111 protein-coding genes (2 of these 111 running past the window's edge) are annotated in these 111,984 nt (G+C 75.1%); 44 read left to right on the top strand and 67 right to left on the bottom strand.

Annotated elements, in window-relative coordinates; all coding sequences use genetic code 11:
• Window positions 1-256: the final stretch of a YdeI/OmpD-associated family protein gene (locus O2W17_RS10615; protein ID WP_269192400.1), read on the top strand. 323 nt of this gene lie to the left of the window's left edge; 256 of the gene's 579 nt are visible here — the last part of the coding sequence; the start codon falls outside the window, past its left edge; it ends in the stop codon at window positions 254-256.
• An 8-nt stretch (window positions 257-264) separates the two neighbouring features.
• Here the strand turns inward: O2W17_RS10615 and O2W17_RS10610 are convergent, their stop codons facing one another.
• The 5 genes from O2W17_RS10610 to O2W17_RS10590 all read right to left on the bottom strand — a co-directional run bounded on the left by O2W17_RS10610 (window position 265) and on the right by O2W17_RS10590 (window position 5,717).
• Complete coding sequence (locus O2W17_RS10610; protein WP_269192399.1) at window positions 265-1,302, bottom strand: C40 family peptidase; 1,038 nt, start codon at window positions 1,300-1,302, stop codon at window positions 265-267.
• A gap of 223 nt (window positions 1,303-1,525) precedes the next feature.
• Window positions 1,526-2,017, bottom strand: coding sequence for a hypothetical protein (locus O2W17_RS10605; protein WP_269192398.1), 492 nt, complete (start codon window positions 2,015-2,017; stop codon window positions 1,526-1,528).
• Between the two features lie 93 nt (window positions 2,018-2,110).
• On the bottom strand, window positions 2,111-2,413 hold the full coding sequence (locus O2W17_RS10600) for a hypothetical protein (protein WP_269192397.1): 303 nt from the start codon (window positions 2,411-2,413) through the stop codon (window positions 2,111-2,113).
• 228 nt (window positions 2,414-2,641) lie between these two features.
• Entirely contained in the window at window positions 2,642-4,048 is a 1,407-nt protein-coding gene (locus O2W17_RS10595) for a metallopeptidase TldD-related protein (RefSeq protein WP_269192396.1), read from the bottom strand.
• Between the two features lie 154 nt (window positions 4,049-4,202).
• Entirely contained in the window at window positions 4,203-5,717 is a 1,515-nt protein-coding gene (locus O2W17_RS10590) for a TldD/PmbA family protein (RefSeq protein ID WP_269192395.1), read from the bottom strand.
• 63 nt (window positions 5,718-5,780) lie between these two features.
• Here O2W17_RS10590 and O2W17_RS10585 point away from each other — a divergent pair, with 63 nt between their 5' ends.
• Window positions 5,781-6,596 (top strand): MBL fold metallo-hydrolase, encoded by an 816-nt coding sequence (locus tag O2W17_RS10585; protein ID WP_269192394.1) that lies wholly within the window; start codon window positions 5,781-5,783, stop codon window positions 6,594-6,596.
• The gene (locus O2W17_RS10580; protein WP_269192393.1) at window positions 6,593-6,946 is read left to right on the top strand and encodes a hypothetical protein; all 354 of its coding nucleotides are present in this window, start codon (window positions 6,593-6,595) and stop codon (window positions 6,944-6,946) included. Before O2W17_RS10585 ends, O2W17_RS10580 begins: the two co-directional genes overlap by 4 nt.
• On the opposite strand, the gene O2W17_RS10575 is transcribed toward O2W17_RS10580, so the two are convergent.
• Complete coding sequence (locus O2W17_RS10575) at window positions 6,907-7,392, bottom strand: SRPBCC family protein (RefSeq protein ID WP_269192392.1); 486 nt, start codon at window positions 7,390-7,392, stop codon at window positions 6,907-6,909. The two genes, O2W17_RS10580 and O2W17_RS10575, sit on opposite strands and share 40 nt — an antisense overlap.
• Window positions 7,389-7,745, bottom strand: a complete 357-nt coding sequence (locus tag O2W17_RS10570; RefSeq protein ID WP_269192391.1) for an ArsR/SmtB family transcription factor — start codon at window positions 7,743-7,745, stop codon at window positions 7,389-7,391. The genes O2W17_RS10575 and O2W17_RS10570 overlap by 4 nt, the downstream gene beginning before the upstream one ends.
• Before the next feature lie 173 nt (window positions 7,746-7,918).
• Between O2W17_RS10570 and O2W17_RS10565 the strand changes: the two genes are divergently transcribed.
• The gene (locus tag O2W17_RS10565; protein WP_269192389.1) at window positions 7,919-8,308 is read left to right on the top strand and encodes a hypothetical protein; all 390 of its coding nucleotides are present in this window, start codon (window positions 7,919-7,921) and stop codon (window positions 8,306-8,308) included.
• 2 nt (window positions 8,309-8,310) lie between these two features.
• Here O2W17_RS10565 and O2W17_RS10560 read toward each other — a convergent pair whose 3' ends face one another.
• Window positions 8,311-9,609, bottom strand: coding sequence for an amidohydrolase family protein (locus O2W17_RS10560; protein WP_269192388.1), 1,299 nt, complete (start codon window positions 9,607-9,609; stop codon window positions 8,311-8,313).
• 72 nt (window positions 9,610-9,681) lie between these two features.
• Between O2W17_RS10560 and O2W17_RS10555 the strand changes: the two genes are divergently transcribed.
• Genes O2W17_RS10555 through O2W17_RS10545 form a run of 3 tightly spaced genes read left to right on the top strand, consistent with a single transcriptional unit; the run spans window position 9,682 to window position 11,673 of the window.
• Complete coding sequence (locus O2W17_RS10555; protein ID WP_269192387.1) at window positions 9,682-10,377, top strand: DedA family protein; 696 nt, start codon at window positions 9,682-9,684, stop codon at window positions 10,375-10,377.
• Between the two features lie 4 nt (window positions 10,378-10,381).
• Window positions 10,382-11,053, top strand: coding sequence for an HAD-IA family hydrolase (locus O2W17_RS10550; protein WP_269192386.1), 672 nt, complete (start codon window positions 10,382-10,384; stop codon window positions 11,051-11,053).
• The gene (locus tag O2W17_RS10545) at window positions 11,050-11,673 is read left to right on the top strand and encodes an alpha/beta hydrolase family protein (RefSeq protein WP_269192385.1); all 624 of its coding nucleotides are present in this window, start codon (window positions 11,050-11,052) and stop codon (window positions 11,671-11,673) included. The genes O2W17_RS10550 and O2W17_RS10545 overlap by 4 nt, the downstream gene beginning before the upstream one ends.
• A gap of 17 nt (window positions 11,674-11,690) precedes the next feature.
• Here the strand turns inward: O2W17_RS10545 and O2W17_RS10540 are convergent, their stop codons facing one another.
• The 10 genes from O2W17_RS10540 to O2W17_RS10495 all read right to left on the bottom strand — a co-directional run bounded on the left by O2W17_RS10540 (window position 11,691) and on the right by O2W17_RS10495 (window position 24,846).
• Window positions 11,691-13,265, bottom strand: a complete 1,575-nt coding sequence (locus O2W17_RS10540) for an HNH endonuclease signature motif containing protein (RefSeq protein ID WP_269192384.1) — start codon at window positions 13,263-13,265, stop codon at window positions 11,691-11,693.
• A gap of 107 nt (window positions 13,266-13,372) precedes the next feature.
• On the bottom strand, window positions 13,373-14,533 hold the full coding sequence (locus O2W17_RS10535) for an SRPBCC domain-containing protein (RefSeq protein ID WP_269192383.1): 1,161 nt from the start codon (window positions 14,531-14,533) through the stop codon (window positions 13,373-13,375).
• Window positions 14,534-14,610: 77 nt separating this feature from the next.
• A complete protein-coding gene (locus tag O2W17_RS10530; RefSeq protein ID WP_269192382.1) occupies window positions 14,611-15,468 on the bottom strand; it encodes an FAD binding domain-containing protein in 858 nt (285 codons plus the stop codon).
• Between the two features lie 58 nt (window positions 15,469-15,526).
• Entirely contained in the window at window positions 15,527-18,025 is a 2,499-nt protein-coding gene (locus O2W17_RS10525; protein ID WP_269192381.1) for a xanthine dehydrogenase family protein molybdopterin-binding subunit, read from the bottom strand.
• The gene (locus tag O2W17_RS10520; protein ID WP_269192380.1) at window positions 18,022-18,579 is read right to left on the bottom strand and encodes a (2Fe-2S)-binding protein; all 558 of its coding nucleotides are present in this window, start codon (window positions 18,577-18,579) and stop codon (window positions 18,022-18,024) included. Before O2W17_RS10520 ends, O2W17_RS10525 begins: the two co-directional genes overlap by 4 nt.
• Before the next feature lie 214 nt (window positions 18,580-18,793).
• Complete coding sequence (locus tag O2W17_RS10515; protein WP_269192379.1) at window positions 18,794-20,047, bottom strand: MFS transporter; 1,254 nt, start codon at window positions 20,045-20,047, stop codon at window positions 18,794-18,796.
• 60 nt (window positions 20,048-20,107) lie between these two features.
• The gene (locus O2W17_RS10510; RefSeq protein ID WP_269192378.1) at window positions 20,108-21,424 is read right to left on the bottom strand and encodes a GAF domain-containing protein; all 1,317 of its coding nucleotides are present in this window, start codon (window positions 21,422-21,424) and stop codon (window positions 20,108-20,110) included.
• 88 nt (window positions 21,425-21,512) lie between these two features.
• Window positions 21,513-22,778 (bottom strand): multidrug effflux MFS transporter, encoded by a 1,266-nt coding sequence (locus tag O2W17_RS10505; RefSeq protein ID WP_269192377.1) that lies wholly within the window; start codon window positions 22,776-22,778, stop codon window positions 21,513-21,515.
• A 104-nt stretch (window positions 22,779-22,882) separates the two neighbouring features.
• The gene (gene mftF / locus O2W17_RS10500; RefSeq protein WP_269192376.1) at window positions 22,883-24,295 is read right to left on the bottom strand and encodes a mycofactocin biosynthesis glycosyltransferase MftF; all 1,413 of its coding nucleotides are present in this window, start codon (window positions 24,293-24,295) and stop codon (window positions 22,883-22,885) included.
• The gene (locus O2W17_RS10495) at window positions 24,292-24,846 is read right to left on the bottom strand and encodes a cysteine hydrolase family protein (RefSeq protein ID WP_269192375.1); all 555 of its coding nucleotides are present in this window, start codon (window positions 24,844-24,846) and stop codon (window positions 24,292-24,294) included. The genes mftF and O2W17_RS10495 overlap by 4 nt, the downstream gene beginning before the upstream one ends.
• A gap of 136 nt (window positions 24,847-24,982) precedes the next feature.
• Between O2W17_RS10495 and O2W17_RS10490 the strand changes: the two genes are divergently transcribed.
• Window positions 24,983-25,984 (top strand): iron-siderophore ABC transporter substrate-binding protein, encoded by a 1,002-nt coding sequence (locus tag O2W17_RS10490; protein WP_269192374.1) that lies wholly within the window; start codon window positions 24,983-24,985, stop codon window positions 25,982-25,984.
• A 22-nt stretch (window positions 25,985-26,006) separates the two neighbouring features.
• Here the strand turns inward: O2W17_RS10490 and mftE are convergent, their stop codons facing one another.
• The 4 genes from mftE to O2W17_RS10470 form a co-directional block, all read right to left on the bottom strand.
• Window positions 26,007-26,702, bottom strand: a complete 696-nt coding sequence (gene mftE, locus O2W17_RS10485; RefSeq protein ID WP_269192373.1) for a mycofactocin biosynthesis peptidyl-dipeptidase MftE — start codon at window positions 26,700-26,702, stop codon at window positions 26,007-26,009.
• 7 nt (window positions 26,703-26,709) lie between these two features.
• A complete protein-coding gene (locus O2W17_RS10480; protein ID WP_269192372.1) occupies window positions 26,710-27,588 on the bottom strand; it encodes an ABC transporter permease in 879 nt (292 codons plus the stop codon).
• Complete coding sequence (locus tag O2W17_RS10475; protein WP_269192371.1) at window positions 27,589-28,581, bottom strand: ATP-binding cassette domain-containing protein; 993 nt, start codon at window positions 28,579-28,581, stop codon at window positions 27,589-27,591.
• A gap of 92 nt (window positions 28,582-28,673) precedes the next feature.
• Window positions 28,674-29,444, bottom strand: a complete 771-nt coding sequence (locus O2W17_RS10470; RefSeq protein WP_269192370.1) for an Hpt domain-containing response regulator — start codon at window positions 29,442-29,444, stop codon at window positions 28,674-28,676.
• A 160-nt stretch (window positions 29,445-29,604) separates the two neighbouring features.
• Here O2W17_RS10470 and O2W17_RS10465 point away from each other — a divergent pair, with 160 nt between their 5' ends.
• Together O2W17_RS10465 and O2W17_RS10460 are read left to right on the top strand one after the other, a co-directional pair.
• Complete coding sequence (locus tag O2W17_RS10465) at window positions 29,605-29,982, top strand: YchJ family protein (protein WP_269192369.1); 378 nt, start codon at window positions 29,605-29,607, stop codon at window positions 29,980-29,982.
• 38 nt (window positions 29,983-30,020) lie between these two features.
• Window positions 30,021-30,500, top strand: a complete 480-nt coding sequence (locus tag O2W17_RS10460) for a pyridoxamine 5'-phosphate oxidase family protein (protein ID WP_269192368.1) — start codon at window positions 30,021-30,023, stop codon at window positions 30,498-30,500.
• 45 nt (window positions 30,501-30,545) lie between these two features.
• Here O2W17_RS10460 and mftC read toward each other — a convergent pair whose 3' ends face one another.
• The 3 genes from mftC to mftA are packed head-to-tail and all read right to left on the bottom strand — an operon-like array spanning window position 30,546 to window position 32,202.
• Window positions 30,546-31,781 (bottom strand): mycofactocin radical SAM maturase, encoded by a 1,236-nt coding sequence (gene mftC, locus O2W17_RS10455; RefSeq protein WP_269192367.1) that lies wholly within the window; start codon window positions 31,779-31,781, stop codon window positions 30,546-30,548.
• The gene (gene mftB, locus O2W17_RS10450) at window positions 31,778-32,071 is read right to left on the bottom strand and encodes a mycofactocin biosynthesis chaperone MftB (RefSeq protein WP_269192366.1); all 294 of its coding nucleotides are present in this window, start codon (window positions 32,069-32,071) and stop codon (window positions 31,778-31,780) included. Before mftB ends, mftC begins: the two co-directional genes overlap by 4 nt.
• Before the next feature lie 11 nt (window positions 32,072-32,082).
• Window positions 32,083-32,202, bottom strand: a complete 120-nt coding sequence (mftA, locus tag O2W17_RS10445; RefSeq protein WP_269192365.1) for a mycofactocin precursor MftA — start codon at window positions 32,200-32,202, stop codon at window positions 32,083-32,085.
• Window positions 32,203-32,329: 127 nt separating this feature from the next.
• On the opposite strand from mftA, the gene O2W17_RS10440 reads away from it, so the two are divergent.
• From O2W17_RS10440 to O2W17_RS10430, 3 genes are all read left to right on the top strand, one after another.
• Window positions 32,330-32,926, top strand: coding sequence for an acyl-CoA-like ligand-binding transcription factor (locus tag O2W17_RS10440; RefSeq protein WP_269192364.1), 597 nt, complete (start codon window positions 32,330-32,332; stop codon window positions 32,924-32,926).
• A gap of 129 nt (window positions 32,927-33,055) precedes the next feature.
• Window positions 33,056-34,288 (top strand): pre-mycofactocin synthase MftD, encoded by a 1,233-nt coding sequence (gene mftD / locus O2W17_RS10435; protein WP_269192363.1) that lies wholly within the window; start codon window positions 33,056-33,058, stop codon window positions 34,286-34,288.
• Between the two features lie 65 nt (window positions 34,289-34,353).
• Complete coding sequence (locus O2W17_RS10430) at window positions 34,354-34,779, top strand: DUF1707 SHOCT-like domain-containing protein (RefSeq protein ID WP_269193289.1); 426 nt, start codon at window positions 34,354-34,356, stop codon at window positions 34,777-34,779.
• A 16-nt stretch (window positions 34,780-34,795) separates the two neighbouring features.
• Here the strand turns inward: O2W17_RS10430 and O2W17_RS10425 are convergent, their stop codons facing one another.
• Window positions 34,796-34,999: a hypothetical protein gene (locus O2W17_RS10425; RefSeq protein ID WP_269192362.1), complete on the bottom strand. Its 204-nt coding sequence runs from the start codon at window positions 34,997-34,999 to the stop codon at window positions 34,796-34,798.
• A 27-nt stretch (window positions 35,000-35,026) separates the two neighbouring features.
• The gene (locus tag O2W17_RS10420; RefSeq protein WP_269192361.1) at window positions 35,027-36,469 is read right to left on the bottom strand and encodes a bifunctional 3-(3-hydroxy-phenyl)propionate/3-hydroxycinnamic acid hydroxylase; all 1,443 of its coding nucleotides are present in this window, start codon (window positions 36,467-36,469) and stop codon (window positions 35,027-35,029) included.
• A gap of 170 nt (window positions 36,470-36,639) precedes the next feature.
• Between O2W17_RS10420 and O2W17_RS10415 the strand changes: the two genes are divergently transcribed.
• The gene (locus O2W17_RS10415) at window positions 36,640-37,767 is read left to right on the top strand and encodes an NDMA-dependent alcohol dehydrogenase (protein ID WP_269192360.1); all 1,128 of its coding nucleotides are present in this window, start codon (window positions 36,640-36,642) and stop codon (window positions 37,765-37,767) included.
• A gap of 120 nt (window positions 37,768-37,887) precedes the next feature.
• Here O2W17_RS10415 and O2W17_RS10410 read toward each other — a convergent pair whose 3' ends face one another.
• From O2W17_RS10410 to O2W17_RS10385, 6 genes are all read right to left on the bottom strand, one after another.
• Window positions 37,888-39,777 (bottom strand): AAA family ATPase, encoded by a 1,890-nt coding sequence (locus O2W17_RS10410; RefSeq protein WP_269192359.1) that lies wholly within the window; start codon window positions 39,775-39,777, stop codon window positions 37,888-37,890.
• Window positions 39,778-39,865: 88 nt separating this feature from the next.
• A complete protein-coding gene (locus O2W17_RS10405; RefSeq protein ID WP_269192358.1) occupies window positions 39,866-40,582 on the bottom strand; it encodes a hypothetical protein in 717 nt (238 codons plus the stop codon).
• An 86-nt stretch (window positions 40,583-40,668) separates the two neighbouring features.
• On the bottom strand, window positions 40,669-41,256 hold the full coding sequence (locus O2W17_RS10400) for a molybdenum cofactor biosysynthesis protein (protein ID WP_269192357.1): 588 nt from the start codon (window positions 41,254-41,256) through the stop codon (window positions 40,669-40,671).
• Window positions 41,253-42,374, bottom strand: a complete 1,122-nt coding sequence (locus O2W17_RS10395) for an XdhC family protein (protein WP_269192356.1) — start codon at window positions 42,372-42,374, stop codon at window positions 41,253-41,255. The genes O2W17_RS10400 and O2W17_RS10395 overlap by 4 nt, the downstream gene beginning before the upstream one ends.
• Window positions 42,367-43,497, bottom strand: coding sequence for a vWA domain-containing protein (locus O2W17_RS10390; RefSeq protein ID WP_269192355.1), 1,131 nt, complete (start codon window positions 43,495-43,497; stop codon window positions 42,367-42,369). The genes O2W17_RS10395 and O2W17_RS10390 overlap by 8 nt, the downstream gene beginning before the upstream one ends.
• Window positions 43,490-44,377 (bottom strand): AAA family ATPase, encoded by an 888-nt coding sequence (locus O2W17_RS10385; RefSeq protein ID WP_269192354.1) that lies wholly within the window; start codon window positions 44,375-44,377, stop codon window positions 43,490-43,492. Before O2W17_RS10385 ends, O2W17_RS10390 begins: the two co-directional genes overlap by 8 nt.
• Window positions 44,378-44,443: 66 nt before the next feature.
• On the opposite strand from O2W17_RS10385, the gene O2W17_RS10380 reads away from it, so the two are divergent.
• Entirely contained in the window at window positions 44,444-45,754 is a 1,311-nt protein-coding gene (locus tag O2W17_RS10380; RefSeq protein WP_269192353.1) for a M18 family aminopeptidase, read from the top strand.
• 75 nt (window positions 45,755-45,829) lie between these two features.
• Here O2W17_RS10380 and O2W17_RS10375 read toward each other — a convergent pair whose 3' ends face one another.
• Window positions 45,830-46,645 (bottom strand): PRC and DUF2382 domain-containing protein, encoded by an 816-nt coding sequence (locus tag O2W17_RS10375; protein WP_269192352.1) that lies wholly within the window; start codon window positions 46,643-46,645, stop codon window positions 45,830-45,832.
• Window positions 46,646-47,006: 361 nt separating this feature from the next.
• Here O2W17_RS10375 and O2W17_RS10370 point away from each other — a divergent pair, with 361 nt between their 5' ends.
• Window positions 47,007-47,834 (top strand): DUF3097 domain-containing protein, encoded by an 828-nt coding sequence (locus tag O2W17_RS10370; protein WP_269192351.1) that lies wholly within the window; start codon window positions 47,007-47,009, stop codon window positions 47,832-47,834.
• Between the two features lie 164 nt (window positions 47,835-47,998).
• On the opposite strand, the gene O2W17_RS10365 is transcribed toward O2W17_RS10370, so the two are convergent.
• Window positions 47,999-48,487, bottom strand: coding sequence for a hypothetical protein (locus O2W17_RS10365; RefSeq protein WP_269192350.1), 489 nt, complete (start codon window positions 48,485-48,487; stop codon window positions 47,999-48,001).
• Between the two features lie 80 nt (window positions 48,488-48,567).
• Here O2W17_RS10365 and O2W17_RS10360 point away from each other — a divergent pair, with 80 nt between their 5' ends.
• Together O2W17_RS10360 and O2W17_RS10355 are read left to right on the top strand one after the other, a co-directional pair.
• Entirely contained in the window at window positions 48,568-49,452 is an 885-nt protein-coding gene (locus O2W17_RS10360) for a hypothetical protein (protein ID WP_269192349.1), read from the top strand.
• A complete protein-coding gene (locus O2W17_RS10355; RefSeq protein ID WP_269192348.1) occupies window positions 49,449-49,838 on the top strand; it encodes a GntR family transcriptional regulator in 390 nt (129 codons plus the stop codon). The genes O2W17_RS10360 and O2W17_RS10355 overlap by 4 nt, the downstream gene beginning before the upstream one ends.
• Window positions 49,839-49,932: 94 nt before the next feature.
• Here the strand turns inward: O2W17_RS10355 and O2W17_RS10350 are convergent, their stop codons facing one another.
• Window positions 49,933-50,790 carry an aldo/keto reductase gene (locus O2W17_RS10350; protein WP_442864546.1) on the bottom strand — a complete coding sequence of 286 codons (858 nt, stop codon included), beginning with the start codon at window positions 50,788-50,790 and terminating at the stop codon, window positions 49,933-49,935.
• Window positions 50,791-50,847: 57 nt separating this feature from the next.
• Window positions 50,848-52,095, bottom strand: coding sequence for an MFS transporter (locus O2W17_RS10345; RefSeq protein WP_269192346.1), 1,248 nt, complete (start codon window positions 52,093-52,095; stop codon window positions 50,848-50,850).
• A gap of 147 nt (window positions 52,096-52,242) precedes the next feature.
• Between O2W17_RS10345 and moaA the strand changes: the two genes are divergently transcribed.
• From moaA to O2W17_RS10320, 5 genes are all read left to right on the top strand, one after another.
• A complete protein-coding gene (gene moaA, locus O2W17_RS10340; RefSeq protein ID WP_269192345.1) occupies window positions 52,243-53,298 on the top strand; it encodes a GTP 3',8-cyclase MoaA in 1,056 nt (351 codons plus the stop codon).
• Between the two features lie 5 nt (window positions 53,299-53,303).
• On the top strand, window positions 53,304-53,552 hold the full coding sequence (locus O2W17_RS10335) for a MoaD/ThiS family protein (RefSeq protein WP_269192344.1): 249 nt from the start codon (window positions 53,304-53,306) through the stop codon (window positions 53,550-53,552).
• A gap of 278 nt (window positions 53,553-53,830) precedes the next feature.
• The gene (locus tag O2W17_RS10330; protein ID WP_269192343.1) at window positions 53,831-54,025 is read left to right on the top strand and encodes a hypothetical protein; all 195 of its coding nucleotides are present in this window, start codon (window positions 53,831-53,833) and stop codon (window positions 54,023-54,025) included.
• A gap of 51 nt (window positions 54,026-54,076) precedes the next feature.
• Window positions 54,077-54,586: a histidine kinase gene (locus tag O2W17_RS10325; RefSeq protein ID WP_269192342.1), complete on the top strand. Its 510-nt coding sequence runs from the start codon at window positions 54,077-54,079 to the stop codon at window positions 54,584-54,586.
• A 4-nt stretch (window positions 54,587-54,590) separates the two neighbouring features.
• Complete coding sequence (locus O2W17_RS10320) at window positions 54,591-55,436, top strand: SMP-30/gluconolactonase/LRE family protein (protein WP_269192341.1); 846 nt, start codon at window positions 54,591-54,593, stop codon at window positions 55,434-55,436.
• A gap of 12 nt (window positions 55,437-55,448) precedes the next feature.
• On the opposite strand, the gene O2W17_RS10315 is transcribed toward O2W17_RS10320, so the two are convergent.
• Genes O2W17_RS10315 through O2W17_RS10290 form a run of 6 tightly spaced genes read right to left on the bottom strand, consistent with a single transcriptional unit; the run spans window position 55,449 to window position 59,527 of the window.
• A complete protein-coding gene (locus O2W17_RS10315) occupies window positions 55,449-55,859 on the bottom strand; it encodes a molybdenum cofactor biosynthesis protein MoaE (RefSeq protein ID WP_269192340.1) in 411 nt (136 codons plus the stop codon).
• Window positions 55,856-56,443 carry a nucleotidyltransferase family protein gene (locus tag O2W17_RS10310; RefSeq protein WP_269192339.1) on the bottom strand — a complete coding sequence of 196 codons (588 nt, stop codon included), beginning with the start codon at window positions 56,441-56,443 and terminating at the stop codon, window positions 55,856-55,858. Before O2W17_RS10310 ends, O2W17_RS10315 begins: the two co-directional genes overlap by 4 nt.
• Window positions 56,444-56,467: 24 nt before the next feature.
• On the bottom strand, window positions 56,468-57,514 hold the full coding sequence (locus tag O2W17_RS10305) for an ABC transporter ATP-binding protein (protein ID WP_269192338.1): 1,047 nt from the start codon (window positions 57,512-57,514) through the stop codon (window positions 56,468-56,470).
• Window positions 57,511-58,314 carry an ABC transporter permease gene (locus O2W17_RS10300; RefSeq protein WP_269192337.1) on the bottom strand — a complete coding sequence of 268 codons (804 nt, stop codon included), beginning with the start codon at window positions 58,312-58,314 and terminating at the stop codon, window positions 57,511-57,513. Before O2W17_RS10300 ends, O2W17_RS10305 begins: the two co-directional genes overlap by 4 nt.
• A complete protein-coding gene (modA, locus tag O2W17_RS10295; protein ID WP_269192336.1) occupies window positions 58,311-59,138 on the bottom strand; it encodes a molybdate ABC transporter substrate-binding protein in 828 nt (275 codons plus the stop codon). Before modA ends, O2W17_RS10300 begins: the two co-directional genes overlap by 4 nt.
• Window positions 59,135-59,527: a TOBE domain-containing protein gene (locus O2W17_RS10290; RefSeq protein ID WP_269192335.1), complete on the bottom strand. Its 393-nt coding sequence runs from the start codon at window positions 59,525-59,527 to the stop codon at window positions 59,135-59,137. The genes modA and O2W17_RS10290 overlap by 4 nt, the downstream gene beginning before the upstream one ends.
• A gap of 275 nt (window positions 59,528-59,802) precedes the next feature.
• Between O2W17_RS10290 and O2W17_RS10285 the strand changes: the two genes are divergently transcribed.
• Window positions 59,803-60,066, top strand: a complete 264-nt coding sequence (locus O2W17_RS10285; RefSeq protein WP_269192334.1) for a hypothetical protein — start codon at window positions 59,803-59,805, stop codon at window positions 60,064-60,066.
• A gap of 4 nt (window positions 60,067-60,070) precedes the next feature.
• On the top strand, window positions 60,071-61,495 hold the full coding sequence (locus O2W17_RS10280; RefSeq protein WP_269192333.1) for a phospholipid carrier-dependent glycosyltransferase: 1,425 nt from the start codon (window positions 60,071-60,073) through the stop codon (window positions 61,493-61,495).
• On the opposite strand, the gene O2W17_RS10275 is transcribed toward O2W17_RS10280, so the two are convergent.
• Window positions 61,433-62,629 (bottom strand): glycosyltransferase 87 family protein, encoded by a 1,197-nt coding sequence (locus O2W17_RS10275; protein ID WP_269192332.1) that lies wholly within the window; start codon window positions 62,627-62,629, stop codon window positions 61,433-61,435. The two genes, O2W17_RS10280 and O2W17_RS10275, sit on opposite strands and share 63 nt — an antisense overlap.
• Before the next feature lie 194 nt (window positions 62,630-62,823).
• Between O2W17_RS10275 and O2W17_RS10270 the strand changes: the two genes are divergently transcribed.
• Both O2W17_RS10270 and O2W17_RS10265 read left to right on the top strand, forming a co-directional pair.
• Window positions 62,824-63,423 carry a DUF2238 domain-containing protein gene (locus O2W17_RS10270; protein WP_269192331.1) on the top strand — a complete coding sequence of 200 codons (600 nt, stop codon included), beginning with the start codon at window positions 62,824-62,826 and terminating at the stop codon, window positions 63,421-63,423.
• A 65-nt stretch (window positions 63,424-63,488) separates the two neighbouring features.
• A complete protein-coding gene (locus tag O2W17_RS10265) occupies window positions 63,489-65,201 on the top strand; it encodes a RecQ family ATP-dependent DNA helicase (protein ID WP_269192330.1) in 1,713 nt (570 codons plus the stop codon).
• A gap of 24 nt (window positions 65,202-65,225) precedes the next feature.
• On the opposite strand, the gene O2W17_RS10260 is transcribed toward O2W17_RS10265, so the two are convergent.
• Complete coding sequence (locus O2W17_RS10260) at window positions 65,226-68,060, bottom strand: PAS domain S-box protein (RefSeq protein WP_269192329.1); 2,835 nt, start codon at window positions 68,058-68,060, stop codon at window positions 65,226-65,228.
• Between the two features lie 199 nt (window positions 68,061-68,259).
• Between O2W17_RS10260 and O2W17_RS10255 the strand changes: the two genes are divergently transcribed.
• The 3 genes from O2W17_RS10255 (at window position 68,260) to O2W17_RS10245 (ending at window position 71,902) form a co-directional block, all read left to right on the top strand.
• Complete coding sequence (locus O2W17_RS10255) at window positions 68,260-69,915, top strand: carbamoyltransferase family protein (RefSeq protein ID WP_269192328.1); 1,656 nt, start codon at window positions 68,260-68,262, stop codon at window positions 69,913-69,915.
• A gap of 162 nt (window positions 69,916-70,077) precedes the next feature.
• Complete coding sequence (locus O2W17_RS10250; protein WP_269192327.1) at window positions 70,078-70,524, top strand: DUF4383 domain-containing protein; 447 nt, start codon at window positions 70,078-70,080, stop codon at window positions 70,522-70,524.
• Window positions 70,525-70,690: 166 nt separating this feature from the next.
• Window positions 70,691-71,902: an acyl-CoA dehydrogenase family protein gene (locus tag O2W17_RS10245; RefSeq protein ID WP_269192326.1), complete on the top strand. Its 1,212-nt coding sequence runs from the start codon at window positions 70,691-70,693 to the stop codon at window positions 71,900-71,902.
• A gap of 64 nt (window positions 71,903-71,966) precedes the next feature.
• Here the strand turns inward: O2W17_RS10245 and O2W17_RS10240 are convergent, their stop codons facing one another.
• Together O2W17_RS10240 and O2W17_RS10235 are read right to left on the bottom strand one after the other, a co-directional pair.
• The gene (locus tag O2W17_RS10240) at window positions 71,967-72,221 is read right to left on the bottom strand and encodes a hypothetical protein (RefSeq protein WP_269192325.1); all 255 of its coding nucleotides are present in this window, start codon (window positions 72,219-72,221) and stop codon (window positions 71,967-71,969) included.
• Window positions 72,222-72,251: 30 nt separating this feature from the next.
• Window positions 72,252-72,467 carry a hypothetical protein gene (locus tag O2W17_RS10235; protein ID WP_269192324.1) on the bottom strand — a complete coding sequence of 72 codons (216 nt, stop codon included), beginning with the start codon at window positions 72,465-72,467 and terminating at the stop codon, window positions 72,252-72,254.
• 174 nt (window positions 72,468-72,641) lie between these two features.
• Between O2W17_RS10235 and O2W17_RS10230 the strand changes: the two genes are divergently transcribed.
• Window positions 72,642-73,592: an acyl-ACP desaturase gene (locus tag O2W17_RS10230; RefSeq protein WP_269192323.1), complete on the top strand. Its 951-nt coding sequence runs from the start codon at window positions 72,642-72,644 to the stop codon at window positions 73,590-73,592.
• A 43-nt stretch (window positions 73,593-73,635) separates the two neighbouring features.
• Here the strand turns inward: O2W17_RS10230 and O2W17_RS10225 are convergent, their stop codons facing one another.
• Window positions 73,636-74,160, bottom strand: a complete 525-nt coding sequence (locus tag O2W17_RS10225) for a GNAT family N-acetyltransferase (protein ID WP_269192322.1) — start codon at window positions 74,158-74,160, stop codon at window positions 73,636-73,638.
• A gap of 70 nt (window positions 74,161-74,230) precedes the next feature.
• Window positions 74,231-74,764, bottom strand: a complete 534-nt coding sequence (locus O2W17_RS10220; RefSeq protein WP_269192321.1) for a GbsR/MarR family transcriptional regulator — start codon at window positions 74,762-74,764, stop codon at window positions 74,231-74,233.
• A 74-nt stretch (window positions 74,765-74,838) separates the two neighbouring features.
• Between O2W17_RS10220 and O2W17_RS10215 the strand changes: the two genes are divergently transcribed.
• Genes O2W17_RS10215 through O2W17_RS10200 form a run of 4 tightly spaced genes read left to right on the top strand, consistent with a single transcriptional unit; the run spans window position 74,839 to window position 78,088 of the window.
• Window positions 74,839-75,768, top strand: coding sequence for an ABC transporter ATP-binding protein (locus tag O2W17_RS10215; protein WP_269192320.1), 930 nt, complete (start codon window positions 74,839-74,841; stop codon window positions 75,766-75,768).
• Window positions 75,765-77,366: an ABC transporter permease gene (locus O2W17_RS10210; protein ID WP_269192319.1), complete on the top strand. Its 1,602-nt coding sequence runs from the start codon at window positions 75,765-75,767 to the stop codon at window positions 77,364-77,366. Before O2W17_RS10215 ends, O2W17_RS10210 begins: the two co-directional genes overlap by 4 nt.
• Before the next feature lie 52 nt (window positions 77,367-77,418).
• Window positions 77,419-77,691, top strand: coding sequence for an ArsR/SmtB family transcription factor (locus O2W17_RS10205; RefSeq protein ID WP_269192318.1), 273 nt, complete (start codon window positions 77,419-77,421; stop codon window positions 77,689-77,691).
• A 10-nt stretch (window positions 77,692-77,701) separates the two neighbouring features.
• On the top strand, window positions 77,702-78,088 hold the full coding sequence (locus O2W17_RS10200; protein ID WP_269192317.1) for a VOC family protein: 387 nt from the start codon (window positions 77,702-77,704) through the stop codon (window positions 78,086-78,088).
• 4 nt (window positions 78,089-78,092) lie between these two features.
• On the opposite strand, the gene O2W17_RS10195 is transcribed toward O2W17_RS10200, so the two are convergent.
• Entirely contained in the window at window positions 78,093-79,643 is a 1,551-nt protein-coding gene (locus O2W17_RS10195; protein ID WP_269192316.1) for an LCP family glycopolymer transferase, read from the bottom strand.
• Between the two features lie 155 nt (window positions 79,644-79,798).
• Here O2W17_RS10195 and O2W17_RS10190 point away from each other — a divergent pair, with 155 nt between their 5' ends.
• The 3 genes from O2W17_RS10190 (at window position 79,799) to O2W17_RS10180 (ending at window position 84,110) form a co-directional block, all read left to right on the top strand.
• The gene (locus tag O2W17_RS10190) at window positions 79,799-80,599 is read left to right on the top strand and encodes an exodeoxyribonuclease III (RefSeq protein WP_269192315.1); all 801 of its coding nucleotides are present in this window, start codon (window positions 79,799-79,801) and stop codon (window positions 80,597-80,599) included.
• A 22-nt stretch (window positions 80,600-80,621) separates the two neighbouring features.
• Window positions 80,622-81,368, top strand: a complete 747-nt coding sequence (gene yaaA, locus O2W17_RS10185) for a peroxide stress protein YaaA (RefSeq protein WP_269192314.1) — start codon at window positions 80,622-80,624, stop codon at window positions 81,366-81,368.
• Window positions 81,369-81,509: 141 nt separating this feature from the next.
• Window positions 81,510-84,110, top strand: coding sequence for a SpoIIE family protein phosphatase (locus O2W17_RS10180; RefSeq protein ID WP_269192313.1), 2,601 nt, complete (start codon window positions 81,510-81,512; stop codon window positions 84,108-84,110).
• Window positions 84,111-84,198: 88 nt separating this feature from the next.
• Here the strand turns inward: O2W17_RS10180 and O2W17_RS10175 are convergent, their stop codons facing one another.
• Window positions 84,199-85,884, bottom strand: coding sequence for a DEAD/DEAH box helicase (locus O2W17_RS10175; RefSeq protein WP_269192312.1), 1,686 nt, complete (start codon window positions 85,882-85,884; stop codon window positions 84,199-84,201).
• A gap of 63 nt (window positions 85,885-85,947) precedes the next feature.
• On the opposite strand from O2W17_RS10175, the gene O2W17_RS10170 reads away from it, so the two are divergent.
• Window positions 85,948-87,366, top strand: a complete 1,419-nt coding sequence (locus O2W17_RS10170; RefSeq protein WP_269192311.1) for an amidase — start codon at window positions 85,948-85,950, stop codon at window positions 87,364-87,366.
• Window positions 87,367-87,419: 53 nt separating this feature from the next.
• Here O2W17_RS10170 and O2W17_RS10165 read toward each other — a convergent pair whose 3' ends face one another.
• The 5 genes from O2W17_RS10165 to O2W17_RS10145 all read right to left on the bottom strand — a co-directional run bounded on the left by O2W17_RS10165 (window position 87,420) and on the right by O2W17_RS10145 (window position 97,110).
• Window positions 87,420-88,802 carry a glucose-6-phosphate dehydrogenase gene (locus O2W17_RS10165; RefSeq protein ID WP_269192310.1) on the bottom strand — a complete coding sequence of 461 codons (1,383 nt, stop codon included), beginning with the start codon at window positions 88,800-88,802 and terminating at the stop codon, window positions 87,420-87,422.
• On the bottom strand, window positions 88,799-90,643 hold the full coding sequence (locus O2W17_RS10160) for a glycoside hydrolase family 15 protein (protein ID WP_269192309.1): 1,845 nt from the start codon (window positions 90,641-90,643) through the stop codon (window positions 88,799-88,801). Before O2W17_RS10160 ends, O2W17_RS10165 begins: the two co-directional genes overlap by 4 nt.
• Window positions 90,644-90,841: 198 nt before the next feature.
• Window positions 90,842-95,857 (bottom strand): NAD-glutamate dehydrogenase, encoded by a 5,016-nt coding sequence (locus tag O2W17_RS10155; RefSeq protein WP_269192308.1) that lies wholly within the window; start codon window positions 95,855-95,857, stop codon window positions 90,842-90,844.
• Window positions 95,858-95,924: 67 nt separating this feature from the next.
• Window positions 95,925-96,296, bottom strand: coding sequence for a phage holin family protein (locus tag O2W17_RS10150; RefSeq protein ID WP_269192307.1), 372 nt, complete (start codon window positions 96,294-96,296; stop codon window positions 95,925-95,927).
• A 103-nt stretch (window positions 96,297-96,399) separates the two neighbouring features.
• Window positions 96,400-97,110: a GAP family protein gene (locus tag O2W17_RS10145; RefSeq protein WP_269192306.1), complete on the bottom strand. Its 711-nt coding sequence runs from the start codon at window positions 97,108-97,110 to the stop codon at window positions 96,400-96,402.
• A 71-nt stretch (window positions 97,111-97,181) separates the two neighbouring features.
• Between O2W17_RS10145 and O2W17_RS10140 the strand changes: the two genes are divergently transcribed.
• Window positions 97,182-97,781, top strand: a complete 600-nt coding sequence (locus tag O2W17_RS10140) for a TetR/AcrR family transcriptional regulator (RefSeq protein ID WP_269192305.1) — start codon at window positions 97,182-97,184, stop codon at window positions 97,779-97,781.
• Window positions 97,782-97,835: 54 nt separating this feature from the next.
• Window positions 97,836-99,029: an ATP-binding protein gene (locus tag O2W17_RS10135; protein WP_269192304.1), complete on the top strand. Its 1,194-nt coding sequence runs from the start codon at window positions 97,836-97,838 to the stop codon at window positions 99,027-99,029.
• Window positions 99,030-99,056: 27 nt separating this feature from the next.
• On the opposite strand, the gene O2W17_RS10130 is transcribed toward O2W17_RS10135, so the two are convergent.
• The gene (locus tag O2W17_RS10130) at window positions 99,057-100,838 is read right to left on the bottom strand and encodes a SpoIIE family protein phosphatase (protein ID WP_269192303.1); all 1,782 of its coding nucleotides are present in this window, start codon (window positions 100,836-100,838) and stop codon (window positions 99,057-99,059) included.
• Between the two features lie 242 nt (window positions 100,839-101,080).
• Here O2W17_RS10130 and O2W17_RS10125 point away from each other — a divergent pair, with 242 nt between their 5' ends.
• Complete coding sequence (locus O2W17_RS10125; protein WP_269192302.1) at window positions 101,081-101,542, top strand: ATP-binding protein; 462 nt, start codon at window positions 101,081-101,083, stop codon at window positions 101,540-101,542.
• Between the two features lie 91 nt (window positions 101,543-101,633).
• Here O2W17_RS10125 and O2W17_RS10120 read toward each other — a convergent pair whose 3' ends face one another.
• The 8 genes from O2W17_RS10120 to O2W17_RS10085 form a co-directional block, all read right to left on the bottom strand.
• Window positions 101,634-102,125 carry a hypothetical protein gene (locus O2W17_RS10120; protein ID WP_269192301.1) on the bottom strand — a complete coding sequence of 164 codons (492 nt, stop codon included), beginning with the start codon at window positions 102,123-102,125 and terminating at the stop codon, window positions 101,634-101,636.
• The gene (locus O2W17_RS10115) at window positions 102,122-102,484 is read right to left on the bottom strand and encodes a response regulator (RefSeq protein ID WP_269192300.1); all 363 of its coding nucleotides are present in this window, start codon (window positions 102,482-102,484) and stop codon (window positions 102,122-102,124) included. Before O2W17_RS10115 ends, O2W17_RS10120 begins: the two co-directional genes overlap by 4 nt.
• The gene (locus O2W17_RS10110; protein WP_269192299.1) at window positions 102,481-103,023 is read right to left on the bottom strand and encodes a chemotaxis protein CheX; all 543 of its coding nucleotides are present in this window, start codon (window positions 103,021-103,023) and stop codon (window positions 102,481-102,483) included. Before O2W17_RS10110 ends, O2W17_RS10115 begins: the two co-directional genes overlap by 4 nt.
• Complete coding sequence (locus O2W17_RS10105; RefSeq protein ID WP_163207962.1) at window positions 103,020-103,403, bottom strand: response regulator; 384 nt, start codon at window positions 103,401-103,403, stop codon at window positions 103,020-103,022. The genes O2W17_RS10110 and O2W17_RS10105 overlap by 4 nt, the downstream gene beginning before the upstream one ends.
• Window positions 103,403-104,227, bottom strand: coding sequence for a CheR family methyltransferase (locus O2W17_RS10100; protein ID WP_269192298.1), 825 nt, complete (start codon window positions 104,225-104,227; stop codon window positions 103,403-103,405). Before O2W17_RS10100 ends, O2W17_RS10105 begins: the two co-directional genes overlap by 1 nt.
• A complete protein-coding gene (locus tag O2W17_RS10095) occupies window positions 104,224-105,360 on the bottom strand; it encodes a protein-glutamate methylesterase/protein-glutamine glutaminase (RefSeq protein WP_269192297.1) in 1,137 nt (378 codons plus the stop codon). Before O2W17_RS10095 ends, O2W17_RS10100 begins: the two co-directional genes overlap by 4 nt.
• 472 nt (window positions 105,361-105,832) lie before the next feature.
• Window positions 105,833-106,738 carry a hypothetical protein gene (locus O2W17_RS10090; RefSeq protein WP_269192296.1) on the bottom strand — a complete coding sequence of 302 codons (906 nt, stop codon included), beginning with the start codon at window positions 106,736-106,738 and terminating at the stop codon, window positions 105,833-105,835.
• A gap of 177 nt (window positions 106,739-106,915) precedes the next feature.
• Complete coding sequence (locus tag O2W17_RS10085; protein WP_269192295.1) at window positions 106,916-107,332, bottom strand: PepSY domain-containing protein; 417 nt, start codon at window positions 107,330-107,332, stop codon at window positions 106,916-106,918.
• Window positions 107,333-107,468: 136 nt separating this feature from the next.
• Here O2W17_RS10085 and O2W17_RS10080 point away from each other — a divergent pair, with 136 nt between their 5' ends.
• Both O2W17_RS10080 and O2W17_RS10075 read left to right on the top strand, forming a co-directional pair.
• Window positions 107,469-108,152 carry a response regulator transcription factor gene (locus O2W17_RS10080; protein ID WP_269192294.1) on the top strand — a complete coding sequence of 228 codons (684 nt, stop codon included), beginning with the start codon at window positions 107,469-107,471 and terminating at the stop codon, window positions 108,150-108,152.
• Window positions 108,149-109,504 carry a sensor histidine kinase gene (locus tag O2W17_RS10075; RefSeq protein ID WP_269192293.1) on the top strand — a complete coding sequence of 452 codons (1,356 nt, stop codon included), beginning with the start codon at window positions 108,149-108,151 and terminating at the stop codon, window positions 109,502-109,504. The genes O2W17_RS10080 and O2W17_RS10075 overlap by 4 nt, the downstream gene beginning before the upstream one ends.
• Before the next feature lie 227 nt (window positions 109,505-109,731).
• Here O2W17_RS10075 and O2W17_RS10070 read toward each other — a convergent pair whose 3' ends face one another.
• A complete protein-coding gene (locus tag O2W17_RS10070) occupies window positions 109,732-110,199 on the bottom strand; it encodes a chemotaxis protein CheW (protein ID WP_269192292.1) in 468 nt (155 codons plus the stop codon).
• A gap of 1 nt (window position 110,200) precedes the next feature.
• On the bottom strand, window positions 110,201-111,984 hold the 3' portion of the coding sequence (locus tag O2W17_RS10065) for a chemotaxis protein CheA (protein WP_269192291.1). The gene runs 730 nt beyond the window's last position; 1,784 of the gene's 2,514 nt are visible here — the last part of the coding sequence; its start codon lies beyond the right edge, outside the window — the gene reads right to left on this strand; its stop codon occupies window positions 110,201-110,203.

Below are 111,984 nucleotides of genomic sequence, written 5' to 3'. Positions count from 1 at the left end.
GGCCGCGGTGGCGGCGGCCCAGGCCGACGGCCGGTGGGACCGCGCCTACCCGGGCCCGGCCACCATCACCGTGCCCGACGACCTCGCCGCAGCGCTGGACACCGCACCCGGGGCCCGTGCGGCCTTCGACGGGCTCCGCGGGGTGGACCGCTACGCCGCCCTCTGGCGGGTGCACACCGCGGCCACGCCGGCCACCCGCGCCAAGCGGATCACCGCCCTCGTCCACACCCTCACCACGGGCGGCCGGGCTCCCTGACGCCGGCGTCAGCCGGTGGGGCGCACCCCGAAGCGGAAGCCGCCCTGGTCGACCGAGGTCACCGACAGCGGCGTCCCGTAGGTGCGGGCGTGCACGATCATCCCGTCGCCGATGTAGAGCGCCACGTGGCTGATCGGGGAGTAGTAGAAGACCAGGTCACCCGGCTGGAGCTGACCGCGGGAGAGCTGCGGGCCGATCTTGGACTGGCCGCTGCTGGTGCGGGGCAGCGCGATGCCGGCGGCCGCGTAGGCGTAGGAGGTCAGCCCGGAGCAGTCGAAGGCGCCGGGGCCGGTCGCGCCCGACCGGTACGGGGAGCCGACCTTCGACAGCGCCACCTGGATCGCGGTCGCCGCCGCGCTGCCCGACGCGACCGGCAGCTCTGCCACCGACGGCGTGCTCAGCCGGGGGCCGGCGACGAGGGTGGAGACGCGGTCCCGCTCGGCCGCGGACAGCCGGTCGTAGTCCGACTGGTACTCGGCGGCCCGCCGCGCGACCTCCGCCTGCTGCGCCTGGAGCTCGGTGAGGCCCGCCTGCGCGGTGGCGGCCGCCTGGTCGGCCGCGGCCTGCGCCTCCTCGGCGGCGGCGCGGGCCGCCGCGACCTCGGCGATGACCGAGTTGGTGTGCATGGCGATCATGTCCAGCGTCGTCATCTGCTGGACGAGCTGCTCGGCGGACTCGCTGGTGAGGAAGGCGGCGACCCGGGACTGGGTCTTCTCGGTGAAGCTGCTGTGCACGATGGCCCGGATCTGGGGCTCGTGCACCGCGAGGGCGTCGCGCGCGGCCTGGGCCCGGGCGGCGGCGTCCGCGGCGGCCTGCTGCTGGCCGGCGACGATCTCCTCGGCCTCGTGGACCTGTGCGTCGATCGCGGTCAGCTGCTGCGCGGCCTCGGCCATCAGCGAGGCGGCCTCGGCCACCGAGCCCGGCTCGGCGTGCGCCGCGGTCGTCATCACCGGGGAGAGAACCGCCGTCGCGGCCGCCACGAGCGCGGTACCGACCGCGAGGACGGCGCGCGAACGGCGACGGGTGGTCAAGCGCTGCGCGTGCACCGAGGCCTCCGATCACCTGCGCCGGGCCCGGGGAAGGGGCCGCAACCATGCGCGTCAGCACGGACGGTAGGGATCTGGTGTCGACAGGTAGCGAGGGGCGCGCGGGTGCCGGTAGACGCCACCACCCCGTCCGTCACACGCGCACCACGGGGGGTCTCCCGTCACGCGCGGAGGAACGGATCAGGCGGACGGACGGATCAGGCGGTCGATCGGATCGGGCGGATCAGCGGCGGCGGGGGCGGGCGGCGGTGCCGTCGCGCAGCCGGTCCGGCGCGAGCGGGACCAGCCGGTCGGCGACCGCGCCGGTGACGAACGAGTAGACGGCCTTGTGCCCCACGTCGACGAGCCGGTCGCGACGGGACCAGGTCCAGGGCGGGGCGCCCACGCCCGTGGCGTTCTCCAGCGTCTGGTCGGTGGCCAGCCGGATCGAGGTGTGCCAGGCCGAGGCGCGCCAGCCGCGCAGGCCCGAGGCGGCCCAGACGCCGCGGAGGGCGCCGACGGCCGCGCCGGTGCCCCAGTGCATGAGGTGGTTGCGGGCGAGCGGGCGGGCGGACTCCGGCAGCCGCCGGCGGGTCGTGAGCGCCGTGAGCGTGCGCGCGGGCACGGAGCTGTCCGGCCGGTGCGTGACGGCCTGCTCGGCCTTCTCGCCCAGGGTCATCACGGCGACACCGGCGAGACCGGCGAGTGCACCCCGAAGGGCAGCGCGTCCCAGCATGGGCCCGCCCTACCCCGGAAGGGCCGCCGGGAACACCCTGCGGGAGAACACACCCCGCCCCGGGCGCAGCGACGCCCGGGGCGGGGGGGGGTCTCAGCCGGCGAGCGGCTCCTGGACGTCGAGGCTCGCGACGGCCGAGAAGTCGCGCAGGATCGCGGTGAGCTCCTCGGCGGTCCACGGCTCGCAGCAGTCGCAGCCGCCCTCGGCGAAGCTGACCAGGCCGATGGACCCGCCGGCCTGGTTCTCGGCGATCGCGAGGTGGCCGGCGGCCGGGTGGCGGTGGCAGGCGCAGGCCGCGGCGCAGAGGCCCAGGCCCCAGCCGGAGATGACGACGGTGTGCCCGTCGTCGCGGACCTTGCCCACCTGGAAGACGGACGGCTTGCGACTCCTGCTCACGGAGTCCTCCCCTCGACAGCCCCGTGGGAGCGGGGCCTGCGTGCGGTTTGTGGAAGATTCGAGCTACCAGGTGTTTCGGCAGCACGAGGGCTCGGGTAAAGCCCTCGGTCATCTCGCCTTCCGATACCGAGCGTAATTCCGTCAGTACGGTTCGTCGCCGTCAGTTTCCGCCAGCGCTGCCGCGATCCACTTGTGGGAATCACGTGCTTGTCATTCGACTCGCCGGGCTCAGCTCGCCGGGCTGACGCTGCTCATGTTGAAGTCGGGCACCCGCAGCGTCGGCATGGCCGTCCGGGTGAACCAGTCGTTCCACTCGCGCGGCAGGGTGCGCTCGGTGGCACCGGCCTGCACCGCCCGGCCGAGCAGGTCCACCGGGGACTCGTTGAACCGGTAGTTGTTCACCGCGCCGGTCACCTCGCCGCCCTCCACCAGGAAGACGCCGTCCCGGGTGAGACCGGTGAGCAGCAGGGTCTGCGGATCCACCTCGCGGATGTACCAGAGCGTGGTCAGCAGCAGCCCGCGGTCGGTCGCGGCCACCATCTCCGCCTGGGTGGCGGTCGCGCCCGGCTGCTCGAGGACGAGGTTGTCGACGGCGGCGGTGGCCGGGGCCGTCGTCCGCAGGGCCCAGGCCCGCGGGCGGATCAGGTTCATGAGCACCCCGCCGGAGATCCAGTCCACCGCCGGTGCGGCCATGCCGTTGTCGAAGACCGACGCCGACCCCGACGAGGCCCCGACCAGCTGGAACGGCGCCGCCTCCAGCCCGGGCGCGTGCGGATCGCTGCGCAGGGTCAGCGGCAGGCCGGCCAGCCGCTCCCCGGTGCGGTTGCCCCCACCGGCCCGGGCGAAGACGTTGCGGCCCTCGTCGGCGTCCCGGGCCGTCATCGTCCAGTACAGGTAGATCATCAGGTCGGCGACCGCGGACGGCGGCAGCAGCGTCTCGTAGCGGCCGGCCGGGAGGTCCACCCGGCGGCGCGACCAGGCCAGCTTCCGCTGCACGTCCGCCGCCAGCCCGGCCACCGAGACGTCGGTGAAGTCGCGGGTGCCGGTGCCCGCCCACACCGAGCGGCCGAAGTCCGGCGTCTTGCCGTTGAGCTCGACCCGCCCGGTGGGCTGGTCGTGCCGCAGCCGCAGGCCGGTCGAGCTGCCCAGGTAGGTGGTGCTGAGCGAGTGCTCGGCGTAGCCGAAGAGCAGCTCGTCGCGGTCGCGCGCCTCGCCGAACGCCTGGCCCAGCGCCGGGGCGAACTCGGCGAAGACGTCGATGGAGGTCTCCGCCGGGTCGGCCGCCCAGTCGCCGGTGCCCGGGGGCGCCCCGCCGTCGGGACCCGGGACGATCAGCGGCATCGCGTCCTCCGCCGGGCCGGCGGCGCGGGCGGCCTGCTCGCTGGCGGCGACCAGCTCGGCGACGTCCGGCGTCCCCGACCGCGTCACCGTGCCCACCGCCGTGCCGGCGGCGCCGTCGACGAAGGAGACGACGACCACCTGGCGCGAGCGCATGGCGCCGTTGGTGGTGAGGCTGTTGCCCGCCCACCGCAGGTTGGCCTCGCTCCCCTCGACGACGTAGGTGATCTGCCCGTCCGCCGTGGAGGCGGCCAGCGCCTGCTCCACGACGTCCTGCGGACGCTGCTTGCGGGTCATCGCCCGACTCCGGTCTCGTTCCGCTCCTCGGTCTGTGCCACCCGTCGCCTCCGCGGTCGCTCCGCTCCTCGCTCGCTGGCGCTCGCTGCGATGCTCACTCCCTGTCGGCTTCGGGCATCTCCCTGCGATGCTCGCTCAACCGTCGTCCTCGGCCTCATCGCCCGGCCTCCTCGACGGTGTTCAGAACCGACACGTCCTCGAACAGCGCCGTCGGGCAGCCGTGGCTGACCGCCGCCGTCTGGCCGGGCTGCGCCTTGCCGCAGTTGAACGCCCCGCCGAGGACGTAGGTCTGCGGGCCGCCGACGGCGCGCATCGAGCCCCAGAAGTCCGTCGTCGTGGCCTGGTACGCGACGTCGCGCAGCTGCCCGGCCAGCCGGCCGCCCTCGATCTTGTAGAACCGCTGGCCGGTGAACTGGAAGTTGTACCGCTGCATGTCGATCGACCAGCTCTTGTCGCCGACGACGTAGATGCCGCGCTCGACCCCGCAGATGATGTCCTGCGTCGACGGGCCGTCGGGGCTGGGGCGCAGCGACACGTTGGCCATCCGCTGCACCGGCACGTGGCCCGGCGAATCGGCGAAGGCGCAGCCGTTGGAGCGCTCCATGCCCTGGCGCCGGGCCATGTTCCGGTCCACCTGGTAGCCCACGAGGACGCCGTCCCGGACGATGTCCCACTGCTGGCCGGCGACCCCCTCGTCGTCCCAGCCGACGGTGGACAGCCCGTGCAGGGCGGTGCGGTCACCGGTCACGTCCATCAGCGGCGAGCCGTACTGCAGCGTGCCGAGCTTGTCGACGGTGGCGAACGAGGTGCCGGCGTACGCGGCCTCGTAGCCCAGCGCCCGGTCGAGCTCGGTGGCGTGGCCGATGGACTCGTGGATGGTCAGCCAGAGGTTCGACGGGTCGATCACCAGGTCGTACCGCCCGGCCTGCACGGACGGCGCCTTGGTCTTCTCCCTCAGCAGCTCGGGGATCTCGGCCAGCTCGGCACGCCAGTCCCAGCCGGTCCCGGTGAGGTACTCCCAGCCCCGGCCGGCCGGCGGGGCCAGCGTGCGCATGCTCTCGAACGAGCCGGTGGCCCGGTCGACGGTCAGCGCGGTCAGGTCGGGGTGGATCCGCACCCGCTGCTGGCGGGTGCGGGTGCCGGCGGTGTCGGCGTAGTACTTCTGCTCCTTGACCAGCATGCAGGTGGCCTGCACGTGCTCCACGCCGTCGGCGGCGAGCAGCTGCTCGGACAGCTCGGTCAGCAGCGCGGACTTCTCCGCGTCCGGGACGGTGAACGGGTCGACGTCGTAGGCGGAGACGTAGGTGGCGTCGGGGTACACCGGCTCCGGGGCGAGCTCGATGCGGTCGGAGTTCAGCGCGGCGGCCACCCGGGCCACCGCCACGGCTTCCTCGGCCAGGCGGACGGCCTCGGCGGCGGTGAGGACGACGCCGGCGGCGAACCCCCAGGTGCCCTCGTGCACCACGCGGACGGCCAGGCCCAGGTCCTCGCCGTCGGTGAACGCCTCGGGGCGGGCGTCGCGGAGGCTGATCGTCTGGGTGCGGATGCGCTCGACCCGGAGGTCGGCGTGCTCGCAGCCGAGGTCGACCGCCCGGGTGAGCGCGGCGTCGGTGAGCGCGGACAGCGGCAGCGCGAGGAACGCCTCGTCGATGGCGCGGGGTGCTGGCACGGCCCCCTGTCTACCAGCGCCCGGGCAGGGGTGAGCCGGTACGGCACGGGTAATCGCCTGCGCATGGCAGACCTGGAGCGGCGGCCCGTGGACGACGTGACGATGACCTTCGGCGGCAACGCGACGATGCTGCTGCGGATCGGGGCCTTCACCCTGCTGACCGACCCCAACTTCCTGCACCGGGGCCAGCGGGCGCACCTGGGCTACGGGCTGCGCAGCAAGCGGCTGACCGAACCGGCGCTGCAGCCGACGCAGCTGCCCGAGCTGGACGGGATCCTGCTGTCGCACATGCACGGCGACCACTGGGACCGCATCGCCACGAAGCAGCTGGCGAAGGAGACCCCGGTGGTCACCACGCCGGAGGCCGCGGCCTGCCTGGCCGACCGCGGGTTCACCGCCACCGCCGACCTGCGCCCCTGGGAGACGCACGCGTTCACCCGCGGCGGGCAGACGCTGCGGGTCACCTCCGTGCCGGGCGTGCACGGCCCCGGCCCGCTGGCCCGCGTGCTGCCCCAGGTCATGGGCAGCGTGCTGGAGCTGCTGCGCGACGGCGAGGTGAGCTGGCGCGGCTACATCAGCGGCGACACCCTCTACCGGCCGTTCCTGGGCGAGGTGCTGGAGCGGTGCGGCCCGCTCGACGTCGTCGTCCCGCACCTCGGCGGGACCAAGGTGCTGGGGCTGACCGTGACCATGGACGGCCGCCAGGGCGCGGACCTGGTGGAGCTGCTCAAGCCGCCGGTCACCGTGCCGGTGCACTACGACGACTACGGCGTGTTCGCGTCCCCGCTGGGCGAGTTCGTCGCCGAGGTGGCCCGCCGGGAGCTGCCGGGCACCGTGCGCCCGGCCCACCGCGGCGAGACGATCAGCCTGCGCGCATGACCGCGCCCCGGGACGTCTGGGACCTGCTGGTGGTCGGTGGCGGCACGGCGGGGATCGTCGGCGCGACCGTCGTCGGGCCCCGGGCCGGCGAGACCCTCGGCGAGCTCACCCTCGCGGTCCGCAAGGGGCTGACGGCGGGCGACCTCACGGGCACGACCCACGCGTACCCGACCTTCAACGACGGGGCGTGGAACGCAGCGATCGCCGCGACCTGCGGCCGGCTCGCCACGCCGCCCGCCCGGGCCCTGCTGGGCGCGGCGGTCCGGCTGCGCCGGTGGCAGCTGGACCGCCGCGCCGCACGGGGGGTGAGTCAGCTCCCGCCGGCGAGGAGCGCGTCGAGCTTCTCGTAGCCCTCGTTCACGCCGACCTCCATGCCGCTGGCGACGAAGCCGTCCCGGCCCTCGAACGAGTCGACCAGGGACGTCGAGGTGAGCCGGGTGCGCCCGTTCCCGAGGTCCTCCAGGACGATCTTCTCCAGTGCGACGTCGTCCGGCATGCCCTCGAAGGCGAACGTCTGGACGATGAGCTCGTTCGTCCGCACCTCGTGGAAGACGCCGTTGAAGCCGTAGTCCTCGCCGTCCTGCGACATCACGAAACGGTAGGAGCCGCCGGTGCGGCAGTCGAAGCGGTCGATCCGGACCTGCATGCCCTTCGGCCCGGTCCACCGGGCGAACAGCTCGGGGTCGACGTGCGCCCGGAACACCTTCTCGGGCGGGGCGTCGAACTCGCGGGTGATGCGGACGAGCGGGACGTCGGGGTCGACGTCGATCCGGGTCTCGCGGGTGGAGGTGGTCATGGCGGGTTTCCTTCCGTGGGTGCGGTGGGGCCGGCGTCCGGCATGTCGCGCAGGACGTCGTCGAGACGGCGGTAGCGCTCCTCGGCCTGCCGCCGGTAGCGCTCGATCCACTTCGTCATGAGGTCGAACACCTCGGCCTCGAGGTGCACCGGGCGGCGCTGGGCCTCCCGGCTCCGGCTCACCAGGCCGGCCTCCTCCAGCACCTTCAGGTGCTTGGAGACGGCCTGGACGGTCACGTCGTACGGCGCGGCGAGCTCGTTGACCGTGGCGTCGCCGACCGCGAGCCGCGCCACGATGTCCCGCCGGGTGGGGTCGGCCAGCGCCGAGAACACCCGGGAGAGCGGATCCGCCACCACGTTCCTCCTCTTCCTCAACCTTTCGGTTGAGTAGACGCTAGGGGGTCGGCTCCATGCTTGTCAACCATTCGGTTGACCAAGCGTCCGCCCGGCGGCCGACGCGCGCTGACGGGGGTACGGCCGACGCTCGTCCGGCCACCGCACCGGTGGCCCGTCGGGAGGAGCGCAGGGTGGTCAGCAGGACGAAGGCGGCGCTGGGGACGGTCGCCGGGGTGACGGCGGTCGGCGCGGTGGCCGTCGCCGGGCTCGTGGTCGGCCTGCCGGCGGGCGCCGACGGGCCCGGGGCGGTGCTGGCCGAGCTGCAGGGGCACACCGACACCTCCGGCCACGTCCACGCCGAGCAGGCGCCGCGCGGCGACGTGCCCGGCTGGACCCGCGGTGTCGGGCACGACGTCACCGTCGTCCGGCCCGGCGATGCCGCGGGCGACGACTCGGGCAGCGTGCGGGCGCAGATGACGCTGGACGAGGGGGCGCGGCTGCCGGCGGGCTGCACCGCATTGCCGCAGGTGGGCATGCCCTTCGACGGGGCGGGACCTGGCCCGACCAGGGTCGAGCAGTGAGCTCAGCCCCTGGCGAGCCGGGCGGCGCGGTCGGCGACGTCGGCCCGCAGCGCGGCGACGTCCACCGTCGTGGACGCGCCGTCGCGCACCACCGGGCGCCCGCCGACCCACACGTCGCGCACGTGCCGCCCCGCGCCGGACCAGACCAGGTGGGCGAGCACGTCGGCGGCGTCGCCGACCGGCTCGAAGGCCAGGTCGCGGGTGTCGACGTGCACCAGGTCGGCCCGCCGGCCGACGGCGAGCTGCCCGAGGTCAGGCCGGCCGATCGCGTCGGCGGCGCCTCCGGTGGCCAGCCAGAACGCCTCGGCGGCGGTGAGCGCCGTCGCGGACCGCTCGCGCAGCCGGGCCATGCCCGCGGCCAGCCGCAGGTCGGCGAACAGGTCGAGGGAGTCGTTGGAGGCCGGTCCGTCGGTGCCCAGGCCCACCCGGAGGCCCAGGTCGAGCATCGGCCGCAGCGGCGCCACCCCGCTGGCCAGCTTGGCGTTGCTGGCCGGGCAGTGCGCGATGGCGACGTCGTACTCCCGCCACAGGTCCAGGTCGCCGTCGTCCAGGTGCACGCAGTGCGCGGCGAGCACCCGGCCGCCCAGCACGTCGTGGGAGGCCAGCAGCGCGGGCACGGAGAGGCCGTGCGCGGCGAGCAGGTCCGCCCCCTCGGTGGCGGTCTCGGCGACGTGCAGGTGCAGCAGCAGGTCGTGCTCGCGGGCGGCCCGGGCGGCATCGGCGAGCACCGGCAGCGGGACGGTGTAGGCCGCGTGCGGCCCCAGGCCGTACTCGACCGCGCCGTCGCGCGGAGCCCCCTCGGCCAGGGCGACGGCAGCGTCGAGCTGCTCGGCCATCGGCGGCATCCCGGGCAGCGGCAGCAGCGGGGTGGCGATGACCGCGCGCGCACCGGTGGTGCCGACCGCGGCGGCGATCCGTTCCGGCTGGAAGTACATCTCGACGCTGGTGGTGATGCCGTTGCCGAGCATCTCCGCCGACGCGGCGGTCATGGCCACCTCGACGTCCTCCGGCGTGAGCCGGCCCTCCCGCGGCCACATGACCTCGCGCAGCCAGCGGTCCAGGGGCAGCCCCTCGCCCTGGCCGCGGAACAGCACCATCGCCGCGTGCGAGTGGGCGTTGACCAGGCCGGGGGTGAGGACGCCGGGCAGCGCCACCACGTCGGCGTCGCCGGGCGGCGGGGCCTCGGCGACCGGTCCGGCCCAGGTGATCTCGCCGTCGACCACGTCGACGGCGCCGTCGGGCACGACGGTGCCCGCGCGGTCGCCGACGACGAGGGCCCGGGCGGTGAAGCGCTGCCGCATGGGGACCGAACCTAGCCGCGCACCCACCCCGGGGCGCGGCGCCGGGCCGGGGGCGCCGATACCGTGGAGGCCATGTCGCTCCTCGCCGCCGCAGCCTCCGACGAGGGTGGCATCACCGGATTCCTGCTCGACCTGGTCGAGACCCTCGGCCCCGTCGGCGTGGGATTGAGCATCCTGCTGGAGACGGTCATCCCGCCGATCCCCAGCGAGGCGGTGCTCGGCCTGGCCGGCGTGCTGATCCGGCAGGGCGAGATGAACGCCGTGGCCGTGATCCTCTTCGCGACGCTCGGCTCGGTGGTGGGCGCGATCTTCTTCTACTACATCGGCCGGGCGCTGGGGCCGCGCCGGTCGCACCTGTTCCTGGACCGGCTCCCGCTGGTGCAGACCGAGGACGTCGACAAGACCTTCGAGTGGTTCGCCCGGCACGGCCGGGCGGCGGTCTTCTTCGGCCGGATGGTGCCGATCGTGCGCAGCTTCATCTCGGTGCCGGCCGGCGTCGTGCGGATGCCGTTCTGGCAGTTCATCGTCTACTCGGCCGCGGGCAGCCTGATCTGGAACACCCTGCTGGTCAGCCTCGGGGTGCTGGCCGGCAACTTCATCGAGGAGAACCTCAAGTACATCGACTACGCCATCATCGCCGCCGTGGCGCTGGGGGTCGGCTACCTGGTGTTCAAGCGCGTCCGCGACGTCCGCCGGCACCGGCAGGCGGGGACGGTCCCGCCCACCCCGGTGACGCCGGGCGAGGAGCCCGGCCGCCCGGCAGCATGACGGGATGACCCGTTCCCGGCCCGACGTGGTGGCCTTCGACGTCATGGAGACGCTGCTCGACCTCTCCCCGGTGCGCGCCGCCCTCGAGGAGACCGGCCGACCGGGCTCCCTGCTGGCGACGGTGTTCGCCCGCACCCTGCTGACCGGGTTCGCGGGCGTGGCCGTGGGCTCGTGGGCCCCGTTCCGGGCGACCTTCGACGCCGCGCTGGCCCAGGTCACCGACCTGTCGGAGGCGGAGCGGTCGCAGGTCGCCGACGCGTTCGCCGAGACGTTCCCGCACGGCGACGTCGAGCCCGCGCTGCGCCGGCTGGCGACGGCCGGCGTCCGGGTGGTGACGCTCACCCACGGGACGCCCGGGGTCGCGGAGGCCGCCCTCGAGCGCGGCGGGGTCGGCGCGCTGGTGGAGCGCTCGCTGTCCAGCGAGGTGGTGCGGGCCTGGAAGCCGGCGCGCGAGGTGTACCTCTGGGCGGCCGGGGTCTGCGACGTCGAACCGCAGCGGCTGGCGCTCGTCGCGGCGCACGGCTGGGACGTGCACGGCGCGCAGCGGGCCGGGCTGACCGGCGCGTGGTTCGCGCGCTCGGAGCGCACGTACCCCGCGGTCTACGACGAGCCGCACGTGAGCGGCGGGACGATCCTCGAGGTCGTGGACGCGCTGCTGGCGCTGCCGCCGCGGTGACCGCGCTCGACATCGACACCCCGCACGGCCCGGCCCGCGCTCACCTCACCGACGGCGGCGCCCGCGGCACGCTGCTGCTCGGGCACGGCGCCGGCGGCGGCGTCGAGTCGGCCGACCTGCTGGCCGTGGCCCGGGACGCCGCCGAGGCCGGCTGGCGGGTGCTGCGGGTCGAGCAGCCGTGGCGGGTGGCCGGGAAGAGGATCGCTCCCGCCCCCGCGCGGCTGGACGAGGGCTGGCGGGCTGTGCTCGCCCACCTGCCCGGCAGCGGGCACCTGACCGGGCCGCTGGTCGTGGGCGGTCGCAGCGCCGGGGCACGGGTGGCCTGCCGGACCGCGGCGCAGGTCGGCGCGGACGGCGTCCTGGCCCTGGCCTTCCCGCTGCACCCGCCGGGGCGGCCGGAGAAGAGCCGGGCCGCCGAACTCGTGGGCGTGACCGTGCCCCTGGTCGTGGTGCAGGGCGAGCGGGATGCGTTCGGGGCGCCCGCCGACGTGGCCGCCGTCCTCACCGGGATGCCCGGCGCATCGGTCTACGCCGTGCCCGGCGACCACTCGCTCAAGCGCAACCCGGACCTCGTCGGCGCGGCCGCCGCCTCCTGGCTGGCCGAGGTCCTGTCCGCTTGATCCAGCGGCCATGCTCCTCAGAACGGCGGAGGATCGTCCGGTGGCGGTGCCGGTGCAGCGGGTTGCTCGTACAGCACCTGCCAGCCGGGCGGCCGGCTGGTCCGGGTCACCCCGCTGGGAGTGATCACGGTGAGGATGCCGTCCTCGTCGAGGGTGTGTTGCCAGCCGTCTGCATGGGTCTTGAGCCGGTGGTGGCGTCGGCACAGGCAGCACAGGTTGGCGCAGGAGGTCTCCCCGCCGTCGCCGTGGGCGACGACGTGGTCGAGATCGGCCCAGACGGCGCGAACCGTGCAACCGGGATGCCGGCAGATGCGATCGCGCGTGCGGACGAATCGCCGCTGTGCAGGGGCGGGGGAGTAGCGGTCGACCGTGCCTGGTGGGCCGAGGACTGCACACGCACATCCGCCGGCCAGGTGATCCGGGCACCCGCGAACGGCGAGCCGACCGAGCTCGGCACGGCCGGTCACCGCCAGCAACCGCCCGGTGCGGTCGGTCACTGCGATCTCCAGACTTCCGCCGGCCGCCGCCTGCAGCCCGCCCGGACCTAGGGCGTCCAACCGGGTGAGCAGTTCGCGCACGTGCGCTGCGGTGATCGGCTCCCCGTCCACCTCCCCGGTCGGAGCCGGCGCGCCCGAGGGCACGGACGCCGCCGGAGCCGGGCCGCCCTGGCGCTGGAAGGCCGCCACCGCGAGCGCCTCCAGTGGGGCGACCACTGTCAGGTGCGCGGTCACCGGCGGGCGGCTGTCGTCCCACGGCCGGAGCATCAGGTCGGCCGCCGCACCGGCCCGCAGCATGCCCGTCGGCCGCGGATCCCCGGCGTCCTTCGCCGCCCGGGCGAAGCGGTCGGCGGTGTCGCGGCAGGCGACGGCCGTCTCGTGCGGCAGCAGCACGCCCAACTCGCTCATCCCGTCCCCGACGGGACGGACGGTCACATCGGCGGCTCGCTCGGCCTGCCTGCGGCGCCGGTCGACCGCCGCCGCGTCACGGGCGATCAGCGCGCACCGCACCGTCTCGCGCAACCTGCGGATCGACGCCTCCGAGGCGGCCGGCAGCACGGCTTCCTCGACCGCCGCCAAGATCGCGGGATCGGTGTCGGCGGCCGCCCGTCCGACCTCTGCGGCCATCGCCCGTACCCGCGGCCAGTCCAGCCGGCCGGCGCCCAGCTCGGCCCTTGTCGCAGGCAGCCGGTGCGTCAGCGTCGCCGACAGCTCCAGCAGCGTGGACGCGGCCGCCCGGCTGCAGTTGAGGATCAGGGCCAGCTCGTCCGGCAGGAACTCGCTCACCCCGTCCAGGCCCGTCGCGCCGTCGTGGTCGAGCGCACCGACCCCACCGGGGCGTGAGTCGTCGCCTGCCGGCCGGGCAGCAGCCAGATCCAGCACCAGCTCGACCTTCAGCGCCGCCAGCCGGGCCTCCGCCGCGGTGATCTGCTGTAACAGATCGGCCACCTCTGCCGCCGACCGGCGCGGCGGCAGCAGCTCGCCCAACTGCTCGGGACTCGGACTCGGGTCCGGATCGGCCAGCTCCCAGGCGGACGGCGCGCCGTCGACCGGGATGATCGTCACCCCGACCGCGAACGCACCACCCGCCGACATGACCCGACCATAGGGCGGGGGTGCGACAGTTACGGCCACGCGGGAACCCACCCCGGAGGGCGGCTACCGGGGGCCCGCGGCTTCGACCGGCGAGGCGGAATCCCTGCTCAGCGCCGGCGACGGCGGACGAGCAGCATGATCAGCACGAGGAGGGCGGTCACCCCAGCGGCGGGCGCCGCGTAGCGGGACAGCGCGGCGCCGCCGGCCACCTCGAGCAGGTCGATCGGCTCCGGCTCGGTCTGCGCCGGCCGGGGGCGGTCGGTCGAGGGGCCGGTGCCGGGGACGCTGCGCAGCGGCGCCCCCGTGGCGGGCCGGTTCGGCGGGGCGGTGGTGCCCTTCGGCGGCGCGCTCGGCGCCTTGCCGGCGGGCGCGGTGTCCCGCGACGCGGAGGGGGTGTCGGCGTGCTCCGCCTTGGCCGCGGTCACCTTCGCCGCGGTCTCCTTGGCCGGCGTCCCGGTGGTCGCCGACTCCTTGCCGGCAGCCCCCTTGGCCGGAGGGACCTTCTTGGCAGGCGTGGCCTTGGCCGCCGTCGCCTTCGCCGCGGTCGTCTTCGCCGGGGCGTCGGCGGTCGCCGACTCCTGCTCGGCGGACTCCTGCCCGGCGACCTTGTCGGTGGCCGAGGCGGCCGCCTTCTTCGTGGCGGCTGCGGCCTTCTTGACCGCCGTGCCCTCGCCGGCGGCCTGCTCCGCCGACGCGGCGACCTCCTCGACGACGCCGGTGGCCGTCGCGGCCGCCTTCGCCGCCGCGCCCTCGCCCGCCGTGGCCTGGCCCGCCGTGCTCGCGCCCGCCGCGGCGCTGGCCCGGTCGGCGTCGCCCTGCGCGTCGCCCTCGCCGAGCTGGGCGGCCAGCTTGTCGGCGAACTGCCCGAGCAGCTTGTTGCCGACGTCGGTCATCACCCCGCGACCGAACTGCGCCGGCCGGCCGGTGATGTTGAGGTCGGTGAGGACGTCGACCCGCGTGACCGACCCCTCGGCACGCAGGTTCGCCGTCACCATCGCCGCCGCCGTGCCGTTGCCGCGCTGGTCCTTGCCGCGGGCGTCGATGACCGCCCGGTGCGCGGCCTCGTCCTTCTCGACGAAGGAGGCCTTGCCCTGGTAGGTCAGGTTGATCGGCCCCAGCTTGACCTTCACCCGGCCGGTGAAGTCGTCGCCGTCGACGGAGTCCAGCGCCGCGCCCGGCATGCAGGGGGCGATCCGCTCGATGTCGAGCAGCACCCGCCAGGCCTCGTCGACGGGCACCGGGACGGTGAACGAGTTCTCCAGCTGCACTGCAGGACCTCCTGGAAGGAGCGACCGGGCGACGGGACGCCGGGACGGACGGGTTCTGACCGGGCGGGAACCCGACGCTACAGCCCGGCGGCGGTGCTCACCGCGCGGCGCGTCAGCACCGTGGCGAGATGCTGCCGGTAATCGGCCTGCGCGTTCAGGTCGCTGCTCGGGTCGGTGCCGACGGCGGCGTGCTGGGACGCGGCGGCCACCGCGTCCGCGGTCGCCTCCGCCCCGGCCAGCGCCTCCTCGACCTGCCGGGCCCGCAGCGGGGTCGGCCCCATGTTGGTCAGCCCGATCCGTGCCTCGGCGATCCGCCCGTCCTCCCGGCGCACCGCGGCAGCCACGGCCACGATCGACCACGCCTGGGCCACCCGGTTGAACTTCTCGTAGTGCATGCCCCAGGAGCCGGCGAGCTTGGGCAGCCGCACCTCGACGAGCAGCTCCCCCTCCTGCACCGCGGTGGTCAGGTAGTCGACGAAGAACTCCGACGCACCGACCGTCCGGCGCCCGCCGGGGCCGACGATGACGAACTCGGCGTCCAGCGCCAGGGCCACCGCCGGCAGGTCACCGGCCGGGTCGGCGTGCACCAGCGCGCCGCCGAACGTGCCCCGGTGCCGCACCTGCCGGTCGGCCACGGTCGCCGTCGCCTCGGCGACCAGCGGCGCGTACTGCCGGATCAGCGGATCGGCGAGGACGTCGGCGTGCGTCGTCATCGCGCCGACGACGATCGCGTCGTCCTCCTCCCGCACGCCCCGGAGCTCGGCGACCCGGCCGAGGTCGACGACGGTCTCCGGCGCGGCCAGCCGCAGCCGCATGACCGGGATGAGCGACTGGCCGCCGGCCAGGACCTTCACGTCCTCGCCGCCCTCGGCGATGGCCTGCAGCGCCTCGTCGACGGTGGTGGGGCGGGCGTAGGCGAACGGTGCGGGGATCATGACCGGCCCTCCTGGGCGAGCGTCCGACGGGGGTGGCGGCGTTCGGGGCTCCGGCGGGTCATCGGTCCCCTCCCAGCGAGGAGGCGTCGGTGGACACCCCGGCGGTGGTCTCGGTCTGCGCCCCGCCGTAGGCGTTGGAGCCGGCGGTGGCGCGGTCGCCGCCGTCCCCGCCCCGGTGGATCGCCCGCCAGACCCGCTCAGGGGTCAGCGGCATGCGGATGTCGGTGACCCCCAGGTGCCGGACGGCGTCCAGCGCGGCGTTCACCACCGCGGGCGTCGAGGCGATGCAGCCGGCCTCCCCCACGCCCTTGGCCCCGATCGGGTTGCCGGGCGCGCTGTGCACGGTGTTGCCGGTGTCGAAGTGCGGCAGGTCGTTCGCCGAGGGCACCAGGTAGTCGACGAAGGTGCCGGTGGTGAGGTTGCCGTCGGCGTCGTAGACGGCCTCCTCGTACAGCGCCTGCGCGATGCCCTGCGCCAGGCCGCCGTGCACCTGCCCCTCGACGATCAGCGGGTTCACGATCGTGCCGACGTCGTCGACGCAGGCGTACTTGCGGATCTTGACGAACCCCGTCTCGGTGTCGACCTCCATCGCGCACAGGTGGGTGCCGTGCGGGAAGGAGAAGTTCTCCGGGTCGAACGTCGCCTCGGCGTCGATCGAGGGCTCGATGCCCTCCGGGTAGTTGTGCGCGGCGAAGATCGCCAGCGCGATCTCCTGGATGCCGAGGCCGGTGCCCGGCGTCCCCCGCACGGAGAACTTGCCGGCCTCGAAGTCCAGGTCGTCCTCGCTGGCCTCGAGCAGGTGCGCGGCGATCTTCCGGGCCTTGGCGATCACCTTGTCCGCCGCCTTGACCACGGCCGACCCGCCGACCACCAGGGACCGCGAGCCGTAGGTGTCCAGCCCGCGGGAGGAGATCGCGGTGTCGCCGTGCAGCACCTCGACGTCCTCGAACGGCACGCCGAGGGAGTCGGCGACCAGCTGGCTCCACGCCGTCTCGTGGCCCTGGCCGTGCGGCGTCGAGCCGGTGACCACCTCGACCTTGCCGGTGGGCAGCATGCGGATGGCGGCGTGCTCCCACCCGCCGGCGCCGAAGGAGAGCGACCCCAGCACCCGGGAGGGGGCCAGGCCGCACATCTCGGTGAAGGTGGAGATGCCGATGCCCAGCTGGACCCGGTCGCCGGACTCCCGCCGCCGCTGCTGCTCGGCGCGCAGCTCGTCGTAGCCGAGCAGCTCCAGCGCCTGCTGGGTCGCGGTCTCGTAGTCGCCGCTGTCGTAGGCCAGCCCGGCCACCGTGGTGAACGGGAACTCGTCGGCGTTGATCCAGTTCTTACGCCGCAGCTCCAGCGGGTCCATGCCCAGCTCGACGGCGAGCTCGTCCATGATCCGCTCGATCGCGAACGTGGCCTCCGGCCGCCCGGCGCCGCGGTAGGCGTCGGTGGGCACCTTGTTGGTGAACACCCCGTCGCACTCGAACCGGTAGGCCGGGAACTTGTAGATGCCCGGGTACATGAAGGCGCCCAGGGCCGGGACGCCCGGCGTGATCAGCCGCAGGTAGGCGCCCATGTCGGCCAGCAGCCGCACCCGCAGGCCCTTGAGGTTGCCCTCGCGGTCGGCGGCGATGTCGACGTACTGGATCTGGTCGCGGCCGTGGTGGGCGGTCATCAGCGACTCGCTGCGGGTCTCGGTCCACTTGACCGGCTTGCCCAGCCGCCGCGCGATCAGGAGGCAGAGGATCTCCTCCGGGTTGACCTGCAGCTTCCCGCCGAAGCCGCCGCCGACGTCGGGGGCGACGACGCGCAGCTTGTGCTCGGGGATGCCGGTGACCATCGCCGCCATCACCCGCAGGATGTGCGGGATCTGGGTGGCCGACCACATCGTGTAGTTGTCGCCCTGCGGCTGGACGACGACCGAGCGCGGCTCCATGAACGCCGGGATCAGCCGCTGCTGGATCAACCGCCGGCTGACGACGACGTCGGCGTCGGCGAACGCCTGGTCGGTGTCCGAGCCGGTGCCCATCTCGCCGGCGTCGAAGACGAAGTGGTAGCTGGTGTTGGACTCCAGGTGGTCGTGGACGAGGTCGGCGCCGTCGGCGACCGCCTCCTCCATGTCCAGCACCACCGGCAGCGGCTCGTAGTCGATGTCGGCGAGCTCGACGGCGTCCTGGGCGGCGGTCTTGCTGCGGGCCACGATCACCGCGACCGCCTCGCCGACGTGGTTGACCTGGTCGACGGCGATCGACGGGTGGCCGGGGTTGACCATCTCCGGGGTGACCGGCCAGGCGCACGGCAGCGAGCCCTGCTCCTCGGCGAGGTCGCTACCGGTGAAGACGGCGATGACGCCGGGGGCCTCGCGCACGGCGCTGACGTCGACGTGCGTGATCCGCGCGTGCGCGACGGGTGAGCGGACGACCGCCAGGTGCAGCATCCCGGGCAGGACCATGTTGTCGGTCCAGGTGGTCTTGCCGGTGATCAGCCGGGCGTCCTCCTTGCGGCGGCGCGCCTTGCCGATCTCCTTCTCCGGCCCCGGGGTGGTGCCGGTCCGCTCCTCGACGGCGGTCATGCCTGCCCCACCACGTGCGGCGCGGCGGCGGTGTCGACCTCGGCCGGCGCGACGTGGCCGTTGCCGTTGCCGTCGGACCCGCGCATCTCGGCGGCCGCCTGCTGCACGGCGCGGACGATGTTCTGGTAGCCGGTGCAGCGGCAGAGGTTGCCCTCGATGCCCTCCCGCACCTCGTCCTCGCTGGGGTCGGGGTTCTCCTTCACCAGGTCGAGGGAGGCCATGATCATGCCGGGGGTGCAGTAGCCGCACTGGAGCCCGTGCATCTCGTGGAACGCCTTCTGCATGGGGTGCAGCTGCCCGTTGCCGCTGCCGTCGCCGGCGACGCCCTCGATGGTCGTCACCTCGGCGCCGTCGGCCTGGACGGCCAGCACGGTGCAGCTCTTCACGGCCTCGCCGTCGAGGTGCACGGTGCAGGCGCCGCAGTTGCTGGTGTCGCAGCCGACCACGGTGCCGACCTTGCCGAGCTGCTCGCGCAGGTAGTGCACGAGAAGGGTCCGGGGCTCGACGTCGTCGTCGTACGACGCCCCGTCCACCCGCACGCTGATCCGGGTCATCCGTCCTCCGCCTCGTTGCAGGGGGTCGATGCGCCCACGGTCGACCGCGGGCCTGCGGCGGAGTCTGACCCGAAAGGAGTGACTTAGGCCACGCTTAGCTGCGCGATCGGGCGAAGAAGTACGAGATCAGCGCAGCGCACGGGCCGCCGGCGACGTTGCAGCGGCGTTGCACCGCCCTCCCGGAGCGGCGGCCCGTGCACGTCCCGCCGGTGGGTCAGCGGACGGCGGCCGGCTCCCCGGGCACCGGCGCAGCGGCCGGGACGGGCCCGGCGGCCCGCTCCCGGCGCCGCAGGACGGCGGAGACCGCGAGCGGGACGAGCCCGGCGGCCGCCAGCGCGGCGCCGACGGCGCTGGGCGCCCGGTAACCGAGGCCCGCGGCGATCACCAGCCCGCCGACCCAGGCGCCGAGGGCGTTGGCGAGGTTGAGGGCCGAGTGGTTGAGCGCGGCCCCGAGCATCTGGGCCTCCCCCGCGGTCTCCATCAGCCGCAACTGCAGCAGGATCGCCAGCGTCGAGCCGCTGACCGAGACCAGGAAGACGCCGGCCACCAGGCCGGGCACCCAGGACGCCACTACGGCCACCACGGCGAGCAGCACCATGAGCGCCACCAGCGAGCCCACCAGCGAGCGGAACAGCGACCAGTCGCCCAGCCGCCCGGCCAGCGCCGTCCCGATGATGCCGCCGACCCCGTAGACGAACAGGATCACCGGCAGCGTGCCGCGGGAGAGCTCCGCGACGTCGGTGACGACCGGGGCGATGTAGCTGTAGAGCGCGAACATGCCGCCGAAGCCGACGATGCCGACCCCCAGGGTGAGCAGCACCTGCGGCCGGCGCAGCGCCCCGAGCTCACCCCGGACCGTGGCATCCGCCCGGCCCGGTGACGGCGGGACGACGACCAGCACGGCCGCCACGGTGGCCGCGGCCAGGACGACGACCAGCCAGTACGCCGAGCGCCAGCCGGCCGCCTGCCCCAGCCAGGTCGCGGCCGGGACGCCGGCGACCAGCGCGACGGCCAGCCCGAGCATCACCGAGCTGACCGCGCGCCCCCGGAGCCGCGGCGCGACCAGCGACGCGGCGACCAGCGAGGCCACGCCGAAGTAGGCGCCGTGCGGCAGGCCGGCGAGGAACCGGGCGCCCAGCAGCGTCGGGTAGGCCGGCGCCAGGGCGGTGAGCACGTTGCCGACCAGGAAGGCGCCCATCAGGCCGACGAGCAGCGCGCGCCGGGGCAGGCGGGCGCTCATCGCCGCGATCACCGGGGCGCCGACCACGACGCCGAGGGCGTAGGCGGAGATGACGTGGCCGGCCGAGGGGATGTCGACGCCCACGCCGTCGGCGATGTCCGGCAGCAGGCCCATGGTCACGAACTCGGTGGTGCCGATGGCGAACCCGCCGAGCGCCAGCGCCACGATGGCCACCACTACCCGGACCGGGCTCAGGGGTGGTCGGTCGGCGAGGGGCACGGCGGTCACTCCAGCAGCGAAGCCACGGCCCCCGCGCGGCATTCCCTCCGGTGGCGCACCTCTCCCGGTTCAGCGGGCGCGGCCGGCCAGCCGCAGCCGGTGCAGGTGCGCGGCCACCGCCGTCCGGCGCGGCGAGCCGGGCGGCAGGACCTCCAGCAGCGCGTGCCACACGCCGGGGTCCTCGCGCGCCTCGGGGAGCTGGGCGAAGCGCAGCAGCTGCTCGGGGCGGTGACCGGTCAGCACGGCGCGGCGCAGCTGCGCGGCGAGGCGGTCGCGGGCCGAGCGGACGCCGGGCGCGTGCGAGCCGGGGAGGACCGGGCCGGCGTAGCGCTCGAGCGCGGCCGCGACGTCGCCGCGCGCGAGCAGCCGGCGGACCTGGTCGGCGTCGGTGCGCAGCCGGCCGACCAGCCGGTACGGGCGGGAGTCGAGCAGGTCGCCGCCCACCAGCCGGCGCAGCCGGGACAGCTCGGCCCGCACGGTGACGGTGGCGGCGGCCCCGGCGTGGCACTCCACCGCGAGCTGAGCGGCGTTGCGGCCCTGCCCCGACGCGGCGGCCTCGGCCAGCAGGAACAGCAGCTCCGAGTGCCGGACCGACAGCTCCAGCGGTCCCGCGGGCAGCGTGAGCCGGGCGCGCTCCCGGCCGAGCACCTCCAGCCGCGCCTCGGCCGGCACCGGAGCGGCCGCGGCGGACCCGGCGGTCAGCCGCTCGCGGTGCAGCCAGCGCAGCTCGGACTCGACGGCGGCGACGGTCGCGCGCACGAGGGTGAGCACGTGCGGGGCGGCGACGGGGTCGCCGCCGGTGACGTCGATGGCGCCCAGCAGCGCCCCGGTCACCGGGTCGTGCACCGGCGCGGCCGAGCAGCTCCAGGGCTGCACCGGCCGCCGGAAGTGCTCGCTGCCGTAGATCTGCACCGCGGAGTCGACGGCCAGCGCCGTCCCCGGGGCGTTGGTGCCGGCCACGTCCTCCGACCAGCGGGCGCCCTCGACGAAGTTCACGCCCTCCGCCCGGGAGCGCAGCTGCCGGTCGCCCTCGACCCAGAGCATCCGCCCCGCGGCGTCGGTCACCGCCACGATCATCCGACCGGCCTCGGCGTCCTGGACCAGCAGCCGGCGGATGACCGGCAGCACCGGGGCCAGCGGGTGGGCCGCCCGGTAGGCGAGCAGCTCGGCGTCGAGCAGCTCCACCGGCGGCAGCCCGCCGTCGGGGTCGACCCCGCTGCCCAGCGACCGGCGCCAGGAGTCGCGGACCACGGAGCGGACGACGTCGTCGTCGGGCAGCTCGCTGGCGGTGACCAGCAGCTCGTGCGCGGCGCGCAACCGCCGGGTGCGCGCCGCGTCGGGGACCCCGTCGGGCAGCGCCAGCCACGGGTTGACGGCGGTGGTCACCGGGCGGCCCGTGGGAGGTGGCTCATGGCAGGGCCATCGTGACCGGTCAGCACGCTTTCCACCAGAGATCGGGCCGCCGGCGTCGGGGTCACCGGGCCGGTGCGGGCTCCTCCCCGGGGGTGGCCAGCTGCCACGGCCGGACGACGGCGACCAGGACGGCGATCGCCAGGACCAGGGCGGTGACGACGACGAGGCCGATGGCCACCGCGTCGTTGCCCAGCAGGCCGACGACCGGGGAGACCGCCGCACCGACGCCGAACTGGATCGCGCCGAGCAGGGCCGCGGCGCTCCCGGCGGCCTCGCCGTGGCGGGACAGCGCCAGGGCGGGGGCGTTGGGCAGCGCGAGCCCGCAGGCGAAGAGCACCGCCCACAGGGCCCCGGTGACGCCGATCAGGCCACCGGTGCCCGTACCGGCCAGCACGACCAGCGCGGCACCGGCGAGGGCGCCGGCGACGGTCCCGGCCACGAGCAGCGCCTGGGGGGACCAGCGGCGCAGCAGCAGCGGGTTGAGCTGGGTGGCGGCGATGAGCCAGAAGGCGCCGGCGCCGAAGAGCAGGCCGAACTGCTGCTCGTCCAGCCCGAACTCGCCCTGGTAGACGAAGGAGGAGCCGGACACGTAGCTGAACAACCCGGCCATGGTGAGCCCGGCGACCAGCACCAGCCCGACGTAGGTGCGGTCGTGCAGCAGGCCGCGGTAGATCCGCAGCGTGCCGCGCACCCCGGCGCTGCGCCGCCGCTCCGGGGGCAGGGTCTCCTGCAGCGTCGCCCACCCGACGACGAGCAGGAACACGCCGTAGCCGGCCAGCACGGCGAACACCCCGCGCCAGGTGGTGAACCGCAGGATCTCCCCGCCGATGGTGGGCGCCAGGACCGGCGCCGCGCCCAGCACGAGGAACAGCCGGGAGAGCATCGTCGCCGCGGCCCGGCCGTCGTACAGGTCGCGCACCACGGCGAGGGCGATGACCGCGCCCGAGGCGGCGCCCACGCCCTGGAGCACCCGCAGCGTGCCCAGGATCGCGATGGTCGGCGCGACGAGCACGAGCAGGGAGGCGACGACGTGCAGCGCGGTGCCGGCCAGCAGCGGCCGCCGGCGGCCGTACGCGTCGGACAGCGGCCCGAGCACCAGCTGGCCGAGCGCGAGGCCGATCAGGGTGCCGGTGAGGGTCAGCTGCACGGTCGCGGAGGTGGTGAGCAGGTCGCTGGTGATGTTCGGCAGCGCCGGCAGGTACATGTCGATGGTCAGCGGCCCGAGGGCGACGAACGCCCCGAGCGTCAGCGCGGTGCGGGCGGCGCCCGGTCGCGCGGGTGCGGCGGGGCCCGCCGGGAGGGCGAGGCGTTCCTGGGTGGCGGTCACGGTGTCCCCGTCGATCGAGATGGCGCGGGACCCACGCTGGTCTGACCGCAGTACGGCGACATGAAGGCGGCCGGCGGCGCGGGCATTCCGCGCTGCGGCATACCTCACCCTGGCGCGGTTCGCGGCGGTCGGACCGGCAGCAGGGCGCGCGGGTCCCGGGCGCGCAGCGCCCCGGCCCACAGGCCGGCGCCGTAGGCGAGGTCGTCGAGCCGCCGGGCCACCCCGTGACGGACCGGTCCGATCCGGCCCCGGTGCGGCCACCAGGAGACCAGCGCGTCGGCGGCCGCGGCGCCCAGCACCCAGCGCCGCGCGCGCCGCGACCCGACGGCGGCGACCGCGGCCACCGGCCAGTGGTGCCGGGTGGCCGCCCGGGCCAGCGACTGCCCGGACGCAGCCAGCCCCCGCAGCGCCAGGGCCGCGGCGAGCCCGACGGGCACCGGCTCCCCCGGCCGGGCCAGGCGGCGGGCGAGGCGGGCGCCGGTCACCCCCAGCACCGCGGCGCCGGCCGCCGTCCCCCGGCGGCCGCCCGCGAGGAGCAGCGCCCAGGTCAGCGCCGTCTCCGGGGCGATCACCAGGGGCGACACCGCGCCCCCGTGCCGGGCCGCCAGCAGCGCGGCCCCGGTGCCGTAGAAGGCGCGGCGGCGCAGCCAGTCGGCGAGGCGCACCGGGTGCTCGTGCGCCACCTCGGCGGCCGGCTCGTACCGCACCCGCCAGCCGCCCCCGGTCAGCCGCCAGACCAGGTCGACGTCCTCGGCCACCCGCAGCTGCTCGTCGAAGCCGGCGCCCAGGGCGGCCCGGCGCACGAGCAGCGCCGCGCTCGGCACGTAGGACACCGACGACAGCGGCCGGACCGCCGCCGGCCGCGGGCCCATGTCCAGCGCGCCGGCGACGTCCTCGTACGCGCTGACCGGGCCCCGGAGCCCGCCGGGCAGCGGTCCGATCCGCGGGGCGACGGCGGCCAGCCGCGGATCGGCCAGGTGCGGGCGGAGCCGGGCCAGCCACCCGGGCCGGGGCACGCAGTCGGAGTCGAGGAACGCGACGAGGTCGGTGCCGGCCGCGGCGAGGCCGGCGTTCCGGGCGGCGGCGGGCCCCCGGGAGACGTCCGCGCGCAGCACCCGGGCCCCGTCGGCGGCGACCACCGGCACCCGCGAGCCGTCGTCCACCACGACCACCGGCAGTCCGGCGGTGCCGGGGTCGGCGCGCAGCGCCGCGAGCAGCCGGGCCAGGGCGGCCGGACGGTCCCGGACGGGGACGACGACGGTGACGTCCACGCCGCCGGGGTCCGGCGGGAGGTCGGGGTGGGCGAGGCCGGCGTCGAGCAGCCGGGCGGCCAGCGCGGCGCTGGTCGCGTCCCGCACCTCCAGGCGGTCGGCGGGCAGCAGCGCGGCCGCGCGCGGGGCGAGGCGCAGCAGCCGCAGCGGGGAGCCGCCCAGCAGGGTGGCCGCGCCGCGGCGGCGGACGCGCGGGTCGAGCCGGACGGCGAACCCGTCGGGCAGCCGGTCGGCGGGCGGCGTCACGCCCCCGCCAAGACCTCGTCGGTGGTGGCGAACGACACCAGCGGCGCGTAGCCGCCCATCACCTGCAGCGCCCGCTCGTGCTCGTCGTCGCCGGCTCCCGCGCAGGCGTCGGTGACCACCCGCACCGGCACCCCGGCGTCGGCGGCCGGCAGCACGGTGGACATCACGCAGCAGTCGGTGGCCACACCGGCGACGGTGAGCGGTCCCTCGCCGACCACGTCGGCCAGCGCGGGCCCCCACTTGCCGAACGTGGTGGCGTCCACCACCGGCGCGGTGCCCGGGTCCTCGACCAGCTGGTAGCACGGCGCCTCCGGCGGCTGCCGCGCGAAGTCGTACTGCTCGTAGTACTGCTTCCAGGCGCCGACCGGCTCGGCGGGGGCCACGAATCGGGTCCAGACCACCCGGTCGCCGAAGGCGGCGACCAGCCGGCGGATCCGCGGCCGGATCTCCTCGAACCGCGGCGCGGTCCACGGCGAGTCCGGCTCCCCGAACACGTGCTGGAGGTCGACCACGACCAGCCAGCCCTCCGGCCGCGCGGCCTGCTCGCCCATGCCCCAGCTCTCCCCGTGCGTCCCGTCCGCGGCCCGGCTGCACGGGCCGCCCGGACAGTAACGACCCGGCCCCGCCCGCTGCGCGGCAGGAGTGTTGTGGTTAGGTCAGCCTTACCTGATCCGCGAGGAGAGTTCCATGATCGTCCGCCCCGCCCTCCGCGGCGCCGCCGTGCTCGCGGCCGCTGCCCTCACCGTCGCCGGCTGCGGCTCCGCCGAGGAACCGGCTCCCACCGGCGACGCCGGGACGACGGGCGCGTCCGGCGGGTACCCGGTCACCGTGCCGACCGCCTTCGGCGACGTCACGATCGAGGAGGAGCCCGAGCGGGTGGTGGCCCTCGGCTGGTCCGACGCCGAGACCGCGCTCGCCCTCGGCGTCCAGCCGGTCGGCGCCAGCGACTGGCTCGCCGTCGGCGGCGAGGACGGCCTCGGCGACTGGGTCGAGCAGGGCTACGACGAGCCGCCGGTGCTGATCGAGACCCTCGAGCCCAGCTACGAGGCGATCGCCGCCCTGGAGCCCGACCTGATCCTCGACACCCGCTCGTCCGGCGAGCAGGACCGCTACGAGCTGCTCAGCGAGATCGCCCCGACGATCGGCCAGCCCGAGGGCGTGGGCCCGTACCAGACCACGTGGCAGCAGCAGCTGGAGATGGTCGGCCAGGCGCTCGGCCGGACCGAGGCGGCCCAGGAGCTCGAGACCGAGGTCGAGGCGGCGTTCGAGCAGGCCCGCGAGGCGCACCCGGAGTTCGCGGGCACCGAGGTCGCCGTCGGCGCGTACACCGCCGAGGGCTGGGGCGCCTACGTCAGCGGCGACTCGCGGGTGCAGTTCATGGAGCAGCTGGGCTTCGAGAACAAGGCCGAGATCGAGGAGCTGGCGACGGAGAACTTCTTCGTGCCGGTCAGCGAGGAGCAGGTGAACCTGCTCGACGCCGAGCTCACCGTGGTCTTCCCGATCTTCGTCGAGGCCTCGGAGTTCACCGGCAACCCGGTGTGGCAGACGCTCCCCGTGGTCCAGGACGGGCGCGCCGTCGTCCTGGAGGACCTGACGGTGCTGAACGCGTTCTCCAGCGCCTCGGCGCCCGGGCTCCTCTACGCGATCGACCAGACCGTGCCGCAGTTCGCCGACGCGATCGGCGGCTGAGCGACCAGCCCCCGCCGGGGGCTCACTCGACGAGCCGCCCGGCGGGGTCCACCCGCCACCCCCGCACCGCCGCGACCAGCCGCCCGGCCAGGTCCGCCACCAGCTCCGCACCCTCCGCGGCCGACGCGCCCGCCGGGTCGCCCAGCACGCCGTTCGGGCTGACCGCCCGCACGCCCTCGGCCTGCATCCGGGGCAGCAGCTCCCGCAGCGGGGCCGTCTCCCCCCGCTCGGCCCGCTCCTCGCGGACCGCCGCAGGTTCCACGTGCAACATCAGCGACGTCTCCACCCGCCCGGCGTGGGCGTCCCCGCCGGGGACGGCGCACGGCCACCAGGCGACGTCCCGCCCCTCCGCCCGCAGCAGCGGCACCCCCACGCGCAGGGCGGCGAGGTTCCCGCCGTGACCGTTGACCACCAGCAGCCGCCCCGCCCAGCGGCAGGCCGAGCGCCCGTACTCCACCAGCAGCGTGGTGAGCGCCTCCGTCCCGATCGACACCGTGCCGGGGAAGCCCTCGTGCTCGCCGCTGGCGCCGTACGGGATCGCCGGGGCGAGCAGGGCGCCGTCGATCCCGGGCAGGGCCGCCCCCGCCACCGCCTCGGCCTGCCGGGTGTCCGTGGCCAGCGGCAGGTGGGGGCCGTGCTGCTCGACCGACCCCAGCGGGACGACGAGCAGCGGCCGCTCGGGCAGCTCCGGCCACACCGAGGCCGCCAGCGTGCTCACCGCCGCGTCACTCCGTCGTCCGGAAGACCCGCGCGGCCAGCGCGACGAGGCCGAGGGTCAGCACCGCGACGGCCCCCAGCTGGACGACGACCGGGACCTCCCAGCCGAACCAGGTGAGCCCCGGCAGCAGCCGCTCCTGCGCCTCCGCGGTCAGGTCGAGGCGGTCGAGGGTGAACTGCCGCATCGGCTGCACCACGTAGGTCAGCGGGTTGAGCCGGGTGAGCAGCGACAGCCAGTCGGGCAGGCCGGCGATGGGGAAGAGCGCGCCCGACAGGAACATCATCGGCATGATCAGCAGCTGGCTGACCGGCATCGCCGTCTGGATGGTCTTGATCCGGGTGGAGAGCAGCACGCCGAGCGCGGTGAGCAGCAGCGCGCCGAGGAAGAGGCAGCCGGTCAGCTGCAGCAGCAGCACCGGCGAGTAGGGGATGTCGACCAGCCCCACCAGGGCCAGCAGCACCATGCTCTGCACGGTGGCCACGATCGCGCCGCCCAGGCACTTGCCCCAGATGATCGAGCCCCGGGAGATCGGCGCGACCATCATCTCGCGCAGGAAGCCGAACTCCCGGTCCCAGACCAGCGAGATCCCGGCGAAGGCGGCGGTGAACAGCACCGACGTGGCGAGCACGCCGGGGAACAGGAAGGTGCGGAAGCTGACGTCGCCGCCGGTGTCCACGATGCTGCCCAGCCCGGTGCCCATGACGAAGACGAACAGCAGCGGCTGCAGCAGCATGGTGAGCATGCGGGCCGGGTCGCGCCGCAGCCGGAGCAGCTCCCGCCGGGTGACCACCCAGGTGGCGCGCAGCTGGTGGGTCAGGTCGCTGCGGACCTCGTCCGGCGGCGGGTCGAGCCGGGCGGGGGGCGCGGCGGTGTCGCGGGTGGTCATTCAGCGCCTCCCGGCGAAGGGGAAGGAGCGGCCCTGCGGGCCGTCGGAGTCGCGGATGGTGCGGCCGGTGTAGGTCAGGAAGACGTCGTCCAGGCTGGGCCGGTTCACCGTCACCGACCGGATGCCGACGCCGAGCTCGGTGAACAGCCGGGGGACGACGGCGGCCCCCTCCGGCACGGCGAGGGTCACCTGCCCCTCGTGGACGCCGGCCTCGATGCCCAGCCGTTCCCGGATCCGCGCGATGGCCAGCTCGTCGTCGTCGGTGCGCAGGGCGATCCGGTCGGTGCCGACGCTGGACTTCAGCGCCTCCGGCGTGTCCTCCGCCACGATCTCGCCGTGGTCCATGATCGCGATCCGGTCGCAGTGCTCGGCCTCGTCCATGTAGTGCGTGGTGACGAAGACCGTGATGCCGGTGCGCCGTCCCAGGTCGTGCAGGTAGTCCCAGATCGCCGCGCGGGTCTGCGGATCCAGCCCGATCGTCGGCTCGTCGAGGAAGAGCACCTGCGGGGCGTGCACCAGGCCGCGGGCGATCTCCAGCCGCCGCTTCATCCCGCCGGAGAACTTGGTGACCGTGTCGTGCCGCCGGTCGGCGAGGTCGACCATCGCCAGCACCTCGTCGATGCGCCGCGCGCCCTCGGCCCGGGAGAGGCCGTAGAGGTCTGCGTGGAAGCGCAGGTTCTGCTCGGCGGAGAGCTGCACGTCCAGCGTCTGCTGCTGGAAGACCAGGCCGATCCGGCGGCGCACCTGGTCGCGTTCGCGCACCACGTCGTAGCCGGCCACCCGCGCGGTCCCCGACGTCGGGTTGCGGATGGTGCAGAGCATCTCGATGGTGGTCGACTTCCCGGCGCCGTTGGGGCCCAGGAAGCCGTAGGTCTGGCCGGTCTCGACGCGCAGGTCGATGCCCTTCACCGCCTCGATGACCCCGCTGCCGGACGGGTAGCTCTTGGTGAGCCCGCTGACCTCGATCGCGGGCGCCCTCGGGTTGTCCGGCACACCGGACACCATCCTCCACCGGGGAGCGGCTCCGCCACCGAGTACCCGGGGCGCGCCGCCGGGCACGGCCCGGGGGGCGGCGAACGGCCGGATCAGGCCACCGGGGCCGGGTCCTCGACGACGAGGACGTCCTCCTCCAGCTCCTCGGCGAGCCCGGCGAAGACCTCGCAGGTCCGCGCGAGCTGCTCGGCCACGGTGCCGACGGCGGCCGCCACGTCCGCGACGTCGCCCTCCCGCCCGCGCTCCTCGAGCGACCGGCAGGCCGCGGCCAGCGCGTCCGCGCCGAGGGTCCCCGCGCCGCCGGCCAGCCGGTGGGCGGCCGCCTCGACGCCGGCCGCGTCGGCGGTCGCCGCCGCCCGCTCCAGGGCCGCCAGCCCGGCCGGGGCGGCCGCGACGAAGGTGCGCAGGAGCCGGGCGGTGAAGGCCCGCTCGGCCTCCTCCTCCACCCCGGCGACGTCGCCGAGCCGCCGGCGGACGACGTCCTCCAGCTCGTCGGTGGTCGCGCCCGCGGCCGCGTCGATCGCCTGGGCGAGATCGGCCAGGGCGCACGGCTTGGCCAGGTAGGTGGCGCCCAGCGAGCGGCCGGCGGAGACGTCCCCGGGCAGCGCCCGGCCGCTCAGGAAGATGACCGGGAGCTCGGCGCAGCCCGGGTCCGCGCGCAGCGCGGTCACCAGGCTGAGACCGCTGCCGCCGGGCATGAACATGTCGGTCACCACGACGTCGGGGGTGAACGCGCCGCCGACCGCGGCCAGCGCGTCGTCCGCCGAGTCGGCGACGCGGACGCGGTAGCCCGCCCAGGTCAGCCGCCGCTCCAGCATCAGACGGGTCGTGTCCTCGTCCTCGACCACGAGCACCTTGACCACGCCGTCCTCCTGCACCACCGGTACCGGCCGGGATCTCCGGCCGGCCGCGGACGCCCGGGGCGCCCGCCATCGCCCCTGGTATCGGCAGGTGGCGGCCGGGTCTGAAGTGCGGGGATCCCCCGTCCGGGCGGGCGACGGGCGCGGTGGGGACACTCGGTCCGTGCCTCCTCGTCGCTGCCCCTGCGGGACCGGACTGCCCTACGCCGAGTGCTGCGGGCCGCGGCACGACGGCACGGCGCCGGCGGCGACCGCCGAGCAGCTGATGCGCTCGCGGTACAGCGCCTTCGCCCTCGGCGACGCCGCCTACCTGCTGGCCAGCTGGCACTCCACCACCCGCCCGGCCTCGGTGGAGCCGGACCCGGCGGTGCGCTGGACGGGGCTGGACGTGCTCGCCACCACCGGCGGCGGGCTGCTCGCCGCGGAGGGGACGGTGGAGTTCCGCGCCTGGTACGTCGCCGGCGGCGAGCGCGGCAGCCAGCACGAGGTCAGCCGGTTCGCGCGGGAGGACGGCGCCTGGCGGTATCTCGACGCGCGGTGAGGGTGTCGGGCGGGACCGCTGTGGGCACGAGCCCGGGCATGAGTACCGAGGACACCCGCAAGGTCGCCGAGCTGATCAAGGGGGAGCGCTTCGGCTTCCTCACCACGGTCTCCCCCGGCGGCAAGCTCACCAGCCGCCCGATGACGCTGCAGGAGGTCGGGTTCGACGGCGACCTGTGGTTCTTCGCCGAGCGCCACTCGCACCCGGTGGCGCACATCGCGGCGTCCCCGCAGGTCAACGTCGGCGTCGGCTCCGGTGGCACCTGGGTGTCGCTGACCGGGCACGCCCGCGTGGTCGACGACACCGCGAAGAAGAAGGAGCTGTGGAACGGCGGCGTGGAGGCGTGGTTCCCGAACGGGCCCGAGGACCCCGACGTCGTCCTGATCAAGGTCGAGGGCGACTCCGCGGAGTACTGGGACAGCCCGGGCGGCCGGCTGGCCACCGCGTTCAGCTTCGTGAAGGCCAAGGCCACCGGCGAGCGGATCGACGCCGGGGAGAACAAGAAGGTCGACCTCTAGCCGGTGGCCGCCCGGTGCCGGCCCGCGGGGGCCGGCACCGGGGGGTCAGCGCAGGTCGAGGCCCGCGAGCGGCGACTCGTCGCAGATCTTGGCGGGGGGCAGCGCGGGCATGCCGAGCAGCGTGGGCTGCCCGCGGACCGGACCCGTGTGCGAGTGGTCGACGGAGCTCCTGGGTGCCACCAGCTCGAGGTCGCGGGCGGCCAGCGCCGTCTCCCCGTAGCCCTGCACGCACTCGGGGTCGGGGCCGTCCAGCGGCAGGCCGGTGAAGAACTTCGCCGCCATGCACCCGCCGCGGCAGGCGTCGAAGTGCGCGCACTTGGTGCACGCGCCCCCGGTCTGCGGGTTGCGCAGGTCGGCGAACAGCTCGCTGGACTGCCACACCCGCTGGAAACCGCCCTCGTCGCGGACGTTGCCGGCGAGGAAGTTCTCGTGGATGGCGAACGGGCAGGCGTAGACGTCGCCCACCGGGTCGATCAGGCAGACCACCCGCCCGGCGCCGCAGAGGTTCAGCCCCGGCAGGGCCTCGCCGAAGGCCGACAGGTGGAAGAACGAGTCGCCGGTGAGCACCTTCTCGCCGTTGGCCAGCAGCCAGGAGTACAGGTCCTTCTGCTGGGCCATCGTGGGGTGCAGCTGGTCCCAGACGTCGGCCCCGCGGCCCGAGGGCCGCAGCCGGGTGATCCGCAGCTGCGCACCGAAGGAGTCGGTGAGCGCCTTGAACTCGTCGAGCTGGCCGGCGTTCTCCCGGGTGACGACGACGGAGACCTTGAAGTCCTTCATCCCGGCCTCGGCCAGGTTCTCCAGCGCGCGGATCGCCGTGGCGTAGGAGCCGGTGCCGCGGACCCGGTCGTTCACCTCGGCGGTGGCGCCGTCCAGGGAGATCTGCACGTCGACGTAGTCGGTGCGGGCCAGCTGCGCGGCGCGGGCCTTGTCCAGCTTGATGCCGTTGGTGGAGAACTTGACGCCGACGTCGTGCCCGATGGCGTAGTCGAGCAGGTGCCAGAAGTCCGGCCGCACGGTCGGCTCGCCGCCGCCGACGTTGACGTAGAAGACCTGCATCCGCTGCAGCTCGTCGATGACCGCCTCGGCCTCGGCGGTGGACAGCTCGCGCGGGTCCCGCCGTCCCGACGAGGACAGGCAGTGGGCGCACGCCAGGTTGCAGGCGTAGGTGAGCTCCCAGGTCAGGCAGATCGGCGCATCGAGGCCGTACTCGAACTGGTCGATCAACCGGCCGCCGACGGGGCGCTCGGGTGCGGGCGGGCGGGGCGGCAGAAGGGCGGTCACGGGGTCTCCCGGCGTTCGATCATCTGCGAGCGGGCGAGGTCGGCCAGTGCCTTCACGTAGGCACCGCGCTGGGCGTCGGGGACGCCGCACGCGGTCAGCGTGGCCGCGGCGCTGGGGTGCTCGGCCAGCGCCTCGACGACGGCGACCAGGGTCTTCGACTTCAGGAAGGAGAGCTTCCGGTTGCCGAAGTGGTAGACCAGCGCGCCGAACGGCTCCGGCCGGAGGGCCACGGACCCGGCCCTCCGCCAGGGCAGGTCGGCGTCGAAAGCAACCCCGGCGGGTGCGGTCATCGGGCGCCGGCTCAGTAGACGCCGCACATGCCGTCGATGGAGACCTCCTCGACGAGCGACTCCTCGACGAGGGCCTCCTCCGTAGCGGGCGCCTCGGGGACGACGACGTCGGTCTGGGTGGGCTCGGGCATGGGGGCCTCCGTGAACGCGGTCACATGGTCGGGGCGGACGTTAGTGACACCCGGTGCCAGGGGCAAGAGCGGGTCCCCACGTGTCCGGCCGCACGCCCCGGGCGGGGCCGCCGGGCAGAATGCCTGCGTGGCCGAGACGAGGACGGTGCCGGCGGCGCTGCCGGCGGGGCGCGCCCGCGTGGAGCGCGCGGCCCTCGACCTGTTCACCGTCCGCGGGTTCGAGGACGTCACCAGCGACGAGGTGGCCGATTCGGCCGGGATCAGCCGCCGCACCTTCTTCCGCTACTTCCCGACCAAGGCCGACGCCGTGTGGGGGGACTTCGCCGGGCACGTGAGCCGGCTCGAGGAGCTGCTCGCCGCGGCCGACCCCGCCTCGCCGGTGCTCACCTCGGTGTGCGCCGCCTACGTCGAGGTCAACGACTACCCGGAGGCCGAGCTGCCGCTGCTGCGCGAGCGCATGCGGCTGATCCTCACCGAGCCCGCGCTGCTGGCGCACAGCCAGCTGCGGTTCGCCGAGGTGGACCGCGTGGTGGCCCGGCACGTGGCGGCGCGGACCGGGACGCCCGCGTCCGGCCTGCTCCCCCGGCTGGTCGCCGCGAGCACCCGGGCCGCGGCCACCACCGCCTTCGAGGCCTGGCTGGCCGACGGCGACTCCAGCCTGGCCGCACACCTGCGCCTGGCCTTCGCCGAGATGTCGGGCGGCTTCCCGAGCCTGCGCGGCTGACCCGCCGGGGCAGCGGACAGGGCCCCGTGTGGCCGCGGTCTCATCCGCGGCAGTAGCGTGGCACTCAGTGTCACCGGCCGTCGGGCCGGCCCACCAGCCCGGTCGACCCGGGCCGACGAGGAGGTTCCGATGGCCAACGCGTGGTTCGAATCGGTCGCCGAGGCGCAGCGGCGCGCGAAGAAGCGGCTGCCCAAGGGCGTCTACGGCGCGCTGGTCGCCGGATCCGAGCGCGGGCTGACGCTGGAGGACAACCTCGCCGCGTTCGCCGAGATCGGCTTCTCGCCCCACACCGCGGGGCTGGCCAACGAGCGGAACATGGCCGTGACCGTCATGGGCCAGCCCATGTCGATGCCCGTCCTGATCAGCCCGACCGGCGTGCAGGCCGTCCACCCGGACGGCGAGGTGGCCGTCGCCCGCGCCGCGGCTGCCCGCGGGGTGGCCATGGGGCTGTCCTCCTTCGCCAGCAAGCCGATCGAGGAGGTCGTGGCGGCCAACCCGCAGACGTTCTTCCAGATGTACTGGGTGGGCAGCCGCGAGGAGATGCTCGCCCGCATGGAGCGGGCCCGGAGGGCCGGCGCCGTCGGGATGATCGCCACCCTCGACTGGTCGTTCGCCTACGGCCGCGACTGGGGCAGCCCGTTCATCCCGGAGAAGATCGACTTCGAGGCCGCCCGGAAGTACGCGCCGCAGGTGCTGGCCAAGCCGCGCTGGCTGCTCGACTTCGCGAAGGCCGGGAAGATCCCCGACCTCTCCGTGCCGAACATGGTGGCGACCCCGGGCGAGCCGGCGCCCACGTTCTTCGGCGCCTACGGCATGTGGAACGCCTCCCCGATGCCCACCTGGGAGGACGTCGCCTGGCTGCGCTCGCAGTGGGACGGCCCGTTCATGCTCAAGGGCGTCATGCGGGTCGACGACGCCAAGCGCGCCGTCGACGCCGGGGTCACCGCCATCTCGGTCTCCAACCACGGCGGCAACAACCTCGACGGCACCCCCGCCTCGATCCGCGCGCTCCCGGCGGTGGCCGAGGCGGTGGGGGACCAGATCGAGGTGCTGCTCGACGGCGGCATCCGGCGCGGCGGCGACGTCGCCAAGGCCCTCGCCCTGGGCGCGAAGGCCGTCATGATCGGGCGGGCCTACCTGTGGGGCCTGGCCGCCAACGGGCAGGCCGGCGTGGAGAACGTCCTCGACCTGCTGCGCGACGGGCTCGGCTCGGCGATGGTCGGCCTCGGCCGCCCGGAGGTCTCCGACCTGTCCCGCGACGACCTCGTGGTCCCGCCGGGCTTCGAGCGGGCGCTGGGCGACACCGCCGTCGAGAACGCCCTGCTGGCCACCTCCCCCGCCCGCCGGCGCCGCGAGGCCTGAGCCGCCGTCCCCGGCCGGGCGATCTCCACCTCCGGAGGTCCCCCGGCTGCCAGGATGTCGGCGTGATGGAGCCGGTGCGCCCCGACGACCTGCGCATCTCCGACGCCGAGCGCGCGGACGTCGCGGCCGGGCTCCAGCGTGCGCACGACGCCGGTCAGCTGGACCTGCGCGAGTTCGACCAGCGGGTGCAGGCGGTGTGGGCGTCCCGCACCCGCGGCGACCTGGCCCGCGTCACCGCCGATCTGCCCGCGCTCCCGCCGGCGCCCGGGCCTCCGCAGTTCTTCCGCGACGACTCCGCGGGCCTGGCGATGAAGGTGCTCACCATCGTCTGGCTCAGCCTCAGCCTGGTGAACCTGGTGGTCTGGGGCATCCTGGAGTTCACCGTCGGCCCGGTGCACCCCTGGTTCCTCTACGTGGCCCTGCCCCCGGGCGCGGTGCTCGGCCTGCTGTACGCGATCGGCATCGGCCGGCCGGGTCCCGGCCGCAGCTGAGGCCCGGCCGCCGGCGTCAGCGACCGAGCAGGCCGCCCAGCCCCCCGCCGCCGCCCAGCTTCTTCACCAGGTCCATCGGGTCGATGCCGAACTTCTGCAGCAGCCCGGCGTCGCGCTCGGTGTCCACCTGCCCGGGCAGCTCCTGGTCGGCCTGCTCGGCCTTGGCGTCGTCACCCTGGGAGCGCAGCAGCTGCAGGATCTGATCCTTGTCGATGTTCATGGCGGGCCGGTACCCCGCGTCGACCGCTCACACGCGGACGGACCGGACGATGCGGTCGGGCCGGACGCGGACCAGCGCCACCCCGCCCAGCCAGCGCCGGAGCACCCCGGACGGGTCCTCGATCCGGAGCGCCGTGCCGTCGGGCCGGCGGATCCGGAGGTCCGCGGCGATCTCGACGTAGCCGTCGCCCAGGACATCGTCCAGCCGGCGGGGACGGCCGTCGACGAGGACCTCCGGTTGCGGGAGCAGCGTGCCGGCCAGCCGGCGGCCGGCCCGCCCCCGGCGTGCCACCAGCGGACCGCGCGGCAGCGGCGGGGTCCGGCTGCCGGTGGCCAGCCGGGCCACGGCGGGGATCCGCCGGACGGCGGCCAGCACGGCCCGCCGGGCGACGGCGCCGCCCCGCCCGCCGCCGGTCATCAGCGCGCCCAGCAGCAGCGCCACCCGGATCAGCGCGCGGGCGTGCGGTTCCCGCTCGGCCTGGTAGGTGTCCAGCAGCGCGTCCGGCGCCTCCCCGCGCAGCACGGCGGCCAGCTTCCAGGCGAGCTGGTGCACGTCACGCAGGCCGAGCCCCAGCCCCTGACCCACGAACGGCGGGGTGAGGTGGGCGGCGTCGCCGGCCAGGAGCACCCGCCCGTCGCGCCAGCGGTCGGCGACCTGCGCCCGGAACGTGTACTCGACCGCCCGCAGCACCTCGACGTCGGCCGCCCGTGCGACGGGCGCCAGCAGCGACGCCAGCCGGTCCGGGTCGGCCAGCTCCTCGGCGGTCTCCCCCGGGGCCAGCCGGAACTCCCAGCGGTAGCGGTCGCCGGTGACCGGCATGTAGGTGGCCGCCCGGCGCGGGTCGCACACCTGGTGCACCCCGGGCCAGAGCCCGAGCGGCTCGGGGGACCGGACGTCGACGACGAGCCAGCGGTCGGCCGGGCCGAGGTCGCGCATCCGGGCCCCGATCAGCTCCCGCACGGTGCTGCCGGCGCCGTCGCACCCGAGCACGGCCGCCGCCCGGACGAACCGGTCCGCCCCGGTGGCCCGGTCGGTCACCCGGACGGTGACGGGACCGCCGTCCTGCTCCAGCCCGGTCACCTCGCTGCCCCGGTGCACCTCGATCCCGGGCATCGACGCCACCGCGGCGGCCAGCACCTCCTCCAGGTCGGGCTGGTGGACGAACGAGCCCTGCGGCCAGCCGTGGGCACCGGCGTCCGGGGCCCGGCGGAACTCCGCGAGCACCCGGTGCGCCCCGTCCAGCAGCCGCAGCCCGGCCATCGGCCGGCAGCGCGCGGCGACGTCGTCGGCCACCCCGGCTGCCTGCAGCGCCCGGAAGACCTCGTCGTCCAGGTGGACCGCACGGGGCAGCGGGTAGGGCGCCGCGTGCCGGTCCAGGACGACGACGTCGAGCCCCCGCCGGGCCAGCAGCAGAGCCGCGGTGAGGCCCACCGGGCCGGCACCGACCACGAGGACGGGGGCGCCGGGCATGCCGCCAGTCTCGCCGACGCCCGTCCCGATGGCTGCAGCACGTTGCACCGCAGGTGCCCCGCCTTGACGGGCGGGCCCCCTTCTCCGCAGGCTGTGATGCACTGCACACGCCGTGGCGGCGTGTGCCGGGGCACCCGCGACGACGCGGGCACGACGGAAGGAATACCTGGGTGAAGACCAAGGGCGCGGTCCTGTGGGGCGTGGGCGAGGAGTGGTCGGTCGAGGAGATCGAGATCGGGGATCCGCGCGAGGGCGAGGTCCAGGTCCAGCTCGCGGCATCCGGTCTGTGCCACAGCGACGAGCACCTGGTCACCGGCGGCACCCCGGTCGCGTTCTACCCGGTGATCGGTGGGCACGAGGGCGCCGGCGTCGTCACCAAGGTGGGGCCGGGGGTCAGCGGGCTCAAGGAGGGCGACCACGTCGTCACCGCGTTCATCCCGGCCTGCGGGCAGTGCCCGCCGTGCTCGCGCGGGCAGCAGAACCTCTGCGACCTGGGCGCCAACCTGCTGGCCGGCACGTCGATCTCCGACGGCAGCTACCGGGTGCAGGCCCGCGGCAAGGACGTCATCCCGATGTGCCTGCTCGGCACGTTCTCCCCGTACATGACCGTGCACCAGGCCTCGGTGGTGAAGATCGAGCCGGACATCCCGCTCGAGGTCGCCGCGCTGGTCGGCTGCGGGGTCACCACCGGCTGGGGGTCGGCCACCAAGGTCGCCGACGTCCGCCCCGGCGAGAACGTCGTGATCATGGGCGTCGGCGGTGTCGGCATGAACGCCGTCCAGGGCGCGGCCGCGGCCGGCGCCAAGCGGGTCATGGTCATCGAGCCGGTGGCGCAGAAGCGCGAGTGGGCGATGGACATGGGCGCGACCCACACCTTCGCGAACATCGAAGAGGCCACCCCCGCCATCAACGAGCTGACCTGGGGCCGGATGGCGGAGAAGACGATCATCACCGTCGGCGACATCCAAGGCGAGGACGTCGCAGCCGCGCTCAGCGTGACCGGCAAGGGCGGCCGCGCCGTCGTCACCGGCATGGGCAACGCCGCCAACGTCGACGTCAAGCTCAGCCTGTTCGAGCTGACCCTGCTGCAGAAGGACCTGCAGGGGGCCATCTTCGGTGGCCTCGCCCCGCGCAACGCCATCCCCGAGCTGCTCTCGCTCTACCAGGAGGGCCAGCTCAAGCTCGACGAACTGGTGACCACGAAGTACTCCCTCGAGGACATCAACCAGGGCTACCAGGACATGCGCGACGGCAAGAACATCCGCGGGATGATCGTCTACACCGACGCCGACCGCTGAGGACACCGCTCATCCGGCCCCGGTAGGTCGTCCCGGGACAGTCCGTCTCTGCCCAGCCAGGGTGGGCAGAGACGGACTGTCCGGGGGACACCTCCCCAGCCCGTTCCCGGACCCGGAGCCTCAGGCCAGCAGGCGGGTGAGCGCGGGGCCGAGGTCGGTGAGGGACCGGACCGGGGCCACCGACCCGCCACCACGGGCGGCCAGCGCCCGGGACGCCGTCAGCGCCTCCTCCTCGGGGCCGCCGTCGGGCAGCGGGCAGAGCACGTCGAGCCGGTCGATGCCGGCCAGCGCGGACTCGGCGGCGTCGCCCGCGGTGGCCAGGCAGTCCGACAGCAGGACGACGACCCGCTCGTCGGCGTGCGCCGCCGTCCGCAGCTGCGCGGCCGCCTCTCGCAGGGCCGCGGCGACGTCGGTGGTCCCGTGCCCGCGCAACCCCACCAGGGCGAGCACCAGGTCCTCGGCTGAGCGGTGCCGGCCGTGCTGCTGCAGCACCTCCACCCGGTCGGCGAAGGCCAGCACGCTGGTCTCCAGCCGCTCACCGGCCGCCAGGACGACTCCGGCGGCCGCGACCGCCGCGATCGCCACCCCCAGCCCGCTCATCGAGCCCGACCGGTCGACCACCAGGCACACCGCACGGCGCGACCCGGTCCACCGCCGGGTCACCGTGTCCTCGGGCGCGGGCGGCCACGGCCCGCTCCAGCGGTCCAGGGTGCGGTCGAGGTCCAGGTCGCCGTCCCCGCCGCGGATCGGCGACAGGCGCCGGGTCCCCCGGACACGGGCGCTGCCCACCCGGCCGACCTGCACGAACACCCGCGCCGCCAGGCGGCGCGCGGCCGAGCGGAGCTCGCGGTCGGTGGCCAGGGCCAGATCGGCCAGCAGCGCGGCCGCCGCGTCCGGATCCGCGCCCATCACCGCGGCGAAGGCGTCCTCGTCCAGCTCCCCCACCTCGGGGCTGACCTCGTCGAACGAGGCGTGCCGCAGCTCCAGCTCACGCCGCGAGGTCTGCCGCGGGCCGCGCCGCCCCGGGCGCTCCCGCGGGGCGCCCCCTGCATCCGGGCCTGCCGCCTCAGGCGGCAGGCCTCCCGCTTTTCCCGGGCCGTCCCCCGCGGGGGCCGGGGGTGCGCCGGGCGCCCCGTCGGGCGGCGGCCCGGCGTCGACCGGCCAGACGCGGTCCAGGATCTCGTCGAGGACGCTCTCCGGCGTCCGCTCGACCCCCTCGGTCACCTTGATCCGGCCGGACAGCGCCGCGTGCAGCGCGTCCCGCGCCGCCTCGCGCGCCCCGTCGTCGTCCAGGCCGGCGACGGCGCGCAGGTCCAGCAGGCCGCCGAGCAGCAGGACCAGGTCGATCGCACCGCGCACCGACGACCCGGTGCGCAGGTCGCGGTGGTCGCGGGTGGCCCGCACCAGCCGGACCGCCAGCGCCACCGGCCGCGGCTCCGCGGCGGTGACCGCCTCGACGATCGCCCGCTCGGCGGGCTCGTCCTGGTAACCGAGGACCACCCGGCACATCCGGTCGGCGATCGCCTGCCCGACCCGCGCGGTGCCGATCGCGTCGAACGGGTTCATGGCCGCGATGAGCCGGAAGCCCGCGGTGGCCCGCACGGTGCCCAGCCGCGGAACGGCGATCTCGCCCTCGGTCAGGACGGTGATGAGGACGTTGAGGGTCTCCTCCGGGATGCGGTTGAGCTCCTCGAGGTAGAGCAGGCCCGAGCCCCGCATGGCAGTGAGCAGCGGCCCGTCGGTGAAGCTGCCCGGCACGTAGCCCTCGGCCATCACGGCGGCGGGGTCGTAGGAGCCGACCAGCCGGGCCGGGGTCAGCTCCGCGTTGCCCTCGACGAAGACGACGTCCTGCCCGGCCTCGCCGGCGATGGCGCGCAGCAGGGTGGACTTGCCCGTCCCCGGCGGCCCCTCGAGGACGACGTGCCGGTTGGTCCGCAGCGCGACGGAGAGCACCTCGCGCTCCCGCCGCAGGCCGATGACCGGGCCGGGCACCACGGGTTCGACGCTCACCGGGCTCCTCTCCTGGACGGGCACGCGCGCCCATCGTGCCCGTCCCACCGGGGCCCGCGCGCGGGGGCCCCGCTGGGACGGCGCCGGATCAGCCGCCGAGGGTGTCCAGGTCGACCGGGTCGGCCGGGGCGGTGATGGCGAACTCCTGCCCGACCTCGCTGAACTCGACCGTGGCGGGGCTGTCGCCGAGGTCCTCGATCAGCAGCGGGTACGGGGCGTCCTCGTCGTCGGCGACGGTGAGGGTGCTGCCGTCGGCCTGGGTGACGACGACGACCGGCTCGCCGTCCAGCTCGTCGCTCCTGACCTCCCCGGTGGCCTGGTCGCCGGCGGAGGACCGGAGCTCGTCGACCAGCCCGGGCAGGGTCAGCGTGCTGAAGGAGCCGGCCGCCTCCTCGGGCATGAGCACCCACTGGCCGTCGAGCTGGCTCGCGAACTCTGCGGGCATGCCGAACGAGGCCCAGAACTCGGCCGGGGCGAGCACGTAGGAGGCGCCACCGGTGTAGACCAGCTCGACGGTGCGGCCCTCCGTCGTGAGCGAGCCCTGGGAGTCCTCGCCCTGCAGCTGCAGGTCGAGCTCCTGGGTGCTGCCGTTCTCCGCGATGGACCCGGTGACGCGCGCCGACCCGGCCTCCTCGAGGGCGGTGAACGCGGCGTCGACGACCTCGCCCGCCTCCTGCCGGGCCAGCGCGCTGCCGCTCTCCGGGGTGGCGCCGGCCGACGGTTCGCTGCCGGCGTCCTCCGAGCCGCCGCACCCGGCGAGCAGCACGGCCGCGGCGCCCGCCAGGGCGAGCTTCCTGATGTGCATGGTTCCCCTCGCCCTCCGCGGAGCCCGGCGCCCCACCCGGCCGCCATGGTGCTCCCCGGCGACCCGGCGGTGCCGGGTCGGGTGCCTCAGGCCTCTCCCCGGCGCCGGGGAGCCACCGGCCGCGCCCGGCCGGCCGCCGCGGGGTCCAGGAGGACGGCGCTGCGCAGCACGGCCGGCCCGAGCCGCAGCACCCCGTCGGACAGCGCGGCGCACCGCACCCCGCCCCGGCCCCGCATCCCGCGGTGCGCCCCCGCCGCCAGCACCGTGTCCATCCAGGCGCACGGTGGGGGCCGGCCACCGCGCAGGAGGACGACCCCCTCGCCGCAGTCGAGGGAGAACTCCACCCCGCGCAGCGCCTCCACCTCGGCCCCGCGCAGCACCACGGTGCGCCGGCCCAGGAGCGGGTCGAACGGCGCCACGCCCAGCTCCGCGGCCAGCGTCTCGAGCGACTCGACCGCCAGCACGGTCACCTGGGCGTCCCGGTGCGCGGGCTTCCCGGCGTACCGGTCCCCGACGACGCCGATGCCGGCGCGGACCTCCAGCCTCTCCCGCCGGTCCGCCGCCTGCGCGGGCACCGTCGCCCCGGGCCGGCCGTCGTAGCGGTGCACCGGGGAGGCCAGCAGCCCGACGACCTCGACGTCGGAGCGGTACGGGAGGGCGGGGTCCGCGCTCACCGCTCGGCGGTGCGGTGGATCGGGCCGTCTCCCTCGGCCAGCCGCTCGCCGGTGCCGCCCCAGCGCCCGGCGATGATCTCGGCGGCGATCGACACCGCCGTCTCCTCCGGGGTGCGGGCGCCCAGGTCGAGACCGATCGGCGAGGCGAGCCGGCCGAGCTCCTCGGCGGTGAGCCCCGCCTCGGACAGCCGCGCCATCCGCTCGTCGTGCGTGCGCCGCGAGCCCATCGCGCCCACGTAGGCGACCGGGGCGCGCAGGGCCACCTCGAGCAGCGGGACGTCGAACTTCGGGTCGTGGGTGAGCACGCACAGCACCGTGCGCTCGTCGATCCGCCCCGCCTCCAGCTCGGCCTGCAGGTAGCGGTGCGGCCACTCGACGACGACCTCGTGCGCCTCCGGGAACCGCTTGGCGGTGGCGAACACCGGGCGGGCGTCGCAGACGGTCACCCGGTAACCGAGGAACGCCCCCACCCGGGCGACGGCGGCGGCGAAGTCGATCGCGCCGAACACGACCATCCGGGCCGCCGGGGCGAAGGAGTTGACGAAGAGGGTCAGGTCGTCGCCGCGCCGCTCGCCGTCGTGGCCCACGTGCAGCAGCGCCGTCCGCCCGGCGGCCAGCATGCCGCGGGCGTCGTCGGCGACCGCGGCGTCCAGCCGCCCGGAGCCCAGCGTCCCCGAGGCCCGGTCGGGCCACAGCACCAGGCGCCGGCCCAGCCGGTCGTCGGGGCCGGCCACCACGGTGACGACGGCGACCGGCTCGTGCCGCCCCACCGACTCGGCGACCTCGCCGAGCTCCGGGAACGACTCGCGCGACACCGGCTCCACGAACACGTCGAGTATCCCGCCGCAGGTCAGCCCCACCGCGAAGGCGTCGTCGTCGCTGACGCCGTAGCGGCGCAGCACCGGCTCGCCGGTCTCGACGGCGTCCTTGGCCTCCTCGTAGACCGCGCCCTCGACGCAGCCGCCGGAGACGCTGCCGACCGCGGTCCCGTCCGGTCCCACCAGCATCGAGGCGCCGGCCGGCCGCGGCGCCGAGCGCCAGGTGCCCACCACCGTGCCCACCCCGACGGTCTCCCCGGCCTGCCACCAGCCCACCAGGTCGTCCAGGACATCACGCATGCGCTATCACTCCCGACAACTCCTCGAACGCGGCCATGCTGTGCCCGGCCACGAAGTGGTCCACCGACGGCAGCGCCGCCTGCATCCCGCCGGTGAGGGGCTCGTACCCCGTCCGGCCCTTGTGCGGGTTCACCCACACCACGGCGTGCGACAGCCGCCGCAGCCGGGCCATCTGCTCCCGCAGCAGCCCGGCGTCCCCGCGTTCCCAGCCGTCGCTGCAGACGACGACCACCGCCCCGCGCGCGGTGCCGCGCTGGCCCCAGCGGTCGAGGAACGCCTTGAGCACCTCGCCGAGCCGGGTGCCGCCGGACCAGTCCGGGATCGCCTGCCCGCCCGCGGCCAGCGCCCGGTCGGGGTCGCGCAGCCGCAGCTCGCGGGTGACGCGGGTCAGCCGGGTGCCGATGGTGAACACCTCGGTCGATCCCGGCCGGGCCCGCACCGCGACGTGCGCGAACCGCAGCAGCGCGTCGGCGTACGGCGTCATGGACCCGGAGACGTCGATCAGCAGCACCACCCGGCGGGGGCGCGGCCGCGCCCGCCGGTGCATCAGCCGGCTGATCTCCCCGCCGTCGCGCAGCGCCCGCCGCACCGTCCGGGCCGGGTGCACCCCGCCGTGGGCCGCCGGGCGCCGCCGCCGGGCCGGGCGCATCGGCGCGGCGGGCACGAGCAGCGCGAACAGCCGGCGCAGGTGCGCCCGCTCGGCGTCGGTCAGCCCGGCCACGTCCCGGTGCCGCAGCACCTCGTCGGCGCTCGCCCGCGCGGCCAGGTCGGGGGTGTCGGTGTCGTCGTCGCCCTCGCCGGTGCCCGCGTCCAGCGGCGCGCTCGCGGCCAGCCTGGGCGGCACCTGCGCGCTCGGCGGGGCCGGTCGCGGCCGGCGCCCGGAGAACCAGGCGAGGAAGGCGGCGTCGTAGCGGTCGAGGTCGTCCGGGCCGGAGCAGAGCGTCAGCCGGCCGGCCCAGTAGACGGCGGACGGCGCGAGGACGTCGAGGTGGCCGAGCGCGCCGAGCATCGCCTCGACCCGGTCCGGCGAGGCGGCCACGCCGGCGTGCCGCAGCGTGCGGGCGAAGCCCAGGACGGTGTCGACGACGTCGCGCCCTTCCGCCGTTCCCGGACCGTCAGCCACCGAAGAGGGCCTCCGGCGCCAGCGACCGCACCCGCTCGGTGTCCTCCCGGTACTTCAGCACCGCCCCGAGCGTGCGGGCCGCGAGGTCGGGGTCGAGGTCGCGGGCGCCCAGGGTGTGCAGCGCCGTCGCCCAGTCCATGGCCTCGGCGACGCCCGGCGGCTTCAGCAGGTCGAGGGTGCGCAGCGTCGACGTCGCCCGGGCCACCTGCCGGGCCAGCTGCTCGGTCACCTCCGGCAGCCGGCGGCGCAGGATCGCCACCTCGCGGTCGAAGTCCGGGTGCGCCAGCCAGTGGTAGAGGCAGCGGCGCTTGAGCGCGTCGTGCACCTCGCGCGTGCGGTTGGAGGTGAGGACGACGAGCGGCGGCGTCTGCGCGCGCACCGTGCCGAGCTCGGGGATGGAGATGGTGAAGTCGCTCAGCACCTCGAGCAGGAACGCCTCGAACTCGTCGTCGGCGCGGTCCACCTCGTCGACGAGCAGCACGCTCGGCGAGTCCTCCAGCGCCTGCAGCAGCGGCCGGGCCAGCAGGAAGCGGCGGTCGTAGAGGGACGCCTCCAGCCGCTCGGGGTCGTCGGCGGCGTGCGCGGCCTCGGCGGCCCGCAGGTGCAGCAGCTGGCGGCCGAAGTCCCAGTCGTAGAGCGCCTGGCTGGCCTCGAGCCCCTCGTAGCACTGCAGCCGGTAGAGCGGCCGGCCGGTGATCTGCGCCAGCGCCTGGGCCAGCGCGGTCTTCCCGACGCCGGCCTCCCCCTCCAGGAACAGCGGGCGGTGCATGGCCAGCGCCAGGTAGGCGGCGGTGGCCAACCCCTCGTCGGGCAGGTAGCCGGTGCCCTGCAGCGCGGCGGACAGCTCGACGGGACTCCCGGGGATGGTGGGCTGGCTCACCCGGCGAGCATCCCACCTGCACGCTTCCTCCCGCGCCCCCGCCCGGGCGTCGGGCACGATGGCCGCATGCCGACGACGGATGCCGCCCCGACCGACGAGCTCGCCCTCGGCGACGACCTGCGGGCGTTCGTCGACGCCTCGCCGTCCCCGTCCCACGCCGTCGCCGAGCTGGCGCGCCGGCTGCGTGCCGCCGGGTTCACCGAGCTGGCCGAGGCCGACTCCTGGGCCCCGGCGCCCGGCGGGCAGCACTTCGTGGTCCGCCACGGCAGCCTGATCGCCTTCCGGTTGGGCAGCGGCCCGCTGGCGGAGACCGGGATGCGGCTGGTCGGCGCGCACACCGACTCACCGACGTTCAAGGTGCGCCCGCGCACCGACGTCCGGCAGTCGGGGTACCGGCTGGTGGGCGTCGAGCCCTACGGCGGCGGCCTCTGGCACACCTGGCTCGACCGGGAGCTCACCGTGGCCGGGCGCCTCGTCCTGCGGGGCGGGGTCACCGCCCTGGTCCGGCTGCCCGGCGCGCCGCTGCGGCTGCCGTCCCTGGCCATCCACCTGGACCGCAGCGTCCGCGAGGGGCTGACGCTGGACCCGCAGCAGCACCTGGTGCCCGTGTGGGACCGGGATCTGGGCACCGGCCCCGGGCTCACCGAGGCGCTCGCCGCCGAGGCCGGGGTGGGCGTCGGCGACGTCGTCGGCACCGATCTGGTGCTGGCCGACACGCAGCCGTCGTCGCGAGCCGGCGCGGACGGGTCCTGGGTGGCCGCGCCCCGGCTGGACGACCTGGCCTGCTGCCACTCCGGGCTGCTGGCGCTGCTCGCGGCGCCGGCGGGTCCGCGCACCCAGCTGCTGGTCTGCAACGACCACGAGGAGGTGGGCAGCGGCTCCATGTCCGGCGCCCGCGGCAGTTTCCTCGAGGACGTCGTCCAGCGGCTGGCCGCGGCGACCGACCCGGCGGACGGGCAGGCGGTGCACCGTGCGCTGGCCCGCTCGGTTCTGGTGTCGGCCGACATGGCCCACGCCGTCCACCCGACCCGGGCCGAGCGGCACGAGCCGGCGCACCGGCCGGCGCTGGGCGGCGGGCCCGTGCTGAAGGTGAACGCCAACCAGGCCTACGCCACCGACGCCGCCTCCGGCGGCTGGTTCACCGAGCGCTGCGACGACGCCGGCGTCCCGGTGCAGACGTTCGTCACCCGGGCCGACCTCCCGTGCGGGAGCACGATCGGTCCGCTGACGGCGACCCGGCTGGGGATCACGACGGTCGACATCGGGGCGCCCATGCTCGCCATGCACTCGTGCCGCGAGCTGGCGTCGGCCCGCGACGTCCCGCTGATGGTCGCCGCGCTCACCGCCTGCCTGCGGGACCGATCCCTCCTCGCATGACAACGGCGGCCGACCGGAGTCTGGTCTCGGTCGGCCGCCGTGCGTCAGTGCCCCGGCGCGCGCGCCGGGAGAGGGTCACACGCGACGGTTGTCGTCGCCACCCTCGATCTCGACCTCTTCCTTGCGGAGGGTCTCGTTCACCTGGGTCTGGTCGGTGACGGTCTGCTTGTCCATGCGGATGCGCTCCACCGGGACCGCCTCCTTCTCGACGACCGGGCGCTCGCCATGGAGCACGACCTCGTGCTCCTCCTCGCTGATCGCGGGCCCGTCCATCGCGTTGCCGACGTTGCCGTCGGTGATGGGCTCGCGCTCGAGGCGGACCTCCTCGTGGCTCACGGGGACGGTCTCGGTCACGTTCTCGCTGACCACGTACTTGCGCAGCCGGGCGCGGCCGGTCTCCTCGGTGCGGGTGCCGACGTGCAGCTGCTCCTCGGACCGGGTCATGGCGTTGTCCGTGGTCGGACCGGAGGTGTCGTGGCCGACCGTGCCGGCGGTGTCGGTCCGGTCGGTGTCGGTCCGGCCGGTGGTGCCGGCGACGCCCGTCGTCTGGGTACGCGTCTCGGTGGTGCCGGTCGTGCCGGTGCCCAGGCCGTAGTACCGGTACAGCTCCTCCTCCTCCTGCGGGGAGAGGTGACCGTCCGTGTCGATCTTGGGCGCGTCCTTGACGCGGTCCTTGGTCACGTTCACGCGGAGGCCGTCGTTGGTGAGGTCGGCGTCGCGGAGGGGGACGAAGGAGGTCTTCGTGCCGAAGAGGCCGGTCGACACGGTGACCCACTCGGGCTGACCCGTCTCGTCGTCGAGGTAGACCTCGGAGGCCGACCCGATCTTCTGACCCTCGGTGTCGTGGACGTCCTGGCCGATCACGCGGCTGATGGTGTCGGTGCCGATCATCGTCTTGTCGCTCCTATCCAGCTCGGGGAATCGTGCGTCGCAGAGATGGGTGACCGGGATGATCGCCGCGAAACGACCGGATCGAGATTGCCTGCGCGCCAGGCCGCACGGTCGGCGCCTCCGGACGACGCGATCCGGTGGCGTCGCCGGCTCGTACAGGGGCATCGACGCAGGTCACACGGGGGTCCAGGGCGTGCGACGGGGTAGACCGTTGCACGGACCAACGGTAGGACCGTTCGTGACTCTGCGTCGTTCAGCACTGCCCGGGCGTGTCGTGCGGGAGCGGTCCGGATCGCACCGGCCGCAGGCCCGCTCGGCGCGTCGCCCGCACGACCCGCGTGGCGGTGCCCAGCATGGAGGGGTGCCTCCCCGTTCGCCGTACGACAACCTGGTCCACCCGCGCACGCGCAAGCAGCCGAGCCCCGAGGTCGAGGCGCTCAAGGACGTCGTCGTCGAAGATCCCAGCAGCGGGTTCGTCGGCGCCGTGGTGCGCTGCGAGAAGGACGTCGTCCACCTCGAGGACCGCTTCGGCCGCGTGCGGGCCTACCCGCTCGGGCCCGGCTTCTGGGTCGACGGGCGGCCGGTCGTGCTCGTGCGGCCGAAGCAGCAGGCGCCGTCGGGCCCGCAGCGCAGCGCCTCGGGGTCGACCTACGTCGCCGGCGCCCGCGCCCGGGTGGCGCGCGAGGGCCGGATCTACGTCGAGGGCAAGCACGACGCGGAGCTCGTCGAGAAGGTGTGGGGGCACGACCTGCGGATCGAGGGCGTCGTCGTCGAGCCGCTGCACGGCGTCGACGACCTGCCCGGGATCGTGCGCGACTTCCGGCCGTCGTCCGGGCGCCGGCTCGGCGTGCTCGTCGACCACCTGGTGACCGGCTCCAAGGAGTCGCGCATCGCCGCTGAGGTCATGAGGACGGGGGGGACCCCCGGCGCCCACGCGCTGGTCGTCGGCCACCCCTTCATCGACATCTGGCAGGCGGTGAAGCCGTCCGTCGTCGGCATCGAGGCCTGGCCGACCGTGCCGAGGGGCGAGGACTGGAAGACCGGCGTCTGCAGGCGGCTGGGCTGGGAGGACGACACCGGCTACGTGTGGGCCCAGCGCATCCTCGCCCACGTGAAGGTCTGGACCGACCTCGAGCCCACCCTCATCGGCCGCGTCGAGGAGCTGATCGACTTCGTCACCACCGATTGATGATCAGGTGACCTGATCGTTCGGGGTCCTGGCTCACCGTCGACAGTGAGCCAGGACCCCGAACGGTGAGCCAGGATGCCGGTCGGCCTCACCCGTCGGGTGCGCCACCGCGACCCCCGGTCCGGCGCCCACCAGCAGGCCGAGCAGCGCACCGCCGACGCCGATCACCGCCGCCGATCCCATGGCGATGAGCCGGCGCGTCCGGGGCGCGGCCCCGATCGCCGCGAGCGTGGCCAGGTCAGGCCGGGCGTCGGCCAGCGCGAGCCGGTCGACGTCAGCGAGCGAGGCTCGCCCTCGGCGGAGGCGAGGGACCCGATCCGCCCCACCGGGGAGCCGGGCAGCTGGTCGACCACGATCCCCTCGACGGCGACCCAACCCTCCTCGCCGGTCTGGAAGAGGGTCACCACGGCCGCGCCCATCGGCGCCTGGGCGACGTGGTCGCGGCGGTCCTGCGTGCTCTCGCTCCGGCTGCCGATGGCCATCGTCGTCACCGCGGCGACGGTGACCGTGACGGCGGCGAAGGCCGAGGCGGTGCGGGTCCGGTCGCGGGTGGCGTCCCGGACCGCGATGAGCCGCGCGGCCGGCAGCCACCGGGCCAGCGGGGCGAGCAGCCACGGCGTCGCCACGACGGCGCCCTCCGGGCAAGGGGCCACGCTGACGACCTCCTTGACAGCCGGCCCGCCGTTCCACCATTGTGTCAATGGCTTGATTCATTGACTGTGTGGAGGACGTCGTGGCCGGTGCACCGCTCCTGCTGCTGCTGGTGCTGGTCACCACCGTGGTCGTCGGTGCGGGCCTGGCCCGGCGGTCGCCGCCCAGCCGGGAGCACGCCGTCGCCGCCGCGCGCCGGCACGCCACCCGCACCGCGGCCGCGGCGTACGTCCTCGGCGCGGCCGCGGCCGTGGTCGTCCTCGAGGCCGAGGTCGGCAACACCGCACCGGGCGGGCTGGGCGTCACCGTCCTGCTCACGCTGCTGACGTTCGGGGTCGTGCACGTCGGCGTCCTGGCACTCGGCGAGCTGACCTGGCCGCGACCGGCCGGGGACGTGCGGCGGGCCCGGCTGGTGCGGCGGGGGCTGCTGCACGCCGCGCCGCGGTGGCTGGTGCGCACCGCCGGAGGCGCCGCCGGACTCGCCGTGCTCACCGTCGTCGGCGGGGCGCTCCTCGCCGCCCCGGACGGGCGCAGCGTCACCTACTCGGTCGAGGCCGTCTCCTCCGCCAGGGCGAGCCCCTTCCCCGGGCTCTTCTACGGCGGGCCGGCCGCCGGAGGGCTGCTGGCGCTCGCGGTCACGGTCGCGCTGACCCTGTGGGTGGTCGCCCAGCGCCCGGCGGTGGCCACCGAGGACGAGCGGATCGAGGACGCCCTGCGCCGCGCCTCCGCGCACCGCGTGCTCCGCGTCGCCGCCGGCGTCACCCTCGTCGTCGCCGGCGGGCTCCTCCTCGTGGGCGGGACAGCACTGCACGGGCTGGGCACGAGCTCGGCCGGGTCCGGCGCGTGGCTCGACGCCTGGCCCGCGGTGGCGGCCCTGGCCGGCCTCGCGGCGATGGTCGGCGGCGTGGTCGTCACGTGCTGGCGCGCGCCGGGCGTCCCGGCCGACCGCGTGCCGGCCGCGGCATGAGCCCGGAGCCACCGGCCCTCACCGTCGACGTCGGCAGCCCGATCCCGCCCTACGAGCAGATCCGCGGTCAGATCGCCGCCCTCGTGCACGGCGGGGTCCTCACCGAGGGGGCGAGGCTGCCCACCATGCGCGCGCTCGCCGCCGACCTGGGGGTGGCCGTCGGCACGGTGGCGCGCGCCTATTCGGAGCTGGAGGCGGCCGGGCTGGTGGCCAGCCGGCGGCGCACCGGCACGGTGGTCACCGGGGGCGCCCCGGTCCCCGGCGTGCAGGACCGGGTGCGCGCCGCCGCGGACGCGCTGGCCCGGGCGGCACGGGAGGACGGCGTGGACGACGCCACCGTGGTGGCCGTCGTCCGCGCCGCCCTCCTGCGGACCGCGACCGGCTGAGGGGCCCTGGTGATCAGGTCACCTGATCACCCGGGGTCCTGGCTCACGGTCGGACGCGAGCCAGGACCCCGAGAGGTGAGCCAGGACGGTCAGGTCAGCTCGGGATCCAGTTGAACTGGTCCGGGTCCGGGCCGATGCGCCCGGCGCGGTCGAGCGCGGTGATCGCGGTCATCTGCTCCTGGTCGAGCTCGAAGTCGAAGAGGGCGAAGTTCTCCGCCATCCGGTCCTTGGACGAGGACTTCGGGAAGATGACGTCCCCGCGCTGGATGTGCCAGCGCAGCGTCACCTGCGCCGGCGACCTCCCGAGCTGCTGGGCGATCCTGCTGATCACCGGGTCGCCGAGCACCTGCCCCTGCCCGATCGGCGACCACGCCTCGGTGACGATCTCGTGGTCGGCGTCGAAGGCGCGCAGCTCGTCCTGCACCAGGAAAGGGTGGATCTCCACCTGGTTCACGGCCGGCCGGACGTCCGAGGCGCCGAACAGGTTCCGCAGGTGGTGCGGCTGGAAGTTCGAGACGCCGATGGCCTTCGCGCGGCCGCTGGCGTAGATCTCCTCGAGCGCCTTCCACCGGGCCACGTAGTCGCTCGCGGCGGGCAGCGGCCAGTGGATGAGGAAGAGGTCCAGGTAGTCGAAGCCCATGTCCGACAGACCCTGGTCGAAGGAGCGCAGGATGTCGTCGCGCTCCAGCCTGTTGTTGTTGAGCTTGCTGGTCACGAAGATCTCGGACCGGTCGATCCCGGACTCGCGGACGGCCTGGCCGACCTCGGCCTCGTTCCCGTACATCTGCGCGGTGTCGATGTGCCGGTAGCCGATGTCCAGCGCGGTGCGGGTCGCCTCGGCGGTCTGGTCCGGCGGGATCTGGTAGACGCCGAAGCCCAGCTGCGGGATCTCGACGCCGTTGTTCAGGGCGATGGTGGGCACTGCGGGGGCGGGCGTGGCAGCCACAGGCATTCCTTCCGGTTCGGGGAGGCCGCGCGGTCGGTTGTGCGCGATCGGCCTCGTTCCCGGCTACCCGCCGACCGGCCGCTCAACCCGCAGGTGGTCGACGCCACCGGCAGGACCCCGCCGCACCGCCCGGCCGCCGGCCACCGCGAAGAGCGCGGCCGCCGCTGCCGCGCCGGCGGGCACGGCGAACGCGCTCTGCGCGCCCCAGGCGTCCACCGCCGCTCCGGCCACCGCCGAGCCGACGGTGACGCCGAGGGTGAGCCCGGAGATGGTCCAGGCCAGGGACTCGGTGAGCACGCCCGGCACGGCGCGGGACTCCACCAGCGTCGTCCCCGAGACCAGGACCGGTGCGATGGTCAGGCCGGCGAGGAACCCGCAGCCCACGAGCACGGGCAGCGAGCCCACGCCCCACAGCAGCTGGGCGGCCAGGCCGAAGGCGACCGCCGTCCCGACGAACCGGGCGGCGAGCGTGCCCGGCAGCGGCGCCACGCCGTAGACCAGCCCGGCCAGCAGGCTGCCGGCGGCGAAGACGGCCAGCACCGCCCCGGACAGCGCAGGCGCCCCCTCGGCCTCGGCGAAGGCGATCACGACGACGTCGAGGGCGCCGAACACCGTGCCCACCGCGAGGTAGGTGGCGACGACGACCAGCAGGGTCGGCGTCAGCACCGCCCACCAGGGCGCCCGGGAACCCGCGACCACCGGGTGCGCGGGCGGGTCGGTGTCCCGCAGGGCGGCCAGCCAGAGCCCGCCGACGGCGCCCAGGACCACGCCGGTCAGGAAGCCGACGGACGGGGCGATCAGCGTGGCGAGGAGGGTCACCAGCGGCGGGCCGATGACGAAGGCGACCTCGTCGGCGACCGCCTCGAAGGCGAACGCGGTCTGCCGGCCGGCGGGGTCGAGCACCGCCGACCACCGCGCCCGCACCAGCGAGCCGATGTTCGGGCTGCTGCCCCCCACCGCCGCGGCCAGCAGGAACCAGCTCCAAAGCGGCCCACCGGCGACGACGGTGGCGACGAACCCGGCGCCGGTGAGCAGGAACGCCGCCATCGCCCAGCGCAGGACCGTCCGCTGCCCGCGCCGGTCCATCGCGCGGGCCCACTGCGGCCCGGCGATGCCGTAGCTGAGCGCCAGGCTGCCGGAGACCGCGCCGGCCAGGCCGTAGCTGCCGGTCTCCTGCGCCACCAGGAGCACCGCGCCGAGGCCGAGCATGGGCGCCGGGAGGCGCCCCACCCCGCCGGCGAGGGAGAACGGCAGCGCTCCCGGGACGGCGAACAGGCGACGGTAGGGATTGAAGACGGTGCGGGCCGACACGGTTCTCTCGCGCTTCCTGGCCACAGGCGAGTGCGGGACGTCCTCCGCCGGTCTCTCGGGTGGCGGTGCGACCGTAGCAACGCCGCCGCCGGGAGGTCGTCGTCATTCCCGGCCACATCCGTCGGCGGTCGCGGCTACATTCGGCCCATGACCAGCGCCTCGCTCCCCGATCCGACGGTGCGGCGCGCCGCGGGCGCGGGCACCGCAGGTTCCGGCGGCCTGGTCGACCGGTACGGCCGCACCGCCACCGACCTGCGGGTCTCGCTCACCGACCGCTGCAACCTCCGCTGCACCTACTGCATGCCGCCCGAGGGGCTGGACTGGCTGCCCAAGGTGGAGGTGCTCACCGACGAGGAGATCATCCGGCTGGTGCGCATCGGCGTCGAGCAGCTGGGCATCCGCGAGGTCCGCTTCACCGGCGGCGAGCCGCTGCTGCGACCGGGCCTGGTCGGCATCGTCGCCGCGGTCACGGCGCTGCGCCCCCGCCCGGAGGTCAGCCTCACCACCAACGCCATCGGCCTGGCCCGGGTGGCGCCGGCGCTGGCCGCCTCGGGGCTGGACCGGATCAACGTCAGCCTGGACACCGTCGACCGCGACCGGTTCAAGCAGCTCACCCACCGCGACCGGCTCGACGACGTCGTCGCCGGGCTGGCGGCCGCGCAGTCGGCCGGGCTCACGCCGGTGAAGGTCAACGCCGTCCTGCTGCGCGGGATCAACGAGGCCGACGCCGTCCCGCTGCTGGACTTCTGCCTGGAGCGCGGCTACCAGCTGCGCTTCATCGAGCAGATGCCGCTGGACGCCCACCACGCCTGGACCCGTGGCGAGATGGTCACCGCCGAGGACATCCTCGAACGGCTCTCGGCCGCGCACGCGCTCACGCCCGACACCGAGGCCCGCGGCTCCGCCCCGGCCGAGCGGTGGCTGGTCGACGGCGGCCCCGCGACGGTCGGGGTGATCGCCTCGGTGACCCGTTCGTTCTGCGGGTCCTGCGACCGCACCCGGCTCACCGCCGACGGGCAGATCCGCAACTGCCTGTTCGCCCGCGAGGAGTCCGACCTGCGGACGGCGCTGCGCGAGGGGGCCACCGACCAGGAGATCGCCGACCGCTGGCGGATCGCCACCCTCGGCAAGCTGCCCGGCCACGGCATCGACGACCCCTCGTTCCTGCAGCCGAACCGGCCGATGTCGGCCATCGGGGGCTGAGCACCATGTCGTCGACCGTCACCGTGCGGTACTTCGCCGGGGCGCGGGCCGCCGCCGGCGTCGAGACCGAGGCCCGGGAGGCCGGCAGCCTGGACGAGCTGGTCGGGCAGATCGTCGCCGACCACGGCGAGCGGCTGGAGCGGGTGCTCACCGCCTGCTCCTTCCTGATCGACGGCACGCAGACCCGCGACCGGGCGGCCGCGCTGGCGCCGGGGTCGGTGGTCGACGTGCTGCCGCCGTTCGCCGGAGGCTGACAGGCCCGGGAGCATCGCAGCGAGGAACGAGCGAGGAGCGGACCGGGCCGCGGAAGCCGACCAGGGCGCCGGAGGCTGACAGGCCCGGGAGCATCGCAGCGAGGCCGGTGCCGACAGGGAGTGAGCATCGCAGCGAGCGCCAGCGAGCGAGGAGCGGAGCGACCGCGGAGGCTCCGTCAGCTCGGAGCGAGGAGCGGACCGGGCCGCGGAAGCCGACCAGGGCGCCGGGAAGTGACAGTTCTCGCCGGGAGGTCGTCGGGTCCGGGAGGATGGGACGCATGAGCATCTTTGACAAGGCGAAGGCGAAGGCCGAGGAGCTGTACGGCCGGGGCGTGGAGCTGTACGGGGAGTCGCACGGCGACGACGCCGCGAAGATCGACGGCGAGGCCCACCGGCTCGAGGCGGAGGCCGAGGAGGCCGAGCTCGAGCGCGGCGAGAAGCGGGACGACGACGGGCTCGCCGGCGCGCGCTGATCCCGGCTCTCCGGCGGTTGGGCGCCCCCGCTGCGGGGAATAACGGACGGCATGGTTCCGGCAGGCATCGCGGACGTCGCGCCGTGGCCGGACTGGTGTTCGGCCGCGGAGGGCGTGCTCGCCTTCCTGGCCGACCACGTGGGCTGGGACGTCTGGATGATCACCCAGGTGGTCGGCGACCGGCAGATCGTGCTCCTCGCCCATCCCGACCGATCCGTGCGCCCCGGCATGGAGCTGCCGTGGGAACGCAGCTTCTGCCGGCAGATGATCGAGGGCGACGCTCCCCGGCTGGCCACCGTGACCGCCGCCGTCCCGCAGTACGCCTCCCGCACGACCGGGCCCCTGCGCGACATCGCCGCCTACGTCGGCATCCCGCTGGTCACGCGGGACCTGCAGCTGTTCGGGACGCTGTGCGGGGTGGCCTACCGTGCCAAGCCGCGCAGCGCCGCCCGGGAGCTCTCCGTCGTCGAGACCGCCGCCCGCATGCTCAGCACGCTGATGGCCGCGGGCTGGGACCCGCCGCGGCTGGCGGGCGAGCCCGGCCAGGAGGTGGTGTGCTGACGGGGTGCTCGCCGAACAGCTGACCGGTCCCGTCTGCCACCACGGCGAGGGACCGGTCTGGTCGTCGTCCTGGGGCGGGCTGCGGTGGGTCGACATGCTCGCCGGCGACGTCCTGGCGCTGGACGCGGACGGAACGGTCCGCCGCGAGCACGTGGGCGACGTCGCGGCGGCGGTCCGGCCGCGCCGGGACGGTGGGGCCGTCGTCGCCGTGGAGCGGGGGTTCGCCCTGCTGGGCGCCGACGGCACGCGGACGACCCTCGACCCGGTGTGGGAGGACCGCTCGATCCGGATGAACGACGGGGGGTGCGACCCCGACGGCCGGTTCTGGTGCGGATCGATGGCCTACGACCAGCGGCCGGGCGCGGCGGCGCTGTACCGGCTGGACCCCGACGGCACCGTGTCCCGTGAGCTGGGCCACCTCACGATCTCCAACGGCCTGGACTGGAGCCCGGACGGGTCGCGGGCCTACTACGCCGACACCGCCACCCACCGCATCGACGTCTTCGACTACGACCGGGACACCGGCCTGACCGGCCGCCGCCCGTTCGTGCGCTTCCCGGACGACGGGAACCCCGACGGCCTCACCGTCGACAGCGCCGGTGGCGTCTGGGTCGCGCTGTACGGCAGCGGCACCGTGCACCGCTACGACGCCGACGGCCGCCGCGACGCGGTGGTGGAGGTCCCGACCGCCAAGGTCACGGCCTGCACGCTCGGCGGGCCCGACCTCGACCGGCTGTTCGTCACGACCTCCCGCGAGGGCCTCGGTCCGGACGACGACCCGCTGGCCGGCTCGCTGTTCCACGTGCGCGTCGACGTGCCGGGCCGGCCGGCGCGGGAGTTCGCCGGCTGAGGAGCCGCGCCCTCAGGGGCAGGCGACCCACTCCTCCTCGCCGTCGGTGAAGACCTGCCGCTTCCAGATCGGCAGCCGCTTCTTCACCTCGTCGACGAGCTCCGCGCAGGCGGCGAACGCCGCGCCGCGGTGGGAGGTGCTGACGGCGCAGGCCAGGGCGACGTCGCCGATGCCGAGCAGCCCGACGCGGTGGCTGACGGCGACGGCGTGCACGCCGGGCCGGGCCGCGAACTCCTCGACGAGCTCGGTGATCACGTCGGCTGCGCTGGGGTGCCCCACGTACTCGAGCTCGGTCACCGAGCGGCCGCCGTCGTGGTCGCGGACGACGCCGGCGAAGGAGACCACCGCGCCGGCGGCCTTGTCGGCGACGGCGTCCTCGTGCTCGGCGACGGACAGCGGCTCGTCGACGACGCGTGCGATCACGGCGCCGAAGGTACTCCGGGCGGGGGCACGTCGAGGTCGGCCGGATCGGCCAGCCCGGTGCAGTCCACCTCGACGACGTCCCGGCCGGCCAGGTAGCGGCGGGCCCCCTCGTCGCCGGTCGCCGTCTCCCCCACCCCGGCCCAGTGGTCGCGCCCGAGCAGGACCGGGTGGCCGCGGACGCCGTCGTAGGTGGCGACGGCGAGCGCGTCGGGCGCGGCGGTGGCGGCCACGGCGGCCAGCGCCTCCGCCGTCATCCCCGGCATGTCCACCAGGGTCACCAGCGCCGCGTCGACCCGGCCGGGCCAGCCGCGCAGACCGTCCAGGCCGGTGCGCAGCGAGGACGCCATCCCGGTCTCCCAGTCCTTGTTGGCCAGCACGACGGCGTCCCCCAGGCTCGCGCTGCGCCACACGTCGACCGCGCGGGCCCCGAGCACGACCAGCACCGGGTCGCACGCGGCCGCCGCCGTCGCCACCGCCCGCTCGACCAGCAGGCTGCCCTCGTACTCGACCAGCGCCTTCGGCATCCCGTAGCGGCGGCCGCCTCCCGCGGCGAGGACGACGGCGGCGACGACGGGAGCACTCATCCGTCCACCCTCCCAGGGCCCGGGTCAGCGGGCGTAGACGGCGACCTCGGAGGCCTTCACGCTGGCCCACACCTCGGCGCCCGGGGTCAGCCCCATCTCGGCGAAGGCGGCAGCGGTCACGTCGGCGATCAGCGGGACCTCCCCGGCTAGCTCGCAGCGCACCGTGGCCCCGTGCGGGGTGGCCCCGACCAGCCGGGCGGGCCAGACGTTGCGCGGGCTGCCGTCCGGGCGCGACGCGTACAGGGACACCGACTCGGGGCGGACCGCCGCGAACACCGGGCCGGCCGCCTCCTCCGCCACCGCCACCGCTCCCCCGCCGTCGAGCCGCACCAGCCGGCCCTTGGCGGTGCCGGGCAGCAGGGACAGCCCGACCAGCCGGGCCACGTAGTCGGTGCGCGGACGGCGGCTGACGTCGGCCGGGGTCCCGGCCTGCACCACCCGGCCCTCCTCGACGACGACGACGCGGTCGGCCAGCGCCATCGCGTCCACCGGGTCGTGGGTCACCAGCACCGTGCTCCCGACGAACCCGGCCAGGTGCCGGCGCAGCTCGGCCCGGACCGCCAGCCGGGTGCGCGCGTCCAGCGCCGAGAGCGGCTCGTCGAGCAGCAGCAGGGCCGGGTCGCCGACCAGCGCGCGGGCCAGCGCCGCCCGCTGCGCCTGCCCACCGGAGAGCTCGGCGGGCCGCCGGCCGCCCAGCCCGTCGAGCCCGACGCGGGTCAGCCACCCCTCCGCGGCCGCCCGTGCGGCCGCCCGGCCGGTCCCGCGGGTGCGGAGCCCGAAGGCGACGTTGTCGGCCACGCTCAGGTGCGGGAACAGCAGCGCGTCCTGGAACACCATGCCCAGGCGCCGCCGGTGGGCGGGGACGGACGCGCCGTCGCCGTCCCAGACCTCGCCGTCGACGACGACGCGGCCGGCGTCGGGACGCAGCAGCCCGGCCAGCACGCGCACCAGCGTCGACTTCCCGGCCCCGTTGGGGCCCAGGACGGCGAGCACCTCGCCGTCGGCGACCTCGACCGCCACCCGGAGGTGCAGGGTCCCCCGCCGGGTGTCGACCGTCGCGGTCAGGCTCATGCCGCCGCCCGGCCGAGCCAGCGGTCCCGGAGCAGCAGCAGGGTGGCCAGCGAGACCGCCAGCAGGACCACGGAGAGCACGATCGCCGCGTCCGGGTCCCGCTGCAGCGCCAGGTAGACCGCCAGCGGCATCGTCTGCGTGGTGCCGGGGAAGTTGCCGGCGAAGGTGATCGTCGCGCCGAACTCGCCCAGCGCCCGGGCCCAGCACAGCACCGCCCCGGCGGCGATGCCCGGCGCGACGAGCGGCAGCGTGACGCGGCGGAAGGTGGTCCAGCGGCCGGCGCCGAGGGTGGCGGCGACGTCCTCGAAGCGGCCGTCCGCCGCCCGCAGCGCCCCCTCCACGCTGATGACGAGGAAGGGCATGGCCACGAACGTCTCGGCGATCACCACGGCGGCGGTCGTGAACGGGAGGGTGACGCCGAAGGTGTCGTCGAGCCAGGAGCCGACGATCCCCTGCCGTCCGAAGACCAGGAACAGCGCCACCCCGCCGACCACCGGCGGCAGCACCAGCGGCACGGTGACCAGTGCCCGCAGCACCGACCGGCCCCGGGCGCGGGAGCGCGCGAGCACCCAGGCCAGCGGGACGCCGAGCAGCAGCGACAGCCCGGTGGCGAGCGTGGCGGACACCAGCGACAGCCGCAGCGCCTCCCCGACCCCGGGCGCGGCCAGCTGCGCGCCGAGCTCGGACCACGGCGTGCGCACCAGCAGGCCGACCAGCGGCAGGACCAGGAAGGCGACGGCGAGCGCGGCCGGGAGCAGCAGCGGCGCCGGTACCCGGGTGGTCTCGCGGGTGCGGCTCACGACGGCGGCGAGAACCCGGCGTCGGCCAGCGCCTGCTGCCCCTCCGCCGAGCGCACCAGGTCGACGAACGCCTGCGCCGCCACCGGGTTGCCCGCGCCCTCGAGGACGCCGATCGGGTAGCGGTTGACGGCGGCGGACGACTCGCGGAAGTCGAACGCGCGCACGTCGTCCCCCGCGGCGCGGACGTCGGAGCGGTAGACCAGCCCGGCGTCGACCTCGCCCAGCACCACCTTGGTGAGCACGGCGCGGACGTCGTCCTCGTAGGTGTCCGGGGCGGCCGGGGTGCGCGAGGCGGCGAGCACCTCCTCGGCGGCCGCTCCGCAGGGCACCTCGGGGGCGCAGACGGCGAGGGTGAGGTCCGCGGGGAGCAGGTCGGCCAGGCCCGGGACCCCGTCCCCGCCGGCCGGCAGGTCGATGCCGGCCGGGTTCCCCGCCGGCACCACCAGCACCAGCGGGTTCTCCGCGAACACCGCCGGATCGGCGACCTGCCCGGCGTCGGCCACCCGCGCCATCTGCGCCTCGTCGGCGGTGGCGAGCACGTCGGCCGGCGCACCCTGCAGCACCTGGGCCGCCAGCGTGGAGCTGCCGGCAAAGCTGAACCGCACCTCCAGCTGCGGGTTGGCGGCCTCCAGCTGCTCCTCCAGGTCGGCGAAGACGTCGGTGAGCGAGGCCGCCGCGAGCACGGTGAGCGTGCCCGTCATGCCGGGATCGCCCGGCCCTGCCGGCCCTCCCTCGGCCACCCCGGGCGGCGCGTCGCCGGCGGCGCTCCCGCACCCCCCCAGGACGAGCCCGGCGACGAGCAGCGCGCCCGACCGCCACCTCACGGCACGTCCACGCTGACCTGGGTCGCCTTCACCGTCGCGACCGCCCGCACCCCCGGCTCCAGGCCCAGCTCGTCGGCCGCCTCGCGGGACATCAGCGAGACCAGCCGGAACGGCCCGGCCTGGAGCTCGACCTGCGCCATGACGGTGTCGCGCACGACCCGGGTGACGATGCCGGTGAGCCGGTTGCGGGCCGACGACGGCGTCGTCCCGGGCGCCGGGGCGTCGCGCCGGCCGACGGCGACCCGGGCCAGCTCGGCGCCGTCGACGAGGGCCGGACCGCCACCCTCGCGGGAGGCGGTCAGCCGCTCCGAGTCGATCCAGCGGCGGACCGTGTCGTCACTCACGCCGAGCAGCGCGGCGGCCTCGGCGATCCGGTAGCTGGCGGGCACGGGTGCAGCATAGATCCGCATCTGCGGATACCGGAAGACGGTGAGTCCGCAGCTGCGGATCGCCGCATGTCGAGAGGCGAGAATCGATACCCGGCAGACCGGGCGCCGACCCACGACGACGCCACATCGTTGCTCACATTCTTTCGTCACGAAGTCGTTACCACCCGATGCCGAATAGGCCGCGCCTCAGCGGACATGGAAGAGATGCGTCCGGACATCCACGACGCCCGACGGTGGAACACCGGACATCCATGACCTCGAACAAGGGATCCGACATGAACAAGCTGACCCGTGGCATCGCCGCCGCCTCCTTCTCCGGCTTCCTGGCCCTGGGCCTCGCCGCCTGCGGCGAGGAGGAGGGCACCGTCGAGGTGACCGAGACCGAGGAGCTCACGGAGACCGAGGAGCTCGAGACCGAGGTCACCGAGACCCTCGAGCCGACCGAGACCGAGACCGAGACCGAGGAAGAGGTCGTGGAGACCGAGACCGAGGTCGACACGGAGACCGAGACCGAGTTCGAGACCGAGACGAACAACTGACTCGGTGAGCACCGCCGCCACGTCGGCGGAGCAGCGGACCGCGGGCGGCGCCACCAGGCGCCGCCCGCGGTCGGCGTTCGTGGTGCCGCTGGTCCTCCTCTGCGTCGCCGCGGCCGTGCGGCTGTGGGACCTGGGGGACCCCGACCGGCTGTTCTTCGACGAGAAGTACTACGGCCCGGACTCCCTGGACTACGTCACCCGCGGCGTGGAGGAGGAGCGCCCCGCGCACCCACCGTTCGGCAAGTGGGTCATCGCCCTCGGCATCCAGGTCTTCGGCTACACCCCCTTCGGCTGGCGGATCGGCGTCGCCGTCGCCGGGTCGCTGACCGTGCTGCTGGTCCACCTCAGCGGCCTGCGGCTGTTCCGGCGCACCGCGCCCGCCGCCCTCGCGGCCCTGCTGGTGGCCCTGGACGGCCTGGCGGTGACGACCAGCCGCCTGGCGATGCTCGACGCCGTGCTGGGCCTGTGCGTGGCGCTCGCCTTCTGGCTGGTCCTGCTGGACCGGGACGCCCGGCGGCCCGGCCGGGGACCCGGCGAGTCCCTGCGCCGCTCCTTCCTCGGCTCGCGGTACCGCTGGCTGGCCGGCCTCGCGCTGGGGCTGGCGGTCGCGACCAAGTGGTCCGGCCTGCTCGCCATCGCCGCCGCGGGGCTGCTGGTGCTCGGCACCGAACTGGCCGGGCGCGGCGAGGGCGTGGCGCGTGGCACCCGGCGCGCGGCCGTCGTCGCCGCCGGGGGGGTCCTGAGCATGCTGGTGCTGCCGGCGGCCGTGTACGTCACCGCGCACGCCGGCTGGTTCGCCAACTACGAGGAGAGCTACGCCGGGGCCCGCGCCTGCGCCGAGGGTGACTGCGCGACCGGCCCCGGGGACCGGCTGGAGACCTGGTGGCAGACCCAGGTGGACCTCGTCCAGTACCACCGCGACCTCGAGGCGACCCACCCCTACCGCTCGGACCCGCTGGGCTGGGGCTGGCTGGAACGGCCGATCCTGGTCTACGCCGAGAGCTGCACGACTTCCCAGCAGGAGGCCGGGGAGTGCGAGGTCCCGCCCGGCACGGTCGCGCGGATCACCATGGTCGGCAGCCCCGCGCTGTGGTGGCCGGCGCTGCTGGCCTACCCGGTGCTGCTCTGGCGCGCCGCCGTCCGCCGGGACGGCGTGGCCGCCACCATCCTCGTGCCGCTGGTCCTGCTGTGGCTGCCCTGGCTGGCCGCCGGCAAGCCCGGCTACTTCTTCTACATGCTGCCCGTCGTGCCGTTCATCGCCCTCGGGCTCGTCCGCGCCGTCCAGGCCGGCCCCCGGCCCCGCCTCGTCGGTGGTGCGCTGGCCGTGCTCGCGGTCGCCGCCTTCGTCTTCTTCGCCCCGATCTGGCTAGGGATCCCGCTGGACCGGGACGCCCTCGACCTCCGGTACTGGCTGCCGTCCTGGCGGTGACCCCGGCGGGTGGCGCACCACCTCGACGGCGACCCAGACCAGCGCGGCGGCGCGCAGGGCGACGGCGGCCCCGAGCACCGGGTAGGGCAGCCCCTCCCCGTAGCCCTCGCGCACGGCGAGGTGCGGGAACTCGACCGCGTGCACCAGGACGTCGCTGAGCACGACGGCGACGAACGGCGCGGCCCGGCGCAGCACCAGGGCCATGAGCGGCACCAGCCAGAGGGTGTACTGCGGCGAGTACACCTTGTTGGCCAGGACGAAGCAGACCAGCACCGGCAGCACGAGCTGCCACCACTCGTCGGGACGACGCCGGCGGGCGCCGAGGACGACGACCGCGACGGCGCCGGCCGCGAAGACCCCGAGGCTGAGCATGCTCAGCGCGGCCGGCCCGGGCTCGGGGCCGCCCAGCCGGGCGAGCAGGAACCAGAGGCTGTCGACGTGCATGCCGCGCCGGCTGCTCAGCTCGTAGAACCGGTCCCAGCCGTCCGGGGCGAGCAGGTAGGCCGGCACGTGCACCGCGACGAACACGCCGGCCGCGGCGCCGCCGTGCAGCAGGGCGGCGCGCGGCCGGCGGCCGGCCAGCAGCGCCAGCACGACCAGCGGCACCAGGAACCCGGGGAAGATCTTCGCCGCCGCGCCGAGACCGGCGACGACGCCCGAGGCGGTGTTCCGGCCGCGCCGGTGCAGCAGGAGCGCCCCGAGCAGCAGGACGATCGGGAGCGTGTCCCAGTTGTAGAAGGCGTACAGGAACAGGGCCGGCGCCGCGGCCCACCACAGCAGCCGGCCCGGGCCCAGGCCCAGGCGCCGCAGCAGGACCAGGGCCGCCAGCACCTCCAGCACGACGAACAGGCCGTTGGTCGCGGCGAAGGTGACGACCGTCGCCGTGCCCGGCAGCGCGTGGGCGAGGACGGCGGCCAGCCAGATCCGCACCGCGAGCACCGGCGGGTACTCCAGCGGCTCGGCGCCGTACGGCCCCGCCCCCTCGTCCAGCCCGCGCCGGTACCACAGCGGGGCGACGTCGGAGTAGCAGTAGCCGTAGTACTGCTCGCCGCCGACCCAGCCCCCGTCGAGGCAGCGCACCCGGGCCCACCAGCCGCCGGCCAGCACGACCAGCGCCACGGCGGCGACCGCCACGCCCCTCGCCCGTGGGCTGCGGACGCCCGGCACCCCGCCGCCGGTCATCCCGTCCCCTCCCGTCGGCTCCCCCGGGCCGGTCCGAGCACGGGTCCGCCATCCTTCCAGCTACCGTGCGGCTCGCCCGGCGGAGGACGCCGTCGCCGGATCCCGGGGGCACGGCGGGCCGCCGACCGGGGGACGGAGGTGGCGCAGTGGACCGGCTGAGGACGGCGGTGCGTGAGCAGTTCGCGCCGGTGGGGGTGCTCGTCACCGGCACCGCCGGCCTGCTCGCCCTCGGCACCGCCACCGGGCAGGCCAACCGGCCCGTGTACGCGCTGGTCGTGCTGGGCGGCGCGGTCGCGGTCGCCCGCCTCCACCTGCGGGTCGGGCTGAGCACGGCCACGATCTGGGGCCTCGTGGCGTTCGCGCTGGGGCACCTGGCCGGCGGGATGGTCCCCGTGGGCGACGGGATCCTCTACCAGGTGTGGCTGGTCGACGGCGTCCTGCGCTACGACAACCTGCAGCACCTGGGGTTCGGCTTCGTCGGGCGGGCGATCTGGGAGGCGCTGCGGCACCGCCTGGCGCCGTCCGGGCCCGACCTGCCCGGTGTCACCCGGTGGATCGTCGTCCTGGGCGCGACCGCCGCGGGTGCGGTCAACGAGATCGTCGAGTACGTGCTCACCCTGGTCCTGCCCGAGCACTCGGTGGGCGGTTACGACAACACCGCCCGCGACCTGGTCGCCGACCTCGTCGGGGGGCTGGCCGTGGGCTGGTGGACCGGGCGCCGGGCGCGGGCCGCGACCCGGCTCTGAGCCGCCCGTCCCACCTGTGAGGTGCGTCCCGTTTGCTCCCGGACCCCACCGGGGAGACGCAGCCGGTGCCCTTCCCCACCGACCGGGACAACCCGGCAGGCGGCTCGGCGTCCGTCCGCACCCGCCGCATCCGCGAGTTCGCCCGCGAGGTCCTCGGGTACGCGGAGTTCCGCCCCGGCCAGGAACGCGCGATGCAGGCCGTCGTCGGGGGGCGGGACACCCTCGCCGTCCTCCCCTCCGGAGCCGGGAAGACGGCGGTCTACCAGGTCGCCGGGCAGCTGCTGGACGGCCCGGTCGTCGTCGTCTCGCCGCTGATCGCGCTGCAGCGCGACCAGGTCGAGCGCCTGACCGAGCTCGCCGACGACGCGGGGCGCGCCGCCCAGCTGAACTCCAGCCTCCCGGCCGCCGACCAGCGGGAGGCCCTGGACGGGATCGGGAACGGAACGGTCCGCTTCCTCTTCCTCGCCCCCGAGCAGCTGACCAAGCCCGAGGTGGTCGAGGCGATCGCCGCGGCGGAACCGGCGCTGTTCGTCGTCGACGAGGCGCACTGCGTCTCCGCCTGGGGCCACGACTTCCGCCCCGACTACCTGCGGCTGGGCGCGGTCGTCGAGCAGCTGGGCCGCCCGACCGTGCTGGCGCTCACCGCCACCGCCGCGCCGCCGGTCCGCGCCGAGATCGTCGAGCAGCTGGGCATGGACGAGCCCGAGATCGTCGTCGCCGGGTTCGACCGGCCGGAGATCCGGCTGGAGGTCGACCACCACGCCGACGCGCACGCCAAGGAGCAGGGCGTGCTCGACCGGGTGCTCGCCGAGATCGGCGAGGGCCGGGGCCCGGGGATCGTCTACGCCGCCACCCGCAAGGGCACGGAGGAGATCGCCGCCGCGCTGACCGACCGCGGGCTGCGCGCGCAGGCCTACCACGCCGGGCTGCGGAAGACCGACCGCGAGGAGACGCAGCGCGCCTGGATGGCGGACGAGCTCGACGTCGTCGTCGCCACCACCGCGTTCGGCATGGGCATCGACAAGCCCGGCACCCGCTTCGTCGTGCACGCCGAGCCGGCCGACTCGATCGACAGCTACTACCAGGAGATCGGGCGGGCGGGCCGCGACGGGGAGCCCGCGCTCGCCGTCCTGGTCTACCGCCAGGAGGACCTCGGGCTGCGCCGCTTCTTCGCCGCCGGCACCCCGGCGGAGGAGGAGCTGCAGCAGGTGGCCGGCCTGGTCGCCGCCGCACCGGCCGCGGGCCTGGCGGACGGCGTCGACGTGAAGACCCTCCGCGAGGAGACCGGCCGCGCCGCCACGCCCCTCGCCCGCGACCTCAACCTGCTGGAGCAGGTCGCCGCCGTCGTCGTGGACGAGGACGGCGCCGCGCACCCGGCGGACGGGGCGCCGAGCCCCGGCGCCGCGGCCGCGGCCGCCCGCGAACTGGCCGAGCACCACGAGAAGGTCGACCAGAGCCGGGTCGAGATGATGCGCGGCTACGCGGAGACCACCGAGTGCCGTCGCCAGTTCCTGCTGGGGTACTTCGGCGAGCAGCTGGACCAGGCGTGCGGCAACTGCGACAACTGCAGCAGCGGCACCGCCCAGGACCACCCCCGACCCGACGACCACGACGTCCCGTTCCCGCCGGAGACCCCCGTGGCGCACAGCGAGTGGGGGAACGGCGTGGTCATGCGCGTCGAGGACGACCGGATCACCGTGCTGTTCGACGAGGTGGGCTACAAGACCCTCGCGCTGGCCGCCGTCGTGGGCAACGACCTGCTGCGCACCCGCCGCTGAGCGGCTGCCGGCCGGGCAGCACACCTAGCCCGCGGTCGTCCCCTCCAGCAGCAGGCGGAAGTCCGCCAGCCGCACCGGCTTGGTCAGGAAGCCCTCGACACCGGCCGCGGCGAACGCGGCGCGCTGGTCCTCGCCGGTGCCGGCGGTCAGCGCCACCAGCCGGGTCGCGCCGGCCGGGCCGGGCAGCGCCCGGATCGCCGTGGCCGCCTCGACGCCGGACATCCGCGGCATCTGGTTGTCCAGCAGGACCAGGTCGAAGTGCTCGCGCTGGACGGCCGCCACGGCCTCGTCGCCGTCCTCGACGGTGACCACCTCCGCGCCGGCGCTGCTGAGCAGGGCGGAGGCGACCATCAGGTTGATCTCGCTGTCGTCGGCCAGCAGGACCCGCGGTGGCCGACGTCCGGCCGGCAGCCCGTCGGCGGCCGCGGCCCGCACCGCCCCTGCGGCCGGGCCGTCGGCGGACGGGGCGGGCGCGCGGCGGGCGCGGGGCAGGTCCACCTCGACGACGAACGTGGACCCGCTGCCGGGCGTGCTCTGCACGTCGAGGCGGCCGCCCATCAGCTCGACCAGCTGCTGGCTCAGCGCCAGGCCCAGCCCGGTGCCGCCGTACCGCTGCCCCTGGGCGCCCTGGGAGAACGGCTGGAACAGGCCGGACAGCTCCTCGGCGCCCATGCCCGCGCCGGTGTCACGCACCGAGATGCGCAGCCGCGAGAGCTCCGCGCCGGCCGGGCAGAGCTCGACCGCGACGGTGACCTGCCCGAGGGCGGTGAACTTGACCGCGTTGCCGACCAGGTTCATCAGCACCTGGCGCAACCGCGCCGGGTCGCCGACGAGGAGGTGGTGGTCGGCCGGTGCGTCCAGCGCGACGGACAGCCCCTTGCGAGCCGCGACCGGACCCATCGCCGCGGTGACGTCGCGGGCCACGTCCGCGGGGCTGAACTCCTCGCTGGCCAGGTCGACGGCGGTGGTCTCCGCCTTGGAAAGGTCCAGGACGTCGTTGAGCAGCCGCAGCAGCGCCTCGCCGGAACGGCGGGCCACGGCGACGTACTCGGCCTGCTGGGCCGTGAGCCGCTCCAGCCCGAGCAGCTCCAGGGTGCCCAGCACTCCGTTCAGCGGGGTCCGGATCTCGTGGCTGGCGGCCGCCAGGAACGCGGTCTTGGCCCGGGTGCTGGCCAGCGCCTGGTCGCGCGCCTCGGTCAGCTCCTGGGCATGGGCCCGCGCCTGGGTGACGTCCTTGAGGGCGACGACGGCGCCCAGCAACCGCCCGGCGCTGTCGCGCATGGCCCGGCCGTCCACCGACACCGTGCGCGGTGACGCGCCCCGGGGTGCGATGACCATCGGGACGTCACGGACGTCCTCCCCGGCCAGCGCCCGGTGCAGCGGCTCCTGCTCGACGGCGAGCGGGGTCTCGCCGTCCTCGGACCGGAGGTCGTCCCGGGCCGGCCACTCCGCGGGGTCGCTCCCGGGTTCCTCGGCCCGGCCGTGCAGCTGGTGGGCGGCGCGGTTGAAGGCGGTGAGCCGGCCCTCGCCGTCGCAGGCGACGACGCCCACGTCGATGGTCTGCAGGATCGCCGTGGTCAGCGCCGCCCGCCGCTCGGCGTCGTCCCGGGCCGCGCTGAGCGCCGCCTCGGCGGCGACCCGCTCGGTGACGTCCCGCAGGAAGGCGTTGTAGCGCCAGCCGTCCCGGCCCCGGCTGCGCCACAGCGTCAGCTCGATGGGCAACCGGCTGCCGTCCCGCCGCTGGCCGCTCACCTGCACCTGCTGGCCCAGGATCCGCGCCTCCCCGCCGTCGCGCAGCCGGGCCAGGCCCGCGCGGTGCTGCGTCCGCAGCTCGACCGGGATGATCAGGTCGGCCAGGTCCCGGCCGACCGCCTCCTCGCGGGTCCAGCCGAAGGTCTCCGCGGCCGCGGGGTTCCAGTCGACCACCATGTTGCGCTCGTCGATGGCGACCAGCGCGTCGGCGCAGGTGTCCACGAGGCCGGCCGCCTGCTCGGCGACCTGGGCCAGCTCCTGGGCCGCCCGCACCCGCTCGGTCACGTCGCGCGCGGCCGAGTGCAGCTCGAGCACCGTGCCGTCGTCGCCCCGGATCGGTGCGAGCCGGGCCTCCAGCCAGCGCATCGACCCGTCGGCGTGCCCGGCCCGGAACAGCACCGAGGCGCTGCGCCCCCGGGCGAGCACCCGCCGCATGGCGTCCTGCACGTCGGGCAGGTCGTCGGGGTCGATCCGCAGCAGGTCCGCGGCACCGACCCCGGTGGCCGGCTCGTGCCCGAGCACGTTGCGCAGCGACGGGGAGACGTAGCGGACGGTGCCGTCCGGCGCGTGGCGGCACAGCACGTCGGCCGAGCCGTCGGCCACCAACCGGAACAGCGCCGCCTGGTCGGCCGCCTCCCGCGCCTGCTGCGCCTGCTCGATGAGGACGGCGGCCTGCCGGGCGAGGTCGGCCAGCGCCTCCCGCTGGGCCGGGACCAGCCGGCCGGGCTCGTCGGCGAAGACGCAGAGCGAACCGATGGCCCGGCCCTCGGTGAGGACGATGGGCGCGGAGGCGTAGAAGCGCACGTTCCCGATCCGGCCGTCGACCCAGGGGTTGCCGGCGAACGCGGGCTCCTGCCGGGCGTCGGGGACGTGCCGCAGGGCCGGCCGCGCCATGGCGACGGCGCACAGCGAGTCCGACACGGCGGTGGGGCTGCCGCAGAAGCCGACCGCACCGACCTGGTGCTGGAACGCCTCGTCGAGCAGGTTGACCACGGCGGTGGGCGTGCCGCACAGCGCCGCGGCCACCCGGGTGAGCGCCCGCAGCTGCTCGGCCGGGGCGTGCTCGGGCAGGCCGTAGGCGCTCAGCAGGTCCGCGGCACCGGCCACGGGCGACGACTGCGACGGGACCGGGGAGGAGGACACACGTCCTCATCGGCTCGTCCCGGGGGTTGCTGGAGCCGGTCCGTGCCCCGGCCCGGGCGCACCCGGCCGCGTGATCCGCGCGGCTCACCGTGCGGGTCCGGCCCCTCGGCGTGATCATCGTCGAGGACCGGGTGGAACGAGCCCGGCCGGGAGGAGCAGCAGCGTGAAGGTCCTGGGCATCAACGCGATCTACCACGACCCGGCGGCGGCGCTGGTCGTCGACGGGAAGGTCGTGGCCGCGGCGGAGGAGGAGCGCTTCAGCCGGCGCAAGCACGGCAAGCGCCCCCTGCCCTGGAGCGCCTGGGAGCTCCCCGAGCTGTCCGCGGCCTGGTGCCTGGCGGAGGCCGGTATCCGCCCCGAGGAGCTCGACGCGGTCGCCTACTCCTTCGACCCGGGCCTGATGACGACGCCGGAGGAGACCGGCCTGAACGACCTCGGCGACGTCATGCGCAAGAAGTACGCCGAGATGGCACCGGACTTCCTGGCGCACGCGCTGCCCGGCCTCGACCCGGCGAAGGTCAGGTTCGTCAAGCACCACGTCGCGCACGCGGCCTCGGCCGGGCTGGCCGCCCCGCAGCGGCAGAACGCGGTGCTCGTGCTCGACGGCCGCGGCGAGGCGCACAGCCACCTGGCCGGCCGCTACGTCGACGGCGAGCTGGAGATCCTGGCCGGGCAGGCGCTGCCGCACTCCCTCGGCCTGATGTACGAGGACCTCACCGACCACCTTGGCTTCCTGCGCAGCAGCGACGAGTTCAAGGTCATGGCGATGGCCAGCTACGGCAAGCCGCGCTTCGTCGGGGACCTCACCGAGCTGATCCGCGCCACCGACGACGGCGGCTTCCGCACCGAGAAGATCGACTTCACCGAGTTCGCGCCCCGGCTGGGCAGGGGCGACCAGTGGACCTCCGACCACGCCGACCTCGCCGCCAGCGTCCAGCAGCGGCTGGAGGAGGTGCTGGTCGACCTGGCCCGCTGGGTGCACGAGCAGACCGGGGAGAAGACCCTCACCCTGGCCGGCGGCACGGCGCTCAACTGCGTGGCCAACACCCGCATCCTGGCCGAGAGCCCGTTCGAGCAGGTCTGGGTGCAGCCGGCCGCCGGTGACGCCGGGACGGCGCTCGGTGCCGCCCTGCACGTGGCCCGCGAGCTCGGCGAGGACACCCAGCCGATGCCCGGCGCGGCGCTGGGCCGCGGCTGGAGCGACGACGAGATCGAGCGCGTCCTGCAGACCGCGGCGATCGACTACGAGCGCCCGGACGACGTCGCCGAGGCGGTGGCCGAGGTGCTGGCCGACAACGGCATCGTCGCCTGGTTCCAGGGCCGCAGCGAGTACGGCCCGCGCGCGCTGGGCCACCGCTCGCTGATGGCCCACCCCGGCTTCGAGGCCAACCTGGAGCGGATGAACGACGTCAAGGGCCGGGAGCAGTTCCGCCCGGTGGCGCCGATGGTGCTGCTGGAGAAGGCGCCGGAGATCTTCAGCCGCGGCCCGATCCCCTCGCCGTACATGCTGTTCGTCCACGACGTCGCGGAGGAGTGGCGCGACCGCATCCCGACCGTCACCCACGTCGACGGGACGGCGCGGATCCAGACCATCGACCCGGAGGCATCCCCGCTGGTGCACCGGATGATCTCGGCGTTCGAGCGGCGCACCGGGCTGCCGGTCGTGGTGAACACCAGCCTGAACACCGCCGGCCGACCGATGGTCGACGACCCGCGCGACGCCCTCGAGTGCTTCGGCTCGGCACCGGTCGACCTGCTGGCGATCGGGCCGTTCGTCGTCCGCCGGCCGACGGCGACCTCCCGCACCCGGGCGGACTGAACCGGCCGGCCGGCCGGGTGCGAACACCGGCCGAGGCCCAGGTGACGGTTCGGCAACGACCGTCCCCCGACGGGGGGGCGGTCGTTACTCGTCCCCCGCCCCGGGTACGCCTCGCCCAGCCCCGCCAGGACCTGGCGGGTCGACCACCATGGGAGGACACAGATGTCTGCAGCAGCCGGCCGCACCGGGGCGGATCGCCCGGGGATGACCTGGCCGCAGATGGCGGCGCTGGCCATCGGCGTCATCTACCTGCTCGTCGGGATCGTCGGGTTCTTCATCACCGGGTTCGACAACTTCTTCGCGCACGACTCCGGCGAGACGATCGTCGGCTTCGAGATCAACCCGTTCCACAACGTCGTCCACATCCTGATCGGTGCGGCGGGCATCGCCCTGTCCCGCACGCTGGGCGGTGCCCGCACGTACGGGTGGCTGCTGGCGATCGGGTACGGCGCCACGTTCGTCTACGGCCTGTTCGCCGTCGACGCCGAGTGGGACTTCCTGAGCATCAACTGGGCCGACAACTGGCTGCACCTGGTCAGCGCCCTCGCCGGCCTGGTCATCGCCCTGGGCCCGGTCCGCAACGCCGTCGAGGGTCGCACCCGCGCCTGACCCCCGCACCGGCCGCTCGCCCGGCCTCCCGGTGGAGCCGGGTCGCGTCGTCCCACCGGACGGCGGGGCCCGGCTCCTCGCGCGCCGGGCCCCGTTCTGCCGGGGCCCGGGAGGACGCGGGACCCCCGGTGCGAGGGCCATCACGTCCGGCGCTACGTTGCGGGTCATGGACTTCGCTCTCTCGCCCAAGGCCGAGGACGTCTGCGCACGCGCGTGGGACTTCATGCGGGAGCACGTGTTCCCCGCCGAGCCCGTCTACGACGCCTGGCGCGCCGAGCGCGGCCACGACGACCACGAGCACCCGCCCGTGCTGGAGGAGCTCAAGGCCGAGGCGCGCAAGCGCGGCCTGTGGAACCTCTTCCACCACGAGGTCGGCGGGCTCTCCAACCTCGAGTACGCCTCCGTCGCCGAGATCACCGGCTGGTCGCCCGTCATCGCGCCGGAGTCGATGAACGTCGGCGCCCCGGACACCGGCAACATGGAGACGCTCATGCTCTTCGGCACGCCGGAGCACAAGGAGCGCTGGCTCAACCCGCTGCTGGAGGGCGAGATCCGCTCCGGCTTCGCGATGACCGAGCCCGACGTCGCGTCGTCGGACGCCCGCAACATCCAGACCTCGATCGTCCGCGACGGCGACGAGTACGTCATCAACGGCCGCAAGTGGTGGACCTCCGGCGCCGCCGACCCGCGCTGCCAGATCTTCATCGTCATGGGCAAGACCGACCCCGACGGCCCGCCGCACCGGCAGCAGTCGATGGTGCTCGTCCCCCGCGACACCCCGGGGCTGGAGATCATCCGGCACCTGCCGGTCTTCGGGTACCAGGACCAGCACGGCCACTCCGAGCTGCGCTTCACCGACGTCCGCGTGCCGGTCAGCAACATCCTCTCCGGCGAGGGTGACGGCTTCATGATCGCCCAGGCCCGGCTCGGCCCCGGCCGCATCCACCACTGCATGCGCGCCATCGGCATGGCCGAGCGCGCGCTGGCGCTGATGGTCGAGCGCAGCAAGAACCGCGTCGCCTTCGGCCGCCCGCTGGCCGAGCAGGGCACCGTGCGGGAGGCCATCGCGCTGTCCCGGATCGAGATCGACCAGGCGCGTCTCTACGTGCTGAAGACCGCCGACCTGATCGACAAGTACGGCGCCAAGGGCGCGCGCACCGAGATCTCGGCGATCAAGGTCGCCGCCCCGAAGGTGGCCCTGGACGTCATCGACCGCGCCATCCAGGTCCACGGCGGCGCCGGCGTCAGCAACGACACGGTGCTGGCCCGGTTCTACGCCAGCGCCCGCACGCTGCGCATCGTCGACGGCCCGGACGCGGTGCACATCCGCGGCGTGGCCAAGGAGGAGCTGGCGCGGGAGCGCCCCTTCGCCGGCTGATCGAGGCCCGCACGACCGGTGGCCCGGAACCGCTCGCGGTTCCGGGCCACCGGCGTCTGCCGGCTCAGGGGCTGAGCGTGGTCCCGAACGAGCCGCCCGCGAGCTTGGCCATGAGCTGGGTGCGGTCCAGCCCCATCTCCGCCAGGGCGTCGCCGTCCCGATCGGTGTCCACCTGGTCGCCGAAGCGCCCGTCCACCCGGTCGGCGGTGTCGTTGTCGCCCTCGGTGCGCAGCATCCGCACGAGCTCCTGCTTGTCCAGCTTCACCGGTTCCTCCGTCCACCGCCCGTCGGGCGTCGTGGCGAGTGTGGTGCGCGTCACGTCAGGTCGCAACGGCGGTGCCCCGGGCGCTCAGCCCCGGCCGGCGCGCCGGACCAGGAGGGCGCCGACGACCGCCAGGACGACGGCGACGGCCAGCTGGCCGATCCCCACCCCCGCCTGGTCGCTGGCGAACCAGGTCGGGGACGACACGAGGAGCACGAAGGCGATCCCGAGGACGAGGAGTCCGACCAGGCGCTCACGGCGGGCGGTGCGGGAGACGGGCGTGCCGGGGGACGGGTCGGTCATGCCCCCCACCCTGCCAAACCTGGCCGGCGGCTCCCGGACGGCAGGCCCGGTCGAGGCCGGCCGCTGGTGGAGGGGTAACGGCCGGCCGGACGGGGCACACCCGTACGAGCACGTCCGCAGGCTCGGTCGGCGTAGGTCGCGACGGAGCAGGTCGCATCGACCCGGAGGTCCCCCATGACCCAGACGTCCCCGCAGGCAGCCGTCCTCACCGAGCTCGAGCCGGTGGTCGCGGAGAACCTCGACCGGCACATCCGGATGGCGAAGGAATGGCATCCGCACGACTACGTCCCGTGGGACGAGGGGCGGAACTTCGCCTTCCTCGGCGGCGAGGACTGGTCGCCGGAGCAGTCCCGGCTGGACGCGACGGCGAAGGCCGCGATGTTCGTCAACCTGCTGACCGAGGACAACCTGCCCAGCTACCACCGCGAGATCGCCACCCGCTTCGGCCGGGACGGGGCGTGGGGCCAGTGGGTGGGCCGCTGGACGGCGGAGGAGGGGCGGCACGGCGTCGCGCTGCGGGACTACCTCGTCGTCACCCGGGGCGTGGACCCGGTCGAGCTGGAGCGCGCCCGGATGGACTACATGACCACCGGCTACGACTCCGGCGACAAGACCCCGCTCGAGGCGGTCGCCTACGTCTCGTTCCAGGAGCTGGCCACCCGCGTCTCGCACCGCAACACCGGGAAGGCCACCGGCGACCCGATCGCGGACAAGCTGCTGGCCCGCATCGCCACCGACGAGAACCTGCACATGATCTTCTACCGGAACCTGATCACCGCGGCGTTCGACATCGACCCCGACGAGACGATGAAGGCGGTGGCCACCGAGGTCATGAACTTCGAGATGCCCGGCGCGAACATGGCGAACTTCCGGAAGAACTCCACGATCATCGCCAAGGCCGGCATCTACGACCTGCGCCTGCACCACGACGAGGTGGTCAGCCCCATCCTGCGCACCTGGAAGGTCTTCGACCGCAGCGACCTCGGCCCCGAGGGCGAACAGGCCCGCGAGCGGCTGGCCGAGTTCCTCACCGGCCTGGACGCCCAGGCCACCAAGTTCGTGGAGAGCCGCGAGCGGCTGCGGGCCCGGATGACGGCCAGGGGCGAGGTCCCCGTCCAGGTCTGACGGAGTTCTCGGCCCCGCTACCGGCAGCCGGTCCGCGCGGTGCTCAGAGCGGGCAGGCCATGACGATCTCGTCGCGGTCGTCGCCGGGGGCGACGCGGATGGCGCCGGGCAGCCGGCCGACCTCCGCGTACCCCAGGCCGCGGTAGAAGCCGTCCAGGCCCGTGCCGCCGCGGGCGGTCAGGTGGAGGAACTCCCACTCCCGCTCGCGGGCGATCCGGTGCACCCCGGCCATCAGCACCCGTCCGAGCCCCTGCCCCTGGCGGGAGGGGTGCACCTGCACCCGCAGGACGGTGCCCCAGTGGCGGCGCAGCGGGCTCAGCGACCCGACGACGCTGGCGAACCCGGCCGTCTCGCCGTCCACGACGAGCAGGGCGAGCACGTCCCGGCCGGAGTGGACGCCCTCCAGCAGCTTGTCGAGCAGCGGGACGACGTCCTCGGGCGTCACCGGGGGGACGAACCCGACGGCGCCGCCGGCGTTCGTGACGTCGGTCCAGCAGGCCAGGAGCTCCTGGCGCAGGACGTCGTCGACCTCGGGCACGGCACGGACCTCGGCGCTCACGGCGTCCATCCTCCCGCGAGCCCCTGCGCTCCCGCGCACGACCTCCTCCCGCCTCCGACGCACCGCGACTGCGGTCCGGTCAGCCGGCCTCCCGGTCGGCCTCCCGGTCGGCCTGCCGGTCGGCCGCCCGGCGCGCCCGCTCCGCCGGCCAGCGGGCCACGGCGTCGGCCAGCTCGGCGTGCAGGAAGGCCATGAAGTCGCGGGTCTCGGCCAGGCGGCGCCCGCCGGGCCGGTCGACGCCCAGCCCCTCGACCCCCGCCGCCACGGCGTCCTCGAACCGCTGCAGCGCCGCCAGCTCGGAGGCCATGAAGCGGGACCACAGGTCGGTGTCGTCGAGGACGTAGAGGTCGCTGCGCGTACCCGGCTCCCGTTCCCGCACCAGGAGACCCACCTGGACCAGCTGGCGCACGGCGCCGCTGATCGCGGCCGGGCTCACCTGGAGGCCGGCGGCGAGGTCGGTGGCGGTGTAGCGGTCGGCGTCGTCGGCCAGTGCGTAGGCCAGGACGCGGGCCGGCATCGGGGACATCCCGGACTCCCGCAGGACCAGGGCGAACCGCTCGACGAAGCGCAGGAGGGCGGCTCGCTGGATCTCCTCGCCGTCCACGGTGGTCACCCCGCCACGGTACCCGAACGTCGCGTGCGTGAGAACCTTCACAACGTTGTGAAACCTGTGTAGGTTCCCGTCCCGTGACCACAGCCATCTCCGTGTCCGGCCTGGTGAAGACCTTCGGCGCCACCCGCGCCCTCGACGGCCTCGACCTCGAGGTCGCCTCGGGCGAGGTGCACGGCTTCCTCGGCCCGAACGGCTCCGGGAAGTCCACCACCATCCGCGTGCTGCTGGGCCTGCTGCGCCCCGACGGCGGCCGGACCGAACTGCTCGGCGGTGATCCCTGGCGCGACGCCGTCGCGCTGCACCGCCGCCTCGCCTACGTGCCGGGCGACGTCACCCTCTGGCCGAGCATCAGCGGCGGCGAGGCGATCGACCTGATCGGCGCGCTGCGCGGCGGGCTCGACCCGCGCCGGCGTGCGGAGCTGCTGGAGCGCTTCGACCTCGACCCGCGGAAGAAGGCGCGCACCTACTCGAAGGGCAACCGGCAGAAGGTCGCGCTCGTAGCGGCGCTCGCCTCGGACGCGGAGCTGCTCGTCCTCGACGAGCCGACCTCGGGCCTGGACCCGCTCATGGAGGCGGTGTTCCAGGAGTGCATCCGCGAACTGCGTGCCGAGGGCCGCACGGTGCTGCTGTCCAGCCACATCCTCGCCGAGGCCGAGGCCCTCTGCGACCGGGTGAGCATCATCCGGCTCGGCCGCACGGTGCAGAGCGGCACGCTGACCGAGCTGCGGCACCTCACCCGGATGTCCATGGTCGTGGAGACCGAGCGGCCCGCCGACGGCCTGGACTCCCTCCCCGGGGTGCACGACCTGCGCCGCGAGGACGGCCGGGTGCACTTCGACGCCGACACCGACGCGCTGGACGACGTCCTCCGGCACCTCACCCCGCTGGGCGTGCGCGGGCTGACCAGCACCCCGCCCACGCTGGAGGAGCTGTTCCTGCGCCACTACGGCGACGAGCTCGCCGCCGACGGCGTGCCGGTGGCGCAGGGAGCGGGGCGATCATGAGCACCGGGTCGGGCACGCTCGCCGGCACCGGCGCGCTGTTCCGCTTCGCGCTCCGCCGGGACCGGCTGCGCCTGCCGGTCTGGATCGCCGCCGGCACCTTCATGGTCGTCACGCAGTCGGTCACCAGCCAGGCGTTCTACGAGACCCCCGCGGACCTCGCCGCCTACCGGGCGTCGGTGGGCAGCAACGCGGCGACGATCGCGCTGGCCGGACCCCCGGTCGGGCTGGACACCGTCGCCGGCGCGGTGGCCTTCGAGATCTCCGCGACCGTCATGCTGATCGCCGCGCTCATGGCGATGTTCACCGTTACCCGGCACACCCGGGCCGACGAGGAGGCTGGGCGTACGGAGCTGCTGCGGTCGGCCCGCGTCGGCCGGCACGCACCGCTGCTGGCCGCCGTGCTGCTCTCCTCGCTGGCCTGCGGCGTGCTGGCGCTGTCCATCGGCGCGGCGACGACGGCGTCCGGGCTGCCGGCGGCCGGCTCCTTCGTGCTGGGCGCCGCGGTGGGCGCGTGCGGCCTGGTCTTCACCGGGATCACCGCCGTCGCCGCCCAGGTGACCGGCCACACCCGCGCCGTCTACGGCCTGGTCGGCGGGCTGTTCGCGGTCGCGTTCGTGCTGCGCGCGATCGGTGACATCGAGGGCAACTGGGTGGTGTGGACCTCACCGATCGGGTGGGCGCAGGCCTCGCACCCGTTCTCCGACGACGCCGTCGTCCCGCTGCTGCTGTGCCTGGTCGTGGCCGCCGGTCTCGTCGTCGGCGGCTTCGCCCTGCTCGACCGGCGCGACCTGGGGTCCGGGCTCACCCAGCCGCGCCCCGGCCGGCCTGCCGCACGGCCGGCGCTGCTCTCCCCGCTCGGCCTGGCGGTCCGGCTGCACCGCGGCGCACTGCTGGCCTGGACGGTCGGGCTGGCGCTGCTGGGCGTGGTCTACGGCGCCCTCGCGGAGTCGGTCGAGACGCTGATCGGGGAGAACGAGCAGGCGCTGGCCATGTTCGGCGACCCGGACGTCGACCAGCTCGTCGACGCCTACCTCGGCACCACGTTCGCCATCACGGCGCTGCTCGCCTCGGCGTACGCGGTCTCCGCGGTCCTGCGGGCCCGCAGCGAGGAGTCGGGGGACCGGGCCGAGGTGCTGCTGGCGACGGCGACGAGCCGGGCGGCCTGGCTGGGCAGCCACGTGCTGGTCGCCCTGCTGGGATCGGCGCTGGCCATGACCGCAGCCGGGACCACCACCGGGCTGGTGCGCGTGGCGCAGACCGGGGAGGGCGCGGCGCTGGGCCGGATGATCGGGGCCGCGGTGTCCTACGTCCCCGCCATCTGGGTCGTGGCCGGCGTCGCCGTCGCGCTGTTCGGGCTGCTCCCCCGCCTGGCGACGACGGTGGCGTGGACGGCGGTCGGCCTCTTCCTGCTGATCACCATGTTCGCCGAGTCGTTCGACTGGCCGGGCTGGGTGCGCGACCTGTCCCCCATCACCTGGATCCCCACCCTGCCGCTCGAGGCGTGGACCCTCGCCCCCCTGGTCGGACTGGCCGCCGTGGCCGCCGCCCTGCTCACGGCCGGCTTCACCGGCTTCCGGCGGCGCGACATCACCCTGTGATCCCGCGCGAGGTCACTTGTCAGGCAAGTATCCGCTTGCCTATGCTGCCGGGGTGGGCGATGTGTTCAAGGCCCTCGCGGACCCCACCCGGCGCGCCATCCTCGACGTGCTCCAGGAGCGGGACGGGCAGACGCTGTTCGAGCTGATCACCCGGCTGGTCACCCGGCACGGGGTCAGCTCCTCGCGCCAGGCCGTCTCCCAGCACCTGGACGTGCTCGAGGCCGCGGGCCTGGTGCGCACCCGCCGCGAGGGGCGCTACAAGTTCCACCACCTGGACACCTCCCCGCTGCGCGCCGTCACCGAGCGGTGGCGGATCGACCCCTGAGGAGGGCACCGTGCGGATCACCCTGACCAGCGTGTTCGTCGACGACCAGGAGAAGGCGCTGCGCTTCTACACCGACGTCCTCGGCTTCACGAAGAAGAACGACATCCCGCTCGGAGAGCACCGGTGGCTCACCGTCGTCTCGCCCGAGCAGCCCGACGGCGTGGAGCTGGTCCTCGAGCCGGACGGGCACCCGGTGGCGAAGGCGTACAAGGCGGGCCTGGTCGGCGACGGCATCCCGTACAACTCGTTCACGGTGGCCGACGTGCAGGCCGAGTACGACCGGCTGACCGCCCTGGGGGTCACCTTCACCCAGCCGCCGACGGTGATGGGGCCGGTGACCACCGCCGTGCTCGACGACACCTGCGGCAACCTGCTGCAGATCGCCGCCATGAACTGATCGCTCAGTCCTGACGGGTCGGCGGCTCGCCCGCCGCGCGGGCCTCCGCGGCCTGGACCGGGTCGAAGGCGCAGGCGTCGGCGACGTCGGCGACCGGGCTGCCCTCCGCCTCGGGTGCGGGGTCGGGCTCGGAGCCGTCCGCGGGCGCCGGCGGCGGCGGCGCGGGTGGCGCGGCCGGCGGGGGATCGATCGCCTCGTCGACCAGCTGCCGGATGCGGTCGTAGTCGGGGTAGGCCGGGTCGATCACCGACGGGTCGAGGACGACGCTGCGGATCTCGGCGTCCTTCACGCGGAACGCCAGGTCGACGAAGTCGTCCAGCCGCGACCGCGGGATGTCCGTGCTGACGATGTCCTCGGTCGTCGCGGCCAGCCGCTGGTAGCGCTGCAGCAGCGTTCCCGGGTCGGCGGCGTCGACGATCGCGGAGATCGTGCACCGCTGCCGCTCCATCCGGTCGTAGTCGGTGAGCCCGAACCGCCCGCGGGCGAACTGCAGGGCGGTGAAGCCGTCCATCTGCTTGTCCGGGCCGGGCTCGATGTAGTCGTCGGGCAGCTTCCCGGTGCCCGGGTCGCCGTTGATCGGCACGTAGTAGTTGACGTTCACGGTGATCCCGCCGAGCGCGTCGACCAGCCGGCTGAACCCCTCGAGGTTGACCAGCACGAAGTAGTCGATCCGCAGGCCCAGGGCCTCGCCGACGCCGAGCTTCAGGAAGTCCGCCCCCGGGTCGTCGGTGGGGCCCAGGGCGTCGGGGTACCAGGCCGGGCCGTTGCGGTAGACGGCGTTGAGCAGGCTCTCGCTCTCGCTGCCGGCGTCGAAGCCGTCGGGGTAGACCTCGCCGAGCGGGCTGTCCTCCGGGAAGGGCAGGTCCTGCAGGTTGCGGGGCAGGCTGACGAGCACCGTCTCGCCGGTCCCGGTGTCGACGCTGGCCACGATGACCGTGTCGGTGCGCACGCCCTCCCGGCCCTCTCCGCCGTCTCCGCCCAGCAGCAGCACGTTCACCCGCTCGCGGCCGCCGAAGAGCTCGACGTCCTCCTCCGGGCCCTCGGTGACGGTCGCCGACTGCCGGCCGTCGTCGAACACACCGGCGATGAGGTCCCGCGAGGTCGCCGCCAGCTGCCCGGCGAACAACGCCGGAGCGGCGATCGCGGCCACCAGGACGGCCACGACGAGGCCCCCGGCGACGCGCCGCCCGCGGGACGTGCGGGGCGGGACGAGCATCCGGTAGCCGGCGACGACGACGGCGATCCACAGGACCGCCAGCACACCGACGCCGACCGTCGCCCAGAGCAGGACGTCGGTGTCGACCAGGGTGCGGGCGGCGAACCGCTGCCCTCCGGTGGCCAGCCAGATGCCGGCGGCTGCCAGCAGCAGGAAGACCGTCAGGACGACGGCGCCGAGCCGACGGCGGCCGGCCGCGAGGAAGCCGGTGCCGGGCACCAGTGCGCCCAGGACGGTCCAGCCCAGCGCGGCACCGAAGCTGCGCCGGCCCCGCGGGTGCTCCTCGCCCGCCGTCGCACCGTCCCCCTCGCGAGCAGGCGGCATCGCCCCGGCGGTCATGCCGCCTCTCCCCCGCTCGACCTGCTCACCCGACCATGATCGCACCGTTCGCCCAGGTGGGGGGCCTCCTCGACCACCCACCGCCCGGAACCGCCCGACCCGGCGACGCGGCGGGCCCGCCGCCGGCGTCGGGAGCCCTCCGTAAGCTCCGCACCGTGCGCCTGGCCACCTGGAACGTGAACTCGATCCGCACCCGCGCCGACCGCGTGGCGGCCTTCCTGGAGCGGCACGACGTCGACGTCCTGGCGATGCAGGAGACCAAGTGCCGGGACGAGCAGTTCCCGGAGATGGTCTTCAGCGCCGCGGGCTACGAGGTCGCGCACGTGGGCCACTCGCAGTGGAACGGCGTCGCGATCCTCTCCCGCGTCGGCCTGGCGGACGTGACCGCCGGCTTCCCCGGCATGCCGCCCTGGTCGTCGAAGGAGGGCCAGGACCCGGCACCCGAGGCCCGCGCGCTGGGCGCGACCTGCGCGGGAGTGCGGATCTGGAGCCTGTACGTGCCGAACGGCCGCACCCTGGCCGATCCGCACTACACCTACAAGCTGGAGTGGCTGGCCGCGCTGCGCGACACCGCGGCGGGCTGGCTGGCCGACGACCCGAGCACGCCGGTGGCCCTGGTCGGCGACTGGAACATCGCCCCGCAGGACGACGACGTCTGGGACATGTCGGTGTTCAGCACCTCGACCCACGTCTCGGCGCCGGAGCGGGCCGCGTTCCGGGCGGTCGTCGACGCCGGCTACGCCGACGTGGTGCGCCCGCACGCGCCGGGCCCCGGCGTCTACACGTACTGGGACTACACGCAGCTGCGCTTCCCCCGCCGCGAGGGCATGCGGATCGACTTCGTGCTGGGGTCGCCCGCGCTGGCCGACCGGGTCACCGGCGCCTTCATCGACCGCGAGGAGCGCAAGGGCAAGGGCGCCAGCGACCACGCGCCGGTCGTGGTCGACCTGCAGTAGGGGGCACGTAGCCTGGCGTCCCGTGCTCGTCCTGCTCCCCCCGTCGGAGACCAAGGCCCCCGGGGGCGACGGCCCCCCGCTCGACCTCGGCTCGCTCGTCGCCCCCGAGCTCACGCCGGTGCGCACGGAGCTCGCCGAGGCGCTGGGGAAGCTCGCCGCCGACGTCCCGGCGTCGCGTGCGGCCCTCGGCCTCTCGGCGAAGCAGGACGACGAGATCGCCCGCAACGCGGCGCTGTCCACCTCCGGCACCCTGCCCGCGCTGCACCGCTACACCGGCGTGCTCTACGACGCGCTCGACGTCGCCTCGCTGACGCGGGCCCAGCGGGCCCGGGCCGATCGGCGGCTGGCCGTGGGCTCCGCCCTCTTCGGTCTCGTGGCCGCCGGCGACCGGATCCCGGGCTACCGGCTCTCGGCCGGCTCGGTCCTGCCGGGCCTGCCGACGCTGCGGTCGCTGTGGCGGCCGGCGCTCGGCCCGGTCCTCGCCGGCACGGAAGGGCTGGTCGTCGACCTGCGCAGCGGCTCGTACGCCGCGCTCGCCCCGGTCACCGGCGCGGTCACCGTCGCCGTGCTCAGCGAGCGGCCCGACGGGAGCCGTGCCGTCGTCAGCCACTCGAACAAGGCGCACAAGGGGCGGCTCGCCCGCCTGCTGGCCACCACGACGGCGGAACCGGACGACGTCGTCGGGCTCCGGAGGCTGCTCCGCCGCGCGGGGTTGCACGTGGAACATGACGGCGGCACGGCGCTCACCCTGGTCGTCCCCGCCGGCTGAGGCCGATCACTCACCGTTCGACCGGAACGGTTGGTTGCACGCAACCGTCCCGCCATGACATAACTAGACGGAGCGCGCGGCTCGAACAGACGCGGCCCGCTGTTCCCAGCATCCGGCGACCGCCGGGGTGGAAGGGCATCGGTGGACGGATCCGACCGCACGGCAGGCGCGGAGCGCGGCCTCGGCGACCGCGCCGCGGACCGGCTCCGCGGCGACCGCAGCCGGGTCGACGCCGCCGAGCGGCTGCTCCCCTCCGCCGACGGGCCGGGGCTGGACCGGCTGGCCGAGCTCGCGGCACGGCTCCTGGGCACCTCCAGCAGCCAGGTGTCGCTGCTGGGCGACGTCCAGCTGATCGCCGCCGGGACCGGCGGGGTCGACGTCGGCAGCACCGGCCCGCTCCAGGAGTCGTTGTGCACCGTCACCGCGGCCCTGCCCCCGGGCGAGGCCCTCGTCGTCACCGACGCCCGCTCCGACGACCGGGTCAGCGGGCTGCCCCCGGTGCGCGCCGGCACCGTCGGCTCCTACCTCGGCGTCGCGCTCACCGACGCGGCGGGCTGCCCTGTCGGGGCCCTCTGCGTCTTCGACCCTGAGCCCCGGCCGTGGGCGCCGTCGGAGATCGCCACGCTGCGCCAGCTCGCCTCCTCGGTGATGACCGAGCTGGAGCTCTCCAGCCTCCTGCGCCGGTACGAGAACGACCGGCTCCGCTGGGAGCTGGCGACCGAGGCCGGCGGCGTGGGCACCTGGGACTGGGACCTCGCGACCGGCCGGCTGACGTGGGACGAGCAGCTCGTCGTCATGTTCGGCTACGACGTCGACGACTTCGACCAGACGATCGAGGCGTTCAACGACCGGCTGCACCCCGACGACCGCGCGTCGGTGGGCGAGGCGCTCGAGCAGGCGATCGAGACCTGCGGCCGGTACGACGCCACCTACCGGGTGGTCCGGCCCGACGGCGAGACCCGGTGGGTGCACGCCCGTGGCCGGGCGGTGGCCGGCCGGCACGGCCGGGCGGTCCGGGCGCTCGGCGCCGCCTACGACATCACCGGCGAGCGGGAGGCCGCGACGCTGGTCACCCGCACGCTCGAAGCCATGCCGGCCGGCTTCTACAGCCTGGACCGCGAGTGGCGCTTCACCCACGTCAACGCCGAGGCCGAGCGGCTGCTGCAGGCGACCCGCGAGGAGCTGCTGGGCCGGGAGCTCTGGGAGGCCTTCCCCGATGCGCGGGGCAGCGTCTTCGAGAACCGGTACCGCGAGGCGGTGGTCACCGGGCAGCCGATCTCCTTCGACGCGTACTACCCGCCGCCGCTGGACGGCTGGTACGAGCTGCGGGCCTGGCCGAGCCCCGACGGGCTGTCGGTGTACTTCCTGGAGGTCACCGAGCGGCGGCATGCCCAGGAGCAGGCCGATCGCGCGGCCCAGCGGCTGTCGCTGCTGGCCAACGTCAGCGCCGACCTCGCCGGGGCGCTGGACCAGCAGGCCGCGATGGCGCACCTCCCGGAACTCGTCGTCCCGGCGCTCGCCGACTTCTGCATCGTCACCGTGGTGGACCCCGACGGCCGCCCCCGCGACGTCGGCTGCTGGCACCGCGACCCGGTGATGCGCCCGCTGCTGGAGCGCTACACCGAGGTGCGGATGGACTCGATGCCGCCGGACTCGCCGGCCGCGTGCTCCCTGCGCACCGGGCGGCAGGGCCGGAGCGCCGGGAGCGACGTGCTGGCGCTGCTGGGGCCCGGCGCCGCGCGGGAGCTGCTCGAGCAGCTCGCCCCCCGGGAGGCGGTCGTCCTGCCCATGCGCGGCCGCCAGCGCACCCTGGGCCTGCTGACCCTCTACTACGCCGAGAACACCCCGTTCCGGGCGGAGAACGTGGCGACCGCCCAGGAGGCCGCCGACCGGGCAGGTCTCGCGCTGGACAACGGGCGGCTCTACAGCGCCCAGCAGCAGCTCGCCGAGGGCCTGCAGCGCAGCCTGCTCACCGAGCCGCCGGAGCCCGACCACGCCGAGATCGCGGTGCGGTACCTGCCCGCCGCCGAGGCCGCGCGGGTGGGCGGCGACTGGTACGACGCCTTCCTGCAGCCCGGGGGCGCCACGATGCTGGTCATCGGCGACGTCGTCGGGCACGACACCGAGGCCGCGGCGGCGATGGGCCAGCTGCGCGGGCTGCTGCGCGGGGTCGCCACCTACAGCGACGCCGGGCCCCGGGAGGTCCTGCGCGGGCTCGACGCCTCGATGACGACGCTGCAGATCCCGACCCTGGCCACCGCCGCCGTGGCCCGGCTCGAGCAGACGCCCGGGGAGGTGGACCAGGGGGTCACGCGCATGCGCTGGGCCAACGCCGGCCACCTGCCCCCGCTGGTGATCACCGAGGACGGGAAGATCGCGGAGCTCGGCGAGTGGACCGGCGACCTGCTGCTCGGCGTCGATCCGGGGGTGCAGCGGCGCGAGACCGTCGTGACCCTGAACCGGGGCTCGACGGTGCTGCTCTACACCGACGGGCTCGTCGAGCGCCGCGACTCCGACCTCGACGCCGGCATCCTGCGGCTGCGCGAGGCGCTGGTCGAGCTGGCCGACCTCCCGCTCCAGGCCCTGCTGGACGAGCTGCTGGAGCGGCTGGTCCACGGCCGCCCCGAGGACGACGTCGCGCTCGTCGCCGTCCGGCTGCACCCGCAGGACCGGCCGCGGCCGCCGGAGGCCGGACCGACCAGGGTCCCGCCCACCGTGCCGCCGGACCCGCTCACCAGCTGACCGCCGTCCCCCGCCAGGCATAGGAGGCTTTGCCTGCAGATCGGGGGCGGATCCACGGGCATAGCTTCCTATGCCTGGGGGGACTCGGTCAGGCGCGGTCCCGCCGCACCTGCGCCTTGCGGCCCTTGATCATGGTGGCCCGAAGCGCCTGCACGACCTCGTCGGCCGCGGACTCCGGCACCTCCACCAGCGCGAACCGCTGGTGGATCTCGATCGAGCCGACGTCGCGGCCGGTCAGCCCGGTCTCGCCGGTGATGGCGCCGACCAGGTCCCCGGGGCGGATGCCGGCGTCCCGGCCGACGCCGACGAAGAGGCGGGTGGCGGGACCGCCGGCGGACCGCCCCCGGGCCGGCGGCTTCCGGTCTCCGCCCCGGCCGGCGGGTGCCCGGCCGCCGTCCCGCTCGGGCCGGAAGGAGACCTGCGGGATCTCCTCGTCGTCGTCGACCGGCCCCGCCGCCTCGTGCGCCAGCTTGACCGCCGCCAGCGCGACCTCCATCAGGTCGAACTCGTCGGCCAGGGTCTCGACGACCACGCGGAAGCGGTCCAGGTCGTCGGTGAGCAGGCTCTCCCGGAGCGCGCCGCGGGTGAGGTCCAGCCGGCGGGCGCGCAGATCGGCGACCGTGGGCACCTTCTCCACGGTGATCGGCGCGCCGGCGACCCGCTCGATGGTCTTGAGCATCCGGTGCTCCCGCGGCTCGGCGAGGGTGATCGCCACGCCCTCGCGTCCGGCGCGCCCGACCCGGCCGATGCGGTGCACGTAGGACTCCGGCGCCGACGGGACGTCGTAGTTCACGACGTGGGTGAGCTGCTCGATGTCGAGCCCGCGGGCGGCGACGTCGGTGGCCACCAGCAGGTCCGCCGTCCCGCCGCGCAGCCGGCCCATCACGCGGTCGCGCTGCTCCTGGCTCATGCCGCCGTGCAGCGCCTCCGCCCGGTACCCGCGGCCGTTGAGGGTCTCGGTGAGGGAGTCGACCTCCTCGCGGGTGCGGCAGAAGACGATCGCCGCGGTCGGGGCCTCGACGTCCAGGATGCGGCCCAGCGCGGCCGGCTTGGCGCCGCGCGGCACCACGTAGGCGGTCTGCCGGACCCGCGGCGCCTCACCGGCGGCCGCCTGCTCCTTGGCGATGGTGATGCGCACCGGGTCGGCGAGGTGCCGGCGGGCCAGCGCGTCGAGCCGGCGCGGCATCGTGGCGGAGAACAGCACGGTCTGCCGCTGCTCGGGGGTCGCGTCGAGGATCGCCTCGAGGTCCTCGGCGAAGCCCATGTCGAGCATCTCGTCGGCCTCGTCGAGCACCACGGTGGCGATCCCGCCCAGGTGCAGCGCCCCGCGGTTGAGCAGGTCGAGGGCGCGGCCGGGTGTCGCGACGACGACGTCCACGCCCGACTCCAGCGAGCGCAGCTGCCGCACGATCGGCGCGCCGCCGTAGACGGGCAGCACGCGGGCGCCGAGGTCGCGGCCGTAGCGGTGCAGCGCCTCCGACACCTGGACGGCGAGCTCGCGGGTGGGCACCAGCACCAGGGCGACCGGGGCGCGGTCGGTGCGGTGGGCGGCCAGCCGCTGCAGCACCGGCAGGGAGAAGGCAGCGGTCTTGCCGGTGCCGGTCGCGGCCTGGCCGAGCAGGTCGCGACCCTCGGCCAGCGGCGGGATCGCCTCCTGCTGGATCGGCGTGGGCTCCTCGTAGCCGAGTGCGGTGAGGGCCTTGAGCAGCTCCGGGCGCAGCCCGAGGTCCTCGAAGGTGGCGTCGCCGCCGTCGGTGGCTCGTTCGTCGGTCATCACCGCACATCGTTCCCCCGACGCCGCGAGCACGCGCACCCGGGCTTCTGGCAGGCTGCCGGGGTGACCGCCGACGACGACCTCTGCACCCGCCCCGCGACGGAGCTGGCCGCGCTGCTGCGCGCCGGCCAGGTGTCCGCGCGGGAGCTGCTCGACGCCCACCTGGCGCGGATCGAGCGGCTGGACCCGCAGGTCAACGCGATCGTGACACTGGACGCCGAGGGCGCCCGGGCCGCCGCCGACGCCGCCGACGCCGCGCAGGCGGCCGGGGAGCCGCTGGGCCCGCTGCACGGCCTGCCCGTGGCGCACAAGGACACCCACGCCACCGGCGGGATGCGGACGACGTGGGGCTCACCCCTGCACCGCGACACCGTGCCGGCGGACGACGAGCTGGTGGTGGCCCGGCTGAAGGCGGCCGGCGCGATCCGGATCGGCAAGACCAACGTGCCGGAGTTCGCGGCCGGCTCGCACACCTTCAACCCGGTGTTCGGGGCGACGCACAACCCCTACCGGCACGGCCTGTCGGCCGGGGGGTCGTCCGGCGGGGCCGCCGCAGCCCTGGCGGCCGGCTTCGTCCCGCTGGCCGAGGGCAGCGACATGGGCGGTTCGCTGCGCAACCCGGCGGGCTTCTGCAACGTCGTCGGGCTGCGCCCCACGCCGGGGCGGGTGCCCACGTGGCCGGCGCCGATGGGCTGGTCGACGCTCTCGGTGCAGGGCCCGATGGGCCGCACCGTCGGCGACGTGGCGCTGCAGCTGTCGGCGCTCGCCGGGCCCGACCCGCGGGTGCCCATCGCGCTGGACTCCGACCCGGCCGCGTTCCTGGCCCCACTCCCCGAGCGGCTGGACGGGCTGCGGGTGGCCTGGGCGCCGGACCTCGGCGGCCGGGTCGCGGTCGACCCGGCGGTCACCGCGGTGCTGACGGCGTCCCTGCCGGTGTTCGAGGAGCTCGGCGCGCGCGTCAGCGAGGACTGCCCGGACCTCTCCGGCGCCGACGACGTCTTCGGCACGCTGCGCGCCTGGCTGTTCGACGCCTCCTTCTCCGCGCTGATCGCCGAGCACCCGGACCAGGTGAAGGAGTCGATCCGCTGGAACGCGGCGATGGGGGCGGCCCTCAGCGGCCCGGACGTGGCCCGCGCCGAGCAGCAGCACACCGCGCTGCACCAGCGGGTGGTCGAGTTCTTCACCCGCTACGACGTGCTGCTCGCGCCGACGACCCAGGTGCTGCCCTTCCCGGTGGAGGTCGAGTACCCGACCGAGATCGGCGGGGTGCCGCAGGAGAACTACCTGGAGTGGATGCGCTCGTGCACGCTGCTCTCCCCCACCGGCTGCCCCGCGCTGTCGGTGCCCGGCGGGTTCACGCCGGACGGGCTGCCGGTCGGGCTGCAGGTGGTCGCGGCGCCGCGCATGGAGCGGCGGGTGCTCGAGGTGGGCCACGCCTTCGAGCAGGCCACCCGCTTCGGCGAGCGCCGGCCGGCCCTCTGACCCGTTCTACGCCTCTCTAGCTCCGCTGCTAGACACCTGCAGATCCGCCGAGATCACACGACCTCGGCGCGGGGCGTGGGGCCGTCGGAGCCGGCGGCGTACTCCTGCAGGGGCACGTCGCCGCCCGCCCACGCGGCGAGGATCGGCTCGACGATCCGCCACGACTCCTCGGCCTCGACGTCGCTGATGGACAGCGCGGCCTCCCCGGCGAGCAGTTCCTGGAGCAGCAGTCCGTAGGCCGACAGCCGGGCCGGCGGCAGGTCCACCTCGAGCGCCCGGCGCTCGAGGTCGAAGGGGGCGCCCGCGCCGTTCAGGTTGAGCTCCAGGCTGATGCCGTCGGGGTCCAGCCGGAGCCGGAGGACATCGGGCTCGGGCGGGCCCTCGCCGTCGTCCCGGCCGAAGGCCAGGTGCGGCACCGGCTTGAAGCGCAGCACGATCTCGTGCCGGTCGGCGCCGAGCGCCTTGCCCGAGCGGAGCCGGAACGGCACGCCGGCCCACCGCCAGTTGTCGATGCCGACGGTGTACTCGGCGTAGGTCTCGGTGCCGCGGTCGGCCTCGACGCCGGCCTCCGCGGTGTAGTCCGGCAGCGGCCGGCCGCCGACCGTCCCCGCGGTGTACCGGGCCCGCACCGTGTCCCGGCCCATGTCCTCCGGCGACCGGACGGCGCGCAGGACGTCGGCCTTGCGGGCCGCCAGCGAGCGGGCGTCCATCGCCGTCGGCGGCTCCATCGCGACGACCGCCAGCATCTGCAGCAGGTGGTTCTGCAGCATGTCCCGCAGCGCGCCGGCGGTGTCGTAGTAGCCCGCCCGCCCCTCCAGCCCGAGCGTCTCGTCGAACACGATGTCGACCCGCTCCACGTGCTGGGCGTTCCAGAGCGGCTCGAACATCCGGTTGGCGAACCGCAGGCCGAGGATGTTGAGGACCGTCTGCATCGCCAGGAAGTGGTCGGTGCGGAACACCTGCTCCTCGGGCACCAGCCGGTGCAGCACGGCGTTGAGCGCCCGGGCGTCGGCGAGGTTCCGCCCGAAGGGCTTCTCGACGGCGACCACCGCCCCCTCGGGCAGCCCCACCTCGGCCAGCGCCTCGAGCGTCGGGAGGAAGACCGTGTTGGGCAGCGCCAGGTAGACCACGGGCACCCCGCCCGCCCGCTCCAGGGCGGCCCGCAGGTCGGCGGGGAGGGTGACGTCGCCGTGCCGGTAGCCCAGCCGCTCGACCAGCCGCTCCCGGGACTCCTCGGGCACGTGCCCGGCGTGCTCGGCCAGCCGCTCGCGGGCCCAGTCGCGGTACCCGTCGTCGGTCCAGTCCTCCCGGCTCACCGCCAGCACCACCGGGGTCTCCCCCAGGACGCCGGCGTCCACGAGCTCGGCGAGCCCGGGCAGCAGCAGCCGGCCGGTGAGGTCGCCGGTCCCGCCGAGGACGACGAAGGAGCGCCTCATCGCCGCGCCTGCTCGGCCCGGGCGAGGTTCCAGCCGCTGGCGATGACCCCGACGTGGCTGAACGCCTGCGGGAAGTTCCCGAGGAACGCGCCGGTGCCCGGGTCGATCTCCTCGGCGAGCAGGCCCACCTCGTTGGCCCGCGCGCACAGCGAGTCGTACAGCTCGTGCGCCTCGTCCAGCCGGCCCTGACCGGTCAGGTTGTCGACCAGCCAGAAGCTGCACAGCAGGAAGGCGCCCTCCCCGCCGGCCAGCCCGTCCGGGGACTCGGTGTGCAGGTACCGGTAGAGCAGCCCGTCCCCGGCGTCGAGGTGCCGGCGCACCGCCTCGGTGGTCGCCACCATGCGCGGGTCGTCGGCCCGGATGAGCCGGCGCAGCGGCAGCGTCAGCAGCGAGCCGTCCAGCCCTCCGCGGCCGCCCTGCCCGGACGGGGCGAGGTGCTCGGTGAAGGTGCCGCGGTCGGCGTCCCACGCCTGCTCCAGCAGCGTCGTCCGGATCCGGTCGGCCTCCCGCTGCCAGCGCTCCCGCGGGTACGGCAGGCCGCAGAGCTGCCCGATGCGCAGCGCCCGGTCGACGGCGACGTGGCACATCGCGACCGAGTAGGTGAAGGGGCGGCCGGCGTCGCGGATCTCCCAGATCCCGTTGTCCGGCGTCGACCACTGGGTGATGGCCTGCTCGGTGAGCTCGCACAGCGCCCGCCACAGCGGCGGGTCCACCTCCGCCCCGGTGCGCACCCACTGGTAGGCGACGTCGAGCAGCTCGCCGTAGACGTCGTTCTGCACCTGCCGCGCCGCCCCGTTGCCCCAGCGGACCGGCCCCGATCCGCGGTACCCGGAGAGCGCGAGGTCCTCCCACTCCATGCCCGGCCGCCGGCCGCCGAGGGTGTAGCAGATGCTGGCGCGGTCGTCCCGCTCGATGTTGCGCAGCGTCCAGGCGAGGAAGGCGTCGGACTCCTCCTGCATCCCGATCCGCCGCAGCGCGTAGCTGGAGAACGCGGCGTCGCGCACCCAGGTGAAGCGGTAGTCCCAGTTCCGGCTGCCGCCGATCTCCTCCGGGAGCGACGAGGTCGCCGCCGCCATGATCGCGCCGGTCGGCGCGTGGTCGAGCAGCTTCAGGGTGAGCGCCGACCGCCGGACCAGGTCGTGCTGCGGCCCCTCGTACTCCAGTCGCGCGGCCCAGTTGCGCCAGGCCGCCGCCGTCTGCTCGATCAGCCGTTCCGGCTGGGTGCGGGTCCGGGTGTGCGTGTCGCCGGACCACTGCAGGGCGACGGTCAGCTGCTCGCCCTCGGCCAGGGTCACCCGGCCGCGGACGGCGCCGTCACTGGCGACGGTCAGCGGGTGCGAGGCGGACACCAGGATCTCCAGCTGCGGCTGGGCGGCCCAGTGGATCCGCCAGGCGCCGAGCTCCGGCCGCACGAGGACGCCGTCCATGGGGGCCAGCCGGACCTCGACGTCCACCGTGCCACCGACGGCCCGGGCCAGCCGCAGCAGCTCGCCCCGGCCCGACGGCACCGGCTCGGCGAGGTCGGCACCCGAGCGCAGGGTCAGGCAGTCGGTGAGCTCCAGCCGCCCGCCGGCGCCCTGCATCTCGGTGACCAGGATCCCGGTGTCGGGCAGGTAGCGCTGGGCCGACTCCCGCAGCCCCACCGGCGCGATCCCGAAGCTGCCCCCGCGCTCGGCGTCGAGGAGGCCGGCGAGGAAGGGCCGGCTGTCGAAGTCGGGCAGGCACAGCCACGGGATGCTGCCGTCCCGCGCCACGAGCGCGCAGGTGAGGCCGTCCCCGATCAGGCCGTGGTCCTCGATGGGCAGGTAGCCGTCGGTGCGGGTGAGCGGGCGGAGCGGCACGGGCGGTCCTCGGGTCGGTGGCACGGGTCCATCCGACCGTGCCCGCGCAGGCACCGGCCAACCCTGGCGAAATCGACGGCCCGGTGGATCGCCTCCTCTAGGACTCTCTAGCGGCTTCGCTAGAGGAGCCGATATCCGCCGAGATGCACTGCGGCTGCTCCCGACCCGCCCGGAACCGCATCCGTGCGCACGCCGGAGCTACCGGTCGGCCGGGCGGGGGAGGCGGCGGGCCTGGCGCCGGCGGCGCAGCCCGCGCAGCGTCCGGACGGCGACCAGCAGCTCGGCCAGCTCCTGCCGGTCGCCGGCGGTGATGTCGGCGAGCTGGCCGGCGGCGCGGTGCTGGGCGATGTCCCAGCCCTCCTCCCACCGGGAGACCAGCTCGTCGGGCCCCTCGGCGTCGGAGGTCCGCAGGCTGAGCACGTCCTCGGTGAGCGAGGCCTGCTCCATCGCGAGGTCGTCGCGCAGCGAGGCGCGGGCCATCGACGGCCAGCGGCGGTCGCGCGGCAGCGCGATGACCAGCTCGCGCAGGGTCACCAGGCCCAGCCGCTCGGCCAGGCGCTGCATCACCCGGCCGGCCAGCGCCACGGGGGCCCCGGTCCGCTCGGCGACCACGGCGAGGTCCAGCGCGGCCGGCATCAGCGGTGCGGCCGCGACGCGGGCGGCCAGCTCCGCGGGGAGGCCGGACTCCTGCAGCCGGCCCGCCCGTGCGGCGTAGGACTCGGCCTCCGCGCCCATCAGCCAACCGGGCAGGCCGGCCTGCACCTCGGCCACCGACGAGGCGAACCGGTCCGTCACCTCCGCCAGCGGGAGCGGGTGCTCCGCGGTGAGGTCCGGCTGGCGCAGCAGCCAGCGGGTGGCCCGCTCGGCCAGCCGGGTCGCCTCGGTGCGCCCCTCGATCTGGGCGGCCGCCGAGACCTGGCCGTCCAGCGGCCGGAAGGCGTCCCACATCCGGTCGATGCCGAACACCGCGCGGGCCACGGCGTGCGCCCGCACCACCGTCGCCAGCGGCACCCCGGTCTCCTCGATGAGCCGGAACAGCCCGGTGACGCCGGCGATGTTGACCGCCCGGTTGGTCAGCGCGGTCCCGATGATCTCGCGGCGCAGCGGGTGGCTGGTGACCGCGACGGGGAAGCGCTCGCGCAGCGGGGCCGGGAAGTACTCGACCAGCAGCTCCTCCAGCGCGGGGTCGTCGGGGAGCGACGACGCCAGCACCGCGTCACTGGTCTGGAGCTTCGCGTAGGCCAGCAGCACCGAGAGCTCCGGGCCGGTCAGCGCCTGCCCGTCCCGCCGCCGCTCGGTGAGCCCGCGGTCGTCGGGCAGCGCCTCGACCGCGCGGTTGAGCCGTCCCGAGCGCTCCAGCGACCGGATGAACCGCTCGTGGGAGTCCAGCAGGCTGCGCGCCGCGGCGGTCTCCCCGGCCAGGGTCGCGTTCTGCGCGTGGTTGTCGGTCAGGACGGCGGCCGCGACCTCGTCGGTCATCCCGGCGAGCAGCGCGGCCCGGCCCTCGGCGTCGATCCGCCCCTCGTCGACCACGCGGTTCAGCGCGATCTTGATGTTCACCTCGTGGTCGGAGGTGTCCACGCCGGCGGAGTTGTCGATGGCGTCGGTGTTCAGCCGGCCGCCGGTGAGCGCGTACTCGACGCGCCCGCGCTGGGTGAGACCGAGGTTGCCGCCCTCCCCCACGACCCGGACCCGCAGCGACCGGCCGTCGACGCGCACCGCGTCGTTGGCCTTGTCGCCGACCTCGAGGTGGCTCTCGCCCGAAGCCTTCACGTAGGTGCCGATCCCGCCGTTGAACAGCAGGTCCACCGGGGCGAGCAGCACCGCGCGGATCAGCTCGACCGGGGGGAGCGCCGTGACGTCGCCGGGCAGCCCGAGGGCGGCGCGCACCTGCTCGCTCACCGGGACGGACTTCGCCGTGCGCGGCCAGATGCCGCCGCCCGCGCTGATCAGCGAGGTGTCGTAGTCGGCCCACGACGAGCGCGGGAGGTCGAACAGCCGGCGGCGCTCGGCGAACGACGCCGCCGCGGGCGACGGGTCGACGAACACGTGCCGGTGGTCGAAGGCGGCCACCAGCCGGATGTGCTCCGACAGCAGCATCCCGTTGCCGAAGACGTCACCGGACATGTCGCCGACGCCGACGACGGTGAAGTCCTCGCGCTGCACGTCGAGGCCGAGCGCCCGGAAGTGCTGGGTCACCGACTCCCAGGCGCCGCGGGCGGTGATGCCCATGGCCTTGTGGTCGTAGCCGACCGAGCCGCCGGAGGCGAAGGCGTCGCCCAGCCAGTAGCCGCGCTCCAGCGCCACGGAGTTGGCGAGGTCGGAGAAGGTCGCCGTCCCCTTGTCCGCGGCGACGACGAGGTAGGAGTCGTCGCCGTCGTGCCGGACGACCTTCTCGGGCGGGACGACCGCGCCCTCGACCCGGTTGTCGGTCAGCGCGAGCAGCGCGCCGATGAAGAGCTTGTAGCAGGCCTGGGCCTCGGCGATCACCTCGTCGCGCGAGGCGCCGTCACCCGGTGGGCGCTTCACCACGAAGCCGCCCTTGGCGCCTGTGGGCACGATGACGGTGTTCTTCACCATCTGTGCCTTGACCAGGCCGAGGATCTCGGTGCGCAGGTCCTCGTGGCGGTCGGACCAGCGCAGCCCGCCGCGGGCCACCTTGCCGAACCGCAGGTGCACGCCCATCACGCGCGGCGAGCTGACCCAGACCTCGTGCGCCGGCCGCGGCTCGGGCAGGTCGGGCACCCCCGCCGGGTCGAGCTTGAGCGCGAGCGCCGGGTGGGGAGGTGAGGACATGGCGTAGTACGTGGTCCGCTGGGTGGCGACGACGGCGGCCAGCAGCGAGCTGAGCACCCGGTCGGCGTCGAGCGAGGCGACGTCGCCGATCGACCGGCGCAGCGCCTCGACCAGCTCGGCCTGCCGGTCCTCCCGGCCGTTCATCCGCCCGGGCGAGAAGCGGGCCTCGAACAGCGCCACCAGCCGGGCCACGACGCCGGGGTGGGCGGCGAGGGTGCGCTCGACGTAGGCCTGGCTGAACGGCAGCCCGGCCTGGCGCAGCCACTGCACGTAGGCGCGCACCACCGTGACCTGCCGCCAGTTCAGCCCGGCGAGCATGACCAGTGCACCCAGGCCGTCGTCCTCGGCCTGCCCGCGCCAGACGGCCCCCACCGCGTCGGTGAAGCGCTCGGGCAGCGACCGCAGCAGCGGCAGGTCCACCAGGGGGACGGCGATGCCGAAGTCGTAGATCCAGGTCGGCGGCGCGCCGATCCGGTCGATCTCGTACGGCCGCTCGTCGACGACGTCGACGCCCATGTTCTGCAGCATCGGCAGGATCTGCGACAGCAGCAGCCGCTCCCCCACCCGGTACACCGACAGCCGGCGCTCGCCCGGCGCCGCGCCGGCCGGGGTCCACAGCCGCAGCGCCACGTCATCCGGGGCCAGGCCCTCGAGGCGGACCAGGTCCTCCACGGCGCGGTCGGCCGGGAAGTCCTCCTGGTAGGCGGCGGGGAAGGCGTCGGCGACCCGGGAGAAGACCTTCTCCGCGTCCGCGCCGAAGCGCGCCTCCAGGGCGGCGGCCAGGTCGTCGGGCCAGCTGCGTGCGGCCGCGGCCAGCTCGGCCTGCAGTCCCTCCACGTCGACGTCGACCGGCGGGGCGGAGCCCTGCCGGCCCACCGGCAGCCGGACGACGAAGTGCAGCCGGGTGAGCACCGACTCGGTGGAGCGCGCGGTGAACTCGATGCCGGAGCCGCCGAGGCGCTCGAGGAGCAGCTGCTGCATCGCCAGCCGGACGGCGGTGGTGTACCGGTCGCGCGGCAGGTAGACCAGCGCGGACCAGAACCGCCCGGTGGGGTCCGGCCGGAGGAACAGCCGGGTCTGGCGCCGCTCCTGCAGGTGCAGCACGGCCATCGCGACCGGCAGGAGCTCGTCGGCCCCCACCTGCATCAGCTCGTCGCGGGGGTAGGTCTCCAGGATCTCGAGCAGCTGCTTGCCGGTGTGGCTGTCGGCCGGGACGCCGGAGCGGTGGACCACCTCGGCGACGCGGCGGCGCACGAGCGGGACGTCGAGCACGCTGGTGCCGTACGCGGTGGACGGGAAGAGGCCGACGAAGCGGCGTCGCCGGGTCGCGCCGTCGCCGTGCGGCAGGGTGACCGCGACCAGGTCCAGCCACGCCCGGCGGTGCACCGACGACCGCGTGTCGGCCTTGGTGACGGTGAGCCGGTGGCGCCCGGTGACGCCGGCGGCCTCGGGCGGGGCGGTCGCCGAGCGCGCCACGTCGGTGTCGCTGCGCAGCACCCCGAGGCCCGTCCCGGGCACCGGCCGCGCGGCGACGTCCGCACCGTCCGGGACGATCTCGACGTCGCGCGCGCCGAGGAGCACGAAGTTCCCGTCGGCGAGCCAGCGGAGCAGCGCCGCGGCCTCGGCGGGGTCGTCGGCGGGGTCGTCGGTCGCCTCCTCCCCCGCCCCGCCGCCCGCGAGGAGGTCGTCGAGCTCGGCGGCGAGGTCGACCATCCGGCCGCGCATGCGGTCGCCGTCCTCGTGGACGGCGCGCACGTCGTCCAGGACGGCGCGCAGGCCGGTCACCAGGTCGCCCGCCGCCTCGCCGTCCAGCGGGCCGTCGAGCACGACGGCCATCCACGACTCGGCGACGGCGTCGTCGCCGCAGGAGGGGGCGTCCAGGCTGTCGCACAGCGCGGTGATCCGGCCCCTCAGGTCGCGGCGGACGACGAGCAGCGGGTGCACCACGTGCTCGAGCCGGAAGCCCTGGCGGACCACCTCGGCGGTGACCGAGTCGACCAGGTACGGCATGTCGTCGGTGACCAGCCGGATCACCGTCCGGCCGGCGCCCTGCGCGCGCGGGACGGCCTGCACGTCGACGGTCGCGGAGCCGATCGGGCGGACCTCGGCGAGGGAGAGGTGCCCGAGGGCGAGCGCGGCCAGCTCGGCGGGGTCGCTGGCGAGGACCTCCTCCGCGGGCTCGCTCCAGTAGTACCGCCGCAGGAAGGCCGGCACGTCGTCGGCGGTGCAGCCCCGGGGCAGCGCCGACGACCCGTGGCCGGCCCCCGCGACGGCGACGCGGGCCGCCTCGCGCAGGAGCAGCTTCTTCTCGTCGCGGCCGGCCTCGAGGGCGGCCAGCTCGGTCAGGGAGCCGCCCGCGGGTCCGCCGTCCCGGTCGCCCGCCCCGGCATCCGGGACCACACCGGTGTCACTGGCCATGTCAGGCGACGGTACTGGCCGCTGAGACCGCCGTCACGGCGACGCGGGGACGGGCCCGGGACCGCGCTCAGCGGTCGAGCATCTGGTCGGCCACCCAGCCGACGACGGCGAGGATCAGCCCACCGAGGACGGCGGTGCCGAACCCGTCGATGGTCAACCGATCGGTGATCGCCGCGGTCAGCCCGAGCAGGGCCGCGTTGATGACGAGCAGGAACAGGCCCAGCGTGAGGAGCACGAAGGGCAGGGACAGCAGCCGCAGGACCGGGCCGACCAGGGCGTTGACGACGCCGAAGATCAGCCCGATCCACAGGTAGCTGCCGTACTCCCCCAGCGGCCCGTCCGGGTTCTCCAGGACCTCCAGCCCGGGCAGCACGTCGAAGTAGGTGAGCCCGTAGAACGCCGCCGCGAAGATGACGACCTTGAGCAGGAACCTGATCACGGTCACGACGCTAGCCGGGCGGGGTCGCCGACTGGGGGATCTCCCCTCGTCTGGCGCTGTCTAGCGTCGTGACCAGAGAGCGGTAGACCCTCCTGCACGACGGTCAGGAGAGCGGGAACGCACCGGCGGCGACGTAGAGCCCGAGCAGGAAGAGCAGCCAGGCGAGGGTCTCCCCCGAGTTCCGCGACAGCCAGCCCTCCAGCCGGGCGAGCGCCGGGGTGAGCCGGTCGCCCAGCGCGGTCCGGACGGCGATCAGGACCAGGGCGGGCAGGACCATGACCAGGCAGTAGCCGGCCAGCACGGCGACGGTCGGGGCCAGGGCGAGCCCCGCCGCGGTGAGCAGGGCGATGGCCGCCAGGTAGGGGACCATCGAGGCCGCCTCGATCCCGGCCGCCGTGACGCCGAGGACCACGACGGTGCCGCGGGGACCGTCGCCGCGGGCCGCATCCCGCAAGCGGGCCAGCCGGCCGGGCCCACGCGCGGCCCGCGCGGCGCGCCTGCGCTCCTTGCCGGCCCTGGTCCACGGCTCGATGGTCAGGCCGAGCACGACGAGCACGATGCCCACGACGAGCCGCACCACCCGCCCCGCCGTGGTGTCCACGGCGTCGGCGACCGGCTCGAGGAGCACCCCGGCGCCCAGCGTGAGCGCGACGCCGAGCACCAGGTAGAAGGCCGCCACCGTGCCGAGGAACAGCAGAATGCGGCCGATCCGGACCCGTCCGGGGGCGAGGAGGAACCACACCGGGAGCACCAGCGTGCCGACGCTCGTGCTGTCGACGAGGGCCAGCGCGGCCAGCGGGACCAGCAGTTCCACGACACCCTCCCCACGTAGCAGCACACTCGTGCTGCCAACGCAAAGTAGCACAACTGTGCTATCAAAGAGCCGTGCCGAGGGTCGTCGACGCCGAGCAGCGGCGGCGGGAACTGGCCGGAGCCGTCTGGCGGGTGATCCGGCGGGACGGCGTCGCCGGGGCCTCCGTCCGCTCCGTGGCCCGCGAGGCCGGCACCTCCATGGGCGCGCTGCGGCACTGGTTCCCCACCCAGGACGCGCTGCTGCACTTCGCGATGACGCTGGTCAGCGAGAACGTGCGGGCCCGGATCGAGGGCGTCGTCCGCGGCGGCGGGCCGCCGGCCGCCCAGGTGCTCGCCGTGCTGGAGGAGACCCTCCCCCTCGACGAGGAGCGACGCGCGGAGGGGGAGGTGTGGCTCGCCCTGACCGCGCGCGCCCTCGTCGACGACGAGCTGGCGGCGCTGCGCGACCGGGCGGCCGCAGAACTCCGGCAGCTGTGCGCCCTCGTCCTCGACGCGCTGGCCGACGCCGGAGCCGTGCGCGACGGCCTGGACACCGAGCTGGAGACCGAGCGGCTGTACGCCGTGCTGGACGGCCTGGCGCTGCACGCGCTCATCCGGCCGACGACCCTGCCGGCCGCCCGGGTGCGCGCGGTGCTGGAGGTGCACCTCGCCGGCCTGCGCGACACGCGCTAGGTCGTTCTACCGATCTCTACGCCCGGCGCTAGAGAACGGCATACGGTGCACGACATGGATCCGGTGCGGAACCCCTACGCCCCCGGCGCGGGCCAGCGCCCGCCCGAGCTGGCCGGCCGGGACGGCGAGCTGTCGGCGTTCGACGTCGTCCTCGAGCGGATCGCCCGCGGCCGGCCCGAGCGCTCCCTGGTGCTCACCGGGCTGCGCGGCGTCGGCAAGACGGTGCTGCTCAACCAGCTGCGGTCGGCGGCGATCGCCCGCGGCTGGGGCACCGGGAAGATCGAGGCCCGCCCCGAGCAGTCGCTGCGCCGGCCGGTCTCCTCCGCGCTGCACATGGCGCTGCGCGAGCTGGGCCCGCGCCACGGCGACCAGGAGTCGGTGACCGAGGTGCTGGGCGTGGTGAAGGCGTTCGCCCAGCGGGTGAATCCGGCGGAGGCCAAGGTGCGCGACCGGTGGCAGCCGGGCATCGACGCGCCCGCGGCCACCGGGCGGGCCGACTCCGGCGACATGGAGATCGACCTGGTCGAGCTCCTCAGCGACGCCGCCGGGGTGGCGGCCGACATCGGCAGCGGCATCGCGCTGTTCATCGACGAGATGCAGGACATCCAGGCCGACGACATCTCGGCCATCTGCGCCGCGTGCCACGAGCTGTCCCAGCAGGGGGCGCCGCTGATCGTCGTCGGCGCGGGGCTCCCCCACCTGCCGGCGGTGCTCTCGGCGTCCAAGAGCTATTCAGAGCGGCTCTTCCGCTACCTGCGCATCGACCGGCTGGACCGCGAGGCGGCCGACCGCGCCCTGCTCGCCCCGGCGGAGCGCGAGGACGTCGAGTTCGAGCCGGCCGCGCTGGACGCCCTCTACGAGGCGGCGGACGGCTACCCCTACTTCGTGCAGGCCTACGGCAAGGTCACCTGGGACGTCGCCGCCTCCTCGCCCATCACCGCCGCCGACGTGGCGATGGCCGCCCCGGTCGCCGAGGCGGAGCTGGCCGTGGGGTTCTTCGGGTCCCGCTACGACCGCGCCACCCCCGCCGAGCGGGAGTACATGCACGCGATGGCCGAGCTGGGCGGCTCCGGCGGCGCGGCGGTGGCGACGTCGGAGGTGGCCGTCTCGCTGGGCCGCAAGCCGGCGTCCCTCTCCCCCGCCCGCGACTCGCTCATCAAGAAGGGGCTGGTCTACTCCGCCGAGCGCGGCCAGATCGCCTTCACCGTGCCGCACTTCGGCCGCTACCTGCTGCGCCACCCGGAGTAGGAGCGTCCGGGCAGCGGGGCTCCTGGCTCAGGCCGTCCGGCGGACCGCGGGCGGAAGGTCCTCCGGGCCGGCCTCGGCCGGGCGCGGGCGGCCCAGCGGGTGCGCGCGCACCGCCAGGACGGCGACGTCGTCCTCGGCCCCCTCCCCGAGCAGCTCCTCGAGCAGCCGGTCGCACAGGTCGGACAGCGACAGCCCGGACGAGCGCGCCAGCACGGCCCGCACCCGGGCCCGTCCCTCGTCCAGCGGCACCCCGCGCCGCTCGAACAACCCGTCGGTGAACAGCACCAGCGTGCTGCCCTCGGGCATGGCCGCGTCGCCGTCGGCGAGCTGCTCCACCCAGCCGGTACCCAGCGGCGGGCCGACCCGGACCGAGAGGTCGCGGACCTCGCCGTCGGCCAGCAGCAGCATCGGGTCGGGGTGCCCGGCCGAGGCCCAGTGCAGCCGCCGGAGCCCGGACGCCCGATCGGCGTCCCCCTGCTCGACGCGGCAGACCAGGGCGGTGGCCATGGCCGGGACCGCCAGGCCCACCAGCGCCTGGTCGACCCGGTGGAGCAGACCGGCCGGCTCCTCGAGCCGGTCGTAGCCGATGGCGCGCACCAGCGTCTTGATCTGCCCCATGGCGGCGGCGGCCTCGACGTCGTGGCCCATCACGTCGCCGATGACCAGCACGGTGTCGCCGTCGGGCTGCAGGAAGGCGTCGTACCAGTCGCCGCCGATCGAGATGCCCTGCGTCGCGGGACGGTAGCGCACGGCCAGCTCGAGGCAGTCGGGCTGGACCGGCGGGGAGAGCAGGCTCAGCTGCAGCCGCTCGGCCACCTGGTGGTTCAGCGTGACCAGCCGGGCGTTGTCCAGGGCGAGGGCCGCCCGGCGCGAGGCGATCTCCGCGGTCCGCAGCTCGGTGCCGGTGTGCGGACCCCGCTCGGGCCCGTTCACCAGGGTCAGTGCGCCGAACACCTCGCCGCGGGCGACCAGCGGGAAGGCCGCGACGGCCATCGGCCGCAGCGGCTCGAGCGCCGCCCGGCTGACCGGGTCGGCGATCATCGTCGCCAGGTGCTCCTCGGTCAGCTGCTCGATCACCACGGGCGCCCCGCTGCGCAGCGCCACCGGGACCGGGGCGGTGGCGGCGTTCGACGCCACCCGCGCGTCGGCGTAGCGGTGCATCGCCTCGACCAGCGAGGGGTCCCGGTGGGCGCGGCCGACGTCACGCCGGGTCCCGTCGGGGTCGACCACGCTGACCAGGCACCAGTCGGCCAGTTGCGGCACGACGCGGGCGGCGAACCGGGCGACCGCCTCGTCGATGTCCAGCGTCGAGGTCATCGCCTGGCTGATGTCGCCCAGCAGCATCAGGTGCCGGCCGGTCTCCTCGGCCTCGTGGGCCGCGCGGGCGGCCTCCGCGGCCGCCTGCTCGCGCGCCGCGACCGCGGCGGCCCGCTCCTCCTCGGTGCGCCGGCGCGCGGTCACGTCGTCGTAGGTGACCACCAGGCCGGCGTCGGTGAGGAAGGCGTCGGCCCGGAACCACCTGCCCAGCGGCGCGAACCAGGCCTCCGTGCCGCCGGACTCGCCCGTGCGGCGCACCTGGCGGTAGAGGGCCTCGAACGGCCCGCCGACCGCCTCGGGGAACTCCGCCCAGATGTCCCGGCCGAGGAGGTCGGGAGTCCGGCGGTCGAGCACGCGGGCGCCGGCCGGGTTGACGTAGCTGAAACGCCAGCCGGCATCCAGGACGAACATCGGCCGGTCCATGCCCTCGACCGCCTGCAGGAGCAGCCCGCCGAGCGGCGTGGCCGCGTCGTGCAGGGAGGTGCCGTCCAACGCCGCTCCGTTCCGGCGCGCGAGTGGCGGCCAAGGGCACCCAGCCTGACTGCTGCGCGGGGCGAAAGCAACGGTGGACGGGCCGTTCCCCCGGTCGGGGCGGACCGTGACGCTGCCCACACGTGCCGCGCGCTGCCTGCAGGTGCCGCACCGGGACACCCGAAGTCGGCGTCGTGAGGGGTTGACACCGTCCGCGCCGGGGCACACCCGGGACCGTCGAAGTCCGACTCGAGGGGGAGAGCATGGGGCGACTCGCGTGGCCACTGCGCCCGCTGCCCGACGGGCGCGGCGAGGTCTGGCGCTGGCGGCTCGCCGCGCTCGCCGAACTGCCCGCTGCCCGCGCCGGCCTGCGCTCCCGGCTCGAGGGGGCCGGCCTCCCGCACGACGACGACCAGGACCCGGCCAGCGAGCAGCTCGTGCTGGCCTTCGACGAGCTCGCCTCCAACGCCCTGCGCCACGGCGAGTCACCGGTGGTGGCCACGGTCGTGGCCGGCAGCGGGGGCTGGCTGCTCGACGTCAGCGACCGGGCGCCCGGGTCGATGCCGGCACCGGTGGTCGACCGCGACCCCGCCAAGGGTGGCATGGGCCTGCAGCTGGTGGCGCGGCTCTCCGTCGCGCACGGCTGGTACGTCGACGAGGAGTGCAAGCACGTCTGGGCCTGCCTGCCCACCACCACCGCGGAGCCCGAGTACGCCATCGCCTGACCGGCGCCCGGTGTTCCACGTGCGACCACGACGCGCGGAGACCCCCGTCGCCCGAGGGCGGCGGGGGTCTCTGCGCAGGGGGCGTTCCTCGTCAGGGGATGACGAAGGAGATCGCTCCCTTGCCGTACGTGGGCACCTCGAGGGCGAGATCCACCCGGTTGAAGGCGGAGAGCATCCCGACGAGGTCACCCGGGATGTCGTCGCCCGGGGCGTAGAGCTTGTGCAGCTTCGAGTGCGGGGCGCCCGCGGTGTTGAACAGCGCGGAGAGCACGTTCACCACCTCGTGCAGCGCCTCGACCTGCATGGTGGTCAGCTCGCCGTCCTCCTCGACGGCGTCCTGGCACCCGCCGGGGGGAAGCAGCGCCAGCGCGCCACCGGTGTAGGCCGCCGCCCCCAGGTCCATCAGGCACAGCGCGTTGACGGCCATCTGCGGGTCGACGTAGACGGCGACCGCCACCGGCTTCTCCGGCGTGGGGGTCAGCGGGGCGCCCGGCGAGACGGTCACCGACTTCCCGAGCAGGCCGGTGAGCATGTCGCGGACGTCCTTGGCGGCCGGCAGCTGCACCGCGGTGGGGGCGGTCATGCGATCACCCCGTCCAGGTGCTCCTTGAAGGTGTCCTCGGTGAACGGCTTGGCGATGAGGAAGAGCGCGCCGGCGTTCGCCGCCTTCTCCCGCATCTCCGGCGAGCCCTCGGAGGTGACGAACCCGAACGGTACGGCCGAGCCGGAGGAGCGCAGCGCCTGGAGGCACTCGATCCCCGTCATGTTCGGCATGTTCCAGTCGGACAGGACGAGGTCAGGCTGCTCCGAGCCGACCTTGGCCAACGCGTCGGCGCCGTCCTCGGCCTCGACGATGTCGTGGTCGTCGTACCCGGCCTGACGCAGGGTGCGGATGACGATCTGCCGCATCACGCGGCTGTCGTCGGCGATCAGGATCTTCACAGTGACACCTCGTTCTCGCGGGTGGGGGTGGGAACCGGCAGCGGCGGGAGTGCGCCCTGCACGGAGATCGAGACGGCCTCGCCGCGCCACAGGACGTCGATGCGGCAGAGGTCGCCCGGGTTGCGGACCAGCGGGGCGTTGCCGACCTGCGGCAGGCTGAGCGCCGACGGGCCGGGCAGCGCGGCCTTGACACCGCCGCCGACCACGTTGGCGATCTCACCGAAGGCGTCGGCGACGTCCTCGTCGTCCAGCACCTCCGGTGCGGACTCCCGGAGCAGCGCCCGGGAGAGCTCTTCGGCGGTGGCGCGCCCGGTGGTCAGGACGACGCTGCCGGTCCACGGGCCGACGACGTCGACCCAGCTGGACAGGATGTCGCCGGGCAGCGCGGACGGGACCGGGACGAGGACCTCGTCCTCGCCCACCAGCGAGATCCAGGTCTCGCCGGCGATCGACAGGACGGTGTCCCCGTCGATCAGGTCGGTGATCACCGGGCGGGCATCGCTGCTGCGGCGCCGCGCCCCGGTGTCGATCGTGTTCACAGGGCGACCTCCTGGGGGAGCAGGCCGAGCAGCGCGAGCTTGTCGCGGAAGGCGTCGGCGGTGAACGGCTTGATCATGTACTCGTGCGCGCCGGCAGCCAGGGCACGGACGATCTGGGTGTGCTCGCTCTCCGAGGTGACCATCATCATGGTCATCCGGCGCCACGCCGGGTTGGAGCGGACGGCGGAGACGAACTGCAGCCCGTCCATCACCGGCATGTTCCAGTCGATCGTGGCGAGGTCGGGCACCCAGCCCTCGTTCAGGACGTCCAGGCCCTCGCCACCGTGACCGGCGTCGCGGACCTCGTAGCCGAGGTTCGTGAGGATCCCGGTGACGATCCGCCGCATGGCGCGGGAGTCGTCGATCACCAAGGCGCGCATTACTTCCCCTTCAGTGGGCGGTAAGCGGAGCTGCGGCCGATGACGACCCGCTCCCATGAGTCGTCGACACCGAGCGTGGTCTCGGCGGCGCCGAGGAAGAGCCAGCCGTCGGGTCGCATGAGGTCCCGCACACGGCGGAGGATCGACTGCTTGGTGGGCAGGTCGAAGTAGATGAGGACGTTCCGCAGGTAGACCACGTCGAACGGGCCCATCCGCGGCAGCGGCGCGGCGAGGTTGCACTCGCTCGCGTGAACCATCCGGCGGAGGTTGGCCGACACCTCCCACTCCGTCCCGGCCCGGGAGAAGTGCCGGACCAGCATGGGGGCGGGCAGCCCGCGGTTGACCTCGAGCTGGCTGAACCGTCCCGCCCGGGTGCGCTGCACCATTTCCCGGGAGATGTCGGTCGCCGTGATCGAGACGCGCGAGGCGGCGTTGGGCAGCGCGTCGTCCAGCAGCATCGCGATCGTGTACGGCTCCTGGCCGCTGGACGAGGCCGCCGACCAGATCTGCAGCCGCTCGTTGGGACCGCGCGCCGACAGCAGGGCCGGCAGCACGGTCGAGGTCAGCGCGGTGAACGGGTCGCCGTCGCGGAACCAGGAGGTCTCGTTGGTGGTGAGCGCCTCGACGATCCGCCGGGTGTTGTCGGCGTCCGGGCGCACCCGGACGGTCTCCACCAGCTTGCTGACGTCGGTCAGGCCCATCTGCCGGGCGATGGGCAGGAGGCGGGCCTCCACCAGGTACTCCTTGCCCGGCTGGAGCACGATGGCGCTCTCCTTGCGGACCAGTTCACGGACCCAGTCGAAACTGGTCGCGGTCAGACTCATCGACGACCTCCCACGGCCATAGCTGTTCCGGAGTTCAGGAGTGCGGCACCCGAGAGGTGCCGCTGGATCGCCTCGGCGATCCGGTCGAGCGGCAGGACCTCGTCGGCGTAACCGGCCTGGGCCACGGCCCCGGGCATGCCCCACACGACCGAGGTGGCCTGGTCCTGCACCACCACCGTGCCGCCGGCGGCGCGGATCTCGCCGCAGCCGTTCCGCCCGTCCGCGCCCATGCCGGTCAGGACCACGCCGAGCACCGCGCCGTCGTAGGCGGCGACGGCCGACCGGAACAGGGGGTCGACCGCGGGCCGGCAGAAGTTCTCCGGCGGGTTCTGGTTGAGCGAGGTGGCGAACGCGGCGCGGCCGTTCGCGCGGACGACCAGGTGGTGGTCGCCGGGAGCGAGGTGGACCGTGCCGGGGGTGAGCGGGGTGCCGTCGACCGCCTCGACCACGCGCAGCGCGGACAGCCGGTCCAGGCGCTGGGCGAACTGGCGGGTGAAGACCGGCGGCATGTGCTGGGCGAGGAGGACCGGCACCGGGAGGGTGGCGGGCAGCGCCGGGAGTACGCGGGCCAGCGCCTCCGGCCCACCGGTGGAGGAGCCGATGACCAGCACCGCCGGCTTCTTGCCGGGGCCGGTCCGCGGGGCGGCCGGGCGCGGCGGCGGGACCACCGGTGCCGCGGCGCGCGCCACCGTCGTCACCGGACGACCGGTCAGCGCCTTGATCTTGGGGATCAGCTGCTCGCGGACGCTCTCCATCGACTGCGCCACGCTGCCGACGTTGGCCGGCTTGGTGACGTAGTCGTTGGCCCCCGCGGAGAGGGCGTCGAGGGTGGCGGTGGCGCCCCGCTCGGTGAGCGTGCTGAACATGATGATCGGCACGCGGCTGTGCCCTCGCCCGGCTCCACCCCCGGCGCCCCCGCGGATGGCCCGGACCGCCTCGATGCCGTTCATCTCCGGCATCTCGATGTCCATGGTGATCAGGTCGGGCTTGAGCTGCTCGAGCTTGCCGACGGCGACCTTGCCGTTGACAGCGGTGCCCACGACCTCGATGCCCGGGTCCGCGGAGAGCACGTCGGTGACGATCTTGCGGACGACGACCGAGTCGTCGACCACCATCACCTTGATCGGGTTCACACGTCCTCCTGGCCCCTGCCCCCGTCGACCGGCGGGCACGTTGTCTGTATCGGCATGTCCGCGCCCGGCTTGAGCCCTTCGGCGGTACGGCATCCGGCATCTCCCGAAGTTCTCGGGACATGGGCGACGAAGACGCCGGCAGCGGCTCCCGGGCGCGACGGAATGACCGCCCGAGCTCCGCGCGCCCATTCTTCGGAATGGCGGTGGCGGGGATCGGCGGCCGGATGGCCGCATCCGGAATGCTTCGCCCACGCGGCCGGAGAGGCCGGGGAAGGCGGGTGCTACCGGGAGATTCTCGGCGCGGGGCAGCCGGAATCCAGGCGACACGCAGAATGTGTCGCCCTATCTTCTAGCCGTCGATGAATGTCGACAGAACCCGGGTCGGCGACCCGCACGGCCATTGTCGACACGACCCGTGGCAATGGTGTCCGATCTGGGGATACGCCGTGCGGTGCCGGGCACCGCGGGCCGGTCAGCGGAGCGCGGCGACCCGGCGGCCGGGGGCGCGCAGGAGGGCGACGGCGTCGCTGCCCAGCAGGTCGTCGACGACGATCGCCTGCACGCAGCCGGAGACGGCGTTCCACACGCCCGCCGCGCCGTCGTGCAGGTCGAAGCCGCCGTCGAGGAAGGCCTGGACGGCCAGCAGCTGGGCCGCGGCGAGCGCGCGGATGCGGCCCGACACGTGAGCGCCCCAGGAGGCCTCGTGCATCGCGGTCGCCCACGGACGGCGCTCGGCCCGCCCCTCGTCGACGGCGAGCCGCCAGCGGGTGCGGCCGGCGTCGTCCAGGTCGCGGACGGCGGCGAGGAAGGCGGTCAGCTCGTCCGCCGCCGGGCCCAGGCCCCACGAGCCCGGACCGGCCAGCGGACCCCCGTCCAGCGCCCGGTCGAACGCCGCCGTCAGGTCGCGCCGGACCAGGGGCGGCAGCACGCCGGCCGCCCAGAAGCCCACGGCCGCGTCGGCCAGCACGTCGGCGGCCTCGTCCCACTCGTCGGCGTCCCACCCGGCCCGCAGCGGGTGCTCGGCGCCCAGGACGTCCTCGCGGAGCAGCCGCTCCAGCGTGGGGGCGTCACCGATGGTGCCCTGCTCGAGCTGGGCGACCAGCAGGGCCGCCCGGTCGCCCGCGCCGCGGCCGGCGTCGGCGGCCGACCGCATGTGCGGCACGCCGGCGGCCATCTCGCGCGCCCGACGGGACCGGACGGCGCGCACCCCGCGGCGCTCGCGGTCCAGCCCACGGGCCGGGTGCACCGCGGCCAGCCGGGAGACGGCGGCCTCGTCCGCGCCCAGGCCGGTGAGGAGCACCTCGGCGACCGAGCGCCCGGCGGGTAGCCGCACGAGGTCGAAGCCCAGGGTGGCGGCACTGACCAGCGAATAGGGCATGGCAGGGCCTCCGCGGCAGCCGGGAACAGGACGACCCATGCTGACTGCCCGACCGGCGAAGCGCCATGCGCACGTCACCCGATCGCTGGAGCCGGGTTCCGCCTACTGCGCGTGTCGCAGGGTGCACCGTCAGCGATAGGTAACCCTCGGTGACCGATCGCTACCCGGGGTCCCGGCTCAGTCGATGTCGCCGTCGTCGTCGTCGTCGTCCTCCACCTCGGTACCGAGCACGGCGGCGTCCCCGGCATCGACGGTCACCTCGTGCACGGTGCCGTCGTCGGCGCGCACCTCGATCTCCCAGACCACGTACCCGTCCTCGTCCTCGAGCTCGGCACCGAGCACCTCTCCCCCGCCCAGGGACTCCACCGCGGCCTCGGCGGCGTCGTCCTCGGCGACGGTGGCGAGTTCCGCGAGCGCTTCCCGCTCGGCGACGTCGTCCTCGGGCAGCGTGGCCCCGTCGACGGCCACGGTGCCCGGGCGGGTCAGGTCGTCCCCGTCCTCTCCCCCGACGGTGGCGACGGCCACCCCGCCGGCCGCGGCCAGGACGACGGCGGTGCTCGCGGTTATGACGGCGGTTCGCTTGCCGATGCGCATGAGGTCTCCTCCTCCGACGGCCCGGCCTGGTGCCGGGCTCGTCCACCACGGTGCCCGCGCCGGATGAGGATTCGATGAGCCGCAGCTGAGCGCCGCTCTCACCGTCCCCTCATCCGGTCGTGCCACGCTCGCGGTCATGCGGGTGCTGGTCGTCGAGGACCACGGCAACATGCGGGACGTCCTGGTGCGCGGCCTGACCGAGGCCGGGCACGCCGTGGACGCCGTCGCCGACGGGCCGGCCGGGCTCGCCCGCGCCACGTCCGGGAGCTACGACGCGGTCGTGCTCGACGTGATGCTCCCCGGCATGGACGGGTTCGCCGTCTGCGCAGGCCTGCGCGCCAGGCAGGTGTGGACGCCGGTGCTCATGCTCACCGCCCGGGACGCCGTGCCCGACCGGGTGCACGGCCTGGACGCCGGAGCCGACGACTACCTGGTCAAGCCGTTCGCGTTCACCGAGCTGCTCGGCCGGTTGCGCGCCCTGCACCGCCGCGGGGCCCCGCCACGCCCGTCGGTGCTCGGCTGCGGACCGCTCTCCCTGGACCCGGCGGCCCGGGTGGTGCGCTGCTCCGACCAGGTGGTGGAGCTCTCCCGCCGCGAGTTCACCCTGCTGGAGTTCCTGCTGCGGCACCCCGGGCACGTGCTGTCGCGGGCGCAGATCCTCGAGCACGTCTGGGGGCACGACTACGACGGCCAGTCGAACGTGGTCGACGTCTACGTGAAGTACCTCCGCGACAAGATCGACCGCCGGTTCGGCCTGGACCTGGTGCAGACCGTGCGGGGTTCGGGCTACCGGGTGGCGTGCCCGGACCCCCGCCCGTGAGAGCCGCCTCCCGGCTGCCGATCAGCGTCCGGCTGGCGATGCTGTCGGCGGCCTCGCTCGCCGGGCTGCTGGTGCTCGTCGGGGTGGTGGTGCACGTGCTGCTCGGCGCCGCCCTGCGCGAAGGCGTCGACCAGCGGCTCACCGATCTCGCGGCGGCCCTGCCTGCGGACCTGGTCGGCCGGGACGTCGACGAGGACGGCCTCGGGCTCGACCTCGCCGACCGCACCGTGCAGGTCGTCGACGGCGGGCGCGTGGTCGGGGCGGCCGGGGACGACGTGGCCGACCGGCCGCTGCTGGGCGCCGACGACCTCGCCCGGGCCCGGGACGGCGAGCCGGTGCTGCGGACGGTGCGCGCGGACGGGGAGCGGCTGCGGGTGCTCGCCGTCCCGTACGGGGCCGCGGTCGCCGTCGTGGCCACCGAGCTCGAGGAGGTGTCCGACGCGCAGGAGGCCTTCGTCGCCGGGTTCGTGCCGGCCGCCGGCCTGGCCACCGTCCTCGCCGGGTTCCTCGGGTACGGCATCGCCCGCCGCGGGCTCGCGCCTGTCCGGCGGGCGACCGACGAGGCGCTGGCTCTCAGCGGAGCGGACCTCTCCCGCCGGTTGTCCCCGCCCGCACGCATGGACGAGGTCGGCCGCCTCGTGCTCACCCTCAACGGCCTGCTCGACCGGCTTGCGGCCGCGGTGGCGCGGGAGCGGTCGTTCACCGCTGACTCCAGCCACGAGCTGCGGACGCCGCTGGCGATCCTCACCGCGGAGGTGGAGCTGGCCCGCGACCGCTCACCCGACGGGACGGTCCGCCGGGGCCTGGACACCGCCCTGGCCGAGGCCGGCCGGCTCTCCGGCCTGGTCGACGACCTGCTGCTGCTCGCCCGCGCCGACAGCGGTCACCTGGAGGCCTCCCGGCCGCTGGACCTGGACGAGCTCGTCGCCCGGGTGGTCGCCCGCTTCGGCACGCTCGCGGCGCGGCGGCGGGTGCGGCTGGGGGCCACCGGAGCCGCGGTGGTGCGCGCCGACGCGGTGGGCGTGGAGCGGGCGGTGGCGAACCTCGTCGACAACGCGCTGCGCCACACGCCCGACGGCGGGGCCGTGACCGTCGAGGTGCGCGACACCGGTGCGGAGAGCGCTGAGATCGCCGTCCGGGACACCGGCCCCGGCGTCCCGGCGGACCGGTTGCCACTGCTGTTCGACCGCTTCAGCCGGGTCGACGACGCCCGGCACGAACGGGGTGGCGCCGGGCTGGGGCTGGCCATCGTCGCCGCAGTCGCCACCGCGCACGGCGGCCGGGTGACCGCGGTGAACGCTCCCGACGGCGGCCTCGCGGTGACCCTCGCCCTCGGCCCCGGAGACGGCTGAGCGGCGGGGAGGCATCCCTCCCCGCCGCTCTGCTGTCGCCTGGTCGTGCCGAGTGGGCCCGGAGGGTCCGCGCAGGCCCGACGGACGCGCTCCGCCGGACCGGGGACGGCACCTGGCCGCGGTGTCGTGCCGAGTGGGCCCGGAGGGTCCGCGCAGGCGCGGCGGACGCGCTCCGCCCACCCGGGGACGGCACCTGGCCGCGGTGTCGTCCGGAGGACGACAGAGCGCTAGGCGCTGACGGCCCTCTGGACGTCCAGGGCCAGCAGCAGCTTCCCGTCGAGCTTGTACGCGCCGCGGATGAGGTCGCGGGCCTGGCCCTCGAGCGTGTCCGGCGGCGCCTCGAAGTCACCGGCGTCCACGTCGACCACGTCGGCGATGGAGTCGACCAGCATGCTCACGGCCTCGCCGTGCAGCCGGACGACGATGACGACGGGGTCGGTGCCCTCGGGGCGGGGCGGCCGGCCGAGCCGCTCGCGCAACTCGATCGCGGTGACCACCTGGCCCCGCAGGTTGATCAGGCCGGCGACGGCCGTCGGCGCGAGCGGCACGCGGGTGAGCTGCTGGCTGCGCAGCACCTCCTGCACGTGCTCGACCTCGATGCCGTACAGGTCGCCGTCCAGCCGGAAGGTGGCCAGCTGGCCGCTGGTCGCGGGGGCTGAGCCCTTGGTGGACAGGGCACCGGTCGGAGCGGTCACGTCAGACCTCCAGCAGGGAGTCGGCGACGCCGGACGGCGCCGAGGAGAGGGCAGCAGAGGGAGCCGAGTAGAACTGCGGGTCGGCCGCCAGGATCGCGGCGCGGACGTCGAGCAGCTCGGTCACGCGGTCGCCGAGGACGGCGGAGCCGAGCAGGCCCATGTCGTCGATGTCGCTGCGCACCGCGGCCTCGCCGTCGACGATGTCGAGGATCTCCTCGACGACGATGGCGACGCTGCGACCGTGGTCGGCGTAGACGATGACCTCGAGCACCTCGCGGTCGGACTCGCCGTAGGCGCCCAGGTGCCGGTCGAGCCGGACGATCGGCAGGATCGCCCCGCGGTACTGGACGACCTCCCGGTTGCCGACCTTCTCCACCGACTCGGTGCGCACCTGCTCGAGGCGGGTGACGGTGTCGAGCGGGATGGCCACCCGGCGGCCGCCGCCGATGGCGGCCAGCAGCATCCGCTGCCGCTCGGTCTCTGCGGCCGCGATCTGCAGCGAGCCCGCGCGGGCCTCCTGGCGGTCGGTGGTCTCCGTGCGCAGGGCGCGGCGGGCGAGCGCCTGCACGTCGAGGATCAGCGCCACGGTGCCGTCGCCGAGGACGGTCGCCCCGGAGTACAGGCCGATCGCCTTGAGCTGGCCGCCGACGGCCTTGACGACGATCTCCTCGGTGTTGATGACCCGGTCCACGACCAGGCCGAAGCGCCGGCCCTCGGAGCGCAGGACGGCGATGACGACGTGCCCGTCGTGCCGCTCGGAGGTGAGGCCGAGGACGTCGGTGAGCCGGACCAGCGGGAGCAGCTCGCCGCGGAGCCGGTAGACCTGCGCCCCGCCGACCTCCTCGACGGCGTTGACGGCCTTCTCGGCGTCCAGGCTGACGAGCTCCTGCAGGCTGATCTGCGGGATGGCGTAGCGGTCGGTGGCGCACTCCACGGTCAGCGCCGGCACGATCGCCAGCGTCAGCGGGATGCGCAGCCGGCAGACGGTGCCCACCCCCGCGTCGGACTCGACCTCGATCGTGCCGCCGATGGACTCGATGTTGGTCTTGACGACGTCCATGCCGACACCGCGGCCGGAGACGTTGGTGACCGCCGCGGCGGTGGAGAAGCCGGGCAGGAAGATCAGCTGCAGGATGTCGGCCGGGCTCATCCGGGACAGCGCGTCCTGGGTGAGCAGCCCGCGCTGGACCGCCTTGGCGCCGAGCTTGACCGGGTCGATACCGGCGCCGTCGTCGGCCACCTCGACCACGACCTGGCCGCTCTCGTGCCGCGCGCGGAGGGTGAGGACGCCCTCGGCGGGCTTGCCGGCTCGCCTGCGGTCCTCGGGTGCCTCGATGCCGTGGTCGACGGAGTTCCGGACCAGGTGGGTCAGCGGGTCCTTGACCGCCTCGAGGAGGGTCTTGTCGAGCTCGGTGTCCCGGCCCTCCATGTCCAGACGGATCGACTTCTTCAGCTGCAGGCCGAGGTCGCGGACGACGCGCGGCAGCTTGGACCAGATGTGGTCGATGGGCTGCATGCGCGTCTTCATGACGCCTTCCTGCAGCTCGCTGGCGATGAGGTTCAGCCGCTGGGAGGCGCGGATCAGGTCGGTGTCGGTCTGCCGCGCGACGTTCTGCACGATCTGGTTGCGGGTGAGCACCAGCTCGCCGACGAGGAGCATGAGCTCGTCGAGCAGGTCGACGTCGACGCGGATGGTGCTGTCCGCGACGGCGCGGCGGACCTGACCGCCGGCGGCGTCGGCCGGCACTGCCTCCCCTTCCGGGTGGTCCGCGACGGTGGGCTCGG

The organism is Blastococcus sp. VKM Ac-2987 (assembly GCF_026967805.1).
Classification (GTDB): Bacteria; Actinomycetota; Actinomycetes; order Mycobacteriales; family Geodermatophilaceae; genus Blastococcus.
Note: the sequence above shows the minus strand (reverse complement) of the source record. Positions and strands in the feature narration are given on the sequence as shown.

What these genes read in the sequence shown, in the direction of transcription:
- O2W17_RS10605 (WP_269192398.1), bottom strand. Translation starts at nt 2,017, where the DNA reads ATGCTGGGACGCGCTGCCCTTCGGGGTGCACTCGCCGGTCTCGCCGGT.
- O2W17_RS10595 (WP_269192396.1), bottom strand. Translation starts at nt 4,048, where the DNA reads ATGACCCGCAAGCAGCGTCCGCAGGACGTCGTGGAGCAGGCGCTGGCC.
- O2W17_RS10585 (WP_269192394.1), top strand. Translation starts at nt 5,781, where the DNA reads ATGGCAGACCTGGAGCGGCGGCCCGTGGACGACGTGACGATGACCTTC.
- O2W17_RS10580 (WP_269192393.1), top strand. Translation starts at nt 6,593, where the DNA reads ATGACCGCGCCCCGGGACGTCTGGGACCTGCTGGTGGTCGGTGGCGGC.
- O2W17_RS10575 (WP_269192392.1), bottom strand. Translation starts at nt 7,392, where the DNA reads ATGACCACCTCCACCCGCGAGACCCGGATCGACGTCGACCCCGACGTC.
- O2W17_RS10560 (WP_269192388.1), bottom strand. Translation starts at nt 9,609, where the DNA reads ATGCGGCAGCGCTTCACCGCCCGGGCCCTCGTCGTCGGCGACCGCGCG.
- O2W17_RS10555 (WP_269192387.1), top strand. Translation starts at nt 9,682, where the DNA reads ATGTCGCTCCTCGCCGCCGCAGCCTCCGACGAGGGTGGCATCACCGGA.
- O2W17_RS10550 (WP_269192386.1), top strand. Translation starts at nt 10,382, where the DNA reads ATGACCCGTTCCCGGCCCGACGTGGTGGCCTTCGACGTCATGGAGACG.
- O2W17_RS10540 (WP_269192384.1), bottom strand. Translation starts at nt 13,265, where the DNA reads ATGTCGGCGGGTGGTGCGTTCGCGGTCGGGGTGACGATCATCCCGGTC.
- O2W17_RS10530 (WP_269192382.1), bottom strand. Translation starts at nt 15,468, where the DNA reads ATGATCCCCGCACCGTTCGCCTACGCCCGCCCCACCACCGTCGACGAG.
- O2W17_RS10525 (WP_269192381.1), bottom strand. Translation starts at nt 18,025, where the DNA reads ATGACCGCCGTCGAGGAGCGGACCGGCACCACCCCGGGGCCGGAGAAG.
- O2W17_RS10520 (WP_269192380.1), bottom strand. Translation starts at nt 18,579, where the DNA reads ATGACCCGGATCAGCGTGCGGGTGGACGGGGCGTCGTACGACGACGAC.
- O2W17_RS10495 (WP_269192375.1), bottom strand. Translation starts at nt 24,846, where the DNA reads ATGGGCGAGCAGGCCGCGCGGCCGGAGGGCTGGCTGGTCGTGGTCGAC.
- O2W17_RS10490 (WP_269192374.1), top strand. Translation starts at nt 24,983, where the DNA reads ATGATCGTCCGCCCCGCCCTCCGCGGCGCCGCCGTGCTCGCGGCCGCT.
- O2W17_RS10480 (WP_269192372.1), bottom strand. Translation starts at nt 27,588, where the DNA reads ATGACCACCCGCGACACCGCCGCGCCCCCCGCCCGGCTCGACCCGCCG.
- O2W17_RS10460 (WP_269192368.1), top strand. Translation starts at nt 30,021, where the DNA reads ATGAGTACCGAGGACACCCGCAAGGTCGCCGAGCTGATCAAGGGGGAG.
- mftB (WP_269192366.1), bottom strand. Translation starts at nt 32,071, where the DNA reads ATGACCGCACCCGCCGGGGTTGCTTTCGACGCCGACCTGCCCTGGCGG.
- mftA (WP_269192365.1), bottom strand. Translation starts at nt 32,202, where the DNA reads ATGCCCGAGCCCACCCAGACCGACGTCGTCGTCCCCGAGGCGCCCGCT.
- mftD (WP_269192363.1), top strand. Translation starts at nt 33,056, where the DNA reads ATGGCCAACGCGTGGTTCGAATCGGTCGCCGAGGCGCAGCGGCGCGCG.
- O2W17_RS10430 (WP_269193289.1), top strand. Translation starts at nt 34,354, where the DNA reads ATGGAGCCGGTGCGCCCCGACGACCTGCGCATCTCCGACGCCGAGCGC.
- O2W17_RS10425 (WP_269192362.1), bottom strand. Translation starts at nt 34,999, where the DNA reads ATGAACATCGACAAGGATCAGATCCTGCAGCTGCTGCGCTCCCAGGGT.
- O2W17_RS10420 (WP_269192361.1), bottom strand. Translation starts at nt 36,469, where the DNA reads ATGCCCGGCGCCCCCGTCCTCGTGGTCGGTGCCGGCCCGGTGGGCCTC.
- O2W17_RS10405 (WP_269192358.1), bottom strand. Translation starts at nt 40,582, where the DNA reads ATGCACATCAGGAAGCTCGCCCTGGCGGGCGCCGCGGCCGTGCTGCTC.
- O2W17_RS10395 (WP_269192356.1), bottom strand. Translation starts at nt 42,374, where the DNA reads ATGCGTGATGTCCTGGACGACCTGGTGGGCTGGTGGCAGGCCGGGGAG.
- O2W17_RS10380 (WP_269192353.1), top strand. Translation starts at nt 44,444, where the DNA reads ATGCCGACGACGGATGCCGCCCCGACCGACGAGCTCGCCCTCGGCGAC.
- O2W17_RS10375 (WP_269192352.1), bottom strand. Translation starts at nt 46,645, where the DNA reads ATGATCGGCACCGACACCATCAGCCGCGTGATCGGCCAGGACGTCCAC.
- O2W17_RS10355 (WP_269192348.1), top strand. Translation starts at nt 49,449, where the DNA reads ATGAGCCCGGAGCCACCGGCCCTCACCGTCGACGTCGGCAGCCCGATC.
- O2W17_RS10350 (WP_442864546.1), bottom strand. Translation starts at nt 50,790, where the DNA reads ATGCCTGTGGCTGCCACGCCCGCCCCCGCAGTGCCCACCATCGCCCTG.
- moaA (WP_269192345.1), top strand. Translation starts at nt 52,243, where the DNA reads ATGACCAGCGCCTCGCTCCCCGATCCGACGGTGCGGCGCGCCGCGGGC.
- O2W17_RS10335 (WP_269192344.1), top strand. Translation starts at nt 53,304, where the DNA reads ATGTCGTCGACCGTCACCGTGCGGTACTTCGCCGGGGCGCGGGCCGCC.
- O2W17_RS10330 (WP_269192343.1), top strand. Translation starts at nt 53,831, where the DNA reads ATGAGCATCTTTGACAAGGCGAAGGCGAAGGCCGAGGAGCTGTACGGC.
- O2W17_RS10325 (WP_269192342.1), top strand. Translation starts at nt 54,077, where the DNA reads ATGGTTCCGGCAGGCATCGCGGACGTCGCGCCGTGGCCGGACTGGTGT.
- O2W17_RS10310 (WP_269192339.1), bottom strand. Translation starts at nt 56,443, where the DNA reads ATGAGTGCTCCCGTCGTCGCCGCCGTCGTCCTCGCCGCGGGAGGCGGC.
- O2W17_RS10305 (WP_269192338.1), bottom strand. Translation starts at nt 57,514, where the DNA reads ATGAGCCTGACCGCGACGGTCGACACCCGGCGGGGGACCCTGCACCTC.
- O2W17_RS10285 (WP_269192334.1), top strand. Translation starts at nt 59,803, where the DNA reads ATGAACAAGCTGACCCGTGGCATCGCCGCCGCCTCCTTCTCCGGCTTC.
- O2W17_RS10250 (WP_269192327.1), top strand. Translation starts at nt 70,078, where the DNA reads ATGTCTGCAGCAGCCGGCCGCACCGGGGCGGATCGCCCGGGGATGACC.
- O2W17_RS10245 (WP_269192326.1), top strand. Translation starts at nt 70,691, where the DNA reads ATGGACTTCGCTCTCTCGCCCAAGGCCGAGGACGTCTGCGCACGCGCG.
- O2W17_RS10235 (WP_269192324.1), bottom strand. Translation starts at nt 72,467, where the DNA reads ATGACCGACCCGTCCCCCGGCACGCCCGTCTCCCGCACCGCCCGCCGT.
- O2W17_RS10230 (WP_269192323.1), top strand. Translation starts at nt 72,642, where the DNA reads ATGACCCAGACGTCCCCGCAGGCAGCCGTCCTCACCGAGCTCGAGCCG.
- O2W17_RS10225 (WP_269192322.1), bottom strand. Translation starts at nt 74,160, where the DNA reads ATGGACGCCGTGAGCGCCGAGGTCCGTGCCGTGCCCGAGGTCGACGAC.
- O2W17_RS10210 (WP_269192319.1), top strand. Translation starts at nt 75,765, where the DNA reads ATGAGCACCGGGTCGGGCACGCTCGCCGGCACCGGCGCGCTGTTCCGC.
- O2W17_RS10195 (WP_269192316.1), bottom strand. Translation starts at nt 79,643, where the DNA reads ATGACCGCCGGGGCGATGCCGCCTGCTCGCGAGGGGGACGGTGCGACG.
- O2W17_RS10175 (WP_269192312.1), bottom strand. Translation starts at nt 85,884, where the DNA reads ATGACCGACGAACGAGCCACCGACGGCGGCGACGCCACCTTCGAGGAC.
- O2W17_RS10165 (WP_269192310.1), bottom strand. Translation starts at nt 88,802, where the DNA reads ATGAGGCGCTCCTTCGTCGTCCTCGGCGGGACCGGCGACCTCACCGGC.
- O2W17_RS10155 (WP_269192308.1), bottom strand. Translation starts at nt 95,857, where the DNA reads ATGGCCAGTGACACCGGTGTGGTCCCGGATGCCGGGGCGGGCGACCGG.
- O2W17_RS10135 (WP_269192304.1), top strand. Translation starts at nt 97,836, where the DNA reads ATGGATCCGGTGCGGAACCCCTACGCCCCCGGCGCGGGCCAGCGCCCG.
- O2W17_RS10125 (WP_269192302.1), top strand. Translation starts at nt 101,081, where the DNA reads ATGGGGCGACTCGCGTGGCCACTGCGCCCGCTGCCCGACGGGCGCGGC.
- O2W17_RS10120 (WP_269192301.1), bottom strand. Translation starts at nt 102,125, where the DNA reads ATGACCGCCCCCACCGCGGTGCAGCTGCCGGCCGCCAAGGACGTCCGC.
- O2W17_RS10105 (WP_163207962.1), bottom strand. Translation starts at nt 103,403, where the DNA reads ATGCGCGCCTTGGTGATCGACGACTCCCGCGCCATGCGGCGGATCGTC.
- O2W17_RS10100 (WP_269192298.1), bottom strand. Translation starts at nt 104,227, where the DNA reads ATGAGTCTGACCGCGACCAGTTTCGACTGGGTCCGTGAACTGGTCCGC.
- O2W17_RS10090 (WP_269192296.1), bottom strand. Translation starts at nt 106,738, where the DNA reads ATGCCCTATTCGCTGGTCAGTGCCGCCACCCTGGGCTTCGACCTCGTG.
- O2W17_RS10085 (WP_269192295.1), bottom strand. Translation starts at nt 107,332, where the DNA reads ATGCGCATCGGCAAGCGAACCGCCGTCATAACCGCGAGCACCGCCGTC.
- O2W17_RS10080 (WP_269192294.1), top strand. Translation starts at nt 107,469, where the DNA reads ATGCGGGTGCTGGTCGTCGAGGACCACGGCAACATGCGGGACGTCCTG.